The sequence below is a fragment of the Mesorhizobium sp. NFR06 genome (assembly GCF_900115245.1).
Lineage (GTDB): Bacteria > Pseudomonadota > Alphaproteobacteria > Rhizobiales > Rhizobiaceae > Mesorhizobium.
On the sequence record NZ_FOVT01000001.1, the window covers coordinates 1 to 110,258 of the forward strand.

General features: G+C 64.5%; 111 protein-coding genes, 1 tRNA gene and 2 pseudogenes (1 of these 114 running past the window's edge). 52 read left to right on the plus strand and 62 right to left on the minus strand.

The genetic code is table 11. From position 1 onward, the window contains the following. From F3H96_RS30870 to F3H96_RS30395, 4 genes are all read right to left on the minus strand, one after another. Nucleotides 1-244, minus strand: a 244-nt coding sequence (locus F3H96_RS30870; RefSeq protein WP_210248142.1) for a hypothetical protein, incomplete at its 3' end; no start/stop codon positions are given. Nucleotides 245-364: 120 nt separating this feature from the next. Next, a complete protein-coding gene (locus F3H96_RS00010; protein ID WP_149789897.1) occupies nt 365-1,012 on the minus strand; it encodes an isoprenylcysteine carboxylmethyltransferase family protein in 648 nt (215 codons plus the stop codon). 153 nt (nt 1,013-1,165) lie between these two features. Continuing rightward, the gene (gene infC, locus F3H96_RS00015; protein WP_010912915.1) at nt 1,166-1,702 is read right to left on the minus strand and encodes a translation initiation factor IF-3; all 537 of its coding nucleotides are present in this window, start codon (nt 1,700-1,702) and stop codon (nt 1,166-1,168) included. A gap of 61 nt (nt 1,703-1,763) precedes the next feature. Further along, nucleotides 1,764-1,925 (minus strand): hypothetical protein, encoded by a 162-nt coding sequence (locus F3H96_RS30395; protein WP_188131246.1) that lies wholly within the window; start codon nt 1,923-1,925, stop codon nt 1,764-1,766. Between F3H96_RS30395 and F3H96_RS00020 the strand changes: the two genes are divergently transcribed. From F3H96_RS00020 to F3H96_RS00035, 4 genes are all read left to right on the plus strand, one after another. Then, nucleotides 1,918-2,688 (plus strand): alpha/beta hydrolase, encoded by a 771-nt coding sequence (locus tag F3H96_RS00020; protein ID WP_149789898.1) that lies wholly within the window; start codon nt 1,918-1,920, stop codon nt 2,686-2,688. The two genes, F3H96_RS30395 and F3H96_RS00020, sit on opposite strands and share 8 nt — an antisense overlap. A gap of 2 nt (nt 2,689-2,690) precedes the next feature. Further along, nucleotides 2,691-3,833 (plus strand): benzoate/H(+) symporter BenE family transporter, encoded by a 1,143-nt coding sequence (locus F3H96_RS00025; protein WP_149789899.1) that lies wholly within the window; start codon nt 2,691-2,693, stop codon nt 3,831-3,833. Nucleotides 3,834-3,949: 116 nt separating this feature from the next. After that, the gene (locus F3H96_RS00030) at nt 3,950-4,429 is read left to right on the plus strand and encodes a DUF2852 domain-containing protein (protein WP_149789900.1); all 480 of its coding nucleotides are present in this window, start codon (nt 3,950-3,952) and stop codon (nt 4,427-4,429) included. Nucleotides 4,430-4,549: 120 nt separating this feature from the next. Continuing rightward, complete coding sequence (locus tag F3H96_RS00035) at nt 4,550-5,308, plus strand: M48 family metallopeptidase (protein ID WP_149789901.1); 759 nt, start codon at nt 4,550-4,552, stop codon at nt 5,306-5,308. Nucleotides 5,309-5,467: 159 nt separating this feature from the next. Here F3H96_RS00035 and F3H96_RS00040 read toward each other — a convergent pair whose 3' ends face one another. Then, nucleotides 5,468-5,686: a hypothetical protein gene (locus F3H96_RS00040; RefSeq protein ID WP_149789902.1), complete on the minus strand. Its 219-nt coding sequence runs from the start codon at nt 5,684-5,686 to the stop codon at nt 5,468-5,470. 104 nt (nt 5,687-5,790) lie between these two features. On the opposite strand from F3H96_RS00040, the gene F3H96_RS00045 reads away from it, so the two are divergent. From F3H96_RS00045 to F3H96_RS00070, 7 genes and pseudogenes are all read left to right on the plus strand, one after another. Then, nucleotides 5,791-6,450: a phosphoribosylanthranilate isomerase gene (locus F3H96_RS00045; RefSeq protein WP_149790620.1), complete on the plus strand. Its 660-nt coding sequence runs from the start codon at nt 5,791-5,793 to the stop codon at nt 6,448-6,450. A gap of 84 nt (nt 6,451-6,534) precedes the next feature. Next, nucleotides 6,535-7,785 (plus strand): tryptophan synthase subunit beta, encoded by a 1,251-nt coding sequence (trpB, locus tag F3H96_RS00050; RefSeq protein WP_149789903.1) that lies wholly within the window; start codon nt 6,535-6,537, stop codon nt 7,783-7,785. 2 nt (nt 7,786-7,787) lie between these two features. Continuing rightward, entirely contained in the window at nt 7,788-8,627 is an 840-nt protein-coding gene (trpA, locus tag F3H96_RS00055) for a tryptophan synthase subunit alpha (RefSeq protein WP_149789904.1), read from the plus strand. A gap of 98 nt (nt 8,628-8,725) precedes the next feature. Then, nucleotides 8,726-9,652 carry an acetyl-CoA carboxylase, carboxyltransferase subunit beta gene (accD, locus tag F3H96_RS00060; protein ID WP_149789905.1) on the plus strand — a complete coding sequence of 309 codons (927 nt, stop codon included), beginning with the start codon at nt 8,726-8,728 and terminating at the stop codon, nt 9,650-9,652. A 249-nt stretch (nt 9,653-9,901) separates the two neighbouring features. Further along, the gene (locus F3H96_RS00065; protein WP_149789906.1) at nt 9,902-11,227 is read left to right on the plus strand and encodes a folylpolyglutamate synthase/dihydrofolate synthase family protein; all 1,326 of its coding nucleotides are present in this window, start codon (nt 9,902-9,904) and stop codon (nt 11,225-11,227) included. Nucleotides 11,228-11,260: 33 nt separating this feature from the next. Beyond that, a pseudogene (locus tag F3H96_RS31595) lies at nt 11,261-11,325 on the plus strand (VOC family protein); the annotation flags it as partial. A 17-nt stretch (nt 11,326-11,342) separates the two neighbouring features. Further along, on the plus strand, nt 11,343-11,675 hold the full coding sequence (locus tag F3H96_RS00070; RefSeq protein WP_244619864.1) for a VOC family protein: 333 nt from the start codon (nt 11,343-11,345) through the stop codon (nt 11,673-11,675). 233 nt (nt 11,676-11,908) lie between these two features. On the opposite strand, the gene F3H96_RS00075 is transcribed toward F3H96_RS00070, so the two are convergent. The 13 genes from F3H96_RS00075 to F3H96_RS00140 all read right to left on the minus strand — a co-directional run bounded on the left by F3H96_RS00075 (nt 11,909) and on the right by F3H96_RS00140 (nt 30,042). After that, nucleotides 11,909-12,190: a cupin domain-containing protein gene (locus F3H96_RS00075; RefSeq protein WP_149789907.1), complete on the minus strand. Its 282-nt coding sequence runs from the start codon at nt 12,188-12,190 to the stop codon at nt 11,909-11,911. Nucleotides 12,191-12,324: 134 nt separating this feature from the next. Beyond that, nucleotides 12,325-12,648: a thioredoxin gene (gene trxA, locus F3H96_RS00080; RefSeq protein WP_149789908.1), complete on the minus strand. Its 324-nt coding sequence runs from the start codon at nt 12,646-12,648 to the stop codon at nt 12,325-12,327. 75 nt (nt 12,649-12,723) lie between these two features. After that, nucleotides 12,724-16,236: a double-strand break repair helicase AddA gene (gene addA, locus F3H96_RS00085; protein WP_149789909.1), complete on the minus strand. Its 3,513-nt coding sequence runs from the start codon at nt 16,234-16,236 to the stop codon at nt 12,724-12,726. After that, nucleotides 16,233-19,352 carry a double-strand break repair protein AddB gene (addB, locus tag F3H96_RS00090; RefSeq protein ID WP_149789910.1) on the minus strand — a complete coding sequence of 1,040 codons (3,120 nt, stop codon included), beginning with the start codon at nt 19,350-19,352 and terminating at the stop codon, nt 16,233-16,235. Before addB ends, addA begins: the two co-directional genes overlap by 4 nt. After that, nucleotides 19,349-20,071 carry a nucleotidyltransferase family protein gene (locus tag F3H96_RS00095; RefSeq protein ID WP_149789911.1) on the minus strand — a complete coding sequence of 241 codons (723 nt, stop codon included), beginning with the start codon at nt 20,069-20,071 and terminating at the stop codon, nt 19,349-19,351. The genes addB and F3H96_RS00095 overlap by 4 nt, the downstream gene beginning before the upstream one ends. Next, complete coding sequence (gene tsaE, locus F3H96_RS00100; RefSeq protein ID WP_149789912.1) at nt 20,068-21,579, minus strand: tRNA (adenosine(37)-N6)-threonylcarbamoyltransferase complex ATPase subunit type 1 TsaE; 1,512 nt, start codon at nt 21,577-21,579, stop codon at nt 20,068-20,070. Before tsaE ends, F3H96_RS00095 begins: the two co-directional genes overlap by 4 nt. 8 nt (nt 21,580-21,587) lie before the next feature. Then, nucleotides 21,588-24,167 carry a PAS domain-containing sensor histidine kinase gene (locus F3H96_RS00105; protein WP_149789913.1) on the minus strand — a complete coding sequence of 860 codons (2,580 nt, stop codon included), beginning with the start codon at nt 24,165-24,167 and terminating at the stop codon, nt 21,588-21,590. 190 nt (nt 24,168-24,357) lie between these two features. Continuing rightward, nucleotides 24,358-25,758: an adenosylhomocysteinase gene (gene ahcY, locus F3H96_RS00110; RefSeq protein WP_149789914.1), complete on the minus strand. Its 1,401-nt coding sequence runs from the start codon at nt 25,756-25,758 to the stop codon at nt 24,358-24,360. Between the two features lie 350 nt (nt 25,759-26,108). Next, nucleotides 26,109-26,405 (minus strand): HPr family phosphocarrier protein, encoded by a 297-nt coding sequence (locus F3H96_RS00115; protein WP_149789915.1) that lies wholly within the window; start codon nt 26,403-26,405, stop codon nt 26,109-26,111. After that, a complete protein-coding gene (locus F3H96_RS00120) occupies nt 26,402-26,803 on the minus strand; it encodes a PTS sugar transporter subunit IIA (RefSeq protein WP_027166957.1) in 402 nt (133 codons plus the stop codon). The genes F3H96_RS00115 and F3H96_RS00120 overlap by 4 nt, the downstream gene beginning before the upstream one ends. A gap of 164 nt (nt 26,804-26,967) precedes the next feature. Further along, on the minus strand, nt 26,968-27,429 hold the full coding sequence (locus tag F3H96_RS00130; protein ID WP_149789917.1) for an HPr kinase/phosphorylase: 462 nt from the start codon (nt 27,427-27,429) through the stop codon (nt 26,968-26,970). 14 nt (nt 27,430-27,443) lie between these two features. Next, on the minus strand, nt 27,444-29,228 hold the full coding sequence (locus tag F3H96_RS00135; protein ID WP_149789918.1) for a sensor histidine kinase: 1,785 nt from the start codon (nt 29,226-29,228) through the stop codon (nt 27,444-27,446). 112 nt (nt 29,229-29,340) lie between these two features. Next, nucleotides 29,341-30,042 carry a response regulator transcription factor gene (locus F3H96_RS00140; protein ID WP_006201274.1) on the minus strand — a complete coding sequence of 234 codons (702 nt, stop codon included), beginning with the start codon at nt 30,040-30,042 and terminating at the stop codon, nt 29,341-29,343. Nucleotides 30,043-30,383: 341 nt separating this feature from the next. Between F3H96_RS00140 and F3H96_RS00145 the strand changes: the two genes are divergently transcribed. From F3H96_RS00145 to F3H96_RS00165, 5 genes and pseudogenes are all read left to right on the plus strand, one after another. Continuing rightward, nucleotides 30,384-31,994, plus strand: a complete 1,611-nt coding sequence (locus tag F3H96_RS00145) for a phosphoenolpyruvate carboxykinase (protein ID WP_149789919.1) — start codon at nt 30,384-30,386, stop codon at nt 31,992-31,994. A gap of 81 nt (nt 31,995-32,075) precedes the next feature. After that, on the plus strand, nt 32,076-32,513 hold the full coding sequence (arfB, locus tag F3H96_RS00150; RefSeq protein WP_149789920.1) for an alternative ribosome rescue aminoacyl-tRNA hydrolase ArfB: 438 nt from the start codon (nt 32,076-32,078) through the stop codon (nt 32,511-32,513). Between the two features lie 106 nt (nt 32,514-32,619). Next, nucleotides 32,620-32,808: pseudogene (locus F3H96_RS00155) on the plus strand (LysM peptidoglycan-binding domain-containing protein); the annotation flags it as partial. A gap of 94 nt (nt 32,809-32,902) precedes the next feature. Continuing rightward, a complete protein-coding gene (locus F3H96_RS00160) occupies nt 32,903-33,520 on the plus strand; it encodes an alpha-ketoglutarate-dependent dioxygenase AlkB (protein WP_149789921.1) in 618 nt (205 codons plus the stop codon). A gap of 77 nt (nt 33,521-33,597) precedes the next feature. Then, the gene (locus tag F3H96_RS00165) at nt 33,598-34,812 is read left to right on the plus strand and encodes a glycosyltransferase family 87 protein (protein ID WP_149789922.1); all 1,215 of its coding nucleotides are present in this window, start codon (nt 33,598-33,600) and stop codon (nt 34,810-34,812) included. Nucleotides 34,813-35,088: 276 nt separating this feature from the next. Here F3H96_RS00165 and F3H96_RS00170 read toward each other — a convergent pair whose 3' ends face one another. The 12 genes from F3H96_RS00170 to hisB form a co-directional block, all read right to left on the minus strand. Beyond that, a complete protein-coding gene (locus tag F3H96_RS00170; protein ID WP_149789923.1) occupies nt 35,089-36,663 on the minus strand; it encodes a hypothetical protein in 1,575 nt (524 codons plus the stop codon). Continuing rightward, nucleotides 36,660-37,094, minus strand: coding sequence for a GtrA family protein (locus tag F3H96_RS00175; protein WP_188131247.1), 435 nt, complete (start codon nt 37,092-37,094; stop codon nt 36,660-36,662). The genes F3H96_RS00170 and F3H96_RS00175 overlap by 4 nt, the downstream gene beginning before the upstream one ends. An 86-nt stretch (nt 37,095-37,180) precedes the next feature. Next, nucleotides 37,181-38,218 (minus strand): glycosyltransferase family 2 protein, encoded by a 1,038-nt coding sequence (locus tag F3H96_RS00180; protein WP_149789925.1) that lies wholly within the window; start codon nt 38,216-38,218, stop codon nt 37,181-37,183. Between the two features lie 69 nt (nt 38,219-38,287). Next, on the minus strand, nt 38,288-39,247 hold the full coding sequence (gene coaA, locus F3H96_RS00185; RefSeq protein WP_149789926.1) for a type I pantothenate kinase: 960 nt from the start codon (nt 39,245-39,247) through the stop codon (nt 38,288-38,290). A gap of 83 nt (nt 39,248-39,330) precedes the next feature. After that, nucleotides 39,331-39,654, minus strand: a complete 324-nt coding sequence (locus F3H96_RS00190) for a phosphoribosyl-ATP diphosphatase (protein ID WP_149789927.1) — start codon at nt 39,652-39,654, stop codon at nt 39,331-39,333. Between the two features lie 71 nt (nt 39,655-39,725). Then, nucleotides 39,726-40,517 (minus strand): imidazole glycerol phosphate synthase subunit HisF, encoded by a 792-nt coding sequence (gene hisF / locus F3H96_RS00195; RefSeq protein ID WP_149789928.1) that lies wholly within the window; start codon nt 40,515-40,517, stop codon nt 39,726-39,728. Beyond that, nucleotides 40,517-41,356 carry an arginase family protein gene (locus tag F3H96_RS00200; RefSeq protein WP_149789929.1) on the minus strand — a complete coding sequence of 280 codons (840 nt, stop codon included), beginning with the start codon at nt 41,354-41,356 and terminating at the stop codon, nt 40,517-40,519. The genes hisF and F3H96_RS00200 overlap by 1 nt, the downstream gene beginning before the upstream one ends. Then, the gene (gene hisA / locus F3H96_RS00205; protein ID WP_149789930.1) at nt 41,353-42,099 is read right to left on the minus strand and encodes a 1-(5-phosphoribosyl)-5-[(5-phosphoribosylamino)methylideneamino]imidazole-4-carboxamide isomerase; all 747 of its coding nucleotides are present in this window, start codon (nt 42,097-42,099) and stop codon (nt 41,353-41,355) included. The genes F3H96_RS00200 and hisA overlap by 4 nt, the downstream gene beginning before the upstream one ends. A 2-nt stretch (nt 42,100-42,101) precedes the next feature. Then, the gene (locus F3H96_RS00210; protein WP_149789931.1) at nt 42,102-42,392 is read right to left on the minus strand and encodes a DUF1330 domain-containing protein; all 291 of its coding nucleotides are present in this window, start codon (nt 42,390-42,392) and stop codon (nt 42,102-42,104) included. A 3-nt stretch (nt 42,393-42,395) separates the two neighbouring features. Beyond that, on the minus strand, nt 42,396-43,046 hold the full coding sequence (gene hisH, locus F3H96_RS00215) for an imidazole glycerol phosphate synthase subunit HisH (protein WP_149789932.1): 651 nt from the start codon (nt 43,044-43,046) through the stop codon (nt 42,396-42,398). Between the two features lies 1 nt (nt 43,047). Next, a complete protein-coding gene (locus tag F3H96_RS00220; RefSeq protein ID WP_149789933.1) occupies nt 43,048-43,521 on the minus strand; it encodes a DUF2628 domain-containing protein in 474 nt (157 codons plus the stop codon). A gap of 4 nt (nt 43,522-43,525) precedes the next feature. Further along, entirely contained in the window at nt 43,526-44,122 is a 597-nt protein-coding gene (gene hisB, locus F3H96_RS00225; RefSeq protein WP_149789934.1) for an imidazoleglycerol-phosphate dehydratase HisB, read from the minus strand. 215 nt (nt 44,123-44,337) lie between these two features. Between hisB and hslV the strand changes: the two genes are divergently transcribed. The 5 genes from hslV (at nt 44,338) to F3H96_RS00250 (ending at nt 48,514) form a co-directional block, all read left to right on the plus strand. Continuing rightward, the gene (gene hslV / locus F3H96_RS00230) at nt 44,338-44,889 is read left to right on the plus strand and encodes an ATP-dependent protease subunit HslV (protein WP_149789935.1); all 552 of its coding nucleotides are present in this window, start codon (nt 44,338-44,340) and stop codon (nt 44,887-44,889) included. 50 nt (nt 44,890-44,939) lie between these two features. Next, nucleotides 44,940-45,464, plus strand: coding sequence for a GNAT family N-acetyltransferase (locus tag F3H96_RS00235; protein ID WP_149789936.1), 525 nt, complete (start codon nt 44,940-44,942; stop codon nt 45,462-45,464). 4 nt (nt 45,465-45,468) lie between these two features. Then, nucleotides 45,469-46,068 (plus strand): DUF2585 domain-containing protein, encoded by a 600-nt coding sequence (locus F3H96_RS00240; RefSeq protein ID WP_149789937.1) that lies wholly within the window; start codon nt 45,469-45,471, stop codon nt 46,066-46,068. Between the two features lie 2 nt (nt 46,069-46,070). Then, a complete protein-coding gene (gene hslU, locus F3H96_RS00245; RefSeq protein ID WP_149789938.1) occupies nt 46,071-47,384 on the plus strand; it encodes an ATP-dependent protease ATPase subunit HslU in 1,314 nt (437 codons plus the stop codon). A gap of 170 nt (nt 47,385-47,554) precedes the next feature. Continuing rightward, nucleotides 47,555-48,514, plus strand: coding sequence for a DUF1402 family protein (locus F3H96_RS00250; RefSeq protein WP_149789939.1), 960 nt, complete (start codon nt 47,555-47,557; stop codon nt 48,512-48,514). A 13-nt stretch (nt 48,515-48,527) separates the two neighbouring features. On the opposite strand, the gene F3H96_RS00255 is transcribed toward F3H96_RS00250, so the two are convergent. The 4 genes from F3H96_RS00255 to F3H96_RS00270 are packed head-to-tail and all read right to left on the minus strand — an operon-like array spanning nt 48,528 to nt 52,060. Continuing rightward, nucleotides 48,528-49,337, minus strand: coding sequence for a 3-methyl-2-oxobutanoate hydroxymethyltransferase (locus tag F3H96_RS00255; RefSeq protein WP_149789940.1), 810 nt, complete (start codon nt 49,335-49,337; stop codon nt 48,528-48,530). Between the two features lie 36 nt (nt 49,338-49,373). Continuing rightward, the gene (locus F3H96_RS00260; RefSeq protein WP_149789941.1) at nt 49,374-50,606 is read right to left on the minus strand and encodes an FAD-dependent oxidoreductase; all 1,233 of its coding nucleotides are present in this window, start codon (nt 50,604-50,606) and stop codon (nt 49,374-49,376) included. A gap of 5 nt (nt 50,607-50,611) precedes the next feature. Next, nucleotides 50,612-50,926: a MocE family 2Fe-2S type ferredoxin gene (locus F3H96_RS00265; protein ID WP_149789942.1), complete on the minus strand. Its 315-nt coding sequence runs from the start codon at nt 50,924-50,926 to the stop codon at nt 50,612-50,614. A 36-nt stretch (nt 50,927-50,962) separates the two neighbouring features. Next, the gene (locus tag F3H96_RS00270) at nt 50,963-52,060 is read right to left on the minus strand and encodes a fatty acid desaturase family protein (protein WP_149789943.1); all 1,098 of its coding nucleotides are present in this window, start codon (nt 52,058-52,060) and stop codon (nt 50,963-50,965) included. A gap of 171 nt (nt 52,061-52,231) precedes the next feature. On the opposite strand from F3H96_RS00270, the gene F3H96_RS00275 reads away from it, so the two are divergent. From F3H96_RS00275 to F3H96_RS00305, 7 genes are all read left to right on the plus strand, one after another. Next, entirely contained in the window at nt 52,232-53,263 is a 1,032-nt protein-coding gene (locus F3H96_RS00275) for a LacI family DNA-binding transcriptional regulator (RefSeq protein ID WP_149789944.1), read from the plus strand. A 341-nt stretch (nt 53,264-53,604) separates the two neighbouring features. Continuing rightward, nucleotides 53,605-54,546, plus strand: coding sequence for a sugar ABC transporter substrate-binding protein (locus F3H96_RS00280; RefSeq protein ID WP_149789945.1), 942 nt, complete (start codon nt 53,605-53,607; stop codon nt 54,544-54,546). Nucleotides 54,547-54,681: 135 nt separating this feature from the next. After that, on the plus strand, nt 54,682-55,758 hold the full coding sequence (locus F3H96_RS00285; RefSeq protein ID WP_149789946.1) for an ABC transporter permease: 1,077 nt from the start codon (nt 54,682-54,684) through the stop codon (nt 55,756-55,758). 2 nt (nt 55,759-55,760) lie between these two features. After that, nucleotides 55,761-56,531 (plus strand): ATP-binding cassette domain-containing protein, encoded by a 771-nt coding sequence (locus F3H96_RS00290; RefSeq protein WP_149789947.1) that lies wholly within the window; start codon nt 55,761-55,763, stop codon nt 56,529-56,531. 81 nt (nt 56,532-56,612) lie between these two features. After that, nucleotides 56,613-57,605, plus strand: coding sequence for an inositol 2-dehydrogenase (iolG, locus tag F3H96_RS00295; protein WP_149789948.1), 993 nt, complete (start codon nt 56,613-56,615; stop codon nt 57,603-57,605). A 93-nt stretch (nt 57,606-57,698) separates the two neighbouring features. Continuing rightward, nucleotides 57,699-58,493, plus strand: coding sequence for an SDR family oxidoreductase (locus tag F3H96_RS00300; RefSeq protein WP_149789949.1), 795 nt, complete (start codon nt 57,699-57,701; stop codon nt 58,491-58,493). 208 nt (nt 58,494-58,701) lie between these two features. Next, nucleotides 58,702-59,793, plus strand: a complete 1,092-nt coding sequence (locus F3H96_RS00305; protein ID WP_149789950.1) for a 3-deoxy-7-phosphoheptulonate synthase — start codon at nt 58,702-58,704, stop codon at nt 59,791-59,793. A 20-nt stretch (nt 59,794-59,813) separates the two neighbouring features. Here the strand turns inward: F3H96_RS00305 and F3H96_RS00310 are convergent, their stop codons facing one another. Next, nucleotides 59,814-60,449 (minus strand): LysE family translocator, encoded by a 636-nt coding sequence (locus tag F3H96_RS00310; protein WP_149789951.1) that lies wholly within the window; start codon nt 60,447-60,449, stop codon nt 59,814-59,816. A gap of 127 nt (nt 60,450-60,576) precedes the next feature. Here F3H96_RS00310 and F3H96_RS00315 point away from each other — a divergent pair, with 127 nt between their 5' ends. Continuing rightward, a complete protein-coding gene (locus F3H96_RS00315) occupies nt 60,577-61,281 on the plus strand; it encodes a YafY family protein (RefSeq protein WP_149789952.1) in 705 nt (234 codons plus the stop codon). A gap of 81 nt (nt 61,282-61,362) precedes the next feature. Here the strand turns inward: F3H96_RS00315 and F3H96_RS00320 are convergent, their stop codons facing one another. Further along, complete coding sequence (locus tag F3H96_RS00320; RefSeq protein WP_149789953.1) at nt 61,363-62,163, minus strand: class I SAM-dependent methyltransferase; 801 nt, start codon at nt 62,161-62,163, stop codon at nt 61,363-61,365. 111 nt (nt 62,164-62,274) lie between these two features. On the opposite strand from F3H96_RS00320, the gene F3H96_RS00325 reads away from it, so the two are divergent. Further along, nucleotides 62,275-62,661 (plus strand): hypothetical protein, encoded by a 387-nt coding sequence (locus F3H96_RS00325; protein ID WP_149789954.1) that lies wholly within the window; start codon nt 62,275-62,277, stop codon nt 62,659-62,661. A 66-nt stretch (nt 62,662-62,727) separates the two neighbouring features. Here F3H96_RS00325 and F3H96_RS00330 read toward each other — a convergent pair whose 3' ends face one another. Further along, nucleotides 62,728-63,813, minus strand: coding sequence for a nitronate monooxygenase (locus F3H96_RS00330; RefSeq protein ID WP_149789955.1), 1,086 nt, complete (start codon nt 63,811-63,813; stop codon nt 62,728-62,730). Nucleotides 63,814-63,879: 66 nt separating this feature from the next. Then, nucleotides 63,880-64,995 carry a LacI family DNA-binding transcriptional regulator gene (locus tag F3H96_RS00335; protein WP_188131248.1) on the minus strand — a complete coding sequence of 372 codons (1,116 nt, stop codon included), beginning with the start codon at nt 64,993-64,995 and terminating at the stop codon, nt 63,880-63,882. Between the two features lie 617 nt (nt 64,996-65,612). Here F3H96_RS00335 and F3H96_RS00340 point away from each other — a divergent pair. The 7 genes from F3H96_RS00340 (at nt 65,613) to F3H96_RS00370 (ending at nt 72,828) form a co-directional block, all read left to right on the plus strand. Continuing rightward, nucleotides 65,613-66,575, plus strand: a complete 963-nt coding sequence (locus F3H96_RS00340; protein ID WP_149789956.1) for a sugar-binding protein — start codon at nt 65,613-65,615, stop codon at nt 66,573-66,575. Nucleotides 66,576-66,684: 109 nt separating this feature from the next. Next, on the plus strand, nt 66,685-68,256 hold the full coding sequence (locus tag F3H96_RS00345; protein ID WP_149790622.1) for a sugar ABC transporter ATP-binding protein: 1,572 nt from the start codon (nt 66,685-66,687) through the stop codon (nt 68,254-68,256). Next, complete coding sequence (locus F3H96_RS00350; protein WP_149789957.1) at nt 68,253-69,248, plus strand: ABC transporter permease; 996 nt, start codon at nt 68,253-68,255, stop codon at nt 69,246-69,248. Before F3H96_RS00345 ends, F3H96_RS00350 begins: the two co-directional genes overlap by 4 nt. Nucleotides 69,249-69,432: 184 nt before the next feature. Next, entirely contained in the window at nt 69,433-70,275 is an 843-nt protein-coding gene (locus F3H96_RS00355; protein ID WP_244619865.1) for a transporter substrate-binding domain-containing protein, read from the plus strand. Between the two features lie 250 nt (nt 70,276-70,525). Next, nucleotides 70,526-71,272 carry an ABC transporter permease subunit gene (locus tag F3H96_RS00360; protein WP_244619866.1) on the plus strand — a complete coding sequence of 249 codons (747 nt, stop codon included), beginning with the start codon at nt 70,526-70,528 and terminating at the stop codon, nt 71,270-71,272. A gap of 9 nt (nt 71,273-71,281) precedes the next feature. Beyond that, nucleotides 71,282-72,013 carry an ABC transporter permease gene (locus F3H96_RS00365; RefSeq protein WP_244619867.1) on the plus strand — a complete coding sequence of 244 codons (732 nt, stop codon included), beginning with the start codon at nt 71,282-71,284 and terminating at the stop codon, nt 72,011-72,013. Further along, complete coding sequence (locus F3H96_RS00370; RefSeq protein WP_149789959.1) at nt 72,013-72,828, plus strand: ATP-binding cassette domain-containing protein; 816 nt, start codon at nt 72,013-72,015, stop codon at nt 72,826-72,828. The genes F3H96_RS00365 and F3H96_RS00370 overlap by 1 nt, the downstream gene beginning before the upstream one ends. Before the next feature lie 162 nt (nt 72,829-72,990). Here F3H96_RS00370 and phnN read toward each other — a convergent pair whose 3' ends face one another. The 9 genes from phnN to F3H96_RS00415 form a co-directional block, all read right to left on the minus strand. After that, the gene (gene phnN / locus F3H96_RS00375; protein WP_188131249.1) at nt 72,991-73,617 is read right to left on the minus strand and encodes a phosphonate metabolism protein/1,5-bisphosphokinase (PRPP-forming) PhnN; all 627 of its coding nucleotides are present in this window, start codon (nt 73,615-73,617) and stop codon (nt 72,991-72,993) included. Further along, entirely contained in the window at nt 73,614-74,753 is a 1,140-nt protein-coding gene (locus F3H96_RS00380; RefSeq protein ID WP_149789960.1) for an alpha-D-ribose 1-methylphosphonate 5-triphosphate diphosphatase, read from the minus strand. Before F3H96_RS00380 ends, phnN begins: the two co-directional genes overlap by 4 nt. Nucleotides 74,754-74,806: 53 nt before the next feature. Then, nucleotides 74,807-75,514 (minus strand): DUF1045 domain-containing protein, encoded by a 708-nt coding sequence (locus F3H96_RS00385; protein WP_149789961.1) that lies wholly within the window; start codon nt 75,512-75,514, stop codon nt 74,807-74,809. A 247-nt stretch (nt 75,515-75,761) separates the two neighbouring features. Then, on the minus strand, nt 75,762-76,574 hold the full coding sequence (gene iolB, locus F3H96_RS00390; RefSeq protein ID WP_149789962.1) for a 5-deoxy-glucuronate isomerase: 813 nt from the start codon (nt 76,572-76,574) through the stop codon (nt 75,762-75,764). A gap of 253 nt (nt 76,575-76,827) precedes the next feature. Continuing rightward, nucleotides 76,828-77,040 (minus strand): DUF3329 domain-containing protein, encoded by a 213-nt coding sequence (locus F3H96_RS00395; RefSeq protein ID WP_149789963.1) that lies wholly within the window; start codon nt 77,038-77,040, stop codon nt 76,828-76,830. A 64-nt stretch (nt 77,041-77,104) separates the two neighbouring features. Beyond that, nucleotides 77,105-78,019: a myo-inosose-2 dehydratase gene (gene iolE / locus F3H96_RS00400; protein WP_149789964.1), complete on the minus strand. Its 915-nt coding sequence runs from the start codon at nt 78,017-78,019 to the stop codon at nt 77,105-77,107. 42 nt (nt 78,020-78,061) lie between these two features. Further along, entirely contained in the window at nt 78,062-79,906 is a 1,845-nt protein-coding gene (gene iolD, locus F3H96_RS00405; RefSeq protein WP_149789965.1) for a 3D-(3,5/4)-trihydroxycyclohexane-1,2-dione acylhydrolase (decyclizing), read from the minus strand. A gap of 52 nt (nt 79,907-79,958) precedes the next feature. Further along, nucleotides 79,959-81,893, minus strand: coding sequence for a 5-dehydro-2-deoxygluconokinase (gene iolC, locus F3H96_RS00410; protein ID WP_149789966.1), 1,935 nt, complete (start codon nt 81,891-81,893; stop codon nt 79,959-79,961). A gap of 154 nt (nt 81,894-82,047) precedes the next feature. After that, the gene (locus F3H96_RS00415) at nt 82,048-82,893 is read right to left on the minus strand and encodes a MurR/RpiR family transcriptional regulator (RefSeq protein WP_188131277.1); all 846 of its coding nucleotides are present in this window, start codon (nt 82,891-82,893) and stop codon (nt 82,048-82,050) included. Between the two features lie 161 nt (nt 82,894-83,054). Here F3H96_RS00415 and F3H96_RS00420 point away from each other — a divergent pair, with 161 nt between their 5' ends. Then, nucleotides 83,055-84,164: a Gfo/Idh/MocA family oxidoreductase gene (locus tag F3H96_RS00420; protein ID WP_149789968.1), complete on the plus strand. Its 1,110-nt coding sequence runs from the start codon at nt 83,055-83,057 to the stop codon at nt 84,162-84,164. Between the two features lie 165 nt (nt 84,165-84,329). On the opposite strand, the gene F3H96_RS00425 is transcribed toward F3H96_RS00420, so the two are convergent. From F3H96_RS00425 to iolE (F3H96_RS00455), 7 genes are read right to left on the minus strand one after another with little or no spacing between them, the layout of a single operon-like run. Further along, nucleotides 84,330-85,268, minus strand: a complete 939-nt coding sequence (locus tag F3H96_RS00425) for a sugar phosphate isomerase/epimerase (RefSeq protein ID WP_149789969.1) — start codon at nt 85,266-85,268, stop codon at nt 84,330-84,332. Between the two features lie 28 nt (nt 85,269-85,296). Next, the gene (iolG, locus tag F3H96_RS00430; RefSeq protein WP_149789970.1) at nt 85,297-86,289 is read right to left on the minus strand and encodes an inositol 2-dehydrogenase; all 993 of its coding nucleotides are present in this window, start codon (nt 86,287-86,289) and stop codon (nt 85,297-85,299) included. A gap of 59 nt (nt 86,290-86,348) precedes the next feature. After that, the gene (locus F3H96_RS00435; RefSeq protein ID WP_149789971.1) at nt 86,349-87,167 is read right to left on the minus strand and encodes a carbohydrate ABC transporter permease; all 819 of its coding nucleotides are present in this window, start codon (nt 87,165-87,167) and stop codon (nt 86,349-86,351) included. Next, nucleotides 87,164-88,069: a sugar ABC transporter permease gene (locus tag F3H96_RS00440; RefSeq protein WP_149789972.1), complete on the minus strand. Its 906-nt coding sequence runs from the start codon at nt 88,067-88,069 to the stop codon at nt 87,164-87,166. Before F3H96_RS00440 ends, F3H96_RS00435 begins: the two co-directional genes overlap by 4 nt. Next, complete coding sequence (locus F3H96_RS00445) at nt 88,069-89,382, minus strand: extracellular solute-binding protein (protein WP_149789973.1); 1,314 nt, start codon at nt 89,380-89,382, stop codon at nt 88,069-88,071. Before F3H96_RS00445 ends, F3H96_RS00440 begins: the two co-directional genes overlap by 1 nt. Then, on the minus strand, nt 89,379-90,476 hold the full coding sequence (locus F3H96_RS00450; protein ID WP_149789974.1) for an ABC transporter ATP-binding protein: 1,098 nt from the start codon (nt 90,474-90,476) through the stop codon (nt 89,379-89,381). The genes F3H96_RS00445 and F3H96_RS00450 overlap by 4 nt, the downstream gene beginning before the upstream one ends. 27 nt (nt 90,477-90,503) lie before the next feature. Continuing rightward, nucleotides 90,504-91,415: a myo-inosose-2 dehydratase gene (iolE, locus tag F3H96_RS00455; RefSeq protein WP_149789975.1), complete on the minus strand. Its 912-nt coding sequence runs from the start codon at nt 91,413-91,415 to the stop codon at nt 90,504-90,506. Nucleotides 91,416-91,923: 508 nt separating this feature from the next. Here iolE (F3H96_RS00455) and F3H96_RS00465 point away from each other — a divergent pair. Beyond that, nucleotides 91,924-93,396 carry a PLP-dependent aminotransferase family protein gene (locus F3H96_RS00465; RefSeq protein WP_149789977.1) on the plus strand — a complete coding sequence of 491 codons (1,473 nt, stop codon included), beginning with the start codon at nt 91,924-91,926 and terminating at the stop codon, nt 93,394-93,396. Nucleotides 93,397-93,417: 21 nt separating this feature from the next. On the opposite strand, the gene F3H96_RS00470 is transcribed toward F3H96_RS00465, so the two are convergent. Then, nucleotides 93,418-93,494, minus strand: a tRNA-Arg gene (locus F3H96_RS00470). 267 nt (nt 93,495-93,761) lie between these two features. Next, complete coding sequence (locus F3H96_RS00475) at nt 93,762-94,685, minus strand: DUF1003 domain-containing protein (RefSeq protein ID WP_149789978.1); 924 nt, start codon at nt 94,683-94,685, stop codon at nt 93,762-93,764. A 495-nt stretch (nt 94,686-95,180) separates the two neighbouring features. Between F3H96_RS00475 and F3H96_RS00480 the strand changes: the two genes are divergently transcribed. Further along, a complete protein-coding gene (locus F3H96_RS00480; protein ID WP_149789979.1) occupies nt 95,181-95,630 on the plus strand; it encodes a universal stress protein in 450 nt (149 codons plus the stop codon). 286 nt (nt 95,631-95,916) lie between these two features. Here F3H96_RS00480 and F3H96_RS00485 read toward each other — a convergent pair whose 3' ends face one another. After that, nucleotides 95,917-96,915 (minus strand): D-alanyl-D-alanine carboxypeptidase family protein, encoded by a 999-nt coding sequence (locus F3H96_RS00485; RefSeq protein WP_188131250.1) that lies wholly within the window; start codon nt 96,913-96,915, stop codon nt 95,917-95,919. Nucleotides 96,916-97,242: 327 nt separating this feature from the next. On the opposite strand from F3H96_RS00485, the gene F3H96_RS00490 reads away from it, so the two are divergent. The 4 genes from F3H96_RS00490 to F3H96_RS00505 all read left to right on the plus strand — a co-directional run bounded on the left by F3H96_RS00490 (nt 97,243) and on the right by F3H96_RS00505 (nt 101,772). Then, nucleotides 97,243-99,051: a methyl-accepting chemotaxis protein gene (locus F3H96_RS00490; protein WP_149789981.1), complete on the plus strand. Its 1,809-nt coding sequence runs from the start codon at nt 97,243-97,245 to the stop codon at nt 99,049-99,051. 287 nt (nt 99,052-99,338) lie between these two features. Continuing rightward, on the plus strand, nt 99,339-100,445 hold the full coding sequence (locus tag F3H96_RS00495; protein WP_149789982.1) for a hypothetical protein: 1,107 nt from the start codon (nt 99,339-99,341) through the stop codon (nt 100,443-100,445). Nucleotides 100,446-100,648: 203 nt separating this feature from the next. After that, entirely contained in the window at nt 100,649-101,260 is a 612-nt protein-coding gene (locus tag F3H96_RS00500; RefSeq protein ID WP_149789983.1) for a nucleoside triphosphate hydrolase, read from the plus strand. Nucleotides 101,261-101,445: 185 nt separating this feature from the next. Further along, the gene (locus F3H96_RS00505) at nt 101,446-101,772 is read left to right on the plus strand and encodes a hypothetical protein (protein WP_149789984.1); all 327 of its coding nucleotides are present in this window, start codon (nt 101,446-101,448) and stop codon (nt 101,770-101,772) included. A 19-nt stretch (nt 101,773-101,791) separates the two neighbouring features. Here F3H96_RS00505 and F3H96_RS00510 read toward each other — a convergent pair whose 3' ends face one another. The 3 genes from F3H96_RS00510 to F3H96_RS00520 form a co-directional block, all read right to left on the minus strand. Continuing rightward, entirely contained in the window at nt 101,792-102,496 is a 705-nt protein-coding gene (locus F3H96_RS00510) for a glutathione S-transferase N-terminal domain-containing protein (protein WP_149789985.1), read from the minus strand. Between the two features lie 137 nt (nt 102,497-102,633). Continuing rightward, entirely contained in the window at nt 102,634-103,842 is a 1,209-nt protein-coding gene (locus F3H96_RS00515; RefSeq protein WP_149789986.1) for a beta-ketoacyl-[acyl-carrier-protein] synthase family protein, read from the minus strand. 4 nt (nt 103,843-103,846) lie between these two features. Further along, the gene (locus F3H96_RS00520; protein ID WP_149789987.1) at nt 103,847-104,101 is read right to left on the minus strand and encodes an acyl carrier protein; all 255 of its coding nucleotides are present in this window, start codon (nt 104,099-104,101) and stop codon (nt 103,847-103,849) included. Nucleotides 104,102-104,306: 205 nt separating this feature from the next. On the opposite strand from F3H96_RS00520, the gene F3H96_RS00525 reads away from it, so the two are divergent. From F3H96_RS00525 to F3H96_RS00545, 5 genes are read left to right on the plus strand one after another with little or no spacing between them, the layout of a single operon-like run. Continuing rightward, nucleotides 104,307-105,173 (plus strand): urease accessory protein UreD, encoded by an 867-nt coding sequence (locus F3H96_RS00525; RefSeq protein WP_149789988.1) that lies wholly within the window; start codon nt 104,307-104,309, stop codon nt 105,171-105,173. 22 nt (nt 105,174-105,195) lie between these two features. Then, a complete protein-coding gene (locus tag F3H96_RS00530; RefSeq protein ID WP_149789989.1) occupies nt 105,196-105,498 on the plus strand; it encodes an urease subunit gamma in 303 nt (100 codons plus the stop codon). Between the two features lie 12 nt (nt 105,499-105,510). Then, complete coding sequence (locus tag F3H96_RS00535; RefSeq protein WP_149789990.1) at nt 105,511-105,765, plus strand: DUF1272 domain-containing protein; 255 nt, start codon at nt 105,511-105,513, stop codon at nt 105,763-105,765. Nucleotides 105,766-105,791: 26 nt separating this feature from the next. After that, the gene (locus F3H96_RS00540) at nt 105,792-106,385 is read left to right on the plus strand and encodes a HupE/UreJ family protein (protein WP_149789991.1); all 594 of its coding nucleotides are present in this window, start codon (nt 105,792-105,794) and stop codon (nt 106,383-106,385) included. Nucleotides 106,386-106,392: 7 nt separating this feature from the next. After that, the gene (locus tag F3H96_RS00545; protein ID WP_149789992.1) at nt 106,393-106,698 is read left to right on the plus strand and encodes an urease subunit beta; all 306 of its coding nucleotides are present in this window, start codon (nt 106,393-106,395) and stop codon (nt 106,696-106,698) included. A gap of 20 nt (nt 106,699-106,718) precedes the next feature. Here F3H96_RS00545 and F3H96_RS00550 read toward each other — a convergent pair whose 3' ends face one another. Both F3H96_RS00550 and F3H96_RS00555 read right to left on the minus strand, forming a co-directional pair. Beyond that, nucleotides 106,719-107,204: a hypothetical protein gene (locus F3H96_RS00550; RefSeq protein WP_149789993.1), complete on the minus strand. Its 486-nt coding sequence runs from the start codon at nt 107,202-107,204 to the stop codon at nt 106,719-106,721. A gap of 114 nt (nt 107,205-107,318) precedes the next feature. Further along, entirely contained in the window at nt 107,319-107,687 is a 369-nt protein-coding gene (locus F3H96_RS00555) for a hypothetical protein (RefSeq protein WP_149789994.1), read from the minus strand. A 164-nt stretch (nt 107,688-107,851) separates the two neighbouring features. Here F3H96_RS00555 and ureC point away from each other — a divergent pair, with 164 nt between their 5' ends. The 3 genes in view from ureC to F3H96_RS00570 are tightly spaced (at most 33 nt apart) and all read left to right on the plus strand, a layout consistent with a single transcriptional unit that may run on beyond the window. Then, on the plus strand, nt 107,852-109,567 hold the full coding sequence (gene ureC, locus F3H96_RS00560; protein ID WP_188131278.1) for an urease subunit alpha: 1,716 nt from the start codon (nt 107,852-107,854) through the stop codon (nt 109,565-109,567). 33 nt (nt 109,568-109,600) lie between these two features. Then, nucleotides 109,601-110,035, plus strand: a complete 435-nt coding sequence (locus F3H96_RS00565) for a hypothetical protein (RefSeq protein WP_149789996.1) — start codon at nt 109,601-109,603, stop codon at nt 110,033-110,035. A gap of 25 nt (nt 110,036-110,060) precedes the next feature. After that, nucleotides 110,061-110,258: the start of a glutathione S-transferase family protein gene (locus F3H96_RS00570; protein ID WP_149789997.1), read on the plus strand. Its footprint extends 564 nt past the window's final position; the window shows 198 of its 762 coding nt (coding positions 1-198); its start codon is at nt 110,061-110,063; the stop codon falls past the right edge of the window.

The window sequence follows — 110,258 nt, forward strand, 5'->3', positions numbered from 1 at the left end:
CGCCGATCCGGCGGCGCTGGCCGAGATCCTGTGCCTCCAGGAAGAGCGCGTCGTCGCTCGCGACAACACAGTCGCCTTCGCGCGGCTCAGATTGCAGCTGCCGCAAAGTCCGATCCGACATCACTTCGTCAAAGCCACGGTCAAGATCAGGCAATATCCTGATGGCACGTTCGCAATCTTCCACGGGCCGCGTCGCATTGCGGCATATAGCTCCGATGGCACCCCAATCCAGAACTGCCGTCAAATCGGCAGAGCTGCGTGAACCGCTTCGACGCAAACTGAAGCGGACAAATGATGTGCTACCAAACCGGACAACTTGATTAGCTACCGACACACCTCAAGCCGTGCGACGCTCTGTCCCCGATCAGGGCAGCGTGAACCACACCGGCAGCATCCCCGACTGCTGGGCGCCGTCGATCAGCTCGAAAGCCGGCAGGGCCACCAGGAAAACCAGCCCGTCGAGCAGCGTGCTCAACAAGAGACGCGGCCTGAAGCTGCCGGTGTCGCCCTCCTGGTAGAGCGTCAGATTGGGAAAGAAGCGCGGCACCTTTGCGAGATAGGCCTGGTAAGGCGCGCCGAGTGCTTCCTTCAGGTAGCGCTCCTCGCGCAGGATGACGATGTGGAAGGCGCCGGCGCACAGCAGCGCGAAGAGAATGATGCCTGAAAACGAGCCGATCTGCGCGCCGACGCCGGCGGCAGCCACGGTGGAGAATAGATAAAGCGGGTTGCGAGTGATCGAATAAGGCCCGCCGGTGACCACTTCGGAGGATTTGCGCCCGCCGATATAAAGCGTCGACCACAATCGCCCGACCACGCCGAGAAAGATCAAAAGCACGCCGAACATCTCGATCGACTCGTGCATGGGCGTGTCCGGCGGAAAGGAAGACTGGCCGAACAGAAGCGCGGCAAACAGCACCACGATCAGCACGGCCAGCACGATCCGGCGCATCTGCTGGTAGCCGCCAAGACCTTCCGTTTGCCCGGCAGGCGGAGACTTCACTTCATCGGTCATCACGAAAACCCGATCGTCGATTTGCTCGCGACCGAGGAACTCGATCGTCGGTTTGTCGCGATCGGCAAAGCCGATCGTCGATTTGGGCGATCGGATAGAAAACAGGCGCCCCGCCGATCGTCGGGACGCCTTGCACGATGATTTTGGCGGTATTTAGCGCGGCGCCAGAACCATCATCATCTGGCGGCCTTCGAGCTTGGGCTCGGCCTCGACCTTGGCGATGGTCGCCACTTCCTCGCGCACCTTGTTCAAAAGCTGCATGCCGAGTTCCATATGCGCCATCTCGCGGCCGCGGAAGCGCAGCGTCAGCTTGACCTTGTCGCCTTCCTCGAAGAAGCGCCGCACGGCCTTCATCTTGGTCTCGTAGTCATGGCTGTCGATGTTCGGGCGCATCTTGATCTCCTTGATCTCGATGACCTTCTGGTTCTTGCGCGCTTCGGCCGCCTTCTTCTGGTTGGCGTATTTCAGCTTGCCGAGATCGAGGATTTTCACGACGGGGGGCACCGCATTGGGCGATATCTCGACGAGGTCGAGTCCGGCCTCTTCGGCGAGCAGCAATGCGTCGTTTATGGAAACATCGCCGCGGTTCTGGCCTTCGGCGTCGATGAGCTGGACCCGGGGAACCCGGATGTCTCGGTTGGAGCGCGGCCCGTCCTTGGTGGGTGCCGCTGCTTTGAAAGGTCTGCGAATGGTCGTGGTCTCCTCGGCCGTTTCGTTCAGGGTTTCTGTAGAGTCAAACAGGTGGACGCGCCTATGTGGTGAGCGCGCGGCCGGAGTCAATAGCATAGCCGCGCTGCAAAATCACCTGCTGCCTGGCAATTGTCTGCACCAAGCAAAGAAATGCCGCGAGCACTTTTCGTTGAACCATGGCCTGTGCCAAAAGACCGGGCGGAAGGGACAGGATCATGGCCACCAGCGCTCCGGTTTTCATCGATGTGGATGGGTCGAGCATCGCCGTCAGGCAATCGGCCGGCACAACGCCCGGCTTAGTCTGGCTCGGCGGCTACAAGTCCGACATGCTGGGCGCGAAGGCTGAGGCCCTCGCCGCCTGGGCCGGCGGCGAGGGCCGCGCCTATCTGCGCCACGACTATTCCGGCCATGGCGAGTCGGGCGGCGAATTCGCCGACGGCACCATCTCGAAATGGCTTGCGCAGAGCCTCGCCGTCTTTCGGCGTTTCAGCCAGGGCAAGCAGATCCTGGTCGGTTCCTCGATGGGAGCGTGGATTGCGCTGCGCATGGCGCAGGAGCTGCGCAAGGCCGGCGAGGATCGCGTCGCCGGCCTGGTGCTGCTGGCGCCGGCGCCCGATTTCACCGTCGAACTGATCGAGCCGGTGCTGACTGACGCGCAGCGGCGCGATCTCAAGGAAAAAGGCTTCTTCGCCGAGCCGTCCGATTACGCGGACGAGCCTTATGTCTACACGCGCGCGCTGATCGAGGACGGCCGCGTCAACCGGGTGATGACCGGGCCGATCGATACCCATTGTCCGGTGCACATCCTGCAGGGCCTGGCCGACCCCGACGTGCCGTCCGGCCATGCGTTGAAGCTGGCCGCGATGCTGCCGGTCGACGACGTGACGCTGTCGCTGATTCCCGACGGAGACCATCGCCTGTCCCGTCCCGAGGATCTCGACATGCTGAAGCGAACCGTGGGCGACATGGTCAGGCGGGCCGCCTGAGAATGCGCGTCTCGATCCCGATATCCGCCTTCGTCGCGGCGATCGTCGGCTTCGGCGGCACGCTTGCCATCGTCATTGCCGCCGCCAAGGCGGTCGGCGCGACGCAGATCGAGACGGCAAGCGGCGTGACCGCGATCTGCATGGCCATGGCGATCGAATGCCTGTGGCTGTCCTGGCGCACGAAGAAGCCGGTCATCACCGCCTGGTCGACGCCTGGTCTGGCGCTGGTCGCGGCCTCCAGCGGCTTTACGATGCCGCAGGCGGTTGGCGCCTTCATCGTCACCGGCATCCTGCTCATTGCCACCGGCCTGTTCGGACCGCTGACCCGGCTGATCGCAAAGATCCCGGCCTCGGTCGCGTCCGGGATGCTGGCCGGCATCCTGGTCAGCTTCGCCGTGAACGCGGTGAAGGCCATTCCGTCCGATCCCTGGCTGATCTTGCCGCTGATCGGCGCCTTCTTCGCCATCCGGCTGTTCAATCCGGCGCTTTCGGTGCTGGTCGTCCTGATCGGCGGCGGGCTTGCCGCCTTCCTCACCGGTCGCGTCGGCGGCCTGCCGGCGCCGGAGCTGTCTTCGCTCACCTTGATCATGCCGCAGTTCACCGCCTCGGCGATCGTCGGCCTGGCCTTGCCTCTCTATCTCGTCACCATGGCCTCGCAGAACCTCTCCGGTCTCGCCGTGCTGCGCGCCGCCGGCTACCATCCGGACCCCGGTCCGCTCATCGGCGTCACCGGCCTGTTTTCGCTGCTTTCGGCCCCGTTCGGCGCCGCGACAACCAACCTGGCGGCGATCTCGGCCGCGATCTGCACCGGCCCCGATGTCCATCCCGACCCGGCCGAGCGCTGGAAGACCGGGCCATTCTATGCGCTCGCCTATCTGATCTTCGCCATCTTCGGCGCCTCGCTGGTGGCGATCTTCGCCGTCCTGCCGCAGAGCCTGATCGTGCTGGTCGCCGGGCTGGCGCTGACGGCGCCTTTGGCCAACGCGCTGTCGATCGCGCTCAAGGACGAGGCCGAACGCATGCCGGCCACCGTCACCTTCGCCGTGACGGCTTCGGGGCTTACGCTCTTCGGCGTCGGCGCCGCGTTTTGGGGCCTTGTCGCCGGGATGGCGGTTCTTTTCCTGGAAAAGCTCAAAAAGCGATAATCATTTCAGACGCTTCGCCGGTTTTGGCCGGACTTGCCTTGAATCGCCGATTTCGCCTTCCCATTTCGATTCCACGCAGCCGGTTTGGCTGTCTCCAATGGAAGGATTGGGAGAAAATGAACACAAGTGCATTGATCCGTCCGGCCTGGACGCCGGCCACAATCGCGCTGATGGTCATCGGCTTCATGGTGTTCTGGCCGCTCGGCCTCGCCATGCTCGCCTACATCATCTGGGGCGACCGGCTCGAGGGCTTCAAGCGCGACGTCAACCGCGCCACCGATGGTATCTTCGCCGGCTGCCGCCGCGGCTCGGACAAGGCCGCCCGCTGGGGCCACGGCTCGGCCCGCACCGGCAACGTCGCTTTCGACGACTGGCGCGAGAAGGAACTCGAGCGCCTCGCCGAAGAGCGCCGCAAGCTCGACGAGATGCTGACCGAGTTCGACGACTACGCCCGTGAGCTGCGCCGCGCCAAGGATCAGGAAGAGTTCGACCGCTTCATGGCAAATCGCAACAAGTCGACCGCGCCGACCACCTCCGGCTCGACCGACAAGCCCGCGCCGAAGCGCGGCAAGGGCTCGAATCTTCTCGACGACTGAGACCGCGCGACAGGTCTCGGCACGATGTGCGGCGTCGCGTCCAGCGACGCCGTTTCTTTTTTGTTCTCTCTGTGACTTCCCTCCACTGGTCGTTTTTCTCGAATCGCGTATCGTCCAGCCATGACCCTCGGCTTCTTTCGCAATCTGACCAAGCCAAAGCCCACGCCTGTCGTGGAGCGTGAACATTGCGTCGCCGGCCGCACGCTGCCGCTGAAAATCGTCGAAAGCGTGAGGGCCAGGCGGCTCACGCTGCGCATCGATTCCGGCGGCCAGGGCCTGCGGGTAACCGTGCCGCCGGGCCTGCGCCGCGGCGAGGTGGAGAAGTTCCTCGACCGCCACCAGGACTGGCTGGAGCAGCGCCTGGCCAAGGTGCCGACGAGGCCGCAGGTGCGGCCCGGCATAAAAGTTCCCATCCGGGGCGTGCCGCACCGCATCGTCCACGAGCCTTCGAAGCGCGGCACCGTCACCGTCTCGCGCGACGAGCGCGGCCCGCTCCTGGTCGTCCATGGCGAGCGCATCCACCTGCCGCGCCGCATCGCCGATTACCTCAAGCGCGAGGCCAAGAAGGAGATCGAGAAGCTGGTGGTCAAGCACACCGAGGCGATCGGCAAGCGCGCCAAGGCGATAAGGTATAAGGATACCTCCAGCCGCTGGGGGTCATGCACCTCGGAGGGCAATCTCTCCTTCTCGTGGCGCATCATGATGGCGCCGCCGCCGGTGATCAATTACCTGGTGGCGCATGAGGTCGCGCATCTGAAGGAGATGAACCACGGCCCGAAATTCTGGAAGCTGTGCGAAAAGCTTTGTCCCGACACCGACCGCTGCAAGGACTGGCTGAAGCGCAACGGCGGCGCGCTGCAGGCGATCGTGTTCGAGTAGGCGGAGGTGTTGCGCGATTGCGGCTAGCCACCGCTAGCCCGTCGACGCTGGAGATTGGCCGAGCCACCTCGGCGTCGTCATCCTAGGGTCTGCGCTCCGCTGCGCGTCGCTCCGCCCTAGGATGACGAAATTACGGTCGCCTCGTATCACGAACACCGCTCAATCATCATTCGCGGCGTTGAGCTCCTCCGGTTTCAACCCCTCGCCGCCATGATGCGGCCAGGGTAGAAAATTCCGGTCAAAGGCATCGCTGCCGAAATACTCCAGCGCCCTGTGCGCTTCCGCCCCGTTGAAGGCGGCCTTGTCCATCAGATGCGCGATCACCTCGCGCGCCTGCGCGATCTTCTGCCTGAGTTCGACGACGGTCTGGTCGGCCATGCTGTTCTCCCGCCCTAATCTTTTATGAACGTAGCGCTTCCCATGCTCATGGCAACAGCATGCTTTTTCTCGACTCTTCGGCCGTTTCGTGCCAAGCCCGCGCCATGACGCTCGACATCAAGATCTGCGGATTGAAGACCGACGCCGCGATGGCCGCCGCCCTTGCCGGTGGCGCCAGCCATGTCGGCTTTATCTTCTTTGCCAAAAGCCCGCGCTATGTCGAGCCGGCCGGAGCCGGCCGATTGCGCCAGGCGGCAGCCGGCAAGGCCAAGGCCGTGGCCGTGACGGTCGACGCCGATGATGCGTTTCTGGGCGAAATCGTTGCCGGCATGCAGCCGGATATGCTGCAATTGCATGGGTCGGAAACGCCTGAGCGCGTGGCGGAGATCAAGGCGCGCTACGGCCTGCCGGTCATGAAGGCGCTGCCGATCAGCGAAGCGGCGGATCTCGATCGCATGAAACCCTTCGTCGGCGTCGCCGATCGCTTCCTTCTGGATTCCAAGCCGCCCAAGGGATCGCAATTGCCCGGCGGCAACGGCGTCGCCTTCGACTGGCGCATCCTTGCCGGCCTTGACGCCGGCGTCGATTACATGCTTTCCGGTGGGCTCAATGCCGTCAATATCGGCGATGCCTTGAGACTGGCCAATCCGCCCGGAATAGACGTTTCGTCGGGGGTGGAGAGTGCTCCGGGCGTCAAGGATCCGGCGCTGATCGAGCAGTTTTTCCGGGCCGTCAGGGCCGCGCGCGACGACCGCGCCGCCTGAGGAGCCTTTCAAACCCGAGCATGTCCCGGAATAGCGGGACCGCTTTTCCGGCAAGGGCATGCTCATAAGTCAAGGAGATCGGCGATGAACAAGCCGGCTATGCCCAATTCCTTCCGCACCGGCCCCGACGAGCAGGGCATGTTCGGCATTTTCGGCGGCCGTTTCGTCGCCGAGACGCTGATGCCGCTGATCCTCGACCTCGAAGAGCAGTGGAACAAGGCCAAGACCGATCCGGAGTTCAAGGCCGAGCTGCAGAACCTGTCGACCCACTATGCCGGACGGCCGTCGAAGCTCTATTTCGCCGAAGGCCTGACGAAGCATCTTCGTGAGGTTTCCTCGGCGAAAGGCCTCGGGGGCGGTGCCAAGGTCTATTTCAAGCGCGAGGACCTCAACCACACCGGCTCGCACAAGATCAACAACTGTCTTGGCCAGATCCTCCTCGCCAAGCGCATGGGCAAGAAGCGGATCATCGCCGAGACCGGGGCCGGCCAGCACGGCGTCGCCGCCGCAACCGTAGCCGCGCGTTTCGGCTATCCATGCGTCGTCTACATGGGCGCCACCGACGTCGCCCGCCAGAGCCCCAACGTCTTTCGCATGAAGCTGCTGGGCGCAGAGGTGCGGCCGGTCACCGCCGGCCACGGCACGCTGAAGGACGCCATGAACGAAGCCCTGCGTGATTGGGTCACCAACGTCGAGGATACCTATTACCTGATCGGCACCGCCGCCGGACCGCACCCCTATCCGGAGCTGGTGCGCGACTTTCAGTCGGTGATCGGCACGGAAGCGCGCGCCCAGATGCTGGAGCAGGAAGGCCGCCTGCCCGACGTCATCATCGCCGCGGTCGGCGGCGGCTCCAACGCCATCGGCCTCTTCCATCCCTTCCTCGACGACAGCCAGGTCCGCATCATCGGCATCGAGGCCGGCGGGCGTGGCCTTGACGGCGTCGAGCACTGCGCCTCGATGAACGCCGGCAAGCCGGGCGTGCTGCATGGCAACCGCACCTATCTGTTGCAGAACGCCGACGGCCAGATCCTCGACGGCCATTCGATCTCGGCCGGCCTCGATTATCCGGGCGTCGGCCCCGAGCATTCCTGGCTGCGCGATTCGGGCCGCGTCGAATATGTGCCGATCCTCGACGACGAGGCGCTGGAGGCCTTCCAGCTCACCACCCGTGTCGAAGGCATCATTCCGGCGCTGGAATCCGCGCACGCCATCGCCCATGCGATGAAGATCGCGCCTTCGATGGACAAGGACCAGATCGTCATCGTCAATTTGTCCGGCCGCGGCGACAAGGACGTGCACACGGTGGCCAAGATGCTGGGCATGGAGATCTGACAATGACGACCCGCATCGACCGCCGCATGGCGAAGCTGAAGTCCGAGGGCCGCCCGGCCCTGGTCACCTATATCATGGGCGGCGACCCGGACTACGACACCGCTTTGTCCATCATGAAGGGGCTGCCGATCGCAGGCTCCGACATCATCGAGCTAGGCATGCCGTTCTCCGACCCGATGGCCGACGGTCCGGCCATCCAGGCAGCGGGCCTCAGGGCGCTGAAAGGCGGCCAGACGCTGGCCAGGACACTGAAGATGGCGTCCGAATTCCGCGCAAGCGACGACGAGACGCCGATCGTGCTGATGGGCTACTACAATCCGATCTACATCTACGGCGTCGACCGTTTCCTCGCCGACGCAAAGGCAAGCGGTATCGACGGGCTGATCGTCGTCGACCTGCCGCCGGAGATGGATGAGGAGCTTTGCATTCCGGCGCTGAATGCCGGCGTCAATTTCATCCGCCTGGCGACGCCGACCACCGACGACAAGCGCCTGCCCAAGGTTTTGGAAAACACCTCCGGCTTCGTCTACTACGTCTCGATGACCGGCATCACCGGCTCGGCGCTTGCCGACACCGCCAAGGTCTCGGCGGCGGTCAGGCGCATCAAGGGCCATACCGCGCTGCCGGTTTGCGTCGGCTTCGGCGTCAAGACCGCCGAGCAGGCGCGTGTCATCGGCGCCTCGGCCGACGGTGTCGTGGTCGGCACGGCGATCGTCAACGCGATCGCCAATGTGCTGGGGCCCAAGGGCGAGAAGACCGCCGATCCGGCCGAAGCGGTTGCCACCTTGGTCAGCGGCCTTGCGCAGGGCGTCCGCTCGGCCCGCCTTGCTGCCACCGAATAGTCTGACTATTTGTGCTCGAACAATTCCAGCCGGAAAAACCGCCACACACTTTTCCTGGAATTGCGCGAAGCCTATCTTCCGGGACAGGAGCCGAAGCCATGAACTGGATCACCAATTACGTCCGCCCGAAGATCAATTCCATGCTCGGCCGGCGCACCGACATGCCGGAAAACCTCTGGATCAAGGATCCCGAGACCGGCGAGATGATCTTTCACAAGGATCTTGAATCCAACCAGTTCGTCATCCCGGCTTCCGGCCATCACATGAAGATCTCGGCCAAGGAGCGGCTGCGCTATTTCTTCGACGACGGCAAATACGAGCAGCTCGAAAACCCCAAGGTCGTCCAGGACCCGCTGAAATTCCGCGACGAGAAGCGCTACACCGATCGCCTGAAAGAGGCGAAGGCCAAGACCGGCCTGGAGGATGCGATCCTCAATGCCATCGGCACGATCGAGGGCCTGCCGGTCGTGGTCACCGTGCAGGACTTCGCCTTCATGGGCGGCTCGCTCGGCATGGCCGCGGGCGATGCCATCGTGCACGCCTTCGAAGTTGCGCTGCAGCGTAAGCGGCCATTGATCCTGTTTGCCGCCTCCGGCGGCGCCCGCATGCAGGAAGGGATCCTTTCCCTGATGCAATTGCCGCGCACCACTGTCGGCGTCGACCGGCTGAAGGAAGCCGGTCTGCCCTATATCGTCGTGCTCACCAACCCGACCACCGGCGGCGTCACCGCCTCCTACGCCATGCTGGGCGACGTCCACATCGCCGAACCGGGCGCCCTGATCGGCTTTGCCGGCCCGCGCGTCATTGAGCAGACCATCCGCGAAAAGCTGCCGGACGGTTTCCAGCGCGCCGAGTACCTGATGGAGCACGGCATGGTCGACATGGTGGTTTCGCGGCTGGAGATGCGCCCGACCATCGCGCGGCTGCTCAAGATGCTGCTCAAGATGCCGGAAGCCGAGAAGCCGGTCGAGCAGGAGGTTTTCCCGCCGGCGGTGATCAACGCAGAGGCACGGCCGCAAGCCTGACACGACATCGGCCTGACGCGACATCGTTCGCCGCGACCCGCGATTTGCACCTCGTCTTGCGTGCTGTAGCTTCTGATTTGCGCATGGCCTTTTGAACCCGATTCCCGGATCCAGGGTCCCGCGCTAGAGCCGGATGATTTCAGGTCGAGTCGACCTGAATCTGAATCCGACTCCAAATCAAAGAGATAGAGCATGATGTCGTCCGAAAACCGCTTCACACTTTTCGGCATCATGCTCTAGGGTTCCATCATGACGACGCTCGCCGCCGACCGCGAAATCGAACATTTGATGATGCTGCATCCGAAGGGCTTCGACCTTTCGCTGGACCGCATCGCGCGCCTGCTCGAACGCCTCGGCAATCCGCAAGACCGGCTGCCGCCGGTCATCCACATCGCCGGCACCAACGGCAAAGGCTCCTGCGCCGCCTTCGCGCGCGCGCTGCTGGAGGCGGTCGGCCACCTCGTCCACGTCCACACCTCGCCGCATCTGGTGAACTGGCACGAGCGCTACCGGCTGGCGGCGGAAGGCGGCGGCAAGCTCGTCGATGACGACGTTTTTGCCGAGGCCATAGCGCGCGTGGCGGAGGCCAATAAAGGCCAGAAGATCACCGTCTTCGAGATCCTTACCGCCGTCACCTTCATCCTGTTTTCGGAGCACCCGGCGGAGGCAGCGATCATCGAGGTAGGCCTCGGCGGCCGCTTCGACGCCACCAACGTTATCGATCGGCCGGCCGTGTCGGTGATCATGCCGATATCGATGGACCATGAAGCCTATCTCGGCGATCGCGTCGAACTGATCGCCGCGGAGAAGGCCGGCATCATGAAGCGCGGTTGCCCGGTGGTGATCGGCGCCCAGGAAAGCGAGACAGCGCTTCAGGTGCTCATCGAGACGGCCGAACGGCTGGATTGCCCGACCGTGGTTTATGGCCAGGATTTCCTCGCCTTCGAGGAAAACGGCCGCATGGTCTATCAGGACGAGGACGGGTTGATGGATCTGCCGTCGCCGCGCCTGCCCGGGCGCCACCAGTTCGCCAATGCCGCGGCGGCGATCGCCGCCGTCAAGGCGGCCGGTTTCGAGATCGGCCATCGCGCTGCCGAGCGGGCGATGACCCATGTCGCCTGGCCGGCACGCATGCAGAAGTTGACGCAGGGCAAGCTGGTGGACCTGGCGCCGAAGGGCGCCGAGATCTGGCTGGACGGCGGCCACAATCCGGGCGCCGGCGTGGTCATTGCCGAGGCACTGGCCGAGCAGGAGGAAAAGAACCCGAAGCCGCTGATCCTGATCTCCGGCATGATCAACACCAAGGACCAGACAGGCTATTTCAGTGCCTTCAAGGGCCTCGTCCGTCATGTCTATACCGTGCCGGTAAGCAACAGCGATGCCGGCGTGCCGAACGACGAGCTTGCATTGCGTGCCGAAGAGGCTGGTCTGTCGGCCGAGCCGGTCAGCTCCGTCGCCAGCGCGCTGATGCTTTTGCGCGACAGCTGGGACGGGCCGGCGCCGCGCATCCTGATCGGCGGTTCGCTCTATTTCGCCGGCGCCGTGCTCGCCGAAAACGGCACGCCACCGACCTGAAAACCTTTTCGGCGGGGGCCGAAGGAGCCGCTCGTGATCAAGGTCAAGCAACTCGCCCATGTCTGCATCTTCGCGCATGACCTCGAAGCGACGCGCGGCTTCTACCGCGACGTGCTTGGCATGGACACACGGTTCAATTTCCTGCGCGATGATTTTCGGCTTCTACCTCGATTGCGGCGGCCGCAGCCATGTCGAAGTCTTCGAGAAGAGCGAGGCCAGCTACAGCGAGGCCAACCAGATCAACCACTTCTGCCTGGAGGTGGACGATATCGAGGCGGCCATCGCTCATATCCGCTCGAAGGGCGTCGCGGTGACGCCGAAGAAGCTCGCCTGCGACGACACTTTCCAGGCCTGGATCAGCGATCCTGATGGCGTGAAGATCGAGCTGTTCGAATACACGGCCAAAAGCGCCCAATTTGCCGGCGGCGATCGCATCGCCGACTGGTGACCGGACAGCCGGGACGGCCCGGCGCTGCGGATCCTAATCGGCGGCTCTAAATCAAGACATAGAGCATGATATCGTCCGAAAACCGGTTCTCGCGACGCGCGAGCCGATGAGCAGGTCCCGTGCTTTTGCACTGCGGTCCGAGAGCTTCGGCTCAGCCATTTGAAACCTCCGTTGTCACGGATGATAGATGCCGTTCGTCTCTTGCCATTAAGATGGCAGGTGATGGCTTGCCATCATTTCAACTCGATCTCGATGAAGGCATATTCGCCGTCATTGGCGTTGATGACGTCGTGCTCGACGCCTTCCTTGCGGAAATAGGGCGCGCCTTGCTTCATCTCGGCGAAGGATTCGCCGTCCTTGGTCATCAGCTTCACCTTGCCGTCCATCAGCGGCACGACGACATAGTCGTGGCCGTGTCGGTGCCAGCCGGTGTTGGCGCCGGGGGCGAAACGGTATTCGGTGACGATGACGCGCTCATTGTCGACGTGAACTGTGGCCTTGGCTGTTCCGGTCATTCGGGCTCTCCCTTGTCCTCGACAGCAAAAGAGATGGATGGCCTCGGCGTCAGGGCCAGAGCGTATCCAGCCATGGCGCCAAAGAAAAAGCCCGGCGCGATGGCCGGGCTCGTTTCTCGAATCTTTGGATTGGCTCAGGCGAGGCTGCCGTTGATCCAGTGCGACAGCGCCGTCTTCGGCGCCGCGCCAATCTTCATGTCGGCGACTTCGCCACCCTTGAAGATCATCAGCGTCGGGATCGAACGCACGCCGTACTGCGCGGCCAACTCGGGGTTCTCGTCGATGTTGAGCTTGGCGACCTTCACTTTCGCGCCGAGCTCGTTGGCAATCTCTTCGAGAGACGGGCCGATCATCTTGCAGGGACCGCACCACTCCGCCCAGAAATCTACCACAACCGGCTCCTTGGCGTTGAGCACATCGGCCTGGAAATTGCCCTTGTCGACCTTGACGGTGGCCATGCTGAAATCCTTTCGAAAACTCGGGGTTGCGCCAAATGTGGTGGTTGTGGTGGCGATGTTCAAGCAGTTCTTGTGTCACGCTCCCGTGAGTCGGGCAAGGGCGTCGTCCATGGCCGGGCCGGGCAGTTCGATTAGCCGCGGTGCCTCGGTGAACAGCAGCGCAGCCGTCACCGCGCGGCCCGGATAAAGCGGCTGAAGCAGCGCGCGGTAAAGCGCAAGCTGCAGGATATAGGCTGGCGGCACGTCCGCCAGGCTCGCCGGCGCCGGCCGGTTGGTCTTGTAGTCGACGATCGACACCTTTTCCGGCGTGACGGCCAGCCGGTCGATCTTGCCGGAGATCGAGCGCAGCTTGCCTTTCACCTCGAGGTTGCCCATCACGGCGACCTCCGCCCGCGAGAATGACGAGAAGAGCCCGTTGAAGTGGCTGTCGGACAGGATGGAGAGCACGGCTTCCACCGCCTTGCCGCGTTCGGGTTCCGGCCAATCGGATCCGGCGCGGGCCAGGTAACGCTCAGCCGCGCTCCGCCTTTCCGTCTCTGCAATGCCGGGCAGCAACTGCAGCAATTTGTGCAGCGCCAGGCCGCGCACCACCGCAAAGCCGGGCTCGGCGGCGGCGTCGAGCACCGGCGAGCGCATGTCGGGGACGGCCTCTTTCGCTTCATCGATCAGCGCCGAGGCGCCGGAAGGCGAAAGCGGTCGCGGCAGATCCTCATAGGGCGGCAGCGGCCGGAACAGGCTTTCAGGCAGCGGCGCGAGATGCTCGATCGAACGCTCGGCCTCGCACTCCGCAAGCGCCACGGGCGGCAGTTTTGTCATATGGAAGCGGTGCACGATCGCCTCCGCCATCGCCGGATGCCGGCGCTCCGCGCTTTCCGGCGCACCCAGCAGTGCCCGGCTGACGATCGAATGCCAGGTGCCGGTGCTGGGCTGGCGCTTGCCGTGATAGCCGCAGACGACCAGCCGGTCCTCGGCGCGCGTCATGCCGACATAAAGCAGCCGCCGGTATTCGTCGTCCGCCAGTTCGCGCGCCCGGGCCGAAGCCGCCCGCGAAACGCCGTTGGCGACATCGCTGGCCGAGCGCCACAGATAGCCCTTGCCTCTCCACTGCTTGCCGGAGCTCTCGAACGGCATCAGCCGCGGCAGATGCTGGTCGCTGAACGGCGCCGAGCCGCCATCGACCAGGAAGACCACCGGCGCCTCCAGGCCCTTGGCGGCGTGCACGGTCATGACCCGCACCTCGTCGCGCGTCTGGTCCATCTCGCGCTTGATTTCGGGACCGGCGTTTTCCAGCGTCGACAGGAAGGATTCCAGCCCCGGCAGACCGGTCCGTTCCTCGGCCAGGCAAAAACTCAGGAACTCGTCGAGGATGTCGCCGGCTTCAGGCCCGAGCCGCGCCGTCATCTTGCGGCGCAGCCCGTCGCGCGCCAGTGCCGCGGCGTAGAACTCGAACACCGGCTTGAAGGCGACCTCGTTGGCCCAGGCATCGAGGCGGCTAACGACGGCGGCCAGGGCTTCGTCGCTGGCCGCATGCTCTCTCAGCGAGGCTATCAGCGACCCACCCTTCGGTCTTTCACCAGCCAGCGCCAGCAACGTCTCCTCGGAAACACCGAAGATCGGGCTGCGCAACACCGCGGCCAGGGAAAGATCGTCCTGAGGTTGGATGAGGAAATGTCCAAGCGCGATCAGGTCCTGCACGGCAATGTGCCCGGGCAGGCTCAGCCTGTCGGCGCCGGCGACCGGGATTTGCCGGTTCTTCAGGCTTCGCGACAGCGCATGGACGAAACGGTCGCGCTTGCGCACCAGGACCAGGATGTCGCCCGCCGTCAGCCTGCGGCCCTTGCCTTCGATAACCTCGCCGTTGCGCAGCCAGTTCTGGATGGTCGTGGCCACATGCTCGGCCACCCGCACGGCCGGCGCGCTGGCATGGTTGACCGGCAGGGTCCAGTCGTCTGGTTCCTCGACCATCTCGGCGCCGATCGAAGGCCATACCTCGACATAGCCCGGAGCATCGTTGCGGATCGCCTTGTGACTCAAGGGATCGGGGTCATGGCTGATGTCGCGCCTGACGCCCGGATCGGCGAAGACGCGGTCGACCGCGGCAAGCACGTCGTCGCTCGAACGGAACGACCAGGTTAGCTTCAAATTGGCGAAGGCAGCTTCCGCGTCGCGCACGCGTCCGGCAAACAAAAGCCGGCTTTCGGCAAAGGAATCCGGCGCGGCTCCTTGAAAGGAATAGATCGACTGTTTCTCGTCGCCGACGGCAAAGACCGTTCGCTTGACCGCCTCGCGCTGGCCGAGCCCGGCAAAGAACTCCTCGGTCAGCTTCTTCACCACCTCCCATTGGGCGGGGCTGGTGTCCTGCGCCTCGTCGAGCAGGATATGGTCGATGCCCTGGTCGAGTTTGTACTGCACCCACGGGCCGGCATCCGGCCGCGACAAAAGGCTGACGGTGCGGGTGATGAGATCGTTGAAGTCGAGGAAACCCCGCCCGCGCTTCAGTCGCTCATAGCGCGCGATCAGCCAGCCGGCGACGGTGAGTGCCGCGGCTGTCCCTTCGAGCATGCGGAACAGCGCCAGCTGGTCGGATACGTCGAGGATTGCCTTGGCGGCTGCCAGATAGCGGTCCGGCAAATCGGGCAACCGGTCGACCAGCGCCTTCTTGAATATTTTGGGCGGCTCGTAGGGATTGCCGTCGGCCTTGAGAAAGGCCTTTGCCAAGAGCCGCAGCCGGCGGATCGGGTCGGCTTCGGCGAATGCACCCCTTGCATAGGGGATGACGTTGTTCAGCACCTGCCGCGCCTCGGTTGCTTCGGCGGCATGCGCGAATTCCGCGAACTGGCCGGGTGCAAAGCCGGGCAGCGGCCAGATGGAAGCCGCGATCTCTTCAGCCGCCTGTCCGGGCCTGAAACCGAATTCAGCGAACAGCGGCCGGAAGTCACGGTCCTTGCCGAGCTTGGCGACGAAAACGCGCAGTTCGTCCCGTTTGCCGACGATTTCGGATAGCAGCGAGTCGAGCCCGAACTCGCCGCCGCGCTCCAGCACTGTGGCAAAGGCTTCCGCCAGCCCTTCCACATCGGCGCCAGCACCCGAGATCATGTCGCGGCGGGCATCGGCGAACAGCGAGGCCTCCATCTGCGGATCGAGCATCTCGAAATGCGCCGGGATGTTGGCTTCGAGCGGGAACTGGTGCAGCACCGATTCGCAGAAGGCATGGATGGTCTGGATCTTCAGCCCGCCCGGCGTCTCCAGCGCCTCGGCGAACAATCGGCGCGCGCGCCGCATGGTGTCCTTGTCGGCACCGCGGCCATCGAGCGCCGCGATCCGTGTCGCGAGTTCGGCATCGGACAGGGCGGTCCATTCCGACAGGGTGGAAAAAACCCGGTTCGACATGTTTGCGGCGGCGGCGCGGGTATAGGTCAGGCACAGGATCTTCGAGGGGTCGGTGCCGTTGAGCAGAAGCCGGATGACGCGTTGTGCCAGCACATGCGTCTTGCCCGAGCCGGCATTGGCCGAGACCCAGGCGGAGTTTTGCGGGTCGGAGGCGCGCGCCTGGCTGGCGGCGGTCTCGGAGGGGATCGGATATCTCATCCTTCCGTCTCGTCTTCGCTGGCGCCGCCGGCCGACCATTCGAGCACGCGCGCCAGATGGTCGTAGTCGCCGTCGGCTTCGCCCTCGCGGAAAGGCAGCGCGCGCGACAGATAACCGGTCGCGGGATCGGCATAGTGGAAGAGCAGCCGCTCCAGCCGTGCCCAGGCCTCCTCGGAAAGGTCGTTGGCGGTGCGCGGCTTGCGGTTGTATTCGAGGATCGATTCCTCGAACACCTCGCCATTCGGCTTCAGCCGCACGAAGGCAAGCTGCGAGGGCTCGCGAATGCCGAGTTCCTTGAAGGCGCCGCGCCTGAGCAAGGCCCCTTCCAATGCCAGTTGCGGCGACAAAAGCGTGTGCGCCTGCGCCTTCGAGGGCGAGGACCCGGTCTTGTAATCGAGGATGTCGGCCATGCCGCCGGCAAGCAGGTCGACGCGGTCGGCATAGCCGGAGAGCGTCACGCCGGTGCGGCCGACGAGCGTCTTCTCGGCGCGCTCCTCGGCATAACGCCTGGCGACGGCGTCGGCGCGGCCATGCTCCCATTCGATGACGTTGTCGGCGAGCTTTTCGAAACGCGGCCACCACACCGCCTCGATATCCGGCGGAAGCCTTGCGTCGGCAAAGCAAGCACGGCCGGCTTCGATGAGGCGCGCCAGCGCGTCTGCCGCTCTCGGATCCTCCACCCGTCGCGAGAACAGGTGCAGGATTTCATGGAACAGCGTGCCGCGTTCGGCCGCCCCCGGATCGCGGATCAGCGGGTCGAGCGGCATCAAGCCAAGGATGCGCCGCGCATAGACCGCGTAGGGGTCGCGGCGCAGCGTCTCGATCTCGGTGACCGAAAAATGCTGCGGGCGCATGCTGAGCGGCGGTTTTGGCTGCGGACGCGCCGCGAAGTCCTCTTTCTCGCCGGCATCGAGGGCCCGCACCCAGGCAAGCAGCGCTTCGCCGCGCCGGCTAATTGCCGCCGTCGGATCCTTGCCGATGAAGGTCAGGATGCGCTGCAGCCAGCGCGAAGGCACGGCCGGCGCATCGCCGGAGCGTGCCGAACGCGTCAGCACCACTTCGCTCGCGCCCATCGCCATCTGGAAATCATGCGCTGCGAGGCCGATGCGCCGCTCCGGTGGCTCGAGGTCGATGCCGGTCTTCATCAGCCGCGACATGAAGCGGTCGCTCTCGGGCTTGCGCGGCCAAACCCCTTCATTGAGTCCGCCGATGACGAGCGTGTCGACGTTTTGCAGCCGGGCTTCCAGCGCGCCCCAGATCGCGATGTTGCGGTCGGTGCCTTGCGCCGGTTTCACCGTCTCCGGCGCGACCAGCGCCTCCATCACGTCGGGCCATTCGCTCGCGGCGAAGGTGAAAGACGAGGACGCGGCCACCAGCCCTCTCATGAGTTCGGCGAGTTTCTCGCCGGCATCGCCGGCATAGAGGTCCCCCAGGCTGCCATCGGCCGCGCGGCCGAGATCCTCCAGCGCAACCACACTGGCGCGCGTCAGCGTCGCGATGTCGGCGTCTTTCTCCTGGCGCATCGCGGTCAGAGGCGAGAGCGCATTGTTGAGGCGGCTGAGCACGTCCCGCGCCTCTTCGATGCCGCGCACGGTGAGACGCGGCACCCAGAAAGGCGGGCGGCTTTCGCTGCCGAGGCTGGAGAGCCGCGCGTCGAACAGTTCGCTGAGTGATGCGACATCGGGCCGGCCGGTGCCGCCACGCAAGGCGACCAGCTCGACAAGTTCGGCCGCCTTGCGCACCGTGCGGCGTTCCAGACCGAGCCCAAGCAGCGGATGTTTGAGCAATGCGAGCAGGCCAACCGGGTCGCCGGGCCGGAACGCGGCGCTCAGCGCCAGCCGGAGCAGGCCGGCGGCCGGCGTACTGGTGAGCGGCATGCCGCCGGAATCGTCGGCGACGACCCCAAAACGCAGAAGCTCGGCTGAAACCCGCCGCGCCAGCGCGCGGTCGCCGGTGACGAGCGCGGCGCGCCTGCCCGGCGTCTCGACCGCGCGCTTCAGCGCAATGGCGATTGCCGCCGCCTCGTCGCGCTCATTCGCCGCTTCCACCAGCGTCACGCCGGCAAGCGCCTGTTCGACATCGCCTGCCGTGAAGCGTGGCCGCGTCTCGGTCCAATACTCGGTGGTTTCGGCCGGGCGCAACGCTTCTCCGACAAGGGCCGCGCGCAGCGCAAGCGGCGGCGGCGCCGCGACGATATCGGCGACGTCGTGGCGTGGAACGCCGATGCCACCGATCAGCTTGGCCAGGCCGTATTGCGGGTGGCCGAGCGTTGCCGGACGCGCGCCGGGCGCCGTTATCGCCGCGAAGGATGCGTCATCCAGCGCGCGGTCGAGACCGGGCAGCACGACGGCGCCGTTGGGCAGGCCGGCGATCACGGCAAGCAGTTCGGCGGTGGCGGGAATGGAGCCGGTCGAGCCCGCGGCGATCACCGGTCCGGCCGGCGGATTGCGCTTCAGCCGCGCGGCTTCCAGGCGGATCAGCGCGCTCCGATGCGCGGCCGGATTGGAGCGGTTGCGTTCTTCAAGCAGCGCCGGCCAGTTGTCGGTGACGATGCCGAGGAAATCAAGCGTCACCTGCCACCAGCCGGCAAGGTTGCCGGTGACCAGCGTCGCAAGCTTCGCCCAATCCGTGCCCTCGGTCTCGATCTCGTCCATCAGCCGGGCGAGATCGCGCGCCAGCCAGATGGCATCGGCGGCCGAGGTCGGCACGACGAATTCCTCGTTGAACCGAGCCCTGATATGGTCCGGCAGGCTTTCCTTCCAGGCGCGCACCAGTGGCGCCAGCGCCAGCAGCCGCTCCTGCGCGGCGATCGGGGGGGCAAGCTCGATCGCGGGCGTCGCCTCGGCGTCGAAGGCCGCCTCGTCCTCGTCGAACTCGCCGAGTGGCCGCACCGTCGGCAAGATGGCCGAGCGTCGGCCGAGCCTGTCGACGAAAGCCCCGCGCAGCGCGCGCGCCGCACGTCGCGTCGGCACGTAGATGGCGACGTCGGCGAGCGCCAGCGGGTCGCCGTCGAAGCGGAAGCCAGGGATCAGACGGCCGTCGAGCAACGCTTCCGCCAGCGTCGGCAGGAACGGCGCTCCGGGCGGGATGGAAAAGACGCGGCGCGAGCCGCTCATATCGCTTTCGCTAATGCGCCGGCGACCGCCGCTTCAGCCAAGGGAATGGCGTCCGGCGTGCCGACGGTGATCCAGCGGCCGTGCATCTTCATGCCGAACAGGCGCCCGGTGGCGATCGCCTTGTCAAAATAGAGATTGAGCGAATGCGAGCCTGTGGGCGCTTGCCTGAAGACGCGCGGATGGATGATCGCCGCACCGGCATAGATCAGCCCCTTCGGATCGCCTTTCGAGCGCTGGAGCGCGCCATCCGGCGCCACCAGGAAATCGGTGCCGACGCAGTGCCCGGTCGCTGAGTCGAGATCGGTAAGCATCAGCAGAATATCCATTCTGGCGGCGTCCCATGCAAGGGCAAGGCGCGCGAGGCTGGGCTCACCCTTGTCGATCCAAAACGTGTCGGCGTTGATGATATAGAAGGGCTCGCTGCCCAAAAGCGGCAGCGCCTTGACGATGCCTCCGGCCGATTCCAACAGGGCCTCGCGCTCGTCGGAGATGACGATCTTGGGCGCTTGGCGGCCGGCGACATGGGCGACGATCTGTTCGGGCAGGTAATGCACGTTGACGACGGCCTTGGCGACCCCGGCGGCCTCCAGGCTGTCCAGCGCCCAGTCCAGCAAGGTCCTGCCGGCGACCTTCACCAGCGGCTTCGGCATGGTGTCGGTGATCGGCCGCATGCGCTTGCCAAGCCCGGCCGCCAGTACCATCGCGGTCGTCGGCTTCATGGCGAGCGCTCCTCGAGCAGGCCGTGGGCCATGTAAAATTCCTTCAGGCTGCCAAGCGCCGGATGCGCCAGCGCCCGTCTCAGATAGTCGCGGATGCGCGGCAGGTGCTTGAGATAGTAAGGCTTGCCGTCGCGCTTTTCGAGCCGCACGAAGATGCCGAGGATCTTCGAATTGCGCTGCGCCGCCATGATCGCATAGGCCTCGGCGAAACCGGCCTCGTCGAAGGCGCCGGCGGCACGCCGCGCCGCGACATAGGCCGCGACCGTCCGCCGCTCGATCTCGGGCGAGACGGTGACGCGCGCATCCATGGCCAGAGAGGCGACGTCATAGGCTGCCGGCCCGATCAGCGCGTCCTGGACGTCGACGATGCCGAGCCGGTCGAGGCCGAACCGCTCCGCGCGCCAGATGATGTTGGGCGAGTGGAAATCGCGCAGCATCAGCGTGTATTCGCTGCCTGCCAGGCGATCGAGAAGTTCGTCCCATACCCGGTGATAACCCGCCCGCAATTCGTCGGTGGGAGGGTCGCCGGTGATCCATGGCACATACCAGTCGACCAACAGATCGGCCTCGATCTGCATGGCGTCGCGATCGAAAGGCGGCACGTCGTGAAACACCCCGGGTGCGGCTTCCATGCGTCCGGGCCAGGCTTTGCCGTGCATCATCGCCAGCAGCTCGGCCGCCGCTTCGTAGCGTTCGGCGACGGGCTGGCCGTCATGGCCGAGAAAACCCTCCGTGCCGAGATGTTCGATGAGCAGAAAGCCCTGGTCGAGATCCTGGGCATGGATGACCGGCACGCTGACGCCGGCGGCGAGCAGCGCACGGTCGATGGCGACGAAGGCGGTGACGGACTGGGCCGTATGCGCGATCACCGCATAGGGCTTGCCGTCGCGCACCGGCGGCCCGAGCACGAGCCGTGGCGAGTTCATCAGCACGCGCGGCGCCTGGCCGGGTAGCGAGACGATCTCATAGGAACGGGCAGAAGCGTCGCCGACGAAATGTCGGCGGTTGGCTTGGCCCCATCCGGCTGAGGCCAGGAAATCGCGCATGGCCAGCGATCGCGCAACGCGCTCGAAGACCGGCCCCTGTCCAGACAACCTCGCCACGCGGCCGTCGCCCTGTTCGGCAAGATCGAGCCACAGCGCGGTTCCCGGCAGCCGGTCTCCAGCCCGTTCCGGCCATTCGACCAGCGCCGCGCCCTGTGCTAGCGCATCATCCAGGCCGAGCTCGTCGAGTTCGTCCGGCGTGGACAGCCGGTAGAGGTCGAAATGGTGGACCGGAACGCGCGTCTCGTAGCTTTGCACCAGGGTGAAGGTCGGGCTCGGCACCTCGAGGTCGGCATCGTCCGCGAGCGCCCGGATCAGCGCGCGCGCCAGCGTCGACTTGCCGGCGCCGAGATCGCCTTTCAGCGCGATCGCATCGCCGGCGCGCAACGCCATCGCGAGGTCCTCGCCGAGCCTTGCCGTTGCCGCCTCGTCGGCGAGAAAACGCTCCAGCACCGTCCCTGCCATGAGAGCCGCTACTCGGCCGCGTCGCGGATGCCCGCCGGCGTATCCGGGATACCCGAAGGCTTGTCCGGGAAGGTGCAGATGACCGTGGTGCCCTTGTCCTTGCCGGTCTCGATGCGCACGGTACCGCCGTGCAATTCGACGAAGCTCTTGACGATCGAGAGCCCCAATCCGGCGCCGCGCCGCCGCCCGCCATTGGCGCGCGGCTCGAAGCGGCGGAACACCGATTCCAGCACGTCCGGCGGCATGCCCGGGCCGTCATCATGCACCGAGAACTCGACCCCGTCGGCCAACCGGCGGCACGTCAGCGTGATCGTGCTCGCCTCCGGCGCGTAGTTCGCGGCGTTGCTGAGCAGGTTGTAGAGGATCTGGCGGATGCGGGTTTCGTCGCCATGGAAGCTCGCCGGCGCCTCCGCCGCAACGATCTCGAGCTTGATCCGGTGCTCGTCCAGCCGGTCGGCGACCAGTTCGGCCGCCGCGGCGATTGCCCGCTCGATGTTCATTTCGGAAATGTCGAGCTGCATGATGCCGGCATCGACCGTCGCCAGGTCGAGGATATCGTTGACGATGGTGAGCAGCACCGACGACGACGAACCGACATGCTCGACATATTCGCGCTGCTTCGGCGTCAGCGGCCCGGTCGCGGGCAGCGACAGCAGCTCGGTGAAGCCGATGATGTTGGTCAGCGGCGAACGCAGCTCATAGGACACGTGCTGCACGAATTCGTTCTTCAACTGGTCGGATTTTTCCAGCGCCTCGTTCCTGTCCTTCAACGCCCGTTCGACATTGACGGTGTCGGTGACGTCGACGAAGGTAATCATCACTTGGCCGTTCGGCAAATGGATCACCGCGTAGCTCAGCACGTTGCCGTTCATCAGCTCGATCTGGCCGCGGCGGTCGCGGCGCTCGTCGTCGAAGCCGGTGACCGCGGCGACGAAACCGCCCCACGGGCTGTTCGCGGCCCGCTTGTCGCACAGATCGCGGATCGCCGAAACATGGACATTGGGCTTGACCGCTTCCACCGTCAGTCCCCACAGCGCGACGAAGGCCGGATTGGACAGGCGCAGCCGCCCGTCCGGACCGAACACGACCACGCCTTCGGCGAGGTTGTCCAGCGTCTCGCCCTGCACCCGCACCGCAGTCTGGTAGCGGCTTTCGAGGTCCATCTTCTCGGTCAGGTTCTCGAACACCCAGGTGACGCCGCCTTTCGGCTGCGGGTTCGCCACCACGCGGATCGTCTTGCCGTCCGGCAGGTGCCACCAGTGCTCCTGCGATTCGACGGCGCGATAGGCGCTGAGCAGGTTTTCCTTCCAGCGCCGCCATTCCGGCTGCTCGGCGATCTTGCCTTCGCTGCGCAGCCGGTCGAGCAGCAGCGTGTTGGAGGGCGCGCTGAGCAGGAAGCCGCTGTCGAGACCCCAAAGCTTCTGGAAGGCCTGGTTGAAGAAACGCAGCTTCTCTTCGGTGTCGAAGATCGCCACCGCTGTGTTCAACTGGTCCAGCGTGTCGGCATGGCTGCGCACGGTCCGTTCATATTCGGCGCGGATCGTTTCGGCGGCGCTGGTGTCGCAGGCAAGTCCCGCCGAACTGTCGGCGCCGGCAAAGTCGGTGACCGCGAACATGCGGCGGTCGCCTTCGATCACGGTGGAAAGCGTCTGTTCGAAGACCGGGCGCGACTTGTGCTGCTCGGCGATCTGCTCGCGCGCCTGGCCGCCAAGGAATTCCTTGGCCTCGCGCACCGCCGTGGCCGCGCTTTCCGCCTCCACCGCCTCGGCATAGGCGCGGTTGACCCACTGCAGGCGTCCGTCCGCCCCGCGCAGCCATGCCGGCATCTTCAGCGCGTCGAGCAGGCCCAGCATGGTGTCGTAGGCGGCGTTGAGCCGCTGGTTCTCGATCTTCAGCCTGGCCTGGTTGCGCAGCGTCTCCGACAGCGAGACGAAGCGCACCAGCACGTGCGCCGCGCTCTTGCGCCCATGCACTTCCAGCGGCGCGCCGGCTTGCGTCTCGATGACGAGATCGAATGCCCTCGCCTGTTCGCGCAGCGCGGCAACCGCGTGCTCCAATGCCGCCGCCGAGCGCGGCATCAGCCAGCGGCCGAAGGCGAGGAAAGCGGACCTGTCCTCGGGCGCGCCGCTTTCCAGCGGCAGGCTGCCGATGAGCTCGGGTTTCTTGTTGTCCGAGGTCCAGACGACAAGGCGCTGGTCGCGAAGATTGAGCAGCCCCTCGGAGCGCTGCAGCGCCGCGTTGACGTCGGCGATGCGGGCTCTGAGCTGCACGTTCTGCGCGGCGGTGCGAGCCCGCTCGCGGATCAGGAAGATGGCCGAGACCAGCGCCGCGCCCATGACGCCGACGAACATGGCGAGCTGCATGACCTCGACGGTGCTGACTGACGTGCTGGCTTTTTCCGGGAGGTTCGTCTCGGCGCGCGCGGCGAGGGCGAGCAACGGACTGGCAAGCGCCGAGGTGGCAAGAAGCAAGGCGAGCCGCATGCCGGCACGGACGCCGCCGCCCTTCACGGCGGGGCCGGCCTTGATCGAATCCCTATGGCCGCCGGAAACGGCCGCTCCCGCGCGTGGCGGGTAATCCCCCGGCATGTCTTGGTCCTCTTCGCCGCTTGAATGCAAGACCGCCCTGAATGCGTCCCCGGCCCAACATGTCCCCGGACCGCGAATCACAACAATAACGCTTGCCGGAATCGACGTGAAGAATCATTGGCGCAAAAAATAAAGCCGGGCGGAAAGTCAACCACCCGGCTTCAATATATGGTAGATAATTTCTCTTTGGTTAATAGCGGTAGTGTTCAGGCTTGTACGGGCCCTGCGGAGTCACGCCGATATAGGCGGCCTGTTCGCCGGACAGCTCGGTAAGCTTGGCGCCGAGCTTGTCGAGATGCAGCCGCGCCACCTTCTCATCGAGGTGCTTGGGCAGCACATAGACCTGGTTCTGGTACTGGCCGTGCTTGCTGAAGAGTTCGATCTGCGCCAGCACCTGGTTGGTGAACGAGGCCGACATGACGAAGCTCGGATGTCCGGTGGCGTTGCCGAGGTTGAGCAGGCGTCCTTCGGACAGAAGGATCATCCGCTTGCCGTCCGGGAAGGTGATCATGTCCACCTGCGGCTTGATGTTGGTCCATTTCAGGTTGCGCAGCGCCGCCACCTGGATCTCGTTGTCGAAGTGGCCGATATTGCCGACGATCACCATGTCCTTCATCGCCCGCATATGGTCGAGCGTGACGACATCCTTGTTGCCGGTGGTGGTGATGACGATGTCGGCCGTGGGCGCTGCGTCTTCCAGCGTGACCACCTCATAGCCGTCCATCGCCGCCTGCAGCGCGCAGATCGGGTCGACCTCGGTGACCTTGACGCGAGCGCCGGCGCCGCGCAGCGAGGCCGACGAACCCTTGCCGACGTCGCCATAGCCGCACACCACCGCGACCTTGCCGGCCATCATGGTGTCGGTGCCGCGGCGGATGCCGTCGACCAACGATTCCTTGCAGCCATATTTGTTGTCGAATTTCGACTTCGTGACGGAGTCGTTGACGTTGATCGCCGGGAAGGGCAGCAGGCCCTTCTTCTGCAGCTGGTAGAGCCGGTTGACGCCGGTGGTCGTCTCCTCGGTGACGCCGCGGATCGCTTCCCGCTGCTTGGTGAAGAAACCGGGCGAGGCCTTCAGGCGCTTCTTGATCTGGGCGAACAGGATCTCTTCCTCCTCGCTGCCGGGATTGGACAGGACGTCCTCGCCGGCCTCGGCGCGCGCGCCGAGCAGGATGTACATGGTGGCATCGCCTCCATCGTCCAGGATCATGTTGGAGGTGCCGCCGTCGGTCCACTGGAAGATGCGGTCGGTGTAATCCCAGTAGTCCTCCAGCGACTCGCCCTTGACGGCGAAGACCGGGATGCCGGCCTCGGCGATCGCCGCAGCCGCATGGTCCTGCGTCGAGAAGATGTTGCAGGACGCCCAGCGGATGTCGGCGCCCAGCGCCCTCAGCGTTTCGATCAGCACCGCCGTCTGGATGGTCATATGCAGCGAGCCGGTGATGCGCGCATCCTTGAGCGGCTTCTTGGCGCCGAACTCCTCGCGGCAGGCCATCAGGCCCGGCATTTCGGTTTCGGCGATCTCGATCTCCTTGCGGCCCCAGCCGGCAAGCGAGATGTCGGCGACCACATAGTCCTTGCTACCCGTCATGGCAGTGCTCCGGTGTGATTTATCTCAAAAGCGCGCCGGCGCCGGGACGGCGCATGGAGGGCGCGAATTGCCGGCCTGACTAGCAGATCGGTCGGCACGCGACAATGGGATATAAAGAAATCTTTATGCGCGCATGTCCTGGAAGCGCGAAATGCTCCGTGAAATCCGCGCAAACGCCGGGGATTGGTTGAAGCCGCCCCGACCTCGTCATTCTAGGGTCTTCGCGACGGAAGCTTCGCTCCTGCTCCGCCCTAGAATGACGATCGCGACGGGCGTTTCGGCCAATCTCCAAGGCATGCCACCTGCCAACGCAAACAGAGCCGACCGGTCAAAATCCCTGGGCTGAAAAACTAGATTTCCTCGCCGAAGCGCGAGGCGACCAGCTGCTCCAGCGCGTCCATGGCCGGCACGGCTTCCGGGCCGCTGGCAATGACGCGGATCGAAAAGCCTGGGCTCGCCGCCAGCATCATCAGGCCCATGATCGAGGTGCCGCCGACCTTCACGCCGTCCTTCTCGACATGGATGGTGGCGTCGAAGCCGCTGGCGACCTGGACGAACTTGGCCGAGGCGCGTGCGTGCAGGCCGCGCTGGTTGATGATCGGGAACTCCCGCACCACCTCGTCCTTCTCCGGCGCCTGCGCGTTCATTTGCTGCTCAGGAGCTGGCTGGCGACGTTGATGTATTTGCGGCCCGCGGCCTGCGCTTCGTCGAGCGCGGCGGCCATGTTGTCGCCCTTGCGGATCGAGGAAAGCTTGATCAGCATCGGCAGGTTCATGCCGGCGATGACCTCGGTGCGGCCGGATTCCATCACCGAGATGGCGAGGTTGGAAGGGGTGCCGCCGAACATGTCGGTGAGCACGATGACGCCGGCGCCGGTATCGACGCGCGCGACGGCGTCGACAATGTCGGCCCGGCGCTGCTCCATGTCGTCGTCGGCGCCGATCGCCACGGTTTCGAAATTGTCTTGCGGCCCGACGACATGCTCTACCGCATGCCGGAACTCGGTGGCGAGTTGACCGTGCGTTACGAGCACGAGTCCGATCATTCTCTGGTGGCTCCCGTCATCGCCGCTTCACAGGCGTATCTTATGTTCGCCGGCCAATCCAGGCGGCGGGAGCGCTATCTTGTCGACGCACGGCCGGTTGACAAGCCCAAAATTGCGGCCGCCCGGGCCATTTTGACGCATCGCAACAAAAAACCTGGGCCGGATCATGAAAAAGGCTGGATCGACAGCCGCGCCGTCAACATGGGCAGCGCGGCCGTGACATTTTGCCGGGGGACGTCGATGCGGGGCAGCCGGCAGCTGGCGATCGTCTCGGTAGCCTCGTCCTGCAGACGCGCCATTCCGGCGCCTTCGACGAGCCGGACGACGAGGTCGATTACGCCCGTCGGCTCGAACGCAAGCGGCCGCGGGCCGATGCCGTGCACCTCGGCGAGGCCGGCGATGGTTGCCGGCGCGCGGCACACAAGCCGGCCGCCATGAACGGTCGCAAACAGCTGGTCGTCGCCGACCAGCCGGGAAAACACCCCGTGGATGCGGCAATGATCGAGGAGCGCCAGCGCCAGCGTAGTCTTGCCGGCCCCCGACGGCCCGGTGATCAGCACGCCGCGCTCGCCGATCAGGATGGCCGTGCCATGGATGTTGCGGGGCTTGGTGGCGGCGTCCGGCATGTTCGGTTTGGCGATCAGCCTTCCGCGGGCAGCGTCACCACGAAGCGCGCGCCCTTGATCTCGCCGGGCTTGGTGCCGGGGATGTTCTCGGCCGTCAGTGTGCCGCCATGCGCCTCGACGATCTGGCGGCTGATCGAAAGGCCGAGGCCGGAGTTCTGACCGAAGGCTTCGCCGGCCGGCCGGTCGGTGTAGAAGCGCTCGAAGATGCGGTCGATCTTCTCCGCCCGGATGCCCGGGCCGTTGTCGTCGACGGTGATGATGTTGAACTTGCCCGCGCGGGCCAGTGAGATCGCGATGTGGCCATGCTCGTCGGGCACGAAGGAGCGCGCGTTCTCGATCAGGTTGGTGATGACCTGGCCGATCCTGAGGTCATGGCCGACAACGAAATAGCCTTTGGCGCCGGCCGGCAGCTTGGCGACCTTGAGCTCGATCTCGACGGCCTTCTTGTTGCGCGTCGTCTCGCGCGAGACCCCGATGAGGTCGGTGATGAACTTTTTCAGGTCGACCGTCCCGGCATCGTCCCGCGCCAGCTCGGCATCGAGCCGCGACGCGTCGGAGATGTCGGTGATCAGCCGGTCGAGCCGCTTCACGTCGTGCTGGATGATCTCCATCAGCCGCCCGCGCGAATTCTCGTTCTTCGCCAGGGGCAGCGTCTCGACCGCGCTGCGCAGCGAGGTCAGCGGGTTCTTCAGTTCGTGCGACACGTCGGCGGCAAAACTTTCGATGGCCTCGATGCGCGCATAAAGCGCGTTGGTCATGTCGCGCACGGCGATGGACAGGTTGCCGATCTCGTCCTGCCGGTCCGAGAAGTCCGGGATTTCCTCACGGCTCTTGACGCCGCGGCGCACCCTGACGGCGGCGGCGGAAAGCCGCCTCAGCGGATTGGCGATGGTCGACGCCAGAAGCAGCGACAGGATCGCCGTGACGAGAGCCGCCACCCCGAACACGCGCAGGATCGCCTTGCGCTCGGCCGCGACGATCTTGTCGATGTCGCCGCCTTCGGTGGACAGCATCAAGACGCCGAGCACGGCGCGAAAACGCTGGATCGGCACCGCGACGGAGACGATCTGCTCGCCCTGCTCGCTCACCCGCACGATGGTCGAGGGGCTGCCGGTCAGCGCCTTGACCACTTCCGGGAACGCGGCGCCGTTGCCGCCAGGCTGCTCGTGATAGACGGGCAGGTCCTTGTTGCGGAAGAAGTCGAAGATGAATTTCTCCACCCGTTCCAGCAGGTCCGGCTGCTCGTCCTCGACCGGCGGCAGGTCGTAGCGCAGGATCTGGCCGCGTGAATAGAGATGGCGCGAGTCGAGCAGGAGGTTGGCGTCGCGATCATAGATGCGGGCGCGTGTGCGCGTCGGCGAGATCAAGCGCCTGAGCACCGGCGCGACGCGTTCGGGATTGATCGGAAAATCGAGATTGTCGAGCTGGTCGGAACCCGGCCCCAAGCTTTCGCCGGCCTGCAGTTCCAGCAGCTTTTCCGGGTCGATGCTGATCGAATCGGTCTCGACAGTCGCCGAGGCCGCGATGGCGCCGGCGATGATCTCGCCCTGCGTCATCAGGCTTTCGACGCGCGCGTCAATCAGGCCGTCGCGGAAGGTGTTGAGATAAAGGATGCCGGTGACCAGCACGGCGAGGCCGGCCATGTTGAGAAACAGGATGCGCCGCGTCAGGCTGGAGAAGATGTGATGGCCGAGAAACCGGCGCATCGGCACCGTGATTTTCGACACGAAGCCGGGCACGATCCGCGGTGGACGCCTTGCCGTGCCCGCCCGTCTGCCTCGCTCTACTTCCACTGCCATCGAATAGCAGGCCCTGTTTGGTGAATGGTGAGCAGTGAATGGTGAATGGAAACGAGCGGTTCAGCGCTCGCACCATTTACCATGTTCCATTCACCATGCACCACTCACTCTCTCAAGCTTCGCGAAACCGGTATCCGACTCCGTAAAGGGTTTCGATCATCTCGAAGTCGTCGTCGACAGCCTTGAACTTCTTGCGCAGCCGCTTGATGTGGCTGTCGATGGTCCGGTCGTCGACATAGACCTGCTCATCATAGGCCGAATCCATCAGCGCATCACGGCTTTTCACCACGCCGGGGCGTTGCGCCAGCGAGTGCAGGATGAGGAATTCGGTCACCGTCAGCGTCACCGGCTCGCCCTTCCAGGTGCAGGTATGCCGCTCCTGGTCCATCACCAGCTGGCCGCGTTCCAGCGAACGGGCCTGCTGGCTGGGCGCCTTGGCGGCCGCCTCGCGGGCGCTGGTTCGGCGCAGCACCGCGCGCACCCGCTCGACCAGCAGGCGCTGCGAGAACGGTTTGCGGATGAAGTCGTCGGCGCCCATCTTGAGGCCGAACAATTCGTCGATCTCGTCGTCCTTCGAGGTCAGGAAGATGACCGGCAGGTCCGACTTCTGGCGCATGCGGCGCAACAGCTCCATGCCGTCCATGCGCGGCATCTTGATGTCGAGGATGGCCAGGTTCGGCGGTCGCGCCGCCAGGCCTTCCAGCGCTGAGGCGCCGTCCGTGTAGGTTTCGACCCGGTAGCCCTCGGATTCGAGCGCGATCGACACCGAAGTCAAAATGTTGCGGTCGTCGTCGACAAGCGCGATTGTTGCCATTTCAAGCGGCTCCCTCATGAGCTGTCCCTTCTGTCGTCGAGAAGGGGCTTTTGCAGGACAAATTGGGTACAAAATGTGGCACGAGCCCAGTCCGAAGTCACGGGCGGCCTGCCGCTACACACCATCGCACCCGTGTTGGGATTGGACGAAGCAAGCCTGCCAATCCTTTGGGCAACCTCTGTGATTTTTTGCACATATAAACGATTTAAACAACTTTCAAATTCTTTAAATCGATTAAAGATTTGATATCATTCGGCTTTTCTGGTTCTGAACCTGGCGGCCTGTACGCAGGCCCCGGGAAACCACCCGTCATATGCGGCCAAATCCAGAGAGGAAATTTGATGTCGGAAGCCGGCAAACGCAACCCCGACTGCGCTATTGACGCGATCGGCCTGATGACAACGGGCATGGTGCGCTACAATTTCGGCGCGGCCGAACTCTATGAGGAAGCGATCCGGCGCGGCGAGGCGAGATTGACCGCGAAGGGCGCGCTGGTTGCCGAAACCGGGCAGCACACCGGCCGTTCGCCCAAGGACAAGTTCGTCGTGCGCGACGAGGCGACCGACCGCCAGGTCTGGTGGGACAACAACAAAGCGATCTCGCCGGCGCAGTTCGAAGCGCTGCTTGCGGATTTCAAGGCTCACGCAACCGGCAAGGACCTCTACGTGCAGGACCTCGTCGGCGGCGCCGATGCCGATCTCAAGCTGCCGACCCGAGTCGTCACCGAATTCGCCTGGCATTCGCTGTTCATCCGTAATCTTTTGATCCGCCCCGAGGCCGCCGAGCTCGAGCGTTTCGTGCCGCAGATGACGATCATCGACCTGCCCTCGTTCCGTGCCGATCCGGCGCGACATGGCACCCGCACGGAGACGGTGATCGCGGTCGACTTGACCCGCAAGATCGTGCTCATCGGCGGCACCTCCTATGCCGGCGAGATGAAGAAGTCGGTGTTCACCATGCTGAACTACCTGCTGCCGGAGAAAGGCGTGATGCCGATGCACTGTTCGGCCAATGAGGGGCCGGACGGCGGCACGGCCGTTTTCTTCGGCCTGTCCGGCACAGGCAAGACGACGCTGTCGGCCGACCCGTCGCGCACCTTGATCGGCGACGACGAGCACGGCTGGGGTCCGCAAGGCATCTTCAATTTCGAAGGCGGCTGCTACGCCAAGACGATCAGGCTGTCGGCCGAGGCCGAGCCGGAGATCTTCGCCACCACGCAGCGCTTCGGCACGGTGCTGGAGAACGTCGTGCTCGATGCCGGCCGCGTGCCGGACTTCAATGACGGCAGCCTGACTGAAAACACGCGCTGCGCCTACCCGCTGGACTTCATCCCCAACGCCTCGAAGACCGGCCGCGCCGGCCATCCGAAGAACATCATCATGCTGACCGCCGACGCTTTCGGCGTCATGCCGCCGATCGCCAGGCTGACACCGGCGCAAGCGATGTACCACTTCCTGTCGGGGTATACCGCCAAGGTCGCCGGCACGGAAAAGGGCGTCACCGAACCGGAAGCGACGTTCTCGACCTGCTTCGGGGCTCCGTTCATGCCGCGTCACCCGTCCGAATACGGCAATCTGCTGCGCCAGCTCATCGCCAGCCACGGTGTCGACTGCTGGCTGGTCAACACCGGCTGGACCGGCGGCGCCCACGGCACCGGCCGCCGCATGCCGATCAAGGTGACGCGGGCTTTGCTCGGCGCAGCGCTCGACGGTTCGCTGAAATCGGCCGAGTTCCGCACCGACGCCAATTTCGGCTTCGAGGTGCCGGTGGCGGTTCCAGGCGTCGACGGCGCCATTCTCGATCCGCGCTCGACCTGGGCGGACAAGGCCGGTTACGACAGCCAGGCCGCGAAGCTGGTCAATATGTTCGCCGTCAATTTCGAGAAATTCGAAAAGCATGTCGACGCCGCCATCTTGGGCGCCGCGCCGCATCTGCAGGAGGCAGCCGAATAGTCGCCGCCGCAAGGCTTCGTTGCTCCAAAGGCCCGGCTTCGGGCCTTTTCTTTTTGCCGTGGTGGCGTCATGAGTGCGTGAATGAGTGCCGACGACAGGATCATCATCGCCAACGACGCGGTCATCCAACCGGGTGACCTGCATGAGGATTTCATCCGCTCGTCCGGTCCAGGCGGCCAGAACGTCAACAAGGTGGCCACCGCGGTGCAGCTGCGCTTCGACGCGGCGAACGCTTCCGGCCTGTCCGAGCGCGTGCGCGAGCGTGCCATCAAGCTTGCCGGCCAACGCGCGACCAAGGACGGCGTCATCGTCATCGAGGCCGGCCGCTTCCGCACCCAGGAGCAGAACCGCGCCGATGCGCGGGCGCGGCTGACGGCGTTGATCGCCAAGGCGGCCGAGCCGCCACCGCCGCCGCGCAAGAAGACCAGGCCGTCCAAAGGCGCCGTGGAGCGACGCCTGAAGAGCAAGGCAGGCCGGTCTACCGTCAAGAAGCTGCGTGCTCGTGTCGAGAACGACTAGAGCCGGATGATTTCAGGTCGAGTCGACCTGAAATCATCCGGGTCTAAATCAAAGATATGGAGCATAATGTCGTCCGAAAACCGCTTCACACTTTTCGGCATCATGCTCCAGGCAGCCGACGCTCTATACGGTTCAGAAGGGCGACAACCTCTGGAAGATTGCCGAGAAATCTTACGGCAAGGGCCAGGGCGCGAAGAACAACATCATCTTCGAGGCCAACAAGCCGATGCTCACGCATCCCGACAAGATCTACCCGGGCCAGGTGCTGCGCATTCCGGATATGAAGGAGGCCTGACGGGACGGACCGCAGAGATTGCGCAAACGGCGGCTTTCGGGTCGCCGTTTTCCTTTGTTGGTGGCATGTTTGGGCGATTAAACCGGATCGACCCATGCTCGTTCTGCCCAAAGGCGTCCGCCATATGCCGGGTTACCTCGCCCGCCCCGCCCAGGAAGCGCTGGTCGAGGAGATCAGGCGCGTCGTGCAGGCAGCGCCCCTCTACGTGCCGGCGATGCCGCGCACAGGCAAGCAGATGAGCGTGCGCATGACCAATTGCGGCGCGCTTGGCTGGGTGACCGACAAGGACCGCGGCTATCGCTACCAGCCGACGCATCCGGTGACGGGCGAGCCCTGGCCGCCGATCCCCGAGGTGTTGCTGAAACTATGGCGCGAAGTTTCGGCCTACCCACACCCGCCCGAGGCCTGCCTGGTCAACTTCTATGCGGCGGACGCCAAGATGGGCCTGCACCAGGACCGCGACGAGAAGGATTTCGCCGCGCCCGTTGTGTCGGTCTCGCTGGGCGACGACTGCCTGTTCCGGGTCGGCCAGAGCACACGTGAAGGCGGCACGACATCGTTCAGGCTGAAGAGCGGCGACGTCGTCGTGCTTGGCGGCGAGGGTCGCCTGAGTTTTCACGGCGTCGACCGTATCTATCCGGCGACGTCGGCTCTCCTGAAGAATGGCGGCCGCATCAATCTGACGCTGCGCCGGGTGACGGTGCCGGGCTGACGATCGCGGGATGGTGCCGGAGCAACGCGATCTTAAGGGCACCGGGACTAAAGATCGGTTGCGAAACCGAGGTCGCCATGCAGCCGAATTGGATCAAGACCAGAAGCCTCTTGGACGTGGCCATCGTCACGGTCGTATCGATCATCGCTCTGTGGATGGCCGAGGTCTATCTGAGCACGTTGTGGAACCTCGACGGCAGGGGATTTTCCGAGCTTTCGCGCAGGCTTCCCTACTGGGACTTCACCAACCTCTGGGCTGGTTCGCGCATGGCAATCGACGGCCACGTTGCTACCCTCTTCGACGTGGATGCCTACCGCGCGGCGTTGCGCGACATGTTCTCGCCCGACCTTCCAAATCAGGAATGGAGCTATCCGCCGAACATCCTGTTGCTCGGCGTTCCGCTTGCCACCTTGCCGATCCTGCCCGCTTACCTGATCTGGACGGTTGGGACCATTGTGTGCCTGTGGCTGGCGATCCGGCCGCTGAAGCTCGGAGCGGCCTTGGAACTGGCGATTGTCTTGAGTCCCGCCGTGATGTGGAACTCGGTCTTCGGCCAGAACGGCGCGCTGACGACTGCTCTGTTGATCGGCGGCCTCGCCGTAGCGCCCAGGCGTCCGCTGCTGGCCGGAATTCTGTTCGGCATGCTGACGATTAAGCCGCACCTTGGCATTCTCGTGCCCTTCTGCCTGCTCGCCAGCCGCAACTGGCGGGCCATCTTCGCCGCCATCGCGACCACGATGGTGATCGCCGTCGCCACAAGCCTGTTCTTCGGCTTCGATGTCTGGCGGTTGTTCCTGACCGAAACCCGTCCCTTGATGACCGCGATCATGGAGGCGCCTTATCCGCAGCCTTATCAATACAACGCGATAACTGTGTTTTTCACGGCAAGAGCAATCGGCTTCGGGCTGACCGCCGCCTATGGCGTGCAGGCGGTCGCGACCGTCGCTTCCATTGCCGCGGCGATCTGGCTCTGGTGGCCGGGGCGCCTGGTTTCGCATCAGGAACGCGTGGCGCTTACCGGTGTCCTTGCTATCCTGGCCACGCCCTATGGCTACACCTACGACGCGATCGGTGTGGCCATAGCGGTCGCGATGCTCGCCACAATGGTTTCAAGGCCGCCTCGACTGATACTGGCGATTTGCTGGCTCTGGCCCTTCGTCACGCATTTTTTCACCTGGGGCGGATATTGCGTCGCTGTCCTGATCCCGCTGTTCCTGGCTGCGTGGATGCTGCTTTCGATATGGACGAGAGGCCGGAAGGCTGAAATGTCCGGAGAGCCATCCCTGGTGTAGCGGTCCAAGGCCCCGCATGCGTTTGATGCTGACCGCAGCGCGAAGTCAGCCTTGGAGCAATTCCAGGAAAAGTGTGACACGGTTTTCCGTCAGGAATTGCGTCAAAACAAAGAGATAGAGCGTTTCGCCGTTTCCGTGAAACTGTGAAATGCTCCTAGGACCGACATCGCGCGATGGCCGCGAAAGGAGCGCGAACAGAATGATTGCGCAGGCCGTCTGGGCTTCCACGGTTTCGGCCGCCTTTACCCCTCGCTGTTCGCGAGGATGGCCGCCGTATCAATTTGCGGCCACGGCGGGTCGCTGCCCCTGGCTCATTGCAGGGTTGCGCAGCAGCACCTGTACCTCGTCATCCTCGGCGATCTCCCGGTAGTTTCGCATGAAGTTGACGTAGTCCTGCCACCGGGACAGCTCCGCGTTCCATTCCTTGTCGTCTTTCTCGACGATTATCACGGTGGGCTGTTTGGTTTCGAGTTCGGCGAGCTTGTCATCGATGTAGCGATCCGCGACCTGCCGGTAGTGGCTCGCGGCCTCCTCGTTGCCGTTCCGGGCCTCGACCACCGAGAAATAGAAGGCATATCCGCCAAGCCAGTCGCTGCAATAGCCCGATATCCATCGTCCACCAAGCATGCGTGCCAGCGGATGGCCCGCCGCAATATGGGTGCCGACAAGCGCGATGGTCGGCTGCTGAGTCGCGGACTTGACCTTGGCGGCAAGCTCGGCATTTGGTTTCAGCGTTTGCATGAATGGGATCGCGGCGCCCACGATGACGGCGACCAGCAGCGCCTTGCGCCCCGGTTCCATTGCCGGGCCTGGCGATGGGTATGTCGTTGGGTTGACTTGTGCCGTCCTCACCAGAAGCGCCGCCAGGATCAGGGTAATCGCCGGAAAAGCATGGTAGGGCCAGCCCTTGGCTTGATAGATCAGCGGCACGGTCGCGGCCAGCGAAGCGAGCGTGAACACAGCGACCAGCGGCGACAGCGGCAATCCCGGCCGAAGAAAGCGCAGCATCAGGAGCGCGGCCAGATAGATAGGCGAGTAGGTCGTCAGCAGCGCTTGCATGTTCTCCACACGCATGTAGGTGTCGGCCAGTATCGGGTAGATGACGCCGAGGAATTCCGGATAGAAATGCAACACGGCGACGAGATAGGCGACGCAAACCAGGCCGATCGCCCAGTACTCGACGGCGAAAAGCGTCCGGATCGACCGGCGGCTCCAGGCCGCGTAGAGAGCCGGAACGAGCACGACCAGTGCATAGTAGGGCTTCACCAGAACCAGCACGCTCCCGCTAAGCCCGGCAACAACGGCCGTCGGAACGCTTGGCACGCGTCCTTCGATCGGCGCCGCGCGCCACGCCGTCAGTACCAGCACCGGCAAAAACAGCGCGATCCCCAGTTGCTCCCGTTCGGTGAAAGCATTGCCCGGGAAAATGACAAGCAGGGCCAGGAACAGGGGTAACATTGGAAACAGCGCGCGGTTCTCGGCAAAACCGGCCTGCCTGGCGATCAGCGCGGCAAAGCCCAATCCTGCCAGGCAGATCGCATAGCTGTAGGCATGAACCGCCACTTCCGGCGACATGCCGACCTTGTGCGCGAGCGCCACCGCCGGCATGAACATCCAAGGCGTGAAAGGCGGATTGACTTCGAAAACGTCGACATAGAGTCGTGATCCGGCAAGTATCTGCTCGCACATGGTGATCACCCAGCTGGTGTCGGGTATGACGCCCCATCGCATCTGCCAGGGAACGGCGGCTGCCAGCACCAGCAGGAGGCAAAGAACCACGGTCCATGGCTGCGTGTCGCGCGCGTCGCCGATCGGCGCGTCGGCTGGTGACCTGTCCGGGACGAGGGTCATCGGCTCCCTCCTTCGGGGTAGAGGGGACTGCCGGAATTCATTGGGTCGCTTCCCAAGAAGACAAACTTTCGCAAGGCCACGAAGTTCAGAACCGGCACCAGGATGGAAGCCATCGCCACCGGCACCGACGACGGGAATCCGGCGAGATCGGTGAGGATCGAGGCCAACCCGACGGAGAGGAGAAATCCGACCGCGGTGGCACAGGCGAAGCGGACGATTTCGAAGCCAGCCGCTCCGTCAGAGACAAACGTCACGAAGCGATGCCCGCAATAGGAAAAAACGGACCCGGCGCCGTAGGCGACGACCGAGCCGATCGCCGCCGGCAGGCCGAAACGGTCCGAAAGCACAAGCGTTCCCACAGCATAGATCAGGGTCGACAGGCCGCCGATAGCGGCAAACCGCAGGACGCGCGCGGGCTCTGAACGACCCATCACCCATGACCGGAATGGATGCTTCACGGAGCTCGTGCTTGCGGTAGCGGCAAACGTGCTTGCGGATTTCATCGCCTGCCGCCAACTCAGCCAAGCCGCCGTTCGCGCGCCGCCGGCATCCGATCCCTCGGCGCTTCGCCGTTTTTCATCGCCGCGATCGCTTCCTCAAAACCGGTCAGGCGGTCGACCACATAGAGCGGCCTCCGCTTCACCTCGGCGTGGATGCCGCCGACGTAGAGGCCGATGATGCCGGTCATGAAGAGATTGATGCCCGACAGGAAGGAAACGATCATCACCGTCGATGTCCAGCCATGGACGACCCCGCTGGCAAACAGCCAAGAAAACAGGGCGTAGACACCAAGCAGGGCGGCAAGACCTGAGATCGCGAGACCCGACCACAGCGCCAGCCGCAGAGGCTTGTCGGAAAAGCTGATGACGCCATGGACCGCCAGCCGCACCATTTTCCAGAACGGATATTTGGTTTCGCCGGCCGCTCGCTCGGGTCGTTCGAACGACACCGCCGTCTGCTTGAAACCCATCCAGCCGAACATGCCGCGCACGAAGCGGTCGCGCTCCGGCATCTGCTTGAAGGTATCCAGGGCCTTTCTTCCCACGAGGCGGAAGTCGCCGACGTCGCGAGGGATGGTCACCGAAGTCATCTGTTCGAGGGCGCGGTAGAAGAGGCTGGCGCTCGCACGCTTGAATAGCGTTTCGCCCTGGCGTCTGGTGCGGCGGGCATAGACGATCTCATAGCCTTCTTTCCACTTGGCGATGAGGTCGAGCACCACTTCGGGCGGATCCTGCAAGTCCGCATCCATGACCACCACGGCATCGCCGGCAGCCGCGTCCATGCCGGCGGTGATGGCGATCTGGTGGCCGAAATTGCGTGACAGTTCGATCAGCCGGAAGCGTGGATCCGAAGCGGCCATGCCGCGCAGGAAGATGACGCTTGTGTCCCGGCTGCCATCGTCGACGAAGATGGCCTCGGCGCTGGCGTCGAGCTTGTCGAGCAGCGCTGAGATACGCCGCACGAGCAGCGGCAGCACCGCCTCTTCGTTGAAGATCGGAACGACCAGGGAATAGACCGGGGCTTCGCGGCCCGCGGCATTGCTCGCGTTGATCACCTGCTGCTCCCAACCCCGGAGTTGGGCACAACCTATTCGGGATTGCCTAAGGTGCCGTTAACCGGATGGTCACAGCTTCCTCAGCGCCACTTCCTCGATCAGGTGGTTGGCGCCCTTGCGCAGGATGAGATCGGCCCGCGCCCTGGTCGGCAGGATGTTCTCGCGCAGGTTCTTCAGGTTGATGTTGGCCCACAGCCCCTCGGCGATGGCGCGCGCGGCATCCTGCGAAAGCTGCGAATAGCGGTGGAAGAAGGAGTCCGGATTGCGGAAGGCGGTCTCGCGCAGCCGCATGAAGCGCTGGATGTACCACTGATGGATCAGCTTCTCGTCGGCATCGATATAAATGGCGAAATCGAAGAAGTCGGACAGGAAGGGCACGATCTTGCCGTCCTTCGGCAGCTTGCCCGGCTGCAGCACGTTGATGCCTTCGAAGATCAGGATGTCCGGCCGGTCGATGGTGACGAACTCACCGGGAATGACGTCGTAGGTCAGGTGCGAATAGACCGGCGCGCGGACGCTGCTTTGCGCCGACTTGATGCCGGACAGGAACCTGAGCAGCGCGCCGACGTCGTAACTCTCGGGGAACCCCTTGCGCTCCATCAGGTTCTCGCGCCGCAGGATCTCGTTCGGCAACAGGAAGCCGTCGGTGGTGATGAGGTCGACCTTCGGGCTCGACGGCCAACGCGCCAGCAGTTCCTTGAGCACGCGGGCCGTGGTCGATTTGCCGACCGCCACCGACCCGGCGATGCCGATGATGAAAGGTGTCTTGACGACGTCCTGCGCATTGAAGAAGGCCTGGCGCTGCCGGAACAGAAGCTGGCTCGCCTCGACATGCGCCGAAAGCAGCCGCGACAGCGAAAGGTAGATGCGCTTGACCTCTTCGAGGTCGACCGGGTCGTTGAGCGAGCGCAGCCGCTCGATCTCGTCCTTGGTCAGCGTCAGCGGCGTGTCGGCGCGGAATTGCGACCATTGCTCGGCGGAGAAGAAACGATAGGGGGAATACTTCTCGGTCGGGGCCAGCTGGTCCATCGGGTTTCCTGCCCTCCTAGAGCATGATGCCGAAAAGTGTGAAGCGGTTTTCGGGCGACATCATGCTCTATCCGTCTCTTCGATCAGCCCCGGGGTCGGGATGCCTTTTCAGCGACGCCCGAGCGGCTGGTTCGGCCCTCGAGCTCCTTCAGCACGTCCTCCAACGGAATGCCCGCCATGCCAAGGACGACCAGCCAATGATATATGAGATCCGCGCTTTCCGAAACGAGGGCCTGCCTGTCGCCGCGGATGGCGGCGATCACGGTTTCCACGGCCTCCTCGCCGAGTTTCTGCGCCGCCTTGTCCATACCCTTGGCGAACAGTTTTGCCGTCCATGACTCCGGGTCGCCGGAATGGGCGCGTTGGCGGATGATCGTTTCCAGCTCGGCGAGCGAAAAGTCTGCCATAATGGTTATCTATCTGCTTGTTTAAGCATGATCTTTTCCGAAAACCGGCTCCCGCTTTTCGGGATCATGCTTTAAGCCCGCTGGACGGCCGAGTCCAGCCGCATCGGCAGACCCGCGTTGGCCATATGCGCCTTGGCCTCGGCGATGGTGTAGGTGCCGAAATGGAAGATCGAGGCGGCCAGCACCGCGCCGGCATGGCCGTCGCGAATGCCTTCGACCAGGTGATCCAGCGTCCCGACGCCGCCCGATGCGATCACCGGCACGCGCACCGCGGCGGCAATCGCGCGCGTCAGCGCTATGTCGTAGCCGGCCTTGGTGCCGTCACGGTCCATCGATGTCAAAAGGATCTCGCCGGCGCCGCGCTCGACCATCCGCCTCGCGAAATCGACCGCGTCGATGCCGGTCTTCTCACGCCCGCCATGGGTGAAGATCTCCCAGCGGTCCGCCTTGCCTTCCGCCGACACCTTCTTGGCGTCGATCGCCACCACGATGCACTGGTTGCCGAACTTGTCGGCGGCTTCGGCGACGAAATCCGGGTTGTTCACCGCCGCCGTGTTGATCGACACCTTGTCGGCACCGGCCAGAAGCAGCCTGCGGATGTCGGCGACCTGGCGCACGCCGCCGCCGACGGTCAGCGGCATGAAGCATTGCTCGGCGGTGCGGGCGACGACATCGAAGATCGTTTCGCGGTTGTCGGAAGACGCGGTGATGTCGAGGAAGCAAAGCTCGTCGGCGCCCGCCGCATCATAAGCCTTGGCGGCCTCGACCGGGTCGCCGGCATCGACCAGGTCGACGAAATTGACGCCCTTGACCACGCGGCCGTTCTTGACGTCCAGGCACGGGATGACGCGGGCCTTCAGCATCACTTGCCTTCCAGGGTCGAGAGCAGGTCCACCACCAGTTCGCCGACCAGCGGCGGCACATCGCCTTTGGGGTCGAAGGCCGGATCGTAGGCGGAAATGGTCATCCCGGCGACGGAGAGCGGACCGGCAAGGCCGCACATCGCGGTGCGCATCTGTTCGGGCGCCGGACCGCCGGGCGTGGTGTAGCGGTTGGCCTGCAGCGTCTCCGGGTCATGCACGTCGAGGTCGACATGCATGTGGACCCGCCTGGCGCCGTCGGTCTTCAGCCTTTGCGCCGCGCTCTTCCAGTCCGGACATTCGGTCCGGATGATCGGCAGCTTTTCCAGCAGCTCCTTTTCCGCGCTGTCGAGATCGCGCGCGTTTACCAGGACGCAGCGCGACGGATCGACCGGCTTGAAGCCGGGAATCAGGTTCGCCATCGGCCGCCAGCAGAGGCCGAGCACGGTGGCCAGCGCCATGCCGTCGAGGAAGCCGGTGCTGGAGGTCTCGGGCGTGTTGAGGTCGCCATGCTGGTCCGCCCAGATGATGGCGTCGGCGCCCGCGCCGGCCACGGCACCCGCGCTGGTCAGGCAGTTGCCGGCCAGCACGATCGGAAACCGGCTCCTGTCGAGCGCGATGCGAACCTCGCCCGAAACGGCGTTGCAGACGGCAAATCCGGTGCCGATCTCGCGCTCCTGATCGTCCTCGACCACCCTGCCGATGTCATGCACCTCGACGTCGTGGCCGGCGAGCTTCAGCGCCTCGGCCAGCCCGCCCGAGATCAGCGCATCCGGGCCCTGGCCGCAGCCGCCGTGAAAATGGCCGCTGTCGTAGGATGCCAGGATGATCGAAATATTCACGGTCTTGCCTCCGCCCTCTCGCCGCGCAGGATCGCCAGCGCTTCGGCCGGGTCGATACGTCCGTCATATAGGGCGCGGCCCGAGATGGCGCCTTCGAGTTTCTTCGCATCTGGCATGGTCATGCGCACGATATCGGCGATCGAGGCGAGCCCGCCGGAGGCGATCACCGGAATGGACACCGCCTCGGCGAGGCTGATGGTCGAATCCCAGTTGATGCCGGAAAGCACGCCGTCGCGGTCGATATCGGTGTAGATGATGGCCGCCACGCCCGCGCCTTCGAACTTCTTCGCCAGCTCGATGACGCCGAGTTCGGAGGCCTCGGCCCAGCCTTCCACCGCGACCTTGCCGCCCTTGGCGTCGATGCCGACGGCAACCTTGCCCGGGAAAGTCTTGCAGGCTTGCTTGACCAGTTCCGGCTCGCGCACCGCGACCGTGCCCAAGATGACGCGGGCCAGGCCGCGATCCAGCCAGTCCTCGATCTGCGGCAAGGTGCGGATGCCGCCGCCGAGCTGCACCGGGTTCTTCGTCGCCTTCAGGATGGCGCCGACCGCGGCGCTGTTGACGCTCTGGCCTTTGAAGGCGCCGTTGAGGTCGACGACATGCAGCCACTCAAAACCCTGGTCCTCGAAGGCCTTGGCCTGCGCTGCAGGATCGTCGTTGTAGATGGTAGCGGTGGCCATGTCGCCATGCTTCAGGCGCACGCATTTGCCGTCCTTGAGGTCAATTGCCGGAAACAGGATCACGATCAGGCGCCCTCGACGATGACGAAGTGGCCGGTCGATGCAGCCAGCCGGAATTTCGAGGCTTCCTGGTATTCGGGCGACTCGTAGCAAGCGAGCGCCGTCTCATAGGACTCGAATTCCACCACCACATGGCGGTTGCCTGTCGGCCCCTCCGGACTGGTGTAACGACCGGCGCGGACCGGGAACGTCGCGCCATATTTGGCGAAGGCCTTGCCATTGGCCTCGATGTATTGCCTGTAGACGTCCGCATCGTGGACATCGATCAGCGCGATCCAATAGCCCTTCTTGCTCATCTCCTAGGGCCTCCATTTCAGGAAATTGGTGATCAGCGCCAGGCCGAGCGCCTGGCTCTTTTCGGGATGAAACTGCGTGCCGGCAAGGTTGTCGCGGGCAACGGCGGCCGTCACCGGGCCGCCATAGTCGGCGGTCGCCAGCACTTCGGCGGAGTCCTTCGCGTCCAGGTGATAGGAATGGACGAAATAGGCATGCAGCCCCTTCGGCCCGGTCTGGATGCCTGAGAACAGCGGGTGCTTGCGGGTGAGGTCGATCGTGTTCCAGCCGATCTGCGGTATCTTCAGCGCCGGGTCGGCGGGGGTGATTTCCTTGACGTCGCCGGCGATCCAGCCGAAGCCCTTGGTGACGGTCTTTTCGAGGCCGCGTTGCGACATCAGCTGCATGCCGACGCAGATGCCGAGGAACGGCCGCGCCTTGCGAAGAGCCACCTCTTCCACCGCCTCCCACATGCCGGCGACCGCGTGCAACCCGGCGGCGCAATCGGCATAGGCGCCGACGCCCGGCAGCACGATGCGGTCGGCGCCGCGCACCCGCTCCGCATCGGCCGTAAGCTCGATCGTCACCGCAAGGCCCGCCTCATGCGCGGCGCGCTCGAAGGCCTTGGTGGCCGAGCGCAGATTGCCCGAGCCATAGTCGATGATCGCTACCCGCATGTCAGGGCCTTCCAGGCGTATGGGTCAGTCCCAGCGCCATGCCGGTCTGCGGCGGACGTGCCAGCGACGCGTCCGGCACGATGCGCGGCATGGCTGCCTGCTCCTCGCCATCGTCGACGGTTTCCAGCACATAGCGGACCTCGGCGTCGCCGAGACTGCCGGCCTCGACGACGCCCCATTCCCGCCAGCCGCGCCGGCGCAGCGCCGCGGTGCGCAGGCCCTGCCCTTCGAACCCGATATAAAGCGAGACCAGCAGCGACAGCATCGATCCGGCCCATTCGAGCCCGAGCCTTTCACCGACCACCGACAGGATCGCCATGACGACGAACGTCAGCGCCGCCTCGATCCACAACCGGTGCCAGGCGAGCCAGATCGGCGCGACCAAAAAACCCAGCCAGGTGAAGCTGTCGCGCACGAGAATTGTTTCCTCGGCCTTGCGGCCGGCCGGCGGCTGCATCACGACATAGATCGCCATAGGGCTATCCTTTCAGGGATCCCTTGGTGGAAGGCACCGCGTCAGGCTGGCGCGGGTCGGGCTCCAGCGCCGCGCGCAGCGCGCGCGCCACCGCCTTGAAGCAGGTTTCGGCGATATGATGGTTGTTGGCGCCGTAATGGTTGGTCACATGCAGCGTGATGCCGGCATTCTGCGCCAGCGCCTGGAAGAACTCGCGCACCAGTTCGGTGTCGAAGCTGCCGATCTTGGGCGACGAGAAGGCGACGTTCCAGACCAGAAAGGGCCTGCCGGAGACGTCGATCGCCGCCCTGGTCAGCGTCTCGTCCATGGCGAGGTCGATGGAGGCGTAGCGCATGATGCCGCGCCGCTCGCCCAATGCCTTGCTCAGCGCCTGGCCGATCGCGATGCCGGTGTCCTCGACCGTGTGGTGGTCGTCGATATGCAGGTCGCCCCTGGCCTTGATCGTCATGTCGATCAGCGAATGCCGCGACAGCTGGTCGAGCATATGGTCGAAGAAGCCGACGCCGGTCGAAATGTCGGATTTGCCCTGGCCGTCGACCTGGACCGAAACGGCAATCTCGGTTTCCTTGGTCTTGCGGCTGACTTCGGCGGAACGCGTCATCGCTATGTCCTTTTTGCCCGCTCGGAGGCTCCGGGCTTGAAAACGAAAGCCTTCTATCAGCATGATCCGGCGATTGCCAGTTGCCATTCCGCTCGCTATCGGCCTTGCCGGCGAGCGGTTGGCAATCATTGGCCTTGTGCATACATATGGCCGATCAAACCCACTCGTACCGCGCCAATCGCCTTGCAAAGGGATAGCGCGAATCGGAGCAAGAAATGTCGAATGAATTGACCATGCACGCCACGACCATCATCAGCGTGCGCAAGGGCAACAAGGTCGTGATCGCCGGCGACGGCCAGGTCAGCCTTGGCCAGACCATCATGAAGGGCAACGCCCGCAAGGTTCGCCGCATCGGCAAGGGCGGTAGCGTCATTGCCGGCTTCGCCGGCGCCACCGCCGATGCCTTCACCCTGCTCGAGCGCCTCGAAGCCAAGCTCGAGCAATATCCCGACCAGCTGACGCGCGCCTGCGTCGAACTTGCCAAGGACTGGCGCACCGACCGCTACCTGCGCCGGCTGGAAGCGATGATGCTGGTGGCCGACAAGTCGGTCTCGCTGGCGCTTACCGGCACCGGCGACGTGCTCGAGCCCGAGCATGGCGTCATGGCCATCGGCTCCGGCGGCAACTATGCGCTGGCCGCGGCCCGGGCGCTGCTGGACACCGACAAGGATGCCGAGGAGATCGCCCGCAGGGCCATGCAGATCGCGTCCGACATCTGCGTCTACACCAACAACAACTTCGTCGTCGAAACGCTCGATGCCGCCTGAGGTGGCCGGCCATGATCCCGAGAAATGGGGCCCGGTCTTTGGAAAAAATCATGGCCATGCAAGAACATAGGTACGATTTTCGGCCGGTCACGGGGGACGACCTGCCTTTGATCGCCAGTTGGCTGCGCGAGCCGCATCTCGCCCAGTGGTGGAGTGATCCGGAAAGGGAAATCGCCGAAATCCGCGAGCATATCGAGTCGGTTTCGGTGGAGCCGCTGGTCGTCGAGCTCGACGGCAGGCCGATCGCTTACCTGCAGAGCTACGATCCGCATCTGGAGCACGATCATCCCTATTCCGATCAGCCGTTTGGCACGCTGGGCATCGATCTGTCGATCGGCCCGCCGGAGCTGGTCGGCATTGGCCACGGCTCGGCCATCCTGCGCCAGTTCGTCGAGGAGCTGTTCGAAGAAGGCGCGCCGCGCGTCGTCGTCGATCCGCATCCCGACAATACGCGCGCTATCCGTGCCTATGAGAAAGCCGGGTTCAGACCGGTCGGTCGCAGGCAATCGGAGTATGGGGACGTCGTGCTGATGGCCGTCGATGCGGCCGAAGCCTTCATCGAAGAGGGGGACTGATCCAATGACCGCATCCGGGGAAGACAAAACGCTTTCTGCCTATGAAGACAGCTGGCGCATGGGGCTGCTGCTCGTGCTCGCGCTGGTCATTTTCCAGGCAGGCGCTCTCTATGGCATGGGCCATCCGCCAATCTGCACCTGCGGCTACGTCAAGCTCTGGCATGGCGTGGTCAACAGCTCGGAGAATTCCCAGCACATCGCCGACTGGTACACCTTCTCGCACGTCATCCATGGCTTCCTGTTCTATGCGCTGGCGACGTTTCTGTTTCCGCGCTCGCCGGTCGGGCTGAGGCTGGCCTTCGCCGTCCTCATCGAAGGCGGCTGGGAGCTGCTCGAAAACAGCCCCTTCATCATCGACCGCTACCGTGCCGGCACTATCTCTCTCAATTACTACGGCGACAGCGTCATCAATTCCGTGTCCGACACGCTGTTCATGGTGCTGGGATTTGTGATGGCGCGGAAGCTTCCTATATGGGTGATCGTTGCCCTGGCGCTCATCTTCGAGTTCGGCACGGGCTACATCATCCGGGACAATCTGACACTCAACGTGATCATGCTGCTGCATCCGTTCGAGTCCATCAAGCAGTGGCAAAGTGGAATTTGAGTATGAGCACCTTCTCCCCCCGCGAAATCGTTTCGGAACTCGACCGCTTCATCATCGGCCAGAAGGACGCCAAGCGCGCCGTGGCGATTGCCTTGCGCAACCGTTGGCGCCGCCAGCAGCTGGAAGGCCAGATGCGCGAAGAGGTGATGCCGAAAAACATCCTGATGATCGGCCCGACCGGCGTCGGCAAGACTGAGATCTCGCGCCGCCTGGCGCGGCTTGCCGGAGCGCCTTTCGTCAAGGTCGAGGCCACCAAGTTCACCGAGGTCGGCTATGTGGGCCGCGACGTCGAGCAGATCGTGCGCGATCTCGTCGAGGTCGCCATCGGCCTGGCGCGCGAGAAGATGCGCGAGGACGTCAAGGCGCGCGCCCAGATCAACGCCGAGGAGCGCGTTCTGGAAGCCCTGGTCGGCAAGACGGCAAGCCCTGCGACCCGCGACTCCTTCCGCAAGAGGCTGCGCGACGGCGAACTCGACGACAAGGAGATCGAGATCGAGGTGGCCGACACCGGCACCGGCGGCATGCCGGGCTTCGAGATCCCAGGCATGCCTGGCGCCAACATCGGTGTGCTCAACATCAACGACATGCTGTCGAAGGCAATGGGGGGCCGCAGGACCAAGACCCGCAAGACCACGGTGCGCGATTCCTATTCGCTCCTGGTCAATGACGAGTCCGACAAGCTGCTCGACCAGGACGAGGTGGTGCGCCGGGCGCTGGAATCGGCCGAGAATGATGGCATCGTCTTCATCGACGAGATCGACAAGATTGCGTCGCGCGAAGGCGGCATCGGCGCCGGCGTTTCACGTGAAGGCGTGCAGCGCGACCTGCTGCCGCTGGTCGAAGGCACGACGGTCGCGACCAAGTACGGGCCGATCAAGACGGATCACATCCTGTTCATCGCCTCGGGCGCTTTCCACGTCTCCAAGCCGTCGGATCTGCTGCCTGAGCTGCAGGGCCGCCTGCCGATCCGCGTCGAGCTGCGCGCTCTGGAGAAGGAGGATTTCGTCCGCATCCTCACCGAGACCGAAGCCAGTCTCATTAAGCAGTACATCGCGCTGATGAAGACCGAAGGCGTCGATCTCGTCTTCACCGACGATGCCATCGATTCGCTTGCCGGCATTGCCGTCGATCTCAACGCCAGCGTCGAGAACATCGGTGCCAGACGCCTGCAGACTGTGATGGAGCGGGTGCTGGACGAGATTTCCTACGACGCGCCTGACCGCAACGGCACGGCGGTCACCATCGACGCCGCCTATGTGCAGAAGCATGTCGGCGACCTGTCGCGCAACACCGACCTGTCGCGGTTCATCCTTTAAGCTTGGCCTGACTCCGGGCTGGCCTTCCGGCCGGCCCGAAACGCCGTCTCCCACGCAAAGTGTGGCCAAATGGAAGCATCCGGCCACCTTTGTTGGCGGCGGGCTCAAGCCTTCTCTCGACTCTCCAATCCGCTTTACCTAGGTTGCCGCCGGTTAAAAGGCGGCGGCGCATGAAGAAATACGCACTTCTCTTGGTAGGTCTCGCACTGGCGGCGGCGGTGACGATTGCCAACGCGGCAACCTTGGTGCCGCCGGGCAACCGCAACAGCGTGCAGCCGGATATTCCGGGTGCCTCCAGCCGGCGCACCCAAGCCACCAACACCACCTTCCAGGCCAAGTACCGCAAGGTCTATGCGCTGCTGCAGAACGATGCCGATCTGCGCAGCAAGATCAGGAAGGCCGCGGCCGCCTATGGTATCGATCCCATGCACATCGTCGGTGCCATCGTCGGCGAGCATACCTACAATGTCGACGCCTATGACCGCCTGCAGACCTACTACGTTAAGGCAATCTCCTACCTGTCGAGCAAGCTTACCTTTGCCTATGACGGCGAGGATGTCAGCGATTTCATCCAGCGGCCGGAATTCAAGAAATGCGCCGGCATGGACGACAGCTATGATTTGTGGGAATGCCGCGAGCAGGTCTGGAACCACTCTTTCCGCGGCAAGACCGTCGGCGGTGAGGATTTCCCCGACGACCGCTTCGGCGCCACTTTCTTCCAGCCTTATTATGCCGGCCAGACTTTCGGTCTCGGCCAGTTGAACCCGCTGACTGCACTGCAGATGAGCGATCTGGTGCACAAGGTTTCCGGCCTGCCCAGGCTCGACGTCGGCGACCCCAACGCAGTCTACAAGACCATCATGGACCCGGATCTGACGCTGCCTTACGTCGCCGCGACCATCAGGAAGTCGATCGACGCCTACCGCAACATTGCCGGCTTCGACATCTCGAAAAACCCGGGCCTGACCGCCACGCTCTACAATGTCGGCAATCCCGAGCAGCGTGCCTATGCACTGAAAGCCGAAAACGAAAAGCGCCGCGCTGCCGGCGAACCGGAAAAGCTGCCCGAGGAGAATTATTACGGCTGGCTGGTCAACGACAAGCTGGACGAGCTGAAGGCGCTGTTCTAACGGCCTGAGAGGCTCAGTAGCCTTCCGAAGCCAAGAACGCCTCGAATTTTTGCAATTCCTCCGGATTAGCCTCGACCATGTGTCGTGGCTCCGGATAGGCGCCCGACTGGATATCTTCGGCATATTCGCGGAAGGCGGCGATGCGTTCGTTCTGCAGGCGGTCGAACTCAGCCGCGAAGTCGCGATAGCGCTTGGCATGGCGCGGATAGCGGCCGCGATTGCTGCCGAGCACGTCCTCCGAGAACAGATATTGCGCGTCGCAGCCGGCACCAGCGCCCATCGAGATCATGATCAGCGGCGTGCGCTGCGAGATCGCGCTTGCAACGCTGGCCGGCACCACCTCGATCTCGGCGGCGAAGGCGCCGGCGGCCTCGAGGTCCTTCACCTGTTTCCACACGAAAGCGGCACTTTCGGCCGTCTTGCCGACCGCTTTGAAGCCGCCGGTCCAGGTCGCATGCGCCGGGATCAGGCCGACATGGCCGCAGACCGGAATGTGCTCGTCGCGCAGCCGGCGGATTGTCTGCAGGCTGGCTGAGCAATACATGGCGTCGGCGCTCGCCGCGCGCAGCGTCACCGCCATGCGCAGGATCTCGTCGGTGGTTGCGCCCAGCTTCACGCGTTCGTCGCCTGGAATGGCAAAGCAGGTCGGCGCGGCGTCGCGAAAACGCGGATCGAACATCACATCATAGGTGACCGAGATCATGTCGATGCCGGCGCGCTCGGCGGCCTCCGCCTCCTCCAGCGAGAAGACGCGGAGCTTCGACAGCTGCCGCTTGCCCTTCAGCGACTGCAAATCGGCGATGGTCGGTCTGCTGCGCGCCATATCCCTTGGTCCCTCGATGCCGGTTGGAGTGGCGGACTACGCCGCCAGCAGCGACTTCAGCTTGACCGCTTGCGAGCCGAGCGCCTCCGGCGCCGGCGTTGCCCGTTTCGCGATCAGCATCTCCGCCAGGCGGATGTCGCGCGCCACCGCATTGCCGGGGCCGATGCCGCTGGCGGCGACCAGCCTGCCGTCCGCGGCGAGATGGAACAGGATGAAGGCGCCGTCGTCGAGGTCGCGCCGCACGATCGTGCGGCCCTCGTCCGAAAGCCCGGCGATCTGCAGCGTCAGCCCGTATTGATCCGACCAGAACCAGGGCACGGCGGCATGCGGCTCGTTGGTGCCCAGCATGTTCTTCGCGGCTAAAGCGCCCTGTTCCTGGGCGTTGCGCCAGGCTTCCAGCCGCACCCGCCGCCCGCCATAGATGGCCAGTGGGAACGAGCAGCAATCGCCGGCGGCAAGGATATCGGGATCCTCTGTGCGCAGCGTTCCGTCGACGGCAATCCCGTTGTCGATTGTGAGTCCGGCTTCGGCGGCAAGCGCCGTCACCGGCACGGCGCCGATGCCGATCACCGCGAGATCGGCGGCGACTTGCTGACCGTCGGCAAGCGTGACGCGAACCTCGGCGCCGTCATCGGCAATCGCCGCGATGCCCTGGCCGGCGCGGATGGAAACGCCCTCGGCTTCATGCGCCCTGTGGATGATCTCCGCGATCTCGGCCGGCACGCCGCGCATCAGGATGCGCGGCTGCGCCTCTATGACGGTGACAGCGGCGCCGAGCTTGCGCGCCGCTGCGGCAAGTTCCAGCCCGATGAAACCGCCGCCGATGATGGCGACGCGGTTGCCGGCGCTGAGATGGGCGCGGATGGCCAGTGCGTCGTTGAAGGTCCTCAGATAGACGCAGCGGCCGCCCAAACCCGGCATCGGCAGCTTGCGCGGCACGGATCCGGTCGCCAGCAGCAGCTTGTCATAGGCAAGCGAGGAACCGTCCGACAGGCGCACGGCATGCGCGGCGCGGTCGATCGCAACGGCCCGGATGGAACGGATGTGCTGGATCGAGCGCTCGGCCAAAAGTTCGTCGCTGACGATCGCCTTGATGATGAGCGGCGCCTCGCTGATCATCGCTTCCTTCGACAGCGGCGGCCGCTCATAGGGCAGATGCGGCTCGTCGCCCACCAGCGTCACCGGCCCGTCGAAGCCGAGGTCGCGCAGGGCGAGCGCCGCGCGCCCGCCGCACTCGCCTGCGCCGATGATCACCATCCCCGCCTGCATGGCGATCACCCGACCTGAATGAGGACTTTGCCGGCGTCGACCCTGACCGGATAGGTCTTGAGGTTGACGCAGACCGGCGCGCCGCGCGCGTCGCCGGTCTTGTAGTTGAAGCGTCCGTTGTGCTTTGGGCACTCGATGATGTCGTCCATCACCAGCCCGTCGGCCAGATGCACCTTTTCATGCGTGCACAGGCCGTCGGTCGCGAAATACTCGTCGTCCGGGCTGCGGTAGATGGCGAAGGTGCGGCCGCCATGGTCGAACCGCATCACGTCCTCTTCATCGATGTCTCCGGCCGCGCAGGCTTCGACCCAGTCGCTCATCTCGTCCTCCGGCGAATGTCCTGAATATTGTGAGGGTCACTCCGCGGCGGCAGCCATCGGAACGTCGTTGTGCAGTTCTTCGCGATAGGGCCGCGCCGTCGGCGGCAGCGCGCGTTTGATGAAATAGTCCTCGTTGCGCAATTGGCGCAGGAAGGCCGGGATCATTTCGCGATAGCCGGCCAGGATCGACGGCGTCGGAGCCGGCAGATCGTGCTTGATCACGTCATGCAGCTTCGGCAGCGCGTGATAGGGCACCATCGGGAACATGTGGTGCTCCACATGGTAATTCATGTTCCAGTAGATGAAGCGGCTGATCGGGTTCATATAGACTGTGCGGCTGTTGAGCCGGTGATCGGTGACGTTCTCGGCCAGTCCGCCATGCTGCAAAAGGCCGACCATCACATGATGCCAGGCGCCGTAAAGCCTGGGCAGGCCGACCAGCATCAACGGCAGCAACGAGCCGCAATAGAACGCCAGCGCGATCGTCGCGGCGTAGATCGCCGTCCAGATACGGGCGATACGGATCGCCTTCGGCTGCTCCTGCTCGGGAATGAAGGTCTTCTCCGCGGCGCTGACGATGCCGGCAGCGTTGCGCAGCATGTCGGTCATCGCATGCCAGGCGTCGAGGATGCCGAAGAAATTGAGCACCAGGCGCAGAAGGTCCGGCGGCCGCATCACGGAAATTTCGGGATCGCGGCCGACGATGATGGTGTCGGTGTGATGGCGCGTGTGGCTCCAGCGCCAGGTCACCGGATTGCGCATGATCATGAAGCAGGCGATCTGGTAGACGGCGTCGTTCATCCACTGGGTTCGGAAGGCCGTGCCGTGGCCGCATTCGTGCCAGCGGGAATCGGTCGAGGAGCCGTAGAGCACGCCATAGACGAAGAAGAATGGCACGCACCACCAGCTGCCCCAGAACCAGGCGCCGCCGACGCCGCTGAGGATCAGCGCACCGAGCCAGATGATGGTGTCGCGGATCGCCGGCTGGTCCGAGCGCTGCATCAATTCCTTCATCTGCTTGCGCGGGATTTCGGTGTGGTACCACTCGGCCGCTGCCAGCCCGGTCTCGACAGCGCGCTTGGCGTCGCGGCCGGTCAGGCTGTAGTCGCGTGCCGATGCCGCCGAAGACGTCATCGAGTTCCTCCATCAGCGCTGGCGCATGGCTCCGGTAAGTCGGGCCCCGCTCATGGCTGGCTTCCACTTCAACATACCGCCAGCCTATGATAGGCTCAACATCAGAAAGATAGTTTCTATCATTTCCTATCAGAATGAGATATGGTCAGCCGGACAAGCGATGGAGCACTCATGGTAAAGCGGCCGACCATTACCGATCTCGCGCGCGTCTCGGGCGTCAGTGTCGCCACGGTCGACAGGGTGCTGAACAGTCGCTTGCCGGTGCGCGAGGAGACGGCGCGCCGGGTCTATGAGGCCGCCACCGAGATCGGCTATCACGCGGCCGGATTGATCAAGCAGCGCATGCGCCAGGAATTGCCGGAATACCGGCTCGGCTTCCTGCTGCTCAGGGGCAATGATGTCTTCTACGGCGATTTCGCCAGGGAACTCGAGCTGGCGGTCTCGCAATCGCAACGTTTTCGTGGCGTTGCGACGATAGATTTCGCCGCTTCGTTGGCGCCCGACGAAATCGCCGATCAGATGCGCAAGCTGGCGGTGAGATCCAGAGCCATCGCCGTCGTCGGCCCGGACCATCCGAACCTCACGGCGGTGGTGGAGACGCTGAAGGCGAGGGGGCAGCCGGTCTTCTCGTTGCTGTCGGACTTCGCCGCCGGCATCCGCGAGGGCTATGTCGGTCTCGACAACCGAAAGGTGGGCCGAACCGCGGCCTGGATGATCGCCAGGGCCGCGAAAAAACCCGGCAAGGTCGCGCTCTTCGTCGGCAGCCATCGCTTCCACGGCCATGAACTGCGCGAGATCGGCTTCCGCTCCTATTTCCGCGAGCATGCACCGGACTTCACCGTGATGGAGACGTTGGTCAACCTCGAGGCCAACGACGTGACGCATGACGCCATGCTCGAGCTTCTGGCGCGCCATCCGGACCTTGCCGGCTGCTACGTGGCCGGCGGCGGCATGGAAGGCGCGGTCGCGGCGCTGAGGGCGGCGGCACCGGTGCAGATGCCGGTCGTCGTCTGCAACGAGATCAACGCCGCATCGCGCGCCGCTCTTGCCGACAACATCCTCACCATGGTGATCTCGACGCCGCTCGCGGCGCTCTGCCGCGAGCTCGTCGGGCGGATGGCGCATGCCATCGAAAGCGGCGCCGCCAATGCGCCGGGACAGACTTTCCTGCCCTTCGACATCTATCTGCCGGAAAACATCTAGTCCGCCCGGAATGATGGAATTCATCAACCTGATGGATTCTTTCATAGATGATCCGCCGCGATTCGGAGGCGGACCTCGACTATCGTGGCCCTCACTGCGCTCATTGCGATCGAAAAACCGGCGCCTCGGTCGGAATCTCCCTTGACGTTTCCCAAACGAAATGGAATAAATATTTCACCAACTAGGCGTTTTGGTTCTTTCGTTCCGGAGTGGCCGTTCGAACGGAGGAGAGGCGTTCCATCAAACTGGCAACGCCGCGTGGCCGCAGGGAGAGATTCCCCGGGCAAACCGGGGATTCCGGTTCAATGGGTGCAGCCGGACACCAAGTGGAGGAGAATAAAATGAAGAAACTGCTTTTGGGCGTCGCGCTTTCGGCGCTGATGTGTTCATCCGCCTTCGCCGCCAAGATCGGCGTGTCGATGGCGCGTTTCGACGACAACTTCCTGACCGTGCTGCGCAACGGCATGATCGCCCAGGCCAAGGGCATGAGCGATGTCCAGCTGCAGGTCGAGGACGCGCAGAACGATGTGGCCAAGCAACTCGACCAGATCAAGAACTTCGCGGCTTCGGGCGTCGACGCGATCATCGTCAACCCGGTCGACACCTCGGCCACCCAGGCGATGTCGGACGCGGCTGCAGCCGCCAAGATCCCGCTGGTCTATGTCAACCGCGAGCCGGTCAACGTCAATTCGCTACCGGACAACCAGGCTTTCGTCGCTTCGAACGAGGCTGATTCCGGCACGCTCGAGACCAAGGAAATCTGCCGCCTGTTCAAGGAGGCCGGCAAGAAGGAAGCCAATGTCTATGTCATCATGGGCGAGCTGTCGAACCAGGCCGCCCAGCAGCGCACCAAGGACATCGACGAAGTCATCGCCACGCCGGATTGCAGCTTCATCAAGATCATCGACAAGCAGACCTCGAACTGGCAGCGCGATCAGGCACAGAACCTGATGACCAACTGGCTGTCGACCGGCAAGCCGTTCGACGGCGTCATCGCCAACAACGACGAAAGCGCCATCGGCGCCATCCAGGCGATGAAAGCCGCCAACATCGACATGAAGTCGGTGATCGTCGGCGGCGTCGACGCCACCCAGGACGCCCTGGCCGCGATGCAGGCTGGCGACCTCGATGCAACCGTCTTCCAGGACGCCGCCGGCCAGGGTGCCGGTGCGCTCGATGCGGCGCTGAAGCTCGCCAAGGGCGAGAAGGTGGAACACAAGGTCTACATCCCGTTCCAGCTTGTCACCCCGGCTAACATCGACAAGTTCTTGAAGAAGAACTGAGGCTGCGCTTCTCGAGGAGCGGCGCGCCGACGTATCGGATTGGCTGAATCGCGGCCGCTGGCGATGCGGCGTCGCTCCCCTTTTCTCCTGCCCGCCGGGCGGGAGAGCGGGCGCGGTCATTCGGAGGAAGAAGACGTGGCACAGACATCACATGGCGTTGGCGGGCTGAGCTATGATGCCAAGAAGCGCCCTTGGCCGGCCGAGTTCAACGTTTTCCTGGCGCTCGTCATCCTGGTGGGCCTGTTCGAATTGATTGGCCGCGTCTTTCTCGGCGACAGTTTCCTGTTCAACACGCGCCCGAACATCGACGCGATCTTCAACCAGCAGCGCCTGCAGATCATTATCCTGCAGGTGTCGATCGTCGGTATCATCGCCATCGGCGTCACCCAGGTCATCATCAGCGGCGGCATCGACCTGTCCTCCGGCTCGGTCGTCGGCGCCACCGCCATGATCGCCATGAGCTTTGCCCAGGTGGCGACGGTCAACGGCAACCCCAACCCCAAGGCCATGTTCCTTGCCTATGGCTGGATCGATTTGCCGGTCATCGTGCCCTTGCTTGTCGCCATCGGCTGCGGCCTGATCGCCGGTCTGGTCAACGGCATGTTGATCGCCTACACGCGCATTCCACCCTTCATCGCCACGCTCGGCATGATGGTGACCGCGCGCGGCGTCGCCAAATGGTGGTCCAAGGGCGAGCCGATCTCCTTTCCGACCGAAAGTTTCGCGGCAATCGGCAAGGGCCTGATGCCCGTCGTCATCTTCATTTCGCTGGCAATCCTGTTCCAGCTCATCTTGACCTACACGAAATACGGCAAGCACTGCTATGCCATCGGCTCCAACGAGGACGCCGCGCGCATGTCCGGCATCAAGATCGCCAACCACAAGGTGCTGGTCTACGTCATCGCCGCCATCCTCGCCTCGCTCGCCGCGGTCGTGCTCTGCTCCAAGAACCTCACCGCCCAGTCCGGGATGGGCGTGATGTACGAACTCGACGCCATCGCCATGGCCGTCATCGGCGGCGTCTCGCTGTCGGGCGGCCGCGGCTCGATCATCGGCACCGTGATCGGCTCGCTGATCTTCGGCGTCATCATCTCCGGCTTCACCTTCCTGCGCCTCGACGCCTACTATCAGGAGATGGTCAAAGGTGTGATCATCGTCGGCGCGGTCGTTCTCGATCAATGGCGCCAGCGCCGTCGCGCGATAGGAGCTTGACCATGTCCGACATCGTTCTGAAGACCGAAAACCTCACCAAGCACTATGGTGGCGTGCACGCGCTGCAGGAGGCCAATTTCGAGCTGCGCAAGGGCGAGCATGTCGCCATCATGGGCGACAACGGCGCCGGCAAGTCGACCTTCGTGCGCCAGATCACCGGCGTCGAGCAGCGCACCGACGGCAAGATCTGGTTCGACGGCAAGGAAGTGAACTTCGCCGGACCGATCGAGGCGCGCGAAGCGGGCATCGAGACCGTGTTCCAGAACCTTGCCCTGGCCGACGACCTCGACGTGCCGTCCAACCTGTTCCTCGGCCGCGAGAAAGTCCTGTTCAACCTCGGGCCCTTCTCCATCCTCGACCGCAAGGCGATGCGCAAGGCGACCGAAGCGGCGCTCGTCCGCACGGCTGTTAAGATCCCGAACCTGTCCAGCACCATCCGCCACATGTCGGGCGGCCAACGCCAGTGCGTGGCGATAGCGAGAACCGCGACCTTCGCCTCCAAGCTGATCATCATGGACGAGCCGACGGCAGCACTCGGCGTGCAGGAGACGGCCCAGGTCGAAAACATCATCCGCACGCTGAAGGAAAACGGCGAGCCGCTGATCCTGATCAGCCACAACATGCGCCAGGTGTTCGACCTGGTCGACCGCATCGTCGTCTTCCGCCGCGGCAAGATCGTCGCCAATCTGCGCAAGCAGGACACTGACGGCAACGACATCGTCGCCTACATCACCGGCGCGAAGACCGGACAGGCGGAACTCCAGGCCGCCTGAGGGGCGCCACGACGGGACCAACCAATCGTCCGCGCCTAAAGGCGCGGACCGCCTTTAAAAACCATCCCCAAAGGACATACCATGACCCTCCGTTTCGCTCTTCTCGGCGCCGGCCGCATCGGCAAGGTGCATGCCCGCGCCGTTGGTTCCAACCCTCAGGCCAAACTGGCGGCCGTGGCGGACGCCTTCGAGAAAGCGGCGACGGATCTGGCATCGGCTTATGGCGCCGAGGTACGCACGATCGATGCCATCGAGAAGGCCAAGGACATCGACGCCGTCATCATCTGCACGCCGACCGATACCCATGCCGACCTGATCGAGCGCTTCGCCAAGGCCGGCAAGGCGATCTTCTGCGAGAAGCCGATCGACCTCGACGTCAAGCGCGTCGAGCAATGCCTGGCCGTGGTCGAGAAGGCTGGCGCCACGCTGATGGTCGGCTTCAACCGCCGCTTCGACCCGCATTTCGCCGCCGTGCGCAAGGCGATCGACGACGGCGCCATCGGCACGGTCGAGATGGTCACCATCACGTCGCGCGATCCCGGTCCGCCGCCGCTCGACTACATCGCCCGCTCGGGCGGCATTTTTCGCGACATGACCATCCATGACTTCGACATGGCGCGTTTCCTGCTCGGCGAGGAGCCGGTAGCCGTCAGCGCCCATGCCTCGGTCCTGGTCGACAAGAAGATCGGCGAAGCGGGCGACTTCGACTCGGTCAGCGTCATCCTCGAAACCGCGTCCGGCAAGCAGGCCGTGATCTCCAATTCGCGCCGCGCCACCTATGGCTACGACCAGCGCATCGAGGTGCACGGCTCGAAGGGCATGGTCGCGGCCGAGAACCAGCGGCCGGTGTCGATCGAACTCGCCAACGACAAGGGTTATACGCGCCCGCCACTGCATGATTTCTTCATGACCCGCTACATCGACGCCTACGCCAACGAGATCGCCTCCTTCATCGCCGCCAAGAGCGCCGGCAAGAAGGCCTCGCCGAGCGGCAAGGACGGGCTGGTTGCGTTGAAGCTGGCGGACGCGGCGCTGAAGTCGGCCAAGACCGGCACGACCGTCCGCGTCGACTAGGTGAATTGATTCAGGTGAGGCCGCTCTGCAACGGTGGCCTGGCCTGAATCCCGACACACCGGACCATTTGGAACGCAAGCACAGGAGACAGCGATGAACGGTTTGGCCGGTCGCAATTCACAAACGCGCGCCATCGTCACCGGCGGCGCGCAGGGCATCGGCTTCGCCGTTGCCGAGGCGTTGGCCGACGAAGGTTGCCGCGCGCTGGCGCTTATCGGCCGCTCGCAGGAGAAGGGCGACAAGGCGGTGGCCGCGCTGAAGAAGAACGGCGTCGACGCCATCTTCATCAGCGCCGACGTCTCCAAGGTCGCCGACTGCCGGCGCGCGGTTGCCACGGCGGTCGCCCATTTCGGCACTTTGAACGCGCTGGTCAACGCCGCCGCCACCTCGGCGCGCGGCTCGCTGGTCGAGACCACCGAGGAACTCTTTGATCAGATCTTCGACACCAATGTGCGCGGTCCCTTCTTCCTGATGCAGGGCCTGGTCGCGCATCTTCTAGAGCGCAAGGCGCCGGGCTCGATCGTCAATGTTCTGTCGATGTCGGCGCATGCCGGCCAGTCGTTCCTGACGCCCTATTCGACCAGCAAGGGCGCGCTGATGACGCTGACCAAGAATGTCGCCAGCTCGTATCGGAAGAACCGCATCCGCTGCAACGCCGTGCTGCCGGGCTGGATGGACACCGAAGGCGAGGCGATCGTGCAGAAGAAGTGGCACGACGCCCCGGACGACTGGCTGGAAAAGGCCGAGGCAGCACAGCCCATGGGCCAGCTGGTCAAGCCGGCGCAGCTCGCCAGGCTGATCACCTACATGCTGAGCCCCCAGGCCGGCGTCATGACCGGCTCGCTGGTCGACTACGACCAGAACATCGCAGGCGTGATCGGCGAGTAGCATCCGGCACGTGACAACCGTCTTCGCATCGACTATATCAACCGCATGATCCACCTGACCGCCTCGTTTTGGTACTTTTATTCCAGCTCGCTGGCGGCGGGAGGATTGCGCTCGATCTGAAGATTGCAGCATCAAAATCCGACAAGCCGCCAGACCTGGCGGCTTTTTTGTTTCAGCCGGCAGGTCTCCTAACCAGGAGCAGAATGCCGTGTTGACCACCACAGACGACCTTCGGGTCACCGAACTCAAGGTACTGACCACGCCGGACGAGGTGATGCGCGAAATACCGCGCTCGCTCACGGCGACGCGCACCGTTGCCGCTTCGCGCAACGCCATCCATTCCATCCTTTCGGGGGCCGACGATCGACTGGTGGTCATCGTCGGCCCTTGTTCCATCCACGATCCGGTCGCCGCCGTGGACTACGCCAGCCGTCTGGCGGCGCTGCGCGAGGCCCTGGCCGACCGGCTCGAGATCGTCATGCGCGTCTATTTTGAGAAGCCGCGCACCACGGTCGGCTGGAAGGGGCTCATCAACGATCCCGACCTCGATGGCAGCTTCAACATCGACAAGGGCCTGAGGATGGCGCGCAACGTTTTGTCGGCCGTCAACAATCTCGGCCTGCCGGCGGCGACCGAATTCCTCGACATGACGACGCCGCAATACATCGCCGACCTCGTCGCCTGGGGCGCCATCGGCGCACGCACCACCGAAAGCCAGATCCATCGCGAGCTGGCCTCGGGCCTTTCCTGTCCGGTCGGCTTCAAGAACGGTACCGACGGCAATCTCAGGATCGCCGGCGAAGCCGTGAAGTCCGCCGCCCAGCCGCATCATTTCATGGCGGTGACAAAGGGCGGCCGCAGCGCGATCGCGGCGACCACCGGCAATGAGGATTGCCATGTCATCCTGCGCGGCGGCATCACGCCGAACTATGATGCCGCAAGCGTCGACGCCGCTGCTGCCGAGCTCAGCCGTATCGGCGTCGCGCCGCGGCTGATGATCGATGTCAGCCACGCCAACAGCGCCAAGAAGCCGGAAAACCAACCCAAGGTCGCGCATGACGTGGCGGGCCAGGTCGCGGCGGGTGACGAGCGCATCATCGGCGTCATGATCGAGAGCAATCTCGTCGCCGGCCGGCAGGACGTCGTGCCCGGCAAGCCGCTTACCTACGGCCAGAGCATCACCGATGGCTGTATCGACTGGGCGACCACCGAGACGGTGCTGCACGGCCTTGCCGGCGCCGTCGAATGGCGCCGGTCGGTGAAGCGCGAAATGCTCGCCAGCCGGCAGGGCGCGGCCTGAGCGAGGATGGAGGGCGGCGATCACGCCGCCCTCAATCCTTCCCAGGCCGTGAACACCGAAACGACAACCAGCAGCAGCCCGGCCGCGCGTCCGGCGAATATCGTCGCTTGCGGATTGCCGATCAGCAGCCCCCGGCTGCGGCCGGCCGTGATGGCGAGCCCGCCATAGATCGCGGCCTGCGTGGCAAGCGTCAGCAATCCCATGACCGTCGCCTGCAGCCAGATCGGGCCGTAAGCCGGCTTCAGGAATTGCGGATAGACGGCAAGGATGAAGAGGTAGGCCTTCGGGTTGATCAGGCAGGTGACCATTCCCTGGCGAAACGCCTTCCAGGCCGAGCGGCTCCCCGTGGGTCCATCATCGCCGACGGTGATCGAACTGCGCATCAAGCTGATGCCGATATAGGCCATGTAGGCGGCGCCGGCGACCAGCAGCGGCGTGAACAGCATCGGCACGAAATGCATGAGCAGGCCGACACCGATCGCGCCGTTCAGCGTGTGCACCGCGCCGCCCAGCATGATGCCGGCTGTTGCCGCCAGGCCCCTGTTGCCGCCGCCGGTCAGCGCATTGGCCAGCACGAACAGCATGTCCATGCCGGGCACGGCGATGATGCCGAACAAGAGAATGAAGAAGAGCCAGAGATTTTCCGCGTAACTCATGTCAGTTGCCTGTTGCCGCGCTGGCGAAGGCGCAAAAGGAATCTGTTGATTTTCAAGCCGGTAGGCGGCCCTATAGGTCACCCCAACTGACGGGGATGTGTCAGTTGCGTTGCAACCGGGTGAGGAAATGCGCAAGGCCTCGCGTCTGTTCGAGATCATCCAGATCCTGCGTCTGGCCAGAAAACCGGTGACGGCGGCGACGATCGCCGAGCGGCTGGAAGTGACGGTGCGCTCCGTCTATCGCGATATCGCCGCCCTGCAGGCCATGCGCGTGCCGATAGAGGGCGGGCGCGGCATCGGCTACATCCTGCGCCCCGGCTTCGACCTGCCGCCGCTGATGTTTTCCATCGAGGAGATGGAAGCGATCGTGCTGTCGCTGGCGCTGCTCGAACGCACCGGCGACCACGAGCTCAAGCAGGCCGCAAAACGCGTCGGCGCCAAGATCGCCGGCGCGGTGCCGCCGCCCTTGCGGCAGACCCTAGACGCCAACGCGCTCCACGCCTGGGGCTTTGCGGCGCCTTCCGCTTCCGCCGTTGACCTCGCGCTGGTCCGCCGCGTGATCCGCGATGAGGAGAAGCTCAGCCTTTCCTATCGCGACGAGGCGGGACGGCCGACCGAACGCATCATCCGCCCGATCGCGCTGATCTATTATGCCGAGACAGCCAACATCGTCGCCTGGTGCGAACTGCGCCAGGCCATCCGCAATTTCCGCAGCGACCGCATAGCGGATTGCCGGCCGACCGGCCTGTGGTTCAAGGGCGAAGGCGACCGGCTGCGGCAGCTGTGGGTCGACGGCTGGGAAATCAATGCCCCGGCCGCTCCAGGCAGCTGACGCGTTGCCGGTTTTCGACCAGCCAGGCGCCTCCACACCGATCGAGCTGCCGGTGCCGACCTGCCGGGCTCGGCATGAATTTCAAGGCACGATGCCGCGACAGGCCCAGGCGACACTGGCGAAGGATCGCGGCCCATCGGGCCGGCCGGCCTGATAGGCATCGCGGACGGCGGCCTCGACGCGCTCCAGCTCGGCCGTATCCAACGTGGTCATGTATTTGCCGAGCGGGCCTTCGCCGGCGGCGATAGGCGCCCAAAAGTCGTCGAAATTCTCGTAATCCATACGGACCATCAGTTCGGCTTCAGTGACGTCGGCGAGGCCTTGCTCGACAAACGTTCGCTTCATCTCGCCTGGCTGCATCATCGGCTGGAAGCAATAGCGGTTGCGCATCTGGCGCCCGCTTTCGCTGAGCGCCGCCACGGTGTCGATGATCATGCGCATGCCGGGCATGCCGCCGTAATGATCCCAGACCACGGCCGCTGCCACGCCGCCCGGCCGCACCACGCGGCGCATCTCGGCCACCGCCTTGCCGGTCTCCGGCACGAAGTGAAGCACCAGCAGCGCCAGCGAACGGTCGAACGTGCCATCCGCGAATGGCAGCGCCGTGGCGTCGGCTTGGGCGATGGTGATGCGCGGATCGGTGTTGCGCTGCCTGGCCGCCTCGACGAACACCGGCGAGAAGTCGATGGCCTGGATTTCGGTAAGATCGGCCGATTTCGCCAGCTCGAAGGTCAGGCTGCCGGTGCCGCAACCGACATCGAGGATCTTCTCGCCGGCGGCAAGCCCGGCGAAATCGATGAATTTGGTCGCGAGCCGCCGGCTCCAGCGCCCCATCAACTGCTCATAGCCGGACGCTGCATGGACGGTGAAGATGGATGTCATTCAGGATTCCCTCCGCTGGCTTCAGGCTAGACCTCCACGGGGGTTATGCCAAGCGACGACTGCAGCCGATCGTGCCGGATCGAACAAGACGGCCGCAGCAGGCACGCGCAGGTGTTTCGGAACGTCGCTCGCCGGCACATTAACCACCCCGCCGAATTCTCGCGGAAATACGACGCCGAGACCGAACGCCAGGTCGGCCCGTTCTATCGCAACCAGATCGCTGCCGACCGTGCTCGGATCGCCGAGATGAACGCCCTGGCGGAGGGTCTCCCTGTTCCGCCGCCGAACCCGGTCATGGTCCGGCTTCTCGCAGCCGCAAGCGAGGATGCCGACGTGTTCCGCGGCGTGATCGAGATCGCCATGTGCGTTTCGCTGCCGCAGGACGTCATCGCCAGGCCGCATATCGCAGCAAAGCTGGCCGAACTGGACGGCCGCCCCTTGCCGCCGAATGCCAACATCGTCGATCGTGACCGCATGGCATCCCTGCTTGCCGGCTGATCTTTTCGCAATCCAGCGTCGCGCGGGCTAAAAGCTCATCGGGGACGTCGACGACGGAGACTTCGCTCACGCAGGCGTCGTTTTGCCGGTCGAGAGGGCGTCGAACACTTCGCCCGTTTCGGCCACGAGCGTTCGCACCAGTTGGCCGGCCGGAAGCTCCCTGTTCAGCGCCGCCGCCTGGCCGTAGAGATGAAAGGCGAAGTCTCCCCTCGCGTCAGCGTTGCTGAGCGGGGCGCTGAGAACAATCATTTGCGGGAAGTCCGGAAGTTGCGTCCGGCTCTGCTCCATCTCCAGCGCGTAACGCGTGCGTTTCGCCCGCGCGGCACGGCCCGAGAAGGCATCGGTGACCATCGTGTCCATGTCCGTCGCGGAGCGGATCAGCGCGCGGCGCGGTCCGTCCGTGCCGGCTTCGTCGCAGGACAGGAAGCCCGTGCCGATTTGCACGCCGCTGGCGCCAAGCGCGAAAGCGGCCGCTATGCCTCGGCCGTCGGCAATGCCTCCCGCGGCAATGACCGGGAGATTGACGGCATCGACGACCTGGGGAACCAGCGCCATCGTGCCCACGCCATCGCCAGGACTGTTGGGAGCATGCGAACCCCGATGGCCTCCCGCCTCCCAACCCTGGGCTATGACCGCGTCGGCTCCACTGTCGGCAAGCTTCAACGCCTCGGCGACGTTCGTCGCGGTGCTGAGGATCACGATTCCTGCCGTTTTCAGCCTGTCGACGGCAGTCGAATCCGGCATGCCGAAGTGGAAGCTCACGACCGGCGGCCGGATCTCGAGCACCAGATCAAGTCTGGCGTCGTCGAAGCCCGGCCCCATCGGCGGAAGCCTCGCCGGCGGTTCGCCGAGCGCCAGTTCCTCGTAGTAGGGCCGCAGCCTTTCGATGGCACTCGCCAGCACGGCATCGCTGGTGCCTGGTTGCGGGCAGACGAAGAAATTGAGGTTGAACGGACGCTCGGTCGAGGCGCGCAGCTGTCGGGCAGCGTGGCGCAAGCCGTCCGGCAGCATCGATGCGCAGCCGAGCGAGCCCAACCCTCCGGCATTGCTTACCGCCGCGGCGAGTTCCGGCGTCGCCGAGCCGGCCATCGGGGCCTGGATGATGGGATGCTCGATCTTCAAGAGATCGCATAGACGTCGGTTCGGCCACATGAGCGTCTTTCCCGTGTCGAAGGAAGAGCGTTGGCAGCACCAACATACGCCCGCAGCCGGGCGCGGTCACCGCAATTGTGTGGACACCGCCCCCACGCTCTCCCTCTCCACCAGCGGGCATTCCAGCTTGGTGATGGGGTAGCGGCCGCGGCCGGGCGTCGGCGGCGTTTCAAGCTGCTCGATCGCCCATTGGCCCATAGCCAGATGCGGCAGGATGGAGGTCGTCAGCGGGGGGAAGAGGTGGCGGGCGATCTCCTCGTCGTCATAGCCGACCACGGAAATATCTTGCGGGATGTGCAGCCCGGCTTCCTTCAGCGCCTCGTAGCAGCCGATTGCCGTGCGGTCGTTCTGGCAGAAGATCGCGGTCGGGCGCTCCTTGAGGCCAAGCAGCTTGACCGTGGCGGCATAGCCGGCGCTGGCCGACCAGTCGCCCTCGACAACCAACTCCGGATCGAAGGGGATGTCGGCGGTGGCTAAAGCGCGGCGATAACCCTTGAGCCGATCTTGAGCTGCCTGCATCCACGGCTCGCCGGTGATGGTGGCGATGCGGCGATGGCCATGGCCGATCAGGTGCCTGGTGGCGCTCTGGCCGCCGGCGATCTCGGAGGGAACCACGGCCGGGAAGGCATAGTCGGCGGTGTAGCAATTGAGCAGGATGACCGGGATCTCGAGGCTGTAGAGGAAATCCGGCGCGGCGATCTCGCGGGTGAAGATGGTCATGTAGATCAGCGCCGAGATGCCGCGCCTTGTCAGCGCCTGGACGGCGCGCGGCTCCATCACCGCGTCGCCCATGGTCTGGGCCACCAGCAGCACGTTGCCGGCATTCCACGAGGCCTGCCGCGCGCCCTCGATGGCGACCACCGCCTCGGGGCTGGTGGCAAGCTGGTCGACGACAAAGCCGATGACGCCGTCCAGCCCCTCGAAGGGCGTGATGGCCGGGCGCAGCGCTGAAAACACCGGCGGCGAATAGCCCAGCGCCCTGGCCGCCTCGATCACCCGCTCACGCGTCTGCTGCGACAGCCTGATGCCCGGTGAATTGTTGAGCACGAACGACACCGTCGCCTGCGAGCAGCCGGCGGCGCGCGCAATGTCGGTCATGGTGACGCGCCCCTTTGGCTTGGCGGCTGGCTTGCGGCGCCTGGAAGCCTGGGGAGGATCGCGCAGTTCCGTCGGTTCGCTCATGGTCGTTTCCCAAAACCCCGCTGGCTCTGAAACAAAGGCCGACGGCAACGGCAAGATGGTCGAGGTCGGTGCGCTTATCGAAAACGCATCCGTGCTAATAGGTATTATCACATGCGGCATGCAAATCGCCAACCGCCCGGTGTCGCGATGAAACCGGCCGGACAAGGTCAGCAGTGTTGACAATTCCCGTGCTTTCCGCGCCGAGGCAGGCCCCGTCGCACTCGCTCTCCTCACTCCCGGCGCGTCCTTCGACCAGCGTCTCCTCCGGTTCGAAAGGCCCGTTCCGGCTTCCTAACTAATACTCTTTACTAATAGCTGTAAGCGTTCTACTGTCAACTCGTCGTAACCGTCCGGGCTTCGGACCGGTGCCGGCAGGTGTGAAGGACGCCCGCCCCGATTTCCCGGCAGCAGAGCCGGATTGGGCTCGTATCCATCTCACGAAAATGTCAGACAAATCGGACTATTTACGAACGCCACATGAGTGTCTAGTGTCTCGACCGCGGCCGGATCGGCACCGTTCTTGAGTTGGCGGACCTTTGCGCCACACCCTTGAGGAGGAGGGTTATCCGGGCCGCAGCCGAGACATCAGCGATGAGTTCTACAAGGGAGGTTGAACTATGAAATGTATGATCCGTAACGCATCTGTCGCCGCAGCGGCCCTGTTGATTGGCCTGTCGGTAAGCGCCAGCGTGCGCGCTGACGACAAGCCGACGCTGGCCTTTGTGGTCAACGGCGCGTCAGACTTCTGGAAGGCGGCGGAAGCCGGCGTGAAGAAGGCGCAGGGCGAACTGCCCGACTACAATCTCGAGCTCAAATATCCGGAACAGTCGTCGGTCGCCATCCAGCAGCGGCTGATGGACGATTTGGTGACGGCAGGCGTCAAGGGCATCATGGTCTCGGCCGTCGATCCCAAGACCTCGACCGACGGGCTGAACAAGATCGCGTCGGAAACGGCGCTGTTCACCACCGACTCGGACGCCCCGCAGACCAAGCGCGTCGCCTATATCGGCTCGTCGAACGTCGATGCCGGCAAGCAGGCGGCCGAGATCGCCAAGAAAGCGATGCCGAATGGCGGCAAGTGCCTGGGCTTCGTCGGCCTGCTCGGCGCCGACAACGCCAAGGAGCGCATCCAGGGCATGAAGGACGGGCTCGCCGGCAGCAAGATCGAGCTGGTCGACGTGCGCGGTGACGATATCGACCAGGCGCGTGCCAAGAAGAACGTCGAGGATGCGCTGGTCGCCAGCCCGGACATTACCTGCATGGTCGGCTTCTACTCCTACAACACGCCGCGCATCTATGAAGCGCTGCGCGACGCCGGCAAGCTCGGCCAGATCACCGTCGTCGGCTTCGACGACGATCCGATCACGCTAGGCGGCGTCAAGGAAGGCACAGTCGCCGCGACCGTGGTGCAGCAGCCTTTCGAATGGGCTTATCAGGGCATGAAGCTGATGGCCGCCTATCTCAAGGGCGACAAATCCGGCATCCCGGCCAACAGCCTGATCATCATCCCGACCAAGATCATCGGCAAGGATGACGTCGACACCTACGCCGCCAACCTCAAGGCGATGGCGGGCAACTAAGTCCAAACACCGTTGCGCCGGTTCACGGGCTCGCCTTTGAGCCGGCGTCCATATTGACGGGCCTCGCGAGGCCCGTCAGTCTGTGGCCCACCGGCTGCTGTCAGGCGTGATGAATTATTCCGACACATCCTTCGCTCAATCGACGACCGCTCCGTTCCTGAGCCTCGAGGCGGTGCGCAAGACCTATCCCGGCGTCGTGGCGCTGGACGGGTTCTCCATGGAAGTCCGGTCCGGCGAGGTCATCGGCCTGGTCGGCGAAAATGGCGCCGGCAAGTCGACGCTGATGAAGATCCTCGGCGGCGTGACGCGGCCGGACAGCGGCTCCATCGCCGTCGACAGCGTCGCGCATGACGGACTGAGCGTCGAGCAAAGCATTGGTTCCGGCATCGCCTTCGTGCACCAGGAACTCAACCTCTTCGAAAACCTCGATGTCGCCGCCAACATCTTCTTCGGCCGCGAGCCGCTTCGCGCCGGGCCGCTGAAGTTGGTTGACCGCGCGAAATTGCGCGAAATGGTGGCGCCGCTGTTGAAGCGGGTCGGCGCCAATTTCTCGGCCGACGCGCCGGTGGCATCGCTGTCACTCGCCCAGCAGCAGATGGTCGAGATCGCCAAGGCGCTGTCGATCAAGGCGCGGCTGGTCATCCTCGACGAGCCGACCTCCAGCCTGCCAATGGCGGAGACCGAAAAGCTGCTCGACGTCATCAAGGGGCTGAAGGCGGAAGGCATCAGCGTCATCTTCATCTCGCACCGGCTGCATGAGATCGAGCGCGTCGCCGACCGTGTCGTGGTGCTGCGCGACGGCACGCTGGCCGGCACGCTGGCGAAAGATCGGATCAACCACGACGAGATGGTCAGGCTGATGATCGGCCGCATGCTGAAAGAGCGCGAGAAGGCCGGCGAAGCTACGCGCGCGCCAGGCAGCGTGGCGCTGTCGGTGGATGCCGTGCGCACCAGCACCTACCCCGACCGGCCGGTCAGCCTGGAACTGAGGCGCGGCGAAATCCTCGGCCTCGCCGGCCTGGTCGGCTCCGGCCGCACCGAGCTTGCGCGCGTGCTGTTCGGCATCGACGAGCGGCTTGGCGGCAGCGTCACGCTCGACGGCAAGCCGCTCGATGTCGGTTCGGCCGCCGACGCGGTGGCGAACGGCATCTTCCTGGTGCCGGAGGACCGCAAGCTCACCGGCATCCTGCTCGATCTGTCGATCGCGCAGAATATCTCGCTGCCCAATCTGCCGGCCCATGCCAGGCGCTCGCTGGTCTCGACCAGCGCCGAGCTTGCGACGGCGGAAAAGCAGAAGAAGAACCTCGGCATCAAGGCGCCGTCGGTTGCGACACGCACCGGCACGCTGTCGGGCGGCAACCAGCAGAAGGTGGTTTTGGCCAAATGGCTGGCCATGGACCCGAAAGTGATGATCCTGGACGAGCCGACGCGCGGCATCGACATCGGCGCCAAGGCCGAAATCTACGGACTGATGCGGGCGCTGGCCGATGCCGGCGTCGCGGTGCTGATGATTTCCAGCGACATGGAAGAAGTGATCGGCGTGTCGGACCGCATCGCAGTCATGCATGAAGGGCAGATCTCCGGCATCCTCGACAAGGACGATTTCAGCCAGGAGAACGTGCTTTTGCTGGCGGTCGGCAAGACGCCGAAATTGCTGCAAGCGGCGGGAGGAACGCAATGAGCAAGAAAGATCTCGGCCTGCTGATCCTGATCCTGGTGGTCGGCGCAGTGGTGACGGCCATCAACCCGCGCTTCCTGTCGGCGATCAACCTTGCCAACACCTCCAACCTGGTCGCACTGTTCGGCATCCTTTCGATCGGCCAGGCCTTTGTCATCATCACCGGCGGCATCGAGCTCTCGGTCGGCTCGCTGATTGCCCTGCTCGGCACGCTGTTCATCGACTTCATCGCGGTGCGTGAGGTGAGCTGGCCGCTGGCTTTCGTGCTGATCCTCGTGCTCGGCGCCATCATCGGTTTCGTACATGGCTGGCTGATCACGCGGCTGAAATTGCAGCCTTTCGTGGTGACGCTGTGCGGCCTGCTCATTTATCGCGGCGTGGCGCGCTTCTACACCGCCGACGGCACGGCGGGTTTCGCCTTCGGCCAGAATTTCCCGACGCTCGAATTCCTCACCGCGGGTCGCTCGGGCGGTCTGCCGAACAGCTTCATCGCGCTGATCGTCATCGCCATCGTCATGTGGGTGGTGCTGCACCGCTCGGTGTTCGGCCGCTATCTCTACGCGATCGGCAAGAACGAGGAAGCGGCGAAATATTCCGGCATCCGCACCGGCCAGGTGATTATCTCGGCCTATGTCATCTGCGGCGTGCTGACGGCGCTGTCGGCGATCTATTTCGCCATGTACACGCGCTCGATCTCGCCTGCCAGCCACGGCCAGTTCTACGAGCTCTACGCGATCGCCGCGGCGGTGCTGGGCGGCTTCTCGCTGCGCGGCGGCGAGGGCTCGCTGGTCGGCGTCATCCTCGGCACCGTACTGCTGCAGGAGCTGCAGAACCTCGTCAACCTGCTCGGCATCCCATCCTCGCTCAACTTCGCGGTGATGGGCGGCGTGATCCTGATCGGCGTGCTCGTCGACCAGCAATGGGGCGTCTTCCGCGCCCGCCGCCGCATGATGGAAGCGACGCGCCAGAACGTCGCTGGGGCGCCAGCGGAGTAACCCCGCTCTTCTGTTTGCGGTCCTGATTGGATCGATGCTCGCGGCGGATGCCGCCGGGCAAGTCCGGATTCGCCGGCGGATTGCAACAACGCGTGAACCGGAAAACAACCCTTGTCGGCGAATCGGGGCTAGGCTAAGCAATTGGTATATGAGGGCTCCAAGAACAAAAATGGGAGAAAATACCGTGACATCATCACGTTGGATTGCACTCGCCGCGCTGGCGTTGACCTGTTCGACCCCGGCGATGGCTAAGGACTGGAAGACCGTCACCGTCGCGATGGAGGGTTCCTACGCCCCCTGGAACCAGACCGACGCCAGCGGCAAAATCGTCGGCTTCGAAGTGGACATACTGAACGACGTCTGCGCCCGCGCGAAGCTGGAATGCAACATCGTGGCGCAGGATTGGGACGGCGTCATTCCCGGCCTCACGGCAGGCAAGTTCGACATTGTCATGGACGGCATGTCGATCACCGAGGAGCGCATGAAGACGATCGACTTCTCGATCCCCTACGCTTCCTCGCCGGTGGCCTTCCTTGCCGACAAGAACGGCCCGCTGGCACAGCTGTCCAACAGCGGCAAGATGATCGATCTTTCCAAGGACGACGCCGAATCCAAGGCCGCGCTCGACACTTTGCGCAAGGAACTCACCGGCAAGAATGTCGGCCTGCAGGTTTCGACCACGGAAGCGACGTTTGCCGACAAATATCTCAAGGATGTCGCCAACGTCCATGAATACAAGACCACCGACGAGCACGACCTCGACCTGATGGCGGGCCGCATCGACGTGGCGTTCGCCGACACCACCTATTTCCTCGGCACGCTGGCCAAGCCAGACGCCAAGGACCTGGAATTCGTCGGACCGCAATTCAAGGGCGGCCCGATCCTCGGACCGGGCATCGGCGCTGCTTTCCGCAAGACCGACAAGGACCTGCAGGACATCTACAATAAGGCGCTCAAGGCCGCTCTCGATGACGGCTCGGTGTCGAAATACAGCATGCAGTGGTTCAAAATCGACATTACCAAGTAATGTCGCAACGGGAGCAGCCAGGGCTGCTCCCGTTTTGCATTTAATGCATGTCGCCCAAAAGTGCGTAGCGGTTTTGGGAAAACGACATGCAGCAAAACTTAGTGCATGTCGCCCAAAAGTGCGTAGCCGTTCTGGGAAAACGGCATGCATTAAGGCAAAGCCTTAAAGCGCGTCACCTGAATCCGTTTCGGCGCGCGCTTCGAGGCGAGCAACCCGTCGATGCCTATCTCGGCGCCCGCAGGAGCCGTACGTGGAGTTTCTCAACGATCTCAAGGACCAGGTGTCGACGGCCTATGAACTGCTGGCCGCCGGCTGGGGCGTGCAACTGCTCTGGGGCATCGCATGGACCCTGGCCGTCACGATGGTCTCGATGTTGATCGGCGCGGTGCTGGGGTCGCTGGTGGCGGCCGCCAAGCTTTCGCGTCGCGGCGGGTTGAGATTCATTGGCGAGAGCTACACGACCGTGTTCCGTGGCGAGCCGGAACTGCTGATCATCTACCTCTTTTACTATGGCGGCACGCAGATCCTGACGGGCGTGGCGCGGTCCACGGGGTCGATCGGCTCGACCGATATCTTGAACATGCCGAGCTTCCTGGGCGGCGTTCTGGCGGTCGGCATCATTTCCGGAGCCTATCAGGCCGAGGTCTTCCGCGGGTCGTTTCTGGCGATCCACCGCGGCGAGCTGGAGGCGGCACGTGCCTATGGCATGTCGGCCTGGCTGCGATTTCGTCTCGTCATCGTGCCGCAGGTCCTGCGCCTCGCGGTGCCGGGACTGGGCAATGTCTGGCAGCTGACCATCAAGGATTCGGCCCTCATCTCGGTTACCGGCGTCGCCGAGCTGATGCTGACCGCCAACAAGGCGGCGCGTTCAACGCATCATTCGCTGCTTTTCTACACGCTCGCCGGCATCCTTTACCTGGTGATGACCTCGATCTCGACGCCGATTTTCGACAAGGCCGAGCGTTATACCTCCCGCAGCTTCACGCGGCCGAAATGAGAGGTCGCGGTGGATTTTGATTTCTACCTTTCGACCATGTGGAGCGTGCTGAAGGCGCTGCCGCTGACGCTCGAAATCTGGTTTTCCGGCGTTGCCATCGGCCTGGTCATCGCCACCGGCCTGACCTGGTTGCGGGCATCGGGCTACAAACTGGGCGAATATTTTACCCGCGGCTATGTCTTCGTGTTCCGCGGATCGCCCCTGTTGGTCCAGCTCTATTTGATCTATTTCGGGCTTTCTCAGTTCGATTTTGTGCGCCACAGCCCGATCCTGTGGCCGATCCTGCGCGATCCCATGTATTGCACCATCGTGGCGATGGCTCTGAACACCGCGGCCTATTCCAGCGAGATTTTCCGCGGCTCGCTGCGCGCGGTGCCTGTCGGTCAGATCGAGGCGGCCAAGGCTTTCGGCATGTCGGCATTTACCCGTTTTCGCCTCGTCACGCTGCCGATCGCGCTGCGGCTGGCGCTGCCGGCCTATTCGACCGAAATCATTCTCATGACCAAGGCGACCGCGCTCGCTTCCGTGGTCACGATCATGGAGATGATGGGAACGGCGCAGAAAATCCAGCACGACACGTTTCGACCGATCGAGGTGCTTACCTGCGCCGGCGTGATCTACCTGCTTCTCAACCTGTCGATCGCCAGGCTGTTTGCCTGGGTCGAATACCTGCTTTCGCCCCATTTGCGCCCCGCGCCCGAACAATCCCAGCAGGTCAAACCCGTTCCGGAGGTGTTGTGATGCCGGCAAGTCCCGCCGCTGCCGCGAAAGCAGCACCGTCCTCCGACGAAACGCCGGCCATCAGCGTCAAGGATTTACGCAAGTGCTTCGGCGACCATGAGGTGCTCAAGGGCATTTCGCTCGAGGCCCACAAGGGCGATGTCATTTCGATCCTCGGCTCCTCGGGATCTGGCAAAAGCACGATGCTGCGCTGTATCAATCTGCTGGAGACTCCGGACTCCGGCGAGGTGCGGGTGGATGGCGAGCTGATCCGGATGAAGCCGACCCGGGACGGCCATCAAATGCCGGCCGATATCCGCCAGGTCGAGCGGATACGCGCCAATCTCGCCATGGTTTTCCAGAGCTTCAATCTCTGGTCTCACATGACCGTGCTCGAGAATCTCGTCGCCGCGCCGACGCATGTGCTCAAACGGCCGCGCGCCGAGTGCCTGGAGCAGGCCGAGGCGTTGCTGAAGCGCGTCGGGATATGGGAGCGCCGCAACTACTATCCGCCGCACATGTCGGGCGGCCAGCAACAGCGCGCCGCGATAGCGCGCGCGCTGGCGATGAATCCCAAGGTGATGCTGTTCGACGAGCCGACATCCGCGCTTGATCCGGAACTGGTCGGCGAGGTGCTGCGGGTCATGCGCTCGCTCGCGGAAGAAGGGCGCACGATGCTGGTCGTGACGCATGAAATGGGTTTTGCCCGCGACGTGTCGAGCAAGGTGATGTTCCTGCACAAGGGCGAGGTGGATTCGGTCGGCGAGCCGAAGGAAATGTTCGCCAGGCCGCCGACGCCACAGTTCAAGCAGTTCATCGCCAATTTCAACAAGTAAACCGCTGCTGCCTTGGCGCCAAGGTGTGCTGAGATTGAGGTCAGGCCGAGCCGAAAGTGGTGGCTACCGAGAACCGGAGCGGAGCGTACTTGAAGCACGTGAGCACCGGAAGCGCAGGAAGCCGCTGTTTGCAGGCCGGCCTTACCGGAATATCAACACACCTTAGATCATGTCCGAGAGATCCGAAAATGCCATCGCCTTGCGCAGGACCTCGGCGAAGCGTTCGCCGGCGATTTCCTTGTCGCCGCTGTTGTCGATCGACGTGACGTCCGGTCCGGTCAGCTTGACGCTCGTGCTGCGCGCCAGGCGGGCGAGCACTTCGCCGCGCGATTCACGGCCGCGCGCCGCCAGCCGCTCGGCGAGGATCTGCGGCGTCGCGGTGATCTCGACGACGGCCAGATTGGCGTAGCGCTCGCGCAGCGCCGGGATGACCGCGCGGGACACGTTGGCGACCGCCACATGACCGTTCGCCACGGCCCAGTCGACATCGGCCGGCAGGCCATAGCGCAGGCCGTGTGCGTCCCAGCACAGCGAGAACGCGCCGTCGGCCTCCGCCTCGGCGAAGGCGGCATCGGCCAGCGTGTCATGGTCCTCGCTCGTGCCGTCGCTCGGCCGGGTTATGACGCGGCGCACGAACTCCAGCCGCGTCTCGCCGGCAAAGCGCGCCTTGGCGTAGCCGATCACCGTATCCTTGCCGGCGCCGCTCGGGCCGACCACCGCGACGAAGACGCCGTTGCGGATCGGCAGGCTCTCGGCCAGTTCGCGCTCGATCAGGGCCGAGACCATCATGCGACCCGGCTGCCCTGGCGCCACACGGTGCGCACGACCGGCACGTGGTCGTCGACGCGCACCCGAACCAGGTCGGCGCGGCGGCCGGGCTCGATGACGCCGCGATCGGCGAGGCCGATCGCTTCGGCCGGATTCTTCGTTACCATCGCGACAGCCTGGGGCAGGGTGATGCCTTCGACGACATCGCCAAGGAAGAAGGCAGACTGGATCAGGCTGAAGGGAATGTAATCGGACGACAGGATGTCGAGCAGGCCGTCGGCGGCAAGCGTGCGCGCCGAGACGTTGCCTGAATGCGATGCGCCGCGCATGACGTTCGGCGCGCCCATCAGCACGCCGAGACCCGCCGCCTTCGAGGCCTTGGCCGCCTCTTCCGTCGTCGGGAACTCGGCGACACGCACGCCCTGCTCGATCGCTTCCTCGACATGACCGGAGGTCGCGTCGTCGTGGCTTGCAAGCACGATGCCGCGCTCATGGCAGGCGGCCGAGATGAAGACCCGGTTCGGACCGGAATTGCGGGCCGATTCCGCCATCCGCTTCTCGCAGAATTTCTGGAAGTCGCGGTCCGTCAGCTTCAGCTTGCGCTGGTAATAGTAGGCATAGGTCTCGAGATTGACGAACTGGCGCTGACCAGGGGCATGATCCATCAGCGAGGCGAGCTTCACCCTTTCGTCGGTCTCGAAATTGGCGAAGGCCTTGAGGCAATCCGGCGCCGAGACCTCGCAGCGCAGGTGGATGAAGTGATCGGCCCTGAGCCGGTCCTCGCGTACGCTGTCCTCGATGGCATCGGCAAGCTTGCGGATGTCGTCGGAGGTGAGATCCGCGTCTTCGTCCATCCCGACCCGCAGGGCGTCGAGAACGGTGGTGATTCCGGCCGTCGCGACCTGGGCGTCATGGGCAAGCACGGCGGCGATCGGGTTCCAGCGCACTTTCGGGCGCGGCGCGTAATGGCCTTCGAGATGGTCGGTGTGCAGCTCGACGAGGCCTGGGATGATGTAGTCGCCGCCCATATCCTCGCCGGCTCGGGCAGCGCCCGGTTCGACGGCGGCAATCAGGCCGTCGCGCAACAAAAGCGAGCCCTCGACGATTTCGTCGGGCAGCACGATGCGGGCATTGGTGAGAACGGTTTCGACGGTCATCTCAGGCGGTCCTATCTCGAGCGGTCGGTCGGCTATCGGGTCTGGCGGTCATTTCAGGCTGTCTTGCGGGCCGGGCCACGGCCAAGCGCATGGTGGGAAAGCACCATGAACGGGGCGCCAGGCTCGCTCTCGACAAACAATGTCAGCGCATCCACCGGCACTGGTTGCCGCAGCACGTCGGCGAACAGACCGTCGATCGCTGCACGAAGACGTGGGCTTTCCTGTGGCCCGACGCGCCCCGAGAGCGTCATGTGGAAGCGGAATGTATCGAAGACGTAAGGATAGCCCCATTGGCAAAGGTTGCGGAACTCGTCCGGCTTCAGCGCGTCCGGACTGCGTCGCTCGATCTCGGCCTCGGTCAGCGGCGCGCGGAACCGATCGAAGGCGAGCACCACGTCGCCGGCGAAGCTGTTGAGCGGCGCAAACCGCGTTTGCGGCACCAACGCGAAGAAGCCATCGATCTGGCCGACTGCAAGGCGCGGGATGATGACCGGCGGCGTCGCCTCGGCGAAGGCGTCGAGCGCGGCGCGCAAGGACGCTTCCGTCTCGTTCGACGCCAGCCGGAAAGGTGCTTTCAGCGTCGCGTGGAACCCGTAGCGCCTGGCCGAAGCCGTGTGGAAGGCTACTTCCGCCGCCGACAACTCACCCACGGCCTCGACCGGCCGCGTCGCTGCGCCAAACGGATCGCGGCCCAGCCAGTTGGCGGCAACGCGCGCCAGCGGCTCGTCCTGCCTCGGGGTGTAGTAGATGGCGTAGCGCATGGTCGTTCCTCGTCAAGCGCGCTGCGCCCGAGGGATAATGCGAGGCGCTTCAAGTCCTGGTTTTTGGCATGCCGTTGTCCCAAAAACGCTCAGGCGCTTCGGCGACGTGCTTCAGACCCGCTGCCATAGGTGATTTCCATGACGGATTGACGAAGCTTTCATGGGTTTTCGAAGGCAAGTCCAGCAGCGAGGTCGTTAGCCGACGATTTTCCGGACTGGACCAACGGCTTTTGCCGATCTGTCCGGGTCAGGCTTTCATCAGCCATTCGTGCTCGGCAGCGTTGTGGAACTTCCAGGTCCGCTTCGGTCCGGCCATCACGTTGAGATAGTAAAGATCGTAGCCGTGACAGGCTGCGCAGGGGTGATAGCCCTTCGGCACCAGCACGACATCGCCATCCTCGATCGCCATCGCTTCGTCCAGCTCGCGCACGCCGTTCCGGTCGGCGTCCGTATAGACGCGCTGGAAGGCAAAGCCCTGCGGCGGGTTGAGGCGGTGGTAATAGGTCTCCTCCAGATAGGATTCCGCCGGAAGATTATCCCGGTCGTGCTTGTGCGGCGGATAGCTGGAGGTATGGCCGCCGGGGGTTATGACCTCGACCACCAGCAGCGAATCCGCCGGTTTGCCCTCGGGCAGGATGTTGGTGACGTAGCGCGTGTTGGTGCCCTTGCCGCGCACTTCCTGGCCGAGATCGTCCGGCCCGATGACGCGAACCGGCAGGCCGCCGCCGAGGCCGGGCGCCGAACAGACGGCGAGCTCCAGCCCGGTGTCGGCGGTCACCGACCAATCCGAGCCTTGTGGCACATAGACCGACCAGGGCTTGCCTTCGAAAGGCGACATGCGCTCGCCGAGCAGGCCGAGACCCTTGCCGCCGGCGGAGGCCTTGCCCTTGCCGGTAACGAAAACCAGGCAGACCTCGCGATCGCCTGTCTTCCCGGATACGGTCTCGCCCGGGCGGAGCCTATGCAGGTCGAAACCGACATAGGTCCAGCCGGCGCTTTGCGGCGTGACGTGAGCGACGTGGCCGTGACCCTTGTCGGCCTTGACGAGCAGCTTCGACATGTTGTCTCTCCTATTCCATTGGCTCCGGCGGGTTGCTGCCCCGCAGATTTCGCCGGCTGAAAAGATCCGGCGCAAACCTTCGGAATTGTCCGAGGCCTCCAAACTTCGTCATCCTAGGGCGAAGCAGGAGCGAAGCTCCGTCGCGAAGACCCTTGGATGACGACGCGACGGGCGTTTCGGCCAATCATCGACGCATATGGTCTTCCAGGTAGGCTACTCCCGAACCGTAACAACCTCTGCGCCATGGGTAAGCTCACTCCTTCGGTTCGACAGGAGGCTTAGCCTCCTCGGCCGGCTTGTAGAGGTAGAAAAACTGCCACACGGCGTAGCCGGCGAAGCCGAGCGCGATGACGCCCCAGAACGGCGTGCCGGAAGCGAATTCGATCACCGACCAGACCAGGCAGACCGCGACGACGGCGACGCGGCGCCACAGCGGCCGGAAGAAGGGGTGCTCATAGTCTTTCATCGCGCCAATCCAGGATTTGCCCAAAGCCCATCAAATAGACCGCGCGCCCTGACTAATCCACCGTTCAGGCCGGAAAACCCTGCGTCTCCACCGTGTAGCCGGCGGCCGTCATCACCCGCATCAGCTCCTTGTGGCCGACCTGGGCCATCTTCAGCGGCGGGTTTTTCTTCGGATCCTGTTCGGCCTCGACCACGAACCAGCCCTCGTAGCCATGATCGGCGAAGCGCTGCACGATGGCGCCGAAATCGAGCGAGCCGTCGCCCGGCACGGTGAAGGCGCCGAGCGCCACGGCATCGAGGAAGGACTGCTTCGAACGATCGAGCCCGTCGATCACGCCCATGCGCACGTCCTTCACATGCACATGGTTGATGCGCTTGTGGTGGTTGTCGATGGCGCGCAGCACATCGCCGCCGGCAAAGGCGAGATGGCCGGCGTCGAGCAGCAGCGGGATGCCTTCGCCGGAATCGCGCATGAAGGCGTCGAGCTCCGGCTCGGTCTCGACGACCGCCGCCATGTGGTGGTGGTAGGACAGTGGCATGCCCTGGTCGGCGCACCACTCGCCGAATTCGGTGACGCGACGAGCATAGGTTTTCATCTCATCGCCCGAGAGCTTCGGCTTGGTGGCCAGGGGCTTGGAGCGGTCGCCCTGGATCGAGCGGCCGACCTCGCCATAGACGATGCAAGGCGCGTTGACCGCCTTGAACAGGTCGATCATCGGCTGGATGCGATCCTTGTTCCGGGCCAGCTCCTCGTCGACCAGCGTGCCGGAGAACCAGCCGCCGCAAAGCGTGACGTCGGCCTCCTTGAGGATCGGCAGCATCACCTTTGGATCGTTGGGGAAGCGGCGGCCCATCTCCATGCCGGTGAAGCCGGCCGAGCGCGATTGGCGAAGGCACTCCTCCAGCGATACGTCATCGCTCAATTCCACGAGATCGTCGTTCCACCACGCGATGGGGGACATGCCCAGTCTGGCTTTCAAGTCGTCACTCCAATGTCGGTTCGTTGCAAAGCGGATGCCGGTTCAGCCACGCCGGCTGCCCACGGCCTCCTCATATTTCTTGCGCGCGGCGTTGACCTGAGGCCGCGAGGAAACCTCTGGCACCGCGACATCCCACCAATGGCCGCCGGCCTCGGTCGAGACCAGCGGATCGGTGTCGATGACCAGCACGGTGGTCTTGTCGTTGTTCTTCGCCTTGGCCAGCGCCGTCTCCAGCTCGGCGATCGACGCCACCTTCTCGGCAATGGCGCCAAGGCTTGCCGCATGCGCCGCGAAGTCGACATCGGGCATGACCTCGTGGCGCGCGTCCTTGAGCAGATTGTTGAAGTTGGCGCCGCCGGTCGCCATCTGCAGCCGGTTGATGCAGCCATAGCCGCGGTTGTCGAGCAGCACGATGGTGAGTTTCAGCCCCAACATGACCGAAGTTGCGATCTCGGAATTGAGCATCAGATAGGAGCCGTCGCCAACCATGACGACGACCTCGTCGTCGGGTTTCGCCATCTTGACGCCGAGGCCGCCGGCGATCTCGTAGCCCATGGTCGAGAAGCCGTATTCGGCGTGGTAGGAGCCCGGCGCGCCGGCCTGCCACAGCTTGTGCAGCTCGCCGGGCAGCCCGCCGGCAGCATGCAGCAAGGTGACGCCGGAGCCCATCGCGCGCTGCACGGCGCCGATCACCTGCGCATCCGATGGATAGGCGGCATTGGTCGAGGCCGTCACCTTGGCTGCGGCGGCCTGCCATTCCGTCTTGCCTTTCAGCGCATTGTCGGTCCAGGCGGTGGGCGCTTTCCAGCCCTTTAGCGCGGCGGAAAGCTCGGCAAGTCCCTCGGCCGCGTCGGCGACCAGCGGCAGCGCCCAATGCTTGCCGGCGTCGAAGGCCTGGGTATTGAGGCCGATTATGGTGCGGCCGGCATGCTTGAACAGCGCCCAGGAGCCGGTGGTGAAATCCTGCAGCCTGGTGCCGACGGCAAGCACGACGTCGGCCTCTTCTGCCAGCCGGTTGGCGGCCGACGTGCCGGTGACGCCGACCGCGGCCATGTTGAGCGGATGGTCGTCGGGCAGCGAGGATTTGCCGCCCTGGGTTTCGCAGACGGGAATGCCGCCGCCCTGTGCCAGCTTCGCCAATTCTCCTGAAGCCTGCGAATAGAGGACGCCGCCGCCGGCGATCACCAAGGGCTTCTTGGCGCCCTTAAGCGCCGCGACGGCCGCGGCCAGTTCGTTGCGATCCGGGCGCAGCCGGCGCGGCGTCCAGATACGCTCGGCGAACAGGCTTTCGGGATAGTCATAGGCCTCGGCCTGCACGTCCTGGCAGAGCGAAAGCGTCACCGGCCCGCATTCGGACGGATCGGTCAGCACCTGCATGGCGCGGTTCAACGCCGGGATGATCTGCTCCGGCCGCGTGATGCGGTCGAAATAGCGCGAGACGGGGCGGAAGCAGTCGTTGACGCTCGCCGTGCCGTCGGAGAAATCCTCCGCCTGCTGCAGCACCGGATCCGGCAGGCGGTTGGCGAAGACATCGCCGGGCAGCAAGAGCACCGGCAGCCGATTGACATGGGCGAGCGCGGCAGCGGTCACCATGTTGAGCGCGCCGGGACCGATCGAGGTGGTCGCGGCCATGAAGCGGCGGCGGAAATTGGCCTTGGCATAGGCGATCGCCGCATGCGCCATGGCCTGCTCGTTATGGGCGCGGAAGGTCGGCAATTCGTCGCGCACCTGGTAGAGCGCCTCGCCGACGCCGGCGACGTTGCCGTGGCCGAAGATCGCCCAGACGCCGCCGAAGATCGGCACTTTTTTGCCGTCGATCTCGGTCATTTGCCGGCTGAGAAAGCGGGTCAGCGCCTGCGCCATCGTCAGGCGAACGGTCTTGCTCATTGTTCGTTTCCTCCGGCTTTCCTTGTGCCGCCTTGTTATGCTGCCCGTCTTCTTATGCTGCTTTACGGCCGCGCGCGGCAAGCCACGCCTCGGTCAGCTGCTCGAAACGGGATGCCATGTCGGCGATGGCCTCGTCTTCCGACATCTTGCCGGACAGCCATTGTTCGGCGGCGTTGATGAAGATCGTGCGACCGACGGCAAATCCCTTGACGATGGGCGCGTTGGCGGTGGCGGCGAAGGCCGCGACCAGTTCGTCCTGCGGCGCTTCCAGGCCGAGCAGCACGACGCCCCGGCACCAGGGATCGTTCTTGACGATCACCTGTTCGATCTTCGCCCACGCATTGGCCGAAGCCTGTGGCTCGAGCTTCCACCAGTCGGGCTTGATGCCCAGCGCATAGAGTTCCTCCAGCGCCCGCGGAATGGTGGTGTCGTCGAGATTGCCGTGCTTGCCGGCGATGATCTCGACGAGAAGTTCCCTGCCGACTTTCCGCGCTGCTTCGAACAGGCTCCTCAGCTTCTGCTGCTGCTCGGTCTTCAGCGCCTCGGGATCGTTCGGGTGATAGAAGCACAAGCATTTGATGCAGTGGTCGACCGGCCATTCGGTGAGCTGCGAGCCGATATCCTGCGAGAACTCGAAGCGCAGCGGCCGCGACCCCGGCAGCTCGACGGGGCGGCCGAGCCAGGCGAAGGGATGGCGGGCGAATTCGAACATCGCGTCGCGGCCATATTTCTCGTCGATCAGCATGCCGTAGCCGTCGCGGCCGGCGGCGACTTTGGCCGCCGCCTTAACGGTGAGCACCTTGAAGTCAGGGATGCGGGCGGCATCGGCGCCGACTTTTGCCGCGACATCCTCAAGCTGGACACGGTGGTCGCAGGCCAGCGCCATCAGCGAAGGAATGTCGCGCCGGCGCGTCGTCGCCCAATGGACGTGATTGATCGCCTCGTCCTTGCGCAGCGCCAGTTGCTTGCTGCCGTGCTTGAGGAAAAACTGCAGCTCCTCGAAGGTCGGATATTCCGGCGCGCAGAGCAGGCGCGAGACGGCAAATGCGCCGCAGGCATTGGCCCAGGTGGCGGCCGTGGCGAAACTTTCGCCGCCGAGCCAGCCGCGCAGGAAGCCCGACATGAAGGCGTCGCCGGCGCCCAGCACATTGTAGATCTCGATCGGAAATCCCTTGCCTACGACGCCGTCCTCGAGGTCGTCGCTGATCGGCCCGTCATAGACGATGCAGCCCATGGCGCCGCGCTTGAGCACGATCGTGGCCGAGGACAGCGAGCGGATCGTCTTCAGCGCGCTCAGGCAATCATCGGCGCCGGAAGCGATCATGATCTCTTCCTCGGTGCCGACAATCAAATCGCAATCGGGCAGCACCGTCTTCAGCTGTGCCGAGACGCGATCGGACTTGACGTAGCGCTCGAAGCCTTCGGCATGGCCGGCAAGGCCCCAGAGGTTCGGGCGGTAGTCGATGTCGAACACCACCTTGCCGCCCTTTGCCTTCATCAGGCGGATCGCCTTGCGCTGCGCGGCATCGGAGTTGGGGCGCGAGAAATGCGTGCCGGTGACGACGACCGAGCGGGCCGAGGCGATGAAGGCCTCATCGATGTCCTCCTCCGCCAGCGCTATGTCGGCGCAGTCGGAGCGGTAGAAGATCATCGGCGAGACGCCTTCGTCCTCGACCGAGAGCAGCACCAGCGCCGTCAACCGCTCCTTGTCGGCCTTCAAGCCGTCGACCGAGACGCCCTCGCGCCGAAGCTGCTCGCGGATGAAGCGGCCCATCTGCTCATCGCCGACGCGCGTCAGCAGCGCCGAGCGCAGCCCAAGCCTTGCCGTGCCGACCGAAATGTTGGCCGGGCAGCCGCCGACCGACTTGGCGAAGGACGTGATGTCCTCCAGTCGCGAGCCGATCTGCTGACCATAGAGATCGACCGAGGCGCGGCCGATCGTGATGACGTCGAGCGGCGGATATTTTCCTTCCACGGCTTCGCCCATTCGAACCTCCCATCGGCCTTGTTGTGCAGAGCAGCGTCGTTTTGGACAGCACGCGCTGACGGCGGCATGGTGCCGTCAATATGAAATATTAATTCCAATCTGTAGTCAATATGGAATGAGCATTCCCAAGCTTAAAAGCGCCCCCCGGCGACGTTCAGCCCTTGCGCCTGCGCCCGGCTTCGCGGCGCTTCTCGCCGACGGCAACTGTTAGCGCCATGGCCAGCGCCATTGTCGCCGAGATCGAACGGAAGCCGCCGAAATCGGCCTCGGCGACCTCGAACCAGACCTCGGCGAATTGCGCCAGCGGCGAGAAGGATGAATCGGTGATCGCCACGATAGGCACGCCCTGTTCGGCGATCGAGCGCGTCTCCTCGATGGTCGCCGGCGCATAGGGCGAGAAGCTGATGGCGATGACGGCATCACGCGGCGTGGCGAAGCCGATCATCTCGGCGTTGAGCCCCGCGGCCGATTCCACCAGCTGGTTGCGGATCTTGAGCTTGCCCAGCGCATAGGCGATGTAGGACGCGACCGGATAGGAACGGCGCCTGGCCAGCACATAGATGGTCTCGGCCTTCGCCAGCAGCGCGACCGCCTCATCGAAATGCGCTTCGTTCAGCGACCGCGAAATGTCGCCGAGCGAAGTGCTGGCGGCGGCGACAAAACCGTCGAAGATCGCCCGGTGGCCGCCGCCTTCCTCCGCCTTGGCGCGCAAGGCCGCCAGCCGCTCGTCATAGGAGGAATTGCGTTCGCGCAGACGCTCGCGGAAAACCTGCTGCAGGCTGGTGAAGCCGTCGAAGCCGAGTTGCTGGGCAAAGCGGATCAGCGTCGAGGGCTGCACGCCGGCCGACGCGGCAATGCTTGCAGCCGTGCCGAAGGCGATGTCGTCGGGATTGTCGAGCGCATAGGCGGCGATCTGCGCTATACGCTTGGGCAGGCTGTGGCGCCGCTCCAGGATCGTCGCGCGCAGCGTCTCGAAATCGCGAGGCACCCGTTCATCCATCGTCGCTCCGCCCACGGCCATAGTGATAGTTTCCTCTCCTGCCTCATCATAACGGTTTCGCGCAAGAACACCATAAAAAATGATTTGGATGTTCCATTCTCAGGTGAAATGGACTAATTCATCCATACGAGCTTTCCCCCTTTCTTCCGGAGACAATCGACATGGTCGGAGTGGGCCTCATCGGCACGGGCTTCATGGGCAAGTGTCACGCCATCGCCTGGAACGCGGTGGGCACCGTTTTCCCAGATGTCGAGAAGCCGAGACTTGTGCATCTGGGCGAGGTGAATGACGAGCTTGCCCGGCGCAAGGCCGCCGAGTTCGGCTTCGCAAAAGCTTCCGGCGACTGGCGCGCCGTGGTCGACGATCCGGAAGTCGACGTCGTCTCGCTGACCACGCCCAACCAGTTCCACCCGGAGATGGCGATCGCCGTTCTGGAAGCAGGCAAACATCTGTGGTGCGAGAAGCCGATGGCGCCGAGTTTTGCGGAGGCCGAGACCATGACGGCCGCGGCGAAGAAATCCGGCAAGGTCGCCGTGCTCGGCTACAACTACATCCAGAACCCCGCCATCCGCCACATCGGCGCGCTGCTGGAGGAAAAGATCATCGGCGACGTCAACCTCGTGCGCATCGAGATGGACGAGGATTTCATGGCTGACCCCGAGGCGCTGTTCTTCTGGAAGCACGAGGCGGCCTCCGGTTATGGCGCGCTCGACGATTTCGCCGTGCATCCGCTCTCGCTGATCAAGGTGCTGTTCGGCCGTGTCGGCCGCGTCATGTGCGACATGGTAAAACCTTATGCCGACCGGAAAGTCGCTTCCGGCGGCCGCCGCGCGGTCGAGACCTACGACATCGCCAGCGTGCTCATGCATCTCGAGAACGGCGTCGCCGGCACGCTGCTGGTCAACCGTTCGGCCTGGGGCCGCAAGGGCCGCATCGCCATCCAGATCTTCGGCTCGAAGGGTTCGATCCTCTACGACCAGGAGCGGATGAACGAATTCCAGCTCTACCTCACCGCCGACCGGCCGACCGAGCAAGGCTATCGCACCGTCCTGGTGGCGCCGCACCACAAGCCCTACGATTCCTTCCTGCCCGCGCCCGGCCATGGCCTCGGCTTCAACGACCTCAAGATGATCGAATGCCGCGAGCTCCTCATGCGCATCGCCGGCAAGCCGGCGCGGATCATCGACTTCGACGAGGGGCTGGAGATCGAGCGCACGGTGCACGCGATGGCGCGCTCGTTCCGGGAGCAGCGCTGGGTGAATGTGAGATAGGGCAGCCGGATGCCCGAACCGGCGCGACGGGCCGCGCCGGTGGCGGCGCGGTTTAGAGAAATCCGAAGCGGGTGCGAGCAACTCGTCATTCGCTTTGAAACCTGCGGATTGCGGGCGGTGGGGGCCGCGGGCGGACCGTCATCGGACGGTCGTTATTGGCCCGCTTCAAGCCAAGTTGATGGCCACGTTGCGCAGCAACGCCACGGATTTGCGCATGCCTTCCATGGGCGAAAGCATCATGTCCTCGTGCTCGATCGAGAGCACGTCGTCGTAGCCGACCTGCTTCAGCGCGGTGCAGAACTGCCGCCACCAGGTCTCACCGTGGCCGTATCCCAGCGTGATGTAATTCCAGGCCCGGTCGGCATAGTGGTTTGACGGACGCGCATCGAGCACGCCGTCGATGGCCGCCGGTATCGGCTCGATGCGTGTGTCCTTGGCGTGCACATAGTAGATGGCTGAGCCAAGCTTGCGTATGGCGGCCATGGGATCGGCGCCCATCCAGATCGGGTGGCTGGGGTCAAAGTTCGCGCCAACCGTCTCGCCGACGGCATCGCGAAGCCTGAACAGTGTCTGGACGTTGTAGACTGCCTGATGGCCATGCAGTTCCAGGCACAATTTGCCCATGCCGAGATTGTTCGCGAACTTAACGAGATCTTGCCAGTAAGGGATGATACAGTCGTCCCACTGGTAGCGCTGGATGTCGGCGCATTCGGGCGGCCAGTCGGTGATGATCCAGTTGGGGTTGGCATCCCCCGGCCCGCCGGGCAACCCGGACATCATCACAACGCGATCGATGCCCATCAGGCTCGCCAGCCGGATCGTGTCCTCCGTCACCTGACGGTGCTTCCCGCCTTGCGGTCCCGGATGCAGCGGGTTGCCCGAGCAGTTGAGCGCCGCGATCGTCAACCCGTGGTCGCGGACCTTGGCGACGAATTCGGCCCGGGTCGCGGCGCTGTCCAGCATGGCCGCGAGATCGATATGCGGCGCGGACGACCAGTTGCCGCAGGCGAACTCCAGCGTCTCCAGCCCGAGCTCGGCCGAGGCGCGCAGCATCTCGTCAAACGACAAATTGCCCAGGCTGTCGGTGATCATGCCAATCTTCATTTCGGGACTCCCGGTTCATTCAGATCGCTCAGGGCTTCACAGGCTCGAACCTGCCGGACCTCGCCGAGGCAAGCGCTGCCTCGCAAAGGATCATCGCCTTGCGGCCATCGCTAGCGGTGACGGCGGGCTTCCTCCCCGTCTCCACGCAGGAAATGAAGTCATCGACCTCGGCGGCATAGGATTCCGCGTAGCGCTCGACGAAGAAATAATAGGGCTTGTCACGCGATATGCCCTTGCCGCCGTACATTTCCACCGAGGTCGGCAGACGGTTGCCGGCCTGCAGCATGCCGTCGGCGCCATGCACCTCGATGCGCTGGTCGTAGCCATAGGCGGCCCTGACGCTGTTGTTTATGTGGCATTGCCGGCCGGACGCCGTTCGCAGGATGAACATCGCGGTGTCGTAGTCGCCGAGCTTCCTGTATTGCGGCGCCACAAGCGAGGAACCGGTCGCGAAAAGTTCGACGGGCTCCTCGTCGAGCAGGTTCCGGGCCATGTCGAAATCGTGGATGGTCATCTCACGAAAGACGCCGCCGCCTCCCGCCAGTGCTTCCTCGGTTTCGGGTTCGGGATCGCGGCTGGTGATGATGACCTGCTCGACGGCGCCGATCTCGCCGCCGTCAAGGCGCTCCTTCAGCGCCCGGAAACTCGGATCGAAGCGCCGGTTGAAGCCGATCTGGAACGGCACGCCCGCTTTTTCGACCGCGGCCAGGCACTCGTCCGTGCGTTTCAGATCGAGGTCGATCGGCTTCTCGCAGAAGATCGCCTTGCCTTTCGCCGCTGCGGCCATGGCGAGCTCTGCGTGCGTGCGCGTCGCCGATGCGATGAAGACCATCTTCACCGACGGATCGTTCATCACGGTCTGGGTGTCTGCGATCTCGGCGCCGCTCTCGGCAGCGACCTTGGCGGCAGCCTCCCGGTTGGGATCGACGATGTAGCGCAGCCGCACCTTCGGGTGACGCGCGAGGTTGCCGGCATGCACCCTTCCGATCAGTCCCGCCCCGAACAGACAAACATCCATCATGCGTTCAACTTTCCTGTGCGGCCGTCTGCAACGGCCAGTTCAACATGCCCGGCCCGCGGTCACTTCACGGCCCCCATGGTCAGGCCGCGAACCAGGTGCCGCTGCACCAGCAGCGCGAAGAAGACGATCGGCAGCGCGCCGATGACGCCGGCGGCCGCCATCGAGGCCCAGTCGGTATCGATGCGCCCGATGAGCGTGGCGGTGCCGCGCGGCATGGTCATCGCCCGCGGCGTCGCGGTCAGCGCCAGCGCGAAGAGGAATTCGTTGAAGGTGACCAGCACCGCGAAGATGGCGGTGGCCGCCAGCCCGGGCGCGGCCAGCGGCAGCGTGATGCGGCGGAACGCGCCGAAGCGGGAATCGCCGTCGACCATGGCCGCCTCCTCGAGATCGACGGGGATTTCACGGAAGAAGCTCTCCATCATCCAGACGCAGAAGGTGACGTTGAAGGCTGTGTAGGTGGCGATCAGTCCAAGCCAGCTGTCCAGCAGGCCGAGGCTGAGCATCAGCAGATAGACGGGGATCAAGATGACGACCGGCGGGATGATGCGCAGCGTCAGCAGGAACAGGCCGACCTTGCGCTCCGCGGCGAAAGGCAGGCGGAACCTGGCGATCGCATAGGCGCCCATCGCGCCGACCACCAGGGCAATGGCGACGGAAAAGAAAGTCACCACAAGCGAATTGGTCAGATAAGAGCCAAACGGCTTTTCAGTGAACAGCCGAACGTAGTTGTCGAGTGTCGGAACGTGTGGGTAGAGCGTGCCTTCCTGCGTGATCTCCCGGTTCGACTTGAAGGAGGTCGAGACCAGCCAGTAGATCGGCAGCAGCACGACGGCCAGCACGCCGGTCATTACGCAGATGCGCGCCAGGCGAGCGTTCATGACGCATCGATCCTGCGCAAAAGCCTTATGGCGCTGAAAGCCAAGGCAAGCACAACGAGACCGATCGTCACGAACAACGCAGCCGCGTAACCGGTTTGCTGGAATTTGAAGGCGGTATCGTAGCCGTAGATCGAAATCAGCCTAGTCGCTTCGCCTGGACCGCCACGGGTCAGGACGAAGACCTGGTCGAATGTGCCAAAGGCATCGATCGTTCTGAGCACAATGGCGACAGCCAGCACAGGCCGCATCATCGGGAAAGTGAGATCGGCGAACACCCGCCACGCGCCGGCGCCGTCGACGCGCGCTGCTTCGAACGGCTCATGCGGCAGCGATTGCAAGCCGGCGAGCAGGATCAGGAACATCAGCGGCGTCCACTCCCAGATGTCGAGAATGACAAGGCCTATGAAGGCGTTGACGGGGTTGCCGAGGATCTGCACCTCGCCGCCGCCCATCCACTCGGAGATCGCCGTCAGCATGCCCGCGTCGCTGGCATAGATCAGCCGGAAGACAATGGCGACGACGACCGGCGTTATCACCATCGGCATGATGAGCACCGTCCTGAGCAGGCGGATGCCGCGAAACTCGCGCAGGCAAAACAGAGCCAGCGCGAAGCCGAGCACCGCCTCGAAGGACACCGACAGCGCGACGAACTTCACCGTGACCCAGAGCGAATTCAGGAACTGTGCGTCGCTCCAAAGATGCACATAGTTCTGCCAGCCGACATCGGAGACCGGCGAGCCGTAGCGGTAAGCCCTGGTGCTGGCCCTGAGGCCATCCCAGAGCGGATAGACCAGAACGCCGAGCACGATCGTCAGCCCCGGCGCCAGCATGAGATAGGGGAGGGCGAGGTCGAGCCCCGCCCCCTGCAGGCGATATTTGCGTGCCTGCGTTGCGCTTTGCATCAGTAGTAGCCGGCCGTGGTCAGGTAGTCCTTAACCTGCTTGGCGGCGTTGTCGAGCGCCGCACCGCCGCCGGAGCCGGCCTGCAGCGCCTTGTTGAGCTCGATGCCGAGCAGTTCCTCGACCTTTGCCCAGTCGGGCGTGCGCGGCCGAGGCAGCGCGCCGGCATCGAGCTGCTGCAGGGCCACCGGGATCAGCCGGTTGCCCGGCTTGGCGATGCCGAAGGCGCTGCGCTTGACCGGGATCGAGCCCGCTTCCGACAGCTTGGCCTGTGTTTCGGCGCTGGTGTACCATTTGAGGAACTCGATCGAGTTTGCCTTGTTGGGTGCCGATTTCGGCACGCCGGCAATGAAGATGCCCATCTGCGCGATCGCCGACTGCTGCTTCGGCACGACGCCGAAATCGAGCTTGCCGGCGACCTTGGTCTGGGCGGGATCGTCGGCTTTCAAGGCATTGCCGGAATACTGGATAATCGCGCCGGCATCGCCGCCAAGGATCGCCGCCCCTTCCTGGTCGGAATCGAACTCGACCACGCCGCTCGGTGCGTTCTGCTTCATCGTGCCGACGAAGAAATCGGCCGATGCCTTGCCTTCCGCCGAATTGAAGATCGGGTTCCACTTGTCGTCGAAGAAGGCGCCGCCGAACGACAGGAAGACAGGATACCAGCTGGTGATGATCGGGTTGCCGGAGACGCCGCGGAAGACGACCGGGTATTTGATCTTGCCGGCCGCCACCCCTTCCTTGCCCTTGGCGATCACCTCGTCCCAGGTCTTGGGCGCGCCGCCGGTGAAGACGTCGTTGCGGTAGGTGAGCGTCTGCAGATCGCCGACGAAGGGCACGCAGATCAGCGTCGGCTTGGCGTCCTCGAAACCCTTGACGCGCGGTCCCTTCTGCGGCGGCCAGTAGCCCATGTCGATCATCGAGCCGATCCAGTCCTTGTCGGCGCCGTCGATGCCGCCGGCGCCGAGATCCTCCAGCACATTGGCGGCGCCGAACTGCGGCACCCAGGGATCGTCGAGCAGATAGAGGTCGTATTGGCCGGCGCCGCTCTGGGCATCGGCGAACCACTTCTCGAGCGTCACGCCGTATTCGTCCTCGAGGAACTCAATGTCGAAGCCGGCCTCCTTGGCCTGCGGGATGATCTTCTGCTTGAACGGCGTCAGCCCTCCATCGGTGAAGGCGCCGATGATGACCTTCTTGCCGGCGGCTCTCGCCGGCACCGGTAGGCCAAGCGTGGTGAGGGCCGTGGTGGCCAAAGCCAGGCCGAGCCCGCCCTTGATGACGGAGCGGCGAGTAAGTCTGCTGGAATGCATCATTTCACTCTCCCATTGTTGCTGACCCTGTGGACGGCGGTGATGCCGACCGAATTGAAGAAACAGGCGTTCGCCGCGTCGAAGGCGACGCCGATGTTTTCGCCCACCGCACCCCGGAAATCGCGCCCGGCCCGTACCTGGACGTTGCCGCCGTCCAGGCGCACGTTGACCAGCGTCTCGTTGCCCATCGGCTCGACGACATAGATTTCGCCGGGCAGGGCGTTCGGCGCGTCGGATTGGGCGACGCTGCAATCTTCCGGTCTCAGTCCGATCTCGACGATCTCGGCAAGGCGGCACTCGGTGAGCCGCGCCCGCTCCAGCGCAACGATCTTTCCGCCCGCCATCACGCCTTGCTCGGAGAGCGCGACCGGCAGGATGTTCATCGGCGGGTTGCCGACGAAGGTGGCGACGAAACGGTTTGCCGGGCGGTCGTATATCTCGATGGGCGGCGCCATCTGCTGCAGCTCGCCGCCATGCATGACGGCGACGAAATCGGCCATCGTCAGGGCCTCGACCTGGTCGTGGGTGACGTAGATCGTGGTGGCGCTGAGGCGCTGGCAGAGCCGCTTGATCTCGCCGCGCATGGTGAGCCGCAGCCGCGCGTCGAGGTTGGACAGGGGCTCGTCCATGAGAAAGGCGGCCGGGTCGCGCACGATGGCACGGGCCAGCGCCACGCGCTGGCGCTGGCCGCCCGACAGCTGGCGCGGTCGGCGGTCGAGCAGATGGCCGATCTCGAGGATGGCGGCGACCTCGCCGATCTTGGCCTTGCGCCCGGCATCGGGCGTGCCGCGGATCCACAGCGGATAGCCGATGTTTTCGGCGACCGTCATCTGCGGGTAGAGCGCATAGCTCTGGAACACCATGGCGATGTCGCGGTCGCGCGGCTGCAGCCGGGTGACGTCGCGCTCGCCGATGAAGACCTTGCCGGCGGTCGGCATGTCGAGCCCCGCCAGGATGCGCAATGCCGTCGTCTTGCCGCAACCCGATGGGCCAAGCAGCGCGAGGAATTTGTGGTCGGGCACGGCAAGGTCCAGCGATCGCAGCACGTTGAGCGCGCCGAAATTCTTGACCACGTTTTGGTACAGGACCGAACTCATTGCCCTCCTGGGTGTCCCATTCTGCCTTCAGCCCTTGCGCTCGTGCACGTAGAAGCCTGCGCCTTGCGCCAGCCTCTTCAGATTGCGATACCCCATCGTGGCATAGGTCAAGGGATGCGCCTTGGCCGGATCCTGCTCGGCCTCCACCACCAGCCAGCCCGAGTAGCCCTGGCCGGCGAGGATCTTGAGCAGCGTCGCGTAGTCGATCGCGCCGTCGCCGGGCACGGTGAAGATGCCCTCCATCACCGCGCCCATGAAGCTCATGTCGGTGTCGCGCGCCTTCTTCAGCATCGCCGGGCGCACATCCTTGCAGTGCACATGCACGACGCGTCCGACATGCCGGCGCAACAGCTGCTCCGGGTCGCCGCCGGAGAACGCGCAGTGCCCGGTGTCGTAGAGCAGCCCGACCGCATCGCCGGTGCTCTGCATCAGCCTGTCGATCTCGTCGTCGGTCTCGACGATCGTGCCCATGTGATGGTGGAAGGCCATGCCGACACCGAAATCGGCACAGCGTTCGGCCAGCCGCGTGATCTTGGCGCCGTAAAGCCTCCACTCGTCGTCCATGAGCCTCGGCCGCTGCGAGATCGGATCGTGGATGGCGCCGTGGCGGCCGCGCGAGGTGTCGGCATAGACGACATTTCTGGCGCCGAGGTCGCGCAACAAAGTCAGATGCGGCCGAATCGCCTCGAATTCCTCGTCCACCTCCTTCTCGCAGATGCGGCCGTCATACCAGCCGGAAACCAGTGCCAGCCCGTAATGGTCGAGGATAGGCCTGAGCGTGCGGCTGTCGCGCGGGAACTTGCCGCCAAGCTCCGTTCCCGCATAACCAGCTGCCGCGGTTTCGCTGAGGCAGGTCTCGAGCGGCGTGTCGCCGCCCAGTTCCGGCACGTCATCATTGGTCCAGGTGATCGGGTTGATGCCAAGTCGAACTGTCGTCATTGCTCGCTTTCCGCCCCGCGGTCGGGTTGCTGCGGGGGTCTCGGGAGGAGATAGCTGCGGTCGGCGGGATGCAAAGCCCCGCCGTCTTCGTTCGGCCGGACGCCCTCCCGGTTGTCCCGCCAAGCCTACCTTGTCTTCGACGTCCTACCCCAACGTCACGAGGAGAAGTCTACGCCGCTCTGTCTCCATCGCGAGGGCCAGTTTTCCGGAAAATGAAGGAACCAGTTGTGTCCGCCGGCGGCTGTGGCAGGATGGGGGAGATGGAGATCAGCAAGATGTCGAACGTCGGCGGGACAGCGCCCCCCTCTGCCCTGCCGGGCATCTCCCCCACGAGGGGGGAGATCGATGTCACGTCGGCTTTCGCCAATCACCCGACGCTGCTGGACGAGCGGGGCGCTCAAACCGCCAATCTCCCCCCAAGTGGGGGAGATGTCCGGCAGGACAGAGGGGGGCGCGAAGGAACTCGACTCGGAAAGCCAGCGCGCTCGGCACGCGTTTGAGCTGAACCATGCGCCCCCACCCCAAGCCCCAGGCCTTCCCGCTCGACATGCTCGCCGTGAACCGCGCCAGCCCCGAGCACCTCTCGCGCCAGCTCTATCACGGCCTCGTCGCCATCATCCGCAACCGCAGGCTGGCGCCGGGCTCGGAACTGCCCTCCACCCGCGCTTTGGCCGCCGAGCTCGGCCTTGGCCGCAACACCATCGTCGCCGCTTACGAACAGCTCGCCACCGAAGGCTATCTCGCCAACCGCCAGGGCGCGCGTCCGGTCATCGTCGACCTGCCGGACGGCCCGCGCGAGACGCCGGCCGAAGCGCCGCCCGTGCCGCTGCGTGCGCCCTCCCGGCGCGGCCAGCAATTGCTCAGCCAGCCCTGCCATCACGGCAGGCCGGGGCACATTGCCTTCCACCCCGGCATGCCGGATGCGACGAGCTTTCCCTTCGGCGTCTGGGGCCGGCTGGTGGCGCGCCGCGCCAGCCATGGCGGCGAGACCCTATTCGGCACCTATGACGTCACCGGCCACCCGGCGCTGAAACAGGCGATCGCCGGCTATCTGTTCGCGGCGCGCGGCGTGCGCTGCCGTCCCGAGCAGATCGTCGTCACCACCGGCGCGCAGGCCGCCTTCGATCTTCTTGCCCGCCTGCTGCTCGACCCACGCGACACGGTGTGGATGGAGGAGCCCGGCTATTACGGCGCCAAGGCCGCCTTCACTGTGGCCGGCGCGAAAATCCTGCCCATCCCGGTCGACCAGGAGCGCGGCTGGCGTCTCGACGCGCCAAACTTTTCGCCCCGCCTCATCTATGTGACGCCGGCCTGCCAGCATCCGCTCGGCATCACCATGCGCATGGAGGAGCGGCTGCGCCTGCTCGACATCGCCGAGACCGCCAACAGCTGGGTGATCGAGGACGATTTCGACGGCGAGTACCGCTTTCAGGGCCGCCCCGTGCCGGCGATCCAGAGCATGGACCGCTCCGGCCGCGTCATCTATGTCGGCACCTTCGCCAAGCTGTTGTTCCCGGCACTGCGCATCGGCTTCATGGTGCTGCCCATGGAGCTGGCGGGGCGCATTGTCAACGCGCTCTCCACCACCGGCCAGTTCGCGCCGCTGCTCTTGCAGGCGGCGCTGGCCGATTTCATCACCGAAGGCCACATGAGCCGGCACCTCAAACGCATGCGCCGCATCTACGCCCAGCGCCGCCAGCTTTTCCGTGAGATTGTTTCCGAGCGCCTGCGCGACGAGATCACGCTGTCCCCCGCCGAAGCCGGCATCCAGGTGGTGGGCTATCTCAAAGAAGGCATCGACGACATCAAGGTCAGCCAGGCGGCGGCAAGAAGGGCCATCAACGTCTCGCCGCTGTCGAAATATTTCCAGAACACGGCGCCGACCCAGGGACTGGTGCTGGGCTATGCCGCGTGTGATGCGGCGCAGATGAGGGATGGGGTGGAGCGGCTGGCGGCGGCGATCAGTGAGACGCTGGGCTAAAGGACAGCGGCGCCAATGAATTGGCGCACCCGACAAGATTCGAACTTGTGACCTCTGCCTTCGGAGGGCAGCGCTCTATCCAGCTGAGCTACGGGTGCTTCCCGGTGAACCGGAAAACGAACCGGCCGGTGAGCCGGCCAGCCACGGCTTCTTAGCGGAAGCCGCTCCGGGCTTCAACGGCCAATTGGCGATTATGCGGTGGCCTGTGATGGGTTGATTGTCTCACCGATAGGGCTGTCGGGCATGGCGCTCCCCCTCCCCGTCCCGGCTTCGCCGAGCCACCATTCCGGGGCGAGCCGCGGGTCTCGCCCGTCCTTTCGGAACCCCCGCCCCTGGCGGGGGCGAGGAACCCAAGCTCCAAGGCCTCACCCCTCCGCCTCGCTCGTCGCCGCCCTTCGCCGCACCGCCCTTGTCGCGCGCTTCTGCTTCTTCGCGCCGGCCAGCTCGTGCATGGCGTCGAGCTGCATCTGCTGCATTTCGGCCAGCCGCTGCCATTGGCGCGAGATCAGGTAGTCGAGCTTTTCGTGCAGGTGCCGCACTTCGAGCTCCGCCTTCAGGTTCACCCGGTAGTCGTTGAAGGAGCGCAGCCGGTCTTTGGCTTCCTGGCGCTTCTGGCTCATCATGATCACCGGCGCCTGGATGGCGGCGATGCAGGAGAGCATCAGGTTGAGCAGGATGAACGGGTAGGGGTCGAAGGCGTGCACCGTGCCGGCGATCAAATTGAGTCCGATCCAGACCAGAAGCACGGTGCCAAACGAGATCAGGAACCACCAGCTGCCGCCGAACTCGGCCATGGTGTCGGAAACGCGGTCGGCGAAGGAGCGGTGCTCCTCGAACTCCTCTTCCGAGTTTTCCGAGATCGTGTCCTGCCTGGCGATCGATTCCACCACCTGGCGGTCGAGCTCGGAGAACTCGCCGTGCTCCTGCTGCAGCAACTCCTCCATGTAGCGCATGCGGTAGCGGCCAAGCTCCTCGCGGCTGATGCGGGCGCCGCGCGGCAGGTCGGGATGGTCGGAGCGGATGCGGTCGGCGAGGCTGGGCCGCAGATCATCGATGCGCACCAGGTCGCGCTTGCGGAATTTGCGCCCCGATATCGCCGACGGTTTCTTCTTCGGCTTGACCCGGCCGGGAACGTGCGGTTCGGAATCCGGCACTTCCGGCGCTTCGAGGATCTCGTCCGATCCGTGCTGCGCGTCCTCCGATACCGTTTCGGCCTCGAGATATTCGCCGGCGATGTCGTTTTCGTTGTCGGCTTGCTTTTGCGCGGCTGCCTTCGGGTCGCTGGCCATGGTCAGTGCTCCTGTTGTCGGCTTGCCATACGATACGCCGAGCCGGCGCGGCATATCCATGGTGAGTGTGAATCTTGTGTGACAGAACAAGTTCTTGTGATTGGGCGGGGCGCCTCGCAGGGCGCGGCGGGCAATTGCACAGGTTGGCGCCGCCCCCCGTCTCGGCTTCGCCGATCCACCATTCCGGGGCGAGCCACGGGTCTCGCCCGTCCTTCGGACCCCCCGCTCCGCGAGGGAGAGGAAATGCCAATCGCCAGGGGCGCGGCCCATTTCCTCTCCCTCACCTGTTCGGTGGGGGAGAGGTGGCTCGGACGAAGACGGAGTGGGGAAGCGCCGCGGCCAATTACACGCCCTGGCGCCACGATCCCGCGCGCCTGGCCCCATCCAACCCCTGTGGCCCGCCCGCCCGACAAACTACATCAAGCCTGAGCCCGTCTCGCCGGGCTCCCGCCACCCGGGGGCGTACCGCGCCCCGCGCAAAGAGGGATCGCCATCATGTACAAACACATCCTGATCGCCACCGACGGCTCGGAACTGGCCCAAAGGGGCGTCGCCCACGGCCTTGAGCTGGCCAAGGGCCTCGGCGCCAGCGTCACCTTCCTCAACGTCTCGGAATCGTTCCCGGCATTGGCCTGGGGCGGCGCCATGTCCGGCTATGTGGCCGCCGACGAATTGGCCAATTACGAGGAAAACGCCCGCAAATACGGCCGCGAGGTGCTGGGCAAATGCATGGCCGAGGCCGACGCCAAGGGCGTCGGCTCCAAGGGCATCCATGTCGAGAACAAGGCGCCCGCCGAAGCGATCCTCGAAGTCGCCGGTGCCCAGGGCTGCGACCTCATCGTCATGGCCTCGCACGGCCGCCGCGGCATCGGCCGCCTGGTGCTCGGCAGCCAGACCGCGGAAGTGGTGTCGCTGACAGAGATCCCGGTGCTGGTGGTACGGTAGGGCGCCCTGAGGCGGTGCCCTATCAGCTCGTCATCCTAGGGCGGAGCGACGCGCAGCGGAGCGCAGACCCTGGGATCCATGCCGTGACGTCTGCCGAAAAACACGGCGGAGCAGAAAGAGGAAGTCAGCGCCGGCGTTTCGGTGTCAGGGTCTGCACCGCTGCATCGCCCATAGGTCATGGCATGGATCCTAGGGTCTACGCGCGTCGCTTCGCTCCTTGCTACGCCCTAGGATGACGATGCCGAAGGTAATTCAGCGCGGCGCAGGGCATGATCCTCGCGACGCTCTACTGTGGCGGCAGCCCCGGCAGCGACGAATCGGTTGCCGGCATCCCTGGCGGCGGCAGCCCGGGAAGCGAGGAACCAGGCGCCGGCAAGCCTGCGAGCGACGAGCCAGGAACCGTTAACCCTGGCAGCGGCGAAGCGGCCTGCGGCTGCCCGGCATACATCAGCCGCGTATGCGCATCCGCGGTCGTCGGCGCAAGGCTGCGCTGGATCAGCTGCTCGACATGGTTGTTGCGCTGGCGCGCGCTGTCGGCGCCCATCACCACCACGATCAGGTGCCTGCCGTCGGCATTGTAGGAGGTGACGATGTTGTAGCCCGAAGCGCGGATGTAGCCGGTCTTGATGCCGTCGACGCCGCGCACCCGCCCGAGCATATCGTTGTGGCCGCGCACCAACCGGCCGCGGAACATGAAGTCGCTTTCGGAGAAATAGTGGAAATGCTGCGGGAAGCGGTGCTCGAGCGCCAGCCCCAGCACCGCCATGTCGCGCGCCGTCGTCGTCTGGCCGTCGTCGGGCAGGCCGCAGGCGTTGCGGAAATTGGTGCTGGTCATGCCGAGCTGGCGCGCCTTGGCGGTCATCATGGCGGCGAACTGCGCCTCGCTGCCGCCGCCCAGATATTCGCCCACCGCCACCGCGACGTCGTTGGCCGACTTCACCACCATGGCGCGGATCGCGGAATCGACGTCGATCGTTTCACCGCGCCGGAAGCGCAGCTTCGTCGGCGGCTGCGAGGCCGCATGGTCGGAGACCGGGATCTGCGTCTCCTTGGTGACGCGGCCGGAGTTCAGCGCCTCGAACAGCATGTAGAGCGTCATCATCTTGGTCAGCGATGCGGGATAGCGCTGCGCCGTCGAGTTGACCTCGAACAAGGTCTTGCCGGTCGAGGCATCGACCACGATCGCCGCGTATTTCTGCGGCGCCGCCGGAACGGCGAGCACGCTTTCGGGCGGCGCGGCTGTGGTGCAGCCGGCAACCATGAGAAGCAGGGCCAGCGCGGCCATCAATTTTTGGATGAGGGGCAAGGGATGCAGATAGGACAAGACTGTTCTTAAGCTGTTGCTGAGATGCCGGGAAGCTAGCCTAACGCAGATGCCGCGTCCAACCGGTTAACGGGCGTAACGACGTCTTTGCCCAGGTTTCACAGGCCTGTACGGGGCTGCCTTGCTCTCGACCTCGGCGCCGCCCCTCACCGGCAGGGCGATGCGGGGCAGCGTCAAAGCTGGTCCATGGGCGAATTCGGTGGCGCTCCGCCTCGGTCCAGACGTTCGCGCGCCTCGCCTTTGCCATCCCTTGCCACTATGATGGCGCATCGGTTTGGGGGGATCGGCATGTCGGAAATCGCCACGGGCACGACCTCGCTGCTCAAGGCATCGCTGAGCCGCACCGGCAAATGGGCGGCCAGCTTTGCCTTCGTCAGCGGCGCGGTCGGCGACGTGCTCAACCCGCTCGGACCCTTCGCGGCCTACATAGCGCTGGTCGCGGCCGTCGCGGCCGCCATCATCGCCATCGCCATGGTGCTGCGGCTGGTGCTGGCCGCCAAGGCGATGCCGGCGCTGATCTTCGCCACCAGCGCCGCGGCGATCGCCGGCGGCGTCTATGGCATCCAGCAGGAAACGAACTCGCAGAACGGCATCATCGCCAACCTCGTGCCGGCGGTAGCCGAGCTGCAGCAGTCGCTCGGCATCGTCTCGCAGAAGGTGGCGAAGATCGAAAAGACCGTCACCGAAACGCAGAAGACCGTCGAGGAGGTCAAGAAGTCCACCGACACGGTGGCCAGGACGACCGAGGAGATCGCGCAAACCCAGATCAGGCAGGCCGAGCAAGGCGCCGAGACGCAGAAGACGGTCGAGGCGGTCAAGCAGACCGCCGACACCCTGGCCGCCGGCCAGCAACAGCAGCAGGCACAGGCTGAAAAGCTGCAGGCGACCACCGAGCAGATCGCCGCCTCCATCGACGCCATCGCCAAGGGCTTCGCGCAGCTTGCCGCGCAGGGCGGCGCGATCGCCGATCCGAAGCGTCCGGATGAGTTTTATCACAACGCCCGCGTCTACGAACTGGCCGGCGACATGCTCAACGCCCGCCACTCCTACCTCGCCTTTGCCGGCTTCGATGTCGACGCCATCGATCCCTACACGCGCTTTGCCACGCTGCTCAGGGTGCAGGACGGCAAGGCCGGCGCCCGCGAAGTGTTCGGCCAGCTCGCCGAAAGGGCCAAGGCGCCGTCGATCAAGCTTGTCCACCTGTTGCAGTTCGACGATGCCCAGCGGCTCGACAAGCTCAACGCCTTCATAGCGGCCAACCCGAACTATGCGCCGGCTTACTTCCTTGAGGCGCAGGAATTTTCCGAGGACCGCCTCGGCAGCCAGACGCTTGCCGACAAGCGCAGCGAAGCCGAGGCGCTGAGCAAATTCGTCTCCTACGAGAAGGACGGCGGCCTGCTCAAATATTTCGTCGACCAGACCCAACTGGCCGATTGGCTGGACCGCAGCCGCAGCCGGCTGGCGGCGCTCGGCGACGTGCTCGATCCCTCACGCTTCGTACCGACGCTGACGCCGACGCGCTCCAACGCAGGCTGGTCGATGACGATTTCGCTGCCCGAGCCGGCCACCGCCATTTCCTGGCGGCTCGGCGATAGCGGGCCGTTCACCGACACCGGCCTGATGGCGATCAACGATCAGCGCACCGGCAGGGCGATGCCCAATCCGAGTTTCGAGTTGCCCGACAGTACCGCGGCCACCACCATCGCCATAAAGTATCTCGATATCAGGGGTCGCCAGACCGGCCCGTTCGACATCCGCTTCGATCCCGATGCGGCGCTGCAGCAGGGCAACAAGCAGATCCTCGACCAGTTCTGGACCTCGTGGATCGCCTTCGACGCCGGCGGCAATCGCGGCCTGGTCTATTTCACCCAGATGCTCTCCTTCCGCTGCGCCATCAAGCAAGTGCATTACAGCCTGAACGGCGCCGCGCTGGACAAGGAGATCAAAATGCCGCCCTGCGACGCCAAGGACCCTTACGCCATCCCGGCGGACTACCAGCCCTATTTCAAGGTCAAGGACGACGTGAAATCGATGGCGGTGCAGGTGACCTATACGGATGGAACCAAGTCGCCGGTCAGGGAGTATCAGCGGCAGTAGGGGCGGTTGGGGCGAATTGTTTGCGGCGCGATTTCTAACACTTAGCCCTGGTGTCGAAACGGCGGCGCCAGCACCCTGGAAATGTCGCCGCAGGCGACAGAGGGGGTTCTCGTGCGTGAAGCGGCGACGTATCCTTCGTCATTCTAGGGTCTGCGCGCGTCGCTTCGCTCCTTGCTCCGCCCTAGAATGACGAAGGGCGCGACGTCTTGATGCAAAATGCCAGTCGCCCCGCTTGCGCGCCCTCCCACGGTCAGGCTTTCCTTGCGCAAAGATTCGGGGAGGCATCCATGGACACGCTCACGATCGGCGCAAAGGGCATCTCCGTTTCCCTCGATCTCGCCGTCGGCCACATCGCAGCCATGGAGATCGAAGCCGGCGGCCGCACGCTGAAGCCGCTGCATCGCGCCCCCTGGGTCGGCTCGCCGCGCGAGACGTTGCCGCAAAACCTGCCCGAAGGCACGGTGCGCCTCTCCGGCGATTTCCTTTGCGCGCCGTTCTCCACCAGCGACGTCGAGGCGGCGCCCCTGCATGGCTGGCCGGCCAACAGTGAGTGGGACGTCGTTGAAAACAGTGCCATCGCCGGCGTCCGGCGCGCCGTCTTGCGGCTGCGCCGCAAAGTGATGGGTGCCACCGTCGATAAGGTTTTGACGCTGCGCGACAATCATCCCTTCCTCTACCAGGAGCACATCTTTTCCGGCGGCTCCGGCGCCATCTCCGTCGCCCATCATCCGATGACGGCGATGCAGGACGGCGGCCGGCTTGCCTTCTCGCCCAAGCGCGTGGCGGTCACGTCCGCCTCGCCGCTGGAGCCTGATCCGGCGCGCGGCCGCTTTCGCCTTGCCTATCCTGCCCGCGCCACCGATCTCACGCAGTTCCCGCTGGCCGCCGGCGGCACCGCAGACCTCACCGACTATCGCATGGAGGACAAGCGCGAGGATTTCATCACACTGGTCGAGGCCGATCACGGCGGCCCGGGCTGGACGGCTATCGCGCGCCGCGCCGAGCAGGATCTGGTGCTGGTGCTGAAGAATCCGGCCGAGTTGCCGATCACCATGCTGTGGTTCAGCAATGGCGGGCGCGACTATGCGCCCTGGAGCGGCCGCCATCTGGGCGTGCTCGGCATCGAGGACGGTTGCGCCGCGGTCGGCCATGCCGCCTCGCTCGGCGACAACTGGCTGAAGCATGAAGGCATTGCGACCGCCTTCGCGCTGGCCCAAGGACGATCGTTCTCGTTCCGCCATGTCATCGGCGCCGTTCCGTTCACCCAGGCCGAGCCGCCAAGCGGACTGGAAACCGTGCCCGACCGATTGCGCATCCTTGCTTCGAACGGCGCGACCCGGGAGGTGCCTTTCGACGGCGAATTCCTGCGCATCGGCCGATCCGTTCCGGCGTGAAGGTTCAGGCCACAGCGCCTGAGATCTCGTCAATCCAGGGCGGAGCAAGGAGCGTGGATGACGAAGGGATGGGCGTCTCGGCTAATCTCGAAGGCGGGAGACTGCCCGACAAGCCGTCGAAACGTTGGCATCATGTAACCAGGTTTGAAATTTCCGCCGACAGCCGCCAAGATGTGGCCGGATTCGCTAACGCAGAGGCGCCGATGTCCGACCTAGCCCATATCACCGCCGCCATCTTCAAGCGCGCCGGCAAAGCCAAGCGTTTCGTCGTTGCCATCGCCGGCCCGCCGGGAGCCGGCAAGTCGACCATATCGGGCAGGTTGCATGAATTGCTGCCCGAAGGCACGTCCGAAGTCGTGCCGATGGATGGCTTCCATTATGACGACATCATTCTCAACCGCCGTGGCTTGCGCTCGCGCAAGGGCGCGCCGGAAACCTTCGATTTCGCCGGCTTCGAGACGCTGTTGAAGCGCATCCGCTCCGGCGAGCCCGATATCGCCATCCCGGTGTTCGATCGCAACATCGAGTTGTCGCGCGCGGCGGCCGAGATCGTTTCCGCCGACGCCAAGTTCATCCTCGTCGAGGGCAATTATCTGCTGCTCGACGAGGAGCCGTGGTCGCGGCTGGCGCCTTTGTTCGATTTCACCATCTTCGTCGACGTGCCGCGGGGCGAGCTCGAGCGTCGGTTGATGGAGCGCTGGCGCGAACACGGCAAGTCCGATGAGGACGCCCGCGCCTGGATCGCCTCCAATGACATGCCCAACATCGAGCGGGTGCTGGCGCGGCGCCGGCCGGCCGACATGGTCATTGGTTAATGACTGGTCATTGGTCAATGACCCTGCTGATTGGTTAACCCGCTCAATTTTCAATATTTTTCGACGGGAACCTTAAGGTTTTCACGCCGTTATGACCCTATCCCGAATTGTCCGGCGCCGGAGCAGGACGGTGTGCAACCGCATTCCGTCCCGAATTGCGGAAAAGAAATAGCAGGAGCCGTCAGATGGCAGCCAACAGCAGAAAACCCGCGGCCAAAAAAACCAGGGCCGGCCAATCCAGGACGACGCAGGTCAAGCCTGGCGCGGGCCCCGCGGTCGCGGAGCGTTCGAAAGATGTCAAGCCGACTTTCGGCAAGGCGTCGCCGAAGAAAGTAACGCCCGACGCGCTTCACAAGGTCGCGGCCAAGAGCGCGAAGCATCCAAAGCCGGCGGCAAAGAAATCCGGCCCGATCCGCACCGTTGCGAGCGTCGCGACGGGAGCGGTCGTCGCCACCGCGAGGCTTGCGGCCTCCGTGTTCGGCCGGGGTGGCGCCAAGGCCAAGGCGAAATAGAGACGCTGAACCGCTCTTCTTAACCCTTTGCCGGGATGGTTAGGCCGCGTTTCACCGCCGGCCGCGCCAGGCCGCGCTCCAGCCATTCGGCGACGGTCGGGAAATCATCGAAGCCGACCAGTTCGCGCGCCTCGTAGAAGCCGATCAGGTTGCGCACCCAGCCCAGCATCGAAACGTCGGCGATGCTGTAGTCGTCGTCCATGATCCACTTGCGGCCCTTCAGGCGCGTTTCCAGGACGCCGATCAGCCGCCGCGACTCGTCGCGGTAACGCTCCAGCGGCCGCTTGTCGGCGATCTCGCGTCCGGCGAATTTGTGGAAGAAGCCGACCTGTCCGAAGATCGGGCCGATCGCCGCCATCTGGAAGAACACCCACTGGATCGTCTCGTAGCGTCGCGCCGGATCGGCGGGAATGAGCTTGCCGGTCTTGTCGGCCAGGTAGAGCAGGATGGCGCCGGACTCGAACAGGCCGATCGGCTTGCCGCCCGGACCGTCCGGATCGATGATCGCCGGTATCTTGCCGTTCGGGTTGAGCGACAGGAATTCCGGCGTCCAGCTCTCGTTCTTACCGATATCGACGTAGTGCGGCTCGTAGGGCAGGCCGATCTCCTCCAGCGCGATCGAGACCTTCACGCCATTGGGAGTCGTGGCGGAATAAAGCTGCAGCCGGTCGGGGTGGTTGGCCGGCCAGCGCTTGGCGATCGGAAAGGCGGACAGGTCGGTCATCGGAAACTCCGAATGCGTGGAATGGCGCCGGGCGGCGCTCGTGGCGGGCGAAAAAAGAATTAGGACCCTGGCCGGCCGGGATCAATACGCCGGCAAGCGGCCTGCCATGCACATTTCAGGCAGCCAGCCGGCTGTGATCAGACCGCCTTGAAAGCCAGCACCGCATTGGTTCCGCCGAAGGCAAAACTGTTGCTCAGCGCCGCGCGCACCTTGCGCTCGCGCGCCACGTTCGGCGTCACGTCGAGGTCGCATTCAGGATCGGGCTCGCGGTAATTGGCGGTCGGCGGCACGATGCCGTCGCGGATCGCCATCACGCAGGCGATCATCTCCAGCCCGCCGGACGCGCCGAGGCAATGCGCATGCATCGATTTTGTCGACGACACCGAAAGCGAACCGGCATGCTCGCCGAAGACGCGTTTGATCGCAGCGGTCTCGATCTGGTCGTTGGCCTTGGTGCCGGTGCCATGCGCATTGAGGTAGTCGACATCTTCCGCATTGAGCCCGGCATCGGCCAGGCAGAAGCGCATCGCCGCTTCCGGGCCCTCGACGGTCGGCGCGACGATGTCGGACGCGTCGGCCGAAAGGCCGATGCCGGCGATCTCGGCCAAAATGGTGGCGCCGCGCGCCATCGCGTGATCGTAGCTTTCCAGCACTGCCATGCCGGCGCCTTCGCCGAGCGAAAGGCCCTGGCGGTCGGCCGAGAAGGGGCGGCACGTATCGGGCGAGAGCACCCGCAGTGCCTCCCAACCCTTGAGCACGCCCCACACCAGCGGCGCCTCGGTGCCGCCCGCGACCACCACGTCGGCGCGGCCGAGCCTGATCTGGTCGACCGCCGAGGAAATAGCATGGTTGGCCGACGAGCAGGCCGAGGTGACGCCGAAGACCGGTCCGCGCAAGCCGAGACTCATGCTCACCTGGCCGGCTGCCGCTCCCGGCATCACTTTCGGCACGGTGAAGATGGCGGCGCGGTTGCGCCCCTCGACCAGGATTGCGCGATAGTTCTCCTCGATGGTCTCGAAACCAGCGACACCGACGCCGATGACGGCGCCCATCCGGTAGGTGTTGTCGGCATGCGTCGTCAATCCGGACTGTCGCATGGCCTCGCGGGCCGCGATCACCGCCAGCAGGCTGAAGCGGTCCATCGACACCAGCTGCTTGCGGTCGATGCCATGGTCCGGTAATGCCTTGATTTCGCAGCCGACTTTGACCTTCAGGTCATGCAGAAACGGGTTCTCGATCGCGCCGATCGCCGAGCGGCCGGCGCGCATGGCATCCCACATTGCCGGCACATCGTTGCCGAGCCCGCAAATCCCGCCGATGCCGGTGATGACGACGCGTTTTTGCATGCAGTCAGGCTTTTTTCGCGATCAGTTCGCGAACCGCCTCGACCATGTCGCCGACGTTCTTGAGATTGCTCCAGGCGTCGACGGTGTTCATCTCGATCTCGACGCCATATTTTTCCTCGAGGTCGAAGATGATCTCCGTCAACTCCAGCGAATGGATGCCAAGCGTGTTGAGATCGGTGCTGGTGGTGATCTCTTCGCCGCCAGTATCGGCATGCGCTTTAATCTTTTCGATGATCTCGGTCGTCAGCTGGTCAGCCATTCGGTTCCTTCCCTGTCGTTTGCCGACCCCAACCGATCAGCGCCCTTTTTTTGATCCCCGGATCCAATAAACGCCGTTGCCCTTACCTCGCCAGGCATCGCGCGACCGCTCCAAGGTGGCTTCCCTCTATAGAAACCGAAACGATGTCAAGCAACAAGCGATATATCGACAAAGCCGCTGGAGTGCTTAACCTGGGATCGTGGACATGATCGACAACACCCGACCCGCCTTGCCTGCCGCGCAACGAGTTGCCGGGCTAGGCAGGCTTTTCTGCGGCAAAAGTGACGGCCGGACGCGCTTGCAGCGGCTTTACCAGGACGGATCGGCCAAGATCCGCTTGCCGGCCGTGCAAGGCGATCCGCTCGAGGTGGTGCTGATCAACACCGCCGGCGGGCTGACCGGCGGCGACCGTCTCGGCTGGACCATCGAGGTTGGCGCTGACGCCTCTGCCTCCATCACCACCCAGGCCTGCGAGAAGGTTTATCGCGCCGCCGACGACAGGGCCGAGACTAGCGTCGGCCTGCGGGTCGGTCGGGGCGGCCGCATAGCCTGGCTGCCGCAGGAAACCATCGTTTTCGACCGGGCCGCCTTCGCCCGCACTCTGGATGTCGAGCTCGCGCAGGATGCCGAGGCATTGCTGCTCGAGGCCACGCTGTTCGGCCGGCTTGCGATGGGCGAGCGGATGGTTCAAGGCAGTTTCCATGACCGCTGGCGGGTTCGCCAGGGCGGTGCGCTGATTCATGCGGAGGATTTCCGGGTCGGCCCGGACATCGCGGCCTCGCTCCGGCGGCCGGCGGCGACCGGCGGCGCGCTTGCCGTCGCCACGCTGCTGCTCGTCTCGCCGCAAGCGGAAAGCCTGCTGGAGCCGGCCCGCGCCATCGTCGGTGGCCCCGTTGACGGTGCCCCCGTCGTCGGTGGTTGGGGCGGCGCCAGTTTCTGGAGCGTCGGCCGATCTGGCAAGCTTCTTGCGAGGCTCTGTGCCGGCGACGGTTACCAGCTCCGCAAGCGGCTGGTCCCGCTCGTCGAACTGCTCAATGGGCGGGCGGGCCTGCCTAAATTGTGGTCACTCTGATTTCGATTGCCGGGATATCTGCATGAACCTGACGCCGCGTGAAAAAGACAAGCTCCTCATCGCCATGGCGGCGATGGTGGCGCGCAAGCGGTTGGAGCGTGGCGTCAAGCTGAACCATCCGGAGGCCATCGCCTTGATCACCGACTTCGTCGTCGAAGGCGCGCGCGATGGTCGTCCGGTCGCCGAGCTGATGGAGGCGGGAGCGCATGTCCTCACCCGCGCCCAGGTCATGGACGGCATCGCCGAGATGATCCACGACGTCCAGGTCGAAGCGACGTTTCCCGACGGCACCAAGCTGGTGACCGTGCATGAACCAATCAGGTGAGGAGAAAGACCGATGCTGGAGCTCAGGCCCAATTGCGAATGTTGCGACAAGGATCTGCCTCCCGAGGCGACCGACGCGCTGATCTGCACCTTCGAATGCACCTTCTGCGCCGACTGCGCGGACAATGTACTGGGCGGCGTCTGCCCGAATTGCGGCGGCAATTTCTCGCCGCGGCCGATCCGGCCGGCGGCCAAGCTGGCGAAATATCCGCCATCGGCCAGGCGCGTGCTCAAGGCCGAAGGCTGCGGTCCGCGCAAGGCCGCTTAACCGGGTCAATTGGAAAGGGCAGAAAGATGATCCCCGCTTCGACGAAACGAACCGCTCTCGCCGCGATCCTTTTGCTGGCAGCCGCCATGCCGGCCTACGCTCATGTCGGCGTCGGCGCGACCTCGTCCTTCGCCGCCGGTTTCGCGCATCCGCTGTCCGGCCTCGACCACATGACGGTCATGATCGCCGTCGGCCTGTGGGCGGCGCTGAAGGGCGGCAAGGCGATCTGGGCCTGGCCGCTCGCCTTTGTCGGCGTGATGCTGGTCGGCGGCGCGCTCGGCATGCTGCATGTGCCGTTGCCGTTCGTCGAACCAGCAACCCTTGCCTCCGTAGTGGCGCTCGGCCTGCTGCTGGGGCTGGTGGTCGACTTGCCGGTCGCGTCGGGTGTGGCCATCATCGGGCTGTTCGCGCTCTTCCACGGCCATGCGCATGGCACCGAAGTGCCAGAGAATGCCGGCGGCCTGGAATATATGGCCGGCTTTGCCGCCACCACGGCGCTGCTCCATGGCGTCGGCATTGCCGCCGGCCTCGGGCTCGGCCTGCGCTTTCGCAGCCTGGCGCGCGCCGCCGGTGCCGCTTGCGCGGTGGTCGGCGTCGGCCTCGCCCTCGGCGTTCTGTGAGGGCGCGATGATCCCCGGCGAAGTCATTGCGGCCAAAGGCGAGATCGAGCTCAACAAGGGCCGGCCGACCGTCACGCTCAAGGTCGCCAACACTGGCGACCGTCCGATCCAGGTCGGCAGCCACTATCATTTCTTCGAGACCAATGAGGGCCTGAAATTCGACCGCGAGCGGGCGCGCGGCATGCGGCTCGATATCGCCGCCGGCACCGCCACGCGCTTCGAGCCGGGACAGGAGCGCGATGTCACGCTGGTGCCGCTCGGCGGCAAACGCGAGGTCTATGGGTTCCAGCAGAAGGTTATGGGCAAGCTGTGACGTCCGCCGAGGCGCTCAAATCACTTCGGCGGCTTGGCGGCCGCGTAGATGACGATCTTACCGGGACTGTCGAACTCGACCGCGAGCACGTCCTCGGCCAGAACGCGTCGCGAATCGATCGCGTTGAAGAGCAAGGCATTCGCCTCGATCTCCTGGCGCAGTTCGGCCACATCGTCCTGGTGCTGCTTGACCTTGTTCTCGATAGCGGGCGGCGGCCCGCCTTCGCTGCGCGCCGCATCGGTCAGGAACACGATGTCGACCGTGTCGAGCTTGGTGATCTTGCGCACCGTGCCGATGTTTTCGCGGGTGCGGTCGATGGCCGTGATGACCTTTCCGGCCTCGGTTTTCGAGGATGTCTCTTCCTGCCGGATGTTCGAATCGACAATGACCGAGGCGGCCTTGTCATTGGCCAGAGGTTGCACCGGGAACGCGGCCCGCGGCGCGGCCAGAACGAGCGCGGCGGCAATCGCTGGGACATATCTTCCAAGGCGCGGGGCATTCGCCATCGCTCGCTCCCGGCTGTACTCGTGGCGGTGCGAAAGAAACGAAACGTCCCTGCTTGGCCGGAGGTTCCCCTAAAACGGCCGGCGGACCGCAGAGCGGCCCGCCTTGGCGTGCGATCAGCTCGCCTTCTTGGTGATCAGCGTCAGCGCGCCGTTGGGCTGCATGCTGGCGGCAATCACTTGCGCCGAGCTCATGCCCTTGGCCTCGAGCGCGGACTTCACCTTGGGCGTCGCGTCGATCGACTTGCGCAATGTCTGCAGGCCGGCATCGCCGCGCTGCGCCACGATCTGGTTGACCTGCGTCTGCGCGTCCTTGGGCAGTTCGGTGATGTCGACCACGTTGACGCTCTGGATCGCCGGCGCGGCAGGCTGGCTCTTCGGCGCTGCCGGCGCCGGGCTGGGCTGCGGCGTTGTCTGCTGCTGAGCGCTCGCGGCTCCGACGAGCATCAGGGTGGCGGCTGCGGTGAAGAATATCGTTCTGCGCATGGATGTTCCTTCCATCGGTTTGGCAAACGGTCATTTCGGGCTGACTCGCCCACCTCAACCGCCAAATGGGAGCGCAAGGTGTCGTCGAGCGGGTCATTGCGTGACCATTGGATGGCGACAATGTGCAAACCGCGCTCAATCAACCTGTATTCCGGGAGCAATCGCTGATGGCCAGGATAACCCGTGCCGCTTATGCGCAGATGTATGGCCCGACGGTCGGCGACAAGGTGCGGCTCGCCGACACCGAATTGTTCATCGAGGTCGAGAAGGATTTCACCGTCCACGGCGAAGAGGTGAAGTTCGGCGGCGGCAAGGTCATCCGCGACGGCATGGGCCAAAGCCAGGTCACGCGGGCCGAGGGCGCGGTCGATACCGTCATCACCAACGCGCTGGTCGTCGATGCCCTGACCGGCATCGTCAAGGCCGATATTGGCTTGAAGGACGGCCGTATCGCGGCCATCGGCAAGGCCGGCAATCCCGACACGCAGGATGGCGTCACCATCATCATCGGCCCGGGTACCGAGATCATCGCCGGCGAAGGCAAGATCCTCACCGCAGGTGGCTTCGACGCGCATATCCACTTCATCTGCCCGCAGCAGATCGAGGAAGCGCTGATGAGCGGCATCACCACCATGCTCGGCGGCGGCACCGGTCCGGCGCACGGCACCTTGGCCACCACCTGCACGCCCGGCCCCTGGCACATGGCGCGCATGATACAGTCCTTCGACGCGTTCCCGATGAATATCGGCCTGTCGGGCAAGGGCAATGCCTCGCGGCCGGCCGCGCTTGAAGAAATGGTGCTGGCCGGCGCCTGCTCGCTGAAGCTGCATGAGGACTGGGGCACAACGCCTGCCGCCATCGACTGCTGCCTGTCGGTCGCCGACGTCTATGACGTGCAGGTGATGATCCACACCGACACGCTGAACGAATCGGGCTTCGTCGAGAACACGGTCGCGGCGATCAAGGGCCGCACGATCCACGCCTTCCACACCGAGGGCGCCGGCGGCGGCCATGCGCCCGACATCATCAAGGTCTGCGGCCTGCCCAACGTCATCCCGTCGTCGACCAATCCGACCAGGCCCTACACCGTCAACACCTTGGCCGAGCATCTCGACATGCTGATGGTCTGCCACCATCTGTCGCCGTCGATCCCCGAGGACATCGCCTTCGCCGAAAGCCGCATCCGCAAGGAGACGATCGCCGCCGAGGACATCCTGCACGACATCGGCGCCTTCTCGATCATCTCCTCCGACAGCCAGGCCATGGGTCGGGTCGGCGAGGTGGCGATCCGCTGCTGGCAGACCGCCGACAAGATGAAGCGCCAGCGCGGCGCGCTGCCCGACGAGACCGGCGACAACGACAATTTCCGCGTCCGCCGCTACATCGCCAAATACACCATCAACCCGGCCATCGCACATGGCCTGTCGAAGGAGATCGGTTCGGTGACGGTGGGAAAGCGCGCCGATCTGGTGTTGTGGAATCCCGCCTTCTTCGGCGTCAAGCCGGAGATGGTGCTGGTCGGCGGGACGATCGCGGCCGCCCCCATGGGCGACCCCAACGCTTCGATCCCGACGCCGCAGCCGATGCACTACCGGCCGATGTTCGGCGCCTATGGCAAGGCGCTGACCAACTCATCGGTGACGTTCGTCTCGAAGGCCGCCTTCGACGCCGGCCTGCAGGGCAGGTTGGGTGTCGAAAAGGCAATGGTCGCGGTGGAAAACACGCGCGGCGGCATCGGCAAACATTCCATGGTGCTCAACGACGCCACGCCGCATGTCGAGGTCGACCCCGAAACCTACGAGGTGCGCGCCGACGGGGAGCTCCTGACCTGCGAGCCGGCGACGGTGCTGCCGATGGCGCAGCGGTACTTTCTGTTTTAGGATTGATGCGCCCACAAAAGTATCGGACGCATCATGAATGAACAAAAGAAGTTGGCGTTGATTTCCAGGCTGGGCGCGCTGCGGGAATACAATGGCGGCGTCGCCCCGCTCGTTATGCCGCTGGTTACACTGGAAGAGTACTTCGAGGGGGCTGAAGGTGAAGCCGGATTGCTGTGCAACAGCCCGGAAGAGCCGGACAACGATACGATTCTCGCGAAATTCCAAGCGGTGCGAAAAAGACCCGAGGTTCACGACGTTCGCATAGCAATCGTGCAGTGTGATGATGGAGAATGGCCATTCTCGGATAAGGTGGTCATCACAACGCGCGCCAGCGAAGAAGACATCGTCAGCTGGCTACCATCGGGGTTTGAACCGGACGAAATGTGGCTAGGCGATGTAGATGACCTACCCGCCGAGCAAGTCGAGGTTCCGGCGGGCTACCGAAAGCTATGGCTCTGGTATGACTAACCGAAACGATCGGGTCGGTTCATAGATGGCCACTGAAATCGCCTCTCCGCACGACATCTTCCCGCATATCCGCATCGTCATGGGCATGGTGATCGGCCTTGGCGTCACCCGGCTGCTTTCGGGGACCGCCCGCATCGTCCAGCATCCCGGCCAGTACCGCCTCTATGCGGTGCATCTCGCCTGGGTCGGTTCGGTGCTTTTGATGCTGGTGCATTTCTGGTGG

Bases quoted from the DNA above. Each gene is read 5' to 3' on its own strand.
- F3H96_RS00010 (WP_149789897.1), bottom strand. From the start codon at position 1,012: ATGACCGATGAAGTGAAGTCTCCGCCTGCCGGGCAAACGGAAGGTCTT.
- F3H96_RS00020 (WP_149789898.1), top strand. From the start codon at position 1,918: ATGGCCACCAGCGCTCCGGTTTTCATCGATGTGGATGGGTCGAGCATC.
- F3H96_RS00025 (WP_149789899.1), top strand. From the start codon at position 2,691: ATGCGCGTCTCGATCCCGATATCCGCCTTCGTCGCGGCGATCGTCGGC.
- F3H96_RS00030 (WP_149789900.1), top strand. From the start codon at position 3,950: ATGAACACAAGTGCATTGATCCGTCCGGCCTGGACGCCGGCCACAATC.
- F3H96_RS00035 (WP_149789901.1), top strand. From the start codon at position 4,550: ATGACCCTCGGCTTCTTTCGCAATCTGACCAAGCCAAAGCCCACGCCT.
- F3H96_RS00040 (WP_149789902.1), bottom strand. From the start codon at position 5,686: ATGGCCGACCAGACCGTCGTCGAACTCAGGCAGAAGATCGCGCAGGCG.
- F3H96_RS00045 (WP_149790620.1), top strand. From the start codon at position 5,791: ATGACGCTCGACATCAAGATCTGCGGATTGAAGACCGACGCCGCGATG.
- trpB (WP_149789903.1), top strand. From the start codon at position 6,535: ATGAACAAGCCGGCTATGCCCAATTCCTTCCGCACCGGCCCCGACGAG.
- trpA (WP_149789904.1), top strand. From the start codon at position 7,788: ATGACGACCCGCATCGACCGCCGCATGGCGAAGCTGAAGTCCGAGGGC.
- accD (WP_149789905.1), top strand. From the start codon at position 8,726: ATGAACTGGATCACCAATTACGTCCGCCCGAAGATCAATTCCATGCTC.
- F3H96_RS00065 (WP_149789906.1), top strand. From the start codon at position 9,902: ATGACGACGCTCGCCGCCGACCGCGAAATCGAACATTTGATGATGCTG.
- F3H96_RS00075 (WP_149789907.1), bottom strand. From the start codon at position 12,190: ATGACCGGAACAGCCAAGGCCACAGTTCACGTCGACAATGAGCGCGTC.
- trxA (WP_149789908.1), bottom strand. From the start codon at position 12,648: ATGGCCACCGTCAAGGTCGACAAGGGCAATTTCCAGGCCGATGTGCTC.
- addA (WP_149789909.1), bottom strand. From the start codon at position 16,236: ATGAGATATCCGATCCCCTCCGAGACCGCCGCCAGCCAGGCGCGCGCC.
- addB (WP_149789910.1), bottom strand. From the start codon at position 19,352: ATGAGCGGCTCGCGCCGCGTCTTTTCCATCCCGCCCGGAGCGCCGTTC.
- F3H96_RS00095 (WP_149789911.1), bottom strand. From the start codon at position 20,071: ATGAAGCCGACGACCGCGATGGTACTGGCGGCCGGGCTTGGCAAGCGC.
- tsaE (WP_149789912.1), bottom strand. From the start codon at position 21,579: ATGGCAGGGACGGTGCTGGAGCGTTTTCTCGCCGACGAGGCGGCAACG.
- F3H96_RS00105 (WP_149789913.1), bottom strand. From the start codon at position 24,167: ATGCCGGGGGATTACCCGCCACGCGCGGGAGCGGCCGTTTCCGGCGGC.
- ahcY (WP_149789914.1), bottom strand. From the start codon at position 25,758: ATGACGGGTAGCAAGGACTATGTGGTCGCCGACATCTCGCTTGCCGGC.
- F3H96_RS00115 (WP_149789915.1), bottom strand. From the start codon at position 26,405: ATGAACGCGCAGGCGCCGGAGAAGGACGAGGTGGTGCGGGAGTTCCCG.
- F3H96_RS00120 (WP_027166957.1), bottom strand. From the start codon at position 26,803: ATGATCGGACTCGTGCTCGTAACGCACGGTCAACTCGCCACCGAGTTC.
- F3H96_RS00130 (WP_149789917.1), bottom strand. From the start codon at position 27,429: ATGCCGGACGCCGCCACCAAGCCCCGCAACATCCATGGCACGGCCATC.
- F3H96_RS00135 (WP_149789918.1), bottom strand. From the start codon at position 29,228: ATGGCAGTGGAAGTAGAGCGAGGCAGACGGGCGGGCACGGCAAGGCGT.
- F3H96_RS00140 (WP_006201274.1), bottom strand. From the start codon at position 30,042: ATGGCAACAATCGCGCTTGTCGACGACGACCGCAACATTTTGACTTCG.
- F3H96_RS00145 (WP_149789919.1), top strand. From the start codon at position 30,384: ATGTCGGAAGCCGGCAAACGCAACCCCGACTGCGCTATTGACGCGATC.
- arfB (WP_149789920.1), top strand. From the start codon at position 32,076: ATGAGTGCCGACGACAGGATCATCATCGCCAACGACGCGGTCATCCAA.
- F3H96_RS00160 (WP_149789921.1), top strand. From the start codon at position 32,903: ATGCTCGTTCTGCCCAAAGGCGTCCGCCATATGCCGGGTTACCTCGCC.
- F3H96_RS00165 (WP_149789922.1), top strand. From the start codon at position 33,598: ATGCAGCCGAATTGGATCAAGACCAGAAGCCTCTTGGACGTGGCCATC.
- F3H96_RS00170 (WP_149789923.1), bottom strand. From the start codon at position 36,663: ATGACCCTCGTCCCGGACAGGTCACCAGCCGACGCGCCGATCGGCGAC.
- F3H96_RS00175 (WP_188131247.1), bottom strand. From the start codon at position 37,094: ATGGGTCGTTCAGAGCCCGCGCGCGTCCTGCGGTTTGCCGCTATCGGC.
- coaA (WP_149789926.1), bottom strand. From the start codon at position 39,247: ATGGACCAGCTGGCCCCGACCGAGAAGTATTCCCCCTATCGTTTCTTC.
- F3H96_RS00190 (WP_149789927.1), bottom strand. From the start codon at position 39,654: ATGGCAGACTTTTCGCTCGCCGAGCTGGAAACGATCATCCGCCAACGC.
- hisF (WP_149789928.1), bottom strand. From the start codon at position 40,517: ATGCTGAAGGCCCGCGTCATCCCGTGCCTGGACGTCAAGAACGGCCGC.
- F3H96_RS00210 (WP_149789931.1), bottom strand. From the start codon at position 42,392: ATGAGCAAGAAGGGCTATTGGATCGCGCTGATCGATGTCCACGATGCG.
- hisH (WP_149789932.1), bottom strand. From the start codon at position 43,046: ATGCGGGTAGCGATCATCGACTATGGCTCGGGCAATCTGCGCTCGGCC.
- F3H96_RS00220 (WP_149789933.1), bottom strand. From the start codon at position 43,521: ATGGCGATCTATGTCGTGATGCAGCCGCCGGCCGGCCGCAAGGCCGAG.
- hisB (WP_149789934.1), bottom strand. From the start codon at position 44,122: ATGACGCGTTCCGCCGAAGTCAGCCGCAAGACCAAGGAAACCGAGATT.
- hslV (WP_149789935.1), top strand. From the start codon at position 44,338: ATGTCGAATGAATTGACCATGCACGCCACGACCATCATCAGCGTGCGC.
- F3H96_RS00235 (WP_149789936.1), top strand. From the start codon at position 44,940: ATGGCCATGCAAGAACATAGGTACGATTTTCGGCCGGTCACGGGGGAC.
- F3H96_RS00240 (WP_149789937.1), top strand. From the start codon at position 45,469: ATGACCGCATCCGGGGAAGACAAAACGCTTTCTGCCTATGAAGACAGC.
- hslU (WP_149789938.1), top strand. From the start codon at position 46,071: ATGAGCACCTTCTCCCCCCGCGAAATCGTTTCGGAACTCGACCGCTTC.
- F3H96_RS00250 (WP_149789939.1), top strand. From the start codon at position 47,555: ATGAAGAAATACGCACTTCTCTTGGTAGGTCTCGCACTGGCGGCGGCG.
- F3H96_RS00255 (WP_149789940.1), bottom strand. From the start codon at position 49,337: ATGGCGCGCAGCAGACCGACCATCGCCGATTTGCAGTCGCTGAAGGGC.
- F3H96_RS00260 (WP_149789941.1), bottom strand. From the start codon at position 50,606: ATGCAGGCGGGGATGGTGATCATCGGCGCAGGCGAGTGCGGCGGGCGC.
- F3H96_RS00265 (WP_149789942.1), bottom strand. From the start codon at position 50,926: ATGAGCGACTGGGTCGAAGCCTGCGCGGCCGGAGACATCGATGAAGAG.
- F3H96_RS00270 (WP_149789943.1), bottom strand. From the start codon at position 52,060: ATGACGTCTTCGGCGGCATCGGCACGCGACTACAGCCTGACCGGCCGC.
- F3H96_RS00275 (WP_149789944.1), top strand. From the start codon at position 52,232: ATGGTAAAGCGGCCGACCATTACCGATCTCGCGCGCGTCTCGGGCGTC.
- F3H96_RS00280 (WP_149789945.1), top strand. From the start codon at position 53,605: ATGAAGAAACTGCTTTTGGGCGTCGCGCTTTCGGCGCTGATGTGTTCA.
- F3H96_RS00290 (WP_149789947.1), top strand. From the start codon at position 55,761: ATGTCCGACATCGTTCTGAAGACCGAAAACCTCACCAAGCACTATGGT.
- iolG (WP_149789948.1), top strand. From the start codon at position 56,613: ATGACCCTCCGTTTCGCTCTTCTCGGCGCCGGCCGCATCGGCAAGGTG.
- F3H96_RS00300 (WP_149789949.1), top strand. From the start codon at position 57,699: ATGAACGGTTTGGCCGGTCGCAATTCACAAACGCGCGCCATCGTCACC.
- F3H96_RS00310 (WP_149789951.1), bottom strand. From the start codon at position 60,449: ATGAGTTACGCGGAAAATCTCTGGCTCTTCTTCATTCTCTTGTTCGGC.
- F3H96_RS00315 (WP_149789952.1), top strand. From the start codon at position 60,577: ATGCGCAAGGCCTCGCGTCTGTTCGAGATCATCCAGATCCTGCGTCTG.
- F3H96_RS00320 (WP_149789953.1), bottom strand. From the start codon at position 62,163: ATGACATCCATCTTCACCGTCCATGCAGCGTCCGGCTATGAGCAGTTG.
- F3H96_RS00330 (WP_149789955.1), bottom strand. From the start codon at position 63,813: ATGTGGCCGAACCGACGTCTATGCGATCTCTTGAAGATCGAGCATCCC.
- F3H96_RS00335 (WP_188131248.1), bottom strand. From the start codon at position 64,995: ATGAGCGAACCGACGGAACTGCGCGATCCTCCCCAGGCTTCCAGGCGC.
- F3H96_RS00340 (WP_149789956.1), top strand. From the start codon at position 65,613: ATGAAATGTATGATCCGTAACGCATCTGTCGCCGCAGCGGCCCTGTTG.
- F3H96_RS00345 (WP_149790622.1), top strand. From the start codon at position 66,685: ATGAATTATTCCGACACATCCTTCGCTCAATCGACGACCGCTCCGTTC.
- F3H96_RS00350 (WP_149789957.1), top strand. From the start codon at position 68,253: ATGAGCAAGAAAGATCTCGGCCTGCTGATCCTGATCCTGGTGGTCGGC.
- F3H96_RS00370 (WP_149789959.1), top strand. From the start codon at position 72,013: ATGCCGGCAAGTCCCGCCGCTGCCGCGAAAGCAGCACCGTCCTCCGAC.
- phnN (WP_188131249.1), bottom strand. From the start codon at position 73,617: ATGATGGTCTCGGCCCTGATCGAGCGCGAACTGGCCGAGAGCCTGCCG.
- F3H96_RS00380 (WP_149789960.1), bottom strand. From the start codon at position 74,753: ATGACCGTCGAAACCGTTCTCACCAATGCCCGCATCGTGCTGCCCGAC.
- F3H96_RS00385 (WP_149789961.1), bottom strand. From the start codon at position 75,514: ATGCGCTACGCCATCTACTACACCCCGAGGCAGGACGAGCCGCTGGCG.
- iolB (WP_149789962.1), bottom strand. From the start codon at position 76,574: ATGTCGAAGCTGCTCGTCAAGGCCGACAAGGGTCACGGCCACGTCGCT.
- F3H96_RS00395 (WP_149789963.1), bottom strand. From the start codon at position 77,040: ATGAAAGACTATGAGCACCCCTTCTTCCGGCCGCTGTGGCGCCGCGTC.
- iolD (WP_149789965.1), bottom strand. From the start codon at position 79,906: ATGAGCAAGACCGTTCGCCTGACGATGGCGCAGGCGCTGACCCGCTTT.
- iolC (WP_149789966.1), bottom strand. From the start codon at position 81,893: ATGGGCGAAGCCGTGGAAGGAAAATATCCGCCGCTCGACGTCATCACG.
- F3H96_RS00415 (WP_188131277.1), bottom strand. From the start codon at position 82,893: ATGGATGAACGGGTGCCTCGCGATTTCGAGACGCTGCGCGCGACGATC.
- F3H96_RS00420 (WP_149789968.1), top strand. From the start codon at position 83,055: ATGGTCGGAGTGGGCCTCATCGGCACGGGCTTCATGGGCAAGTGTCAC.
- F3H96_RS00425 (WP_149789969.1), bottom strand. From the start codon at position 85,268: ATGAAGATTGGCATGATCACCGACAGCCTGGGCAATTTGTCGTTTGAC.
- iolG (WP_149789970.1), bottom strand. From the start codon at position 86,289: ATGATGGATGTTTGTCTGTTCGGGGCGGGACTGATCGGAAGGGTGCAT.
- F3H96_RS00435 (WP_149789971.1), bottom strand. From the start codon at position 87,167: ATGAACGCTCGCCTGGCGCGCATCTGCGTAATGACCGGCGTGCTGGCC.
- F3H96_RS00440 (WP_149789972.1), bottom strand. From the start codon at position 88,069: ATGCAAAGCGCAACGCAGGCACGCAAATATCGCCTGCAGGGGGCGGGG.
- F3H96_RS00445 (WP_149789973.1), bottom strand. From the start codon at position 89,382: ATGATGCATTCCAGCAGACTTACTCGCCGCTCCGTCATCAAGGGCGGG.
- F3H96_RS00450 (WP_149789974.1), bottom strand. From the start codon at position 90,476: ATGAGTTCGGTCCTGTACCAAAACGTGGTCAAGAATTTCGGCGCGCTC.
- iolE (WP_149789975.1), bottom strand. From the start codon at position 91,415: ATGACGACAGTTCGACTTGGCATCAACCCGATCACCTGGACCAATGAT.
- F3H96_RS00465 (WP_149789977.1), top strand. From the start codon at position 91,924: ATGCGCCCCCACCCCAAGCCCCAGGCCTTCCCGCTCGACATGCTCGCC.
- F3H96_RS00475 (WP_149789978.1), bottom strand. From the start codon at position 94,685: ATGGCCAGCGACCCGAAGGCAGCCGCGCAAAAGCAAGCCGACAACGAA.
- F3H96_RS00480 (WP_149789979.1), top strand. From the start codon at position 95,181: ATGTACAAACACATCCTGATCGCCACCGACGGCTCGGAACTGGCCCAA.
- F3H96_RS00485 (WP_188131250.1), bottom strand. From the start codon at position 96,915: ATGGCCGCGCTGGCCCTGCTTCTCATGGTTGCCGGCTGCACCACAGCC.
- F3H96_RS00490 (WP_149789981.1), top strand. From the start codon at position 97,243: ATGTCGGAAATCGCCACGGGCACGACCTCGCTGCTCAAGGCATCGCTG.
- F3H96_RS00495 (WP_149789982.1), top strand. From the start codon at position 99,339: ATGGACACGCTCACGATCGGCGCAAAGGGCATCTCCGTTTCCCTCGAT.
- F3H96_RS00500 (WP_149789983.1), top strand. From the start codon at position 100,649: ATGTCCGACCTAGCCCATATCACCGCCGCCATCTTCAAGCGCGCCGGC.
- F3H96_RS00505 (WP_149789984.1), top strand. From the start codon at position 101,446: ATGGCAGCCAACAGCAGAAAACCCGCGGCCAAAAAAACCAGGGCCGGC.
- F3H96_RS00510 (WP_149789985.1), bottom strand. From the start codon at position 102,496: ATGACCGACCTGTCCGCCTTTCCGATCGCCAAGCGCTGGCCGGCCAAC.
- F3H96_RS00515 (WP_149789986.1), bottom strand. From the start codon at position 103,842: ATGCAAAAACGCGTCGTCATCACCGGCATCGGCGGGATTTGCGGGCTC.
- F3H96_RS00520 (WP_149789987.1), bottom strand. From the start codon at position 104,101: ATGGCTGACCAGCTGACGACCGAGATCATCGAAAAGATTAAAGCGCAT.
- F3H96_RS00525 (WP_149789988.1), top strand. From the start codon at position 104,307: ATGATCGACAACACCCGACCCGCCTTGCCTGCCGCGCAACGAGTTGCC.
- F3H96_RS00530 (WP_149789989.1), top strand. From the start codon at position 105,196: ATGAACCTGACGCCGCGTGAAAAAGACAAGCTCCTCATCGCCATGGCG.
- F3H96_RS00535 (WP_149789990.1), top strand. From the start codon at position 105,511: ATGCTGGAGCTCAGGCCCAATTGCGAATGTTGCGACAAGGATCTGCCT.
- F3H96_RS00540 (WP_149789991.1), top strand. From the start codon at position 105,792: ATGATCCCCGCTTCGACGAAACGAACCGCTCTCGCCGCGATCCTTTTG.
- F3H96_RS00545 (WP_149789992.1), top strand. From the start codon at position 106,393: ATGATCCCCGGCGAAGTCATTGCGGCCAAAGGCGAGATCGAGCTCAAC.
- F3H96_RS00550 (WP_149789993.1), bottom strand. From the start codon at position 107,204: ATGGCGAATGCCCCGCGCCTTGGAAGATATGTCCCAGCGATTGCCGCC.
- F3H96_RS00555 (WP_149789994.1), bottom strand. From the start codon at position 107,687: ATGCGCAGAACGATATTCTTCACCGCAGCCGCCACCCTGATGCTCGTC.
- F3H96_RS00565 (WP_149789996.1), top strand. From the start codon at position 109,601: ATGAATGAACAAAAGAAGTTGGCGTTGATTTCCAGGCTGGGCGCGCTG.